The sequence below is a fragment of the Agrobacterium burrii genome (assembly GCF_017313405.1).
Classification (GTDB): Bacteria; Pseudomonadota; Alphaproteobacteria; order Rhizobiales; family Rhizobiaceae; genus Agrobacterium; species Agrobacterium burrii.
Map to the genome: position 1 here is coordinate 1 of NZ_JAFLNA010000022.1, position 81168 is coordinate 81168.

Consider the following 81168-nt stretch of genomic DNA (forward strand, 5'->3'; position numbering starts at 1 on the left):
GCCCGCCGTCAACTGACACCCCCTTAAACCGACATCTGGAGCGGTTTCGCGTTTCCGGCCAGAAAACCGCCGCTCAATCCGGCAATTTGGGAACCACCTTGCGCGAGGGAAACAGTTCTCGCGTCACCGTCATGGCAATCAGCGACAGCGGCAGCGCCAGCATGGCGCCGGCCGCCCCCCACATCCACGTCCAGAAGATGATCATCACGAAGACGAGGAACGGGTTGATCTCCATGTTGCGGCCCACGACAGCCGGAAAGGCGAGGTTTTCCATCAACAGGTGAATGGTGAAGAAGATCGCCGCCGGCATGAGTGCGAAAATCATGTTGTCATGGGTGATGATGCCGGCCACCGTCAGCGATATCGTCATGGCGGTGATGCCGAGAAACGGCACGAAGCTGGAGAGAAAGGCGAACAGCCCCCAGAGGAGCGGCATGGCCAACCCGCCCAAATAGGCGATAACCACCATCGTCACGCCAAGCCCGGCATAGATCAGCGCTGCCGTGGCGAAATAGGTGCCAAGCACTTCTTCCACTGAGCCGATGATGCGGATGGTCCTGAGCCGCTGGTGGCGGGCCGGAAAGGCCATGATGATCGCCTTGCGCAGCCGCAACCGGCTATAGAGAAACATCAGCAGCGCGGCGAGGAAGATCAGCCCCTGAATGACGGCGGGCGTGATGTTGGCGCCGAGCACGGAAATGATCTCACCGCTGCGCGAAATCAGCGATTCCATCGACATCGACCCCATGCTGAAACTCGCCGCCGAAATATTCAGCCATCTGAGACTTTGCAGATAGGGCAGGAAGCGGTCGATGCTGCGTTCCACCAGCGCCGGCCCTTCCGAAGCGAGCAGGGAAAGCGGCTCGCTCAGCGAATTGACCACCAAGAACATCACCGCCGCCACGAGCGTGGAGAGAATGAGCGCGACGCCGAAACCGGGAATGCCATAGGAGCCGAGTTTTTCGGCGGCGATGCCAAGGATCATGCCGACCACGATGGCCATCACCACGGGGATGAGGATGAGCGACAATTCGTGAATGACCGCCATCAGCATGATGAGGAAGATGCCGATCACCGACCAGGCGACAACGACATCAAGCGCTTCGCGGCCGAGCGGCTGCTGGCTACGCGCATCGTCGCGGCGTGAACCGGAGGCGGGGGTTTCCAGCGGATCAGCCCTTGCCACCGGCGCGGCTGCGGTGCTGGCCACGTGATGGCCCAAAATACCGGTTTTGTCCGGTCTGGCATTTTCATTCATCGAACGGTCCCCCAATAAGGGGACAAACGTTCGAAAAATATGGCGGTTCCGGGGCGGCGCAAATTTTTGGCCGCCCCGTTTTATGTTTATGCGGAAAGCTTTAGTCCGATGCCCCATGGGTCTTTCAAAACGATGCCATCGCTTTGCCGCTCGGTCGCGATTTCCAGTCGGTCGAGCGCGGTGACAGCCTTTTCGAGTGCTTCAGGCTCGTTGAATTTCAGCGAGTAACCGGCAAGCCCCGTCATATTGTCCTTGCGCGCCGCAGCACCCCGGCTGTTCCAGATATTGGCCGCCACATGATGATGATAGGCCCCCGACCCGAAGAAGCTGGCGCCCGGATACCGCGCCATGATCTTCAGACCCAGCACGCCCTGGTAAAATTCATCCGCCTGCGGAATATTGCCGACCTGCAGATGGATATGGCCGATCGCGGTTCCGTCCGCAGCACCCGTAAAGGCCGTCTTCGGGGCGCTGTCGTAAAGCGCCTGAAGATTGAGGCCGAGCGTCGCCATCTCCACCTTGCCGTCCTGCTGGTATGTCCATTCCTCTGGCGAGCGGTCGCGATAGACCTCGATACCGTTGCCTTCCGGGTCGGCAAGGTAGATCGCCTCGCTGACCAGATGATCGGACGCGCCCTGAAGCTGGACGTTGTTATGCGCCGCATGCGCCAGCCATTGCGCCAGATCATCGCGGCTCGGCATCAGGAAGGCGGTGTGGAACAGGCCGGCGGCATTGCGCGGCGCGCGTTCCGCCGTGTTGGAGGTGGAAAGCGTCAAGAGCGGCTGGCCATTCACGCCCAGAACCTCGCCGCTTGGGCTCTTTTCAAGCACCGAAAGACCGATGATCTTCTGGTAGAAATCCGAAACGCGCGGCAGATCGTGGACGACGAGATGAGCCTGCCCGACATAGGCCGGCCGCGTCAGGGCGAATTGTTTGATTTCACTCATCATAATCTCCATATTGAATATGACGCGCCGGAAAGCGGATCGGCGGTCACCGGCATTGGCCGACGCCGCTTTGCGGCGTTTGTCTGTGGTGAATATGGGCGGATTTTGTCGTTCAGCAAAGATCGCCTTATGGCGATTGACCGTTCACTATTTGTTGACAATGCCCTGTTGCTAGACCGGCACAGCCTTGACTTCGATCAAGGCGGATCAAGCGATGGCAGGGAAATATGAGCTTGAGCACGACACGCGAAACGGCGGAATAAGCCAAAGGAGACAGCCATGTACAAGAAGATCATCGTACCGGTAGACCTCAGCGCCACCGACAAGGGGGAAAAGATCCTCGCAAAAGCCAAGGCGCTGCTGGACCCCGATGGCGAGATCGTCCTCATCAACGTGGTTGAGGAACTGCCCGGCTACATGGCGATCGACCTGCCCGTCGATCTTATTGAAAACGCCATCAAGGATGCCAAGACGAAGCTTGCGGACCTCAAGGCGAAGAGCGGCTTCAAGGGCAGCCAGGAAATTCGCAGCGGTGCGCCTGCGCGCGAAATCATCGCCGCCGCCGAGCAACACAAGGCGGACCTCATCATCATCGCGTCGCATACGCCGGATTTCAGCAATTATTTCATCGGCGCCACCGCCGACCGCGTGGTGCGCCACGCTAAATGCTCGGTGCTGATCGACCGGTAAGAGCGGCCATAAAAAGGGTTGCGGGCGAATGGCCGCCCGCACCGGCTGGAGGAAAACACCATGAATGTCGAGAGTTACGAGAAAATCCTGCGCGACCGCCAGCGTGAGCTTTATCGCCGCCTGCACCGCATCGAGGCCGATTTCGAACAGCCGCGCAATCCCGATGACGAGGAACGCGCCACGGAGCGCAACAATGACGAGGTGCTGGATGAGATGGGGCAGGTGGGGCAGGACGAGCTGCGCGCCATCGACGCAGCGCTCGACCGCATCACCAGGGGCACCTTCGGCACCTGCGTCAAATGCGGCAAGGCGATTTCGGAGGACCGTTTGAAGGCCGTGCCCTATACGCCGTTCTGTCAGGAATGTGCTGCGGCTTTGTGATAAGGTGGAAGTGAAGGCTTGGGTGGCACGACATCACGGCAAGTTTCTTCTCCCCGCCGGGGAGAAGGTGGCCCGAAGGGTCGGATGAGGGGGCAAGCTCCCCGCATATCGCCCCCTCATCCCGCTGCCGCGGACTTCTCCCCCTCGGGGAGAAGAAACAGGCGGCAACCGCTCGCTCCACAGGCGCTTGCTGGCTCAAACAAAACGCCACCTCTCCTTTCGCAACAGCCTCGAACGCAATTTGATCGACGTTACCGGCTGCTGTCTTGTTCCTGTCTAATATTGTCTCCATGCTTTGATGGAAGCACGCAGACGGGAATGGACTATGAGTGATTTGTGGCGGTTCGGGCGCAAATATGATTTTCACGAGATTGTCGCAGATGGCATCGTCCATGGCGTCGGCATTGTTTTTGCGCTGGTCGGCGCCACGGCGCTGATTTTTTACGCCACCGTCTGGGGTACGCTGAGCGCGATTGCGGCCGCGTGGATTTATGGTTTCGGTCTGGTTGCCTGTCTTTCCGTGTCCTTCACTTACAATATCTGGCCGCATTCCCGAGTAAAATGGTTCCTGCGTCGGCTGGATCATTCGGCGATCTTCATCCTGATTGCCGCCACCTATACGCCCTTCCTGATGCGCGGCATCAACGATCCGCTGATCGCCACCATGCTGGGGTTGATCTGGCTCACCGCGCTTTGTGGTATCTTCCTCAAATGTGTCTTCCCCGGCCGATACGACCGGGTGGCCATCGGCCTTTATCTCGCCATGGGCTGGAGCGGCATCATGGTGGTAGAGCCCCTGTCGTCGCATCTCGCTCCCGTCACGCTCTGGCTGATCGTCGCCGGCGGCGTCATCTATTCGCTTGGCGTGATCTTCCATGTCTGGGAAAAACTGCGCTTCCAGAATGCCATCTGGCACGGTTTCGTCGTCACCGCCGCCGCCATTCATTATTTCGCCGTTGTCACCGCTTTCAGCCTTGTTCCGCTGGCATCCTGAACAGTCTCCCCCTATCACGCCGCAGACACTGGACAGGCCGCGGCGTCATCGCTTAAGGCTCGTGGGGATCGCGACCGCAACCATGCCGGCGCGTATTCCACAATGAGCGAGGGCGAAGGATAATGACCGTGGAACTGCGTGACGCGACCGTGGATGATCTCTCCGGCATCATGGAGATTTACAATGATGCGGTCGTCAATACGACGGCGATCTGGAACGAGGTGCTGGTCGATCTGGAAAATCGCAAGGAGTGGTTCGCTGCGCGCAAGGCGCGGGGCTTTCCGGTCATCGTCGCCATCCTTGACGGCAAGGTTGCCGGCTACGCATCCTATGGCGACTGGCGGGCCTTCGACGGTTACCGCCACACCCGCGAACATTCGGTCTATGTGCACAAGGACGCGCGCGGCCACGGCATCGGCAAGCGGCTGATGCAGGCGCTGATCGACCACGCTTCCGGCAATGACGTGCATGTGCTGATCGCCGCCATCGAAGCGGAAAACACCGCTTCCATCCGCCTGCACGAAAGCCTCGGTTTCAAGGTTGTCGGGAGGTTTTCGGAAGTCGGCACCAAGTTCGGCCGCTGGCTGGATCTGACGTGTATGGAGCTGAAGCTCTGAGCTGAAAGCTGAAGGCCACCTGTATATCGAGCGGGCGCCGCGTTGTTCTTCTCCCCGTCGGGGAGAAGTCCGCGGCAGCGGGATGAGGGGGCAAGCTCTCGGTCTATCGTCGGCGTTGCCCCCTCATCCGACCCTTCGGGCCACCTTCTCCCCGGCGGGGAGAAGAAACAAGCGGCACCGTTTTGATCCACATACGGTCGAGTGAGAGACTCTCAGCCCCTCAAACCGGCTCAAACACCATCGAATGGCCGTTGATACAGTAACGCAGGCCGGTCGGCGGCGGCCCGTCCGGAAAAACGTGGCCGAGGTGGCCGCCGCAATTGGCGCAGCGGATTTCGGTACGCACCATGCCGTGGCTGGCGTCGCGCAGTTCCGTCACCGCGTCCGGTTTGATCGGCTCGAAATAGCTCGGCCAGCCGCAGCCGGCATCGAACTTGGTGTCGGAGAGGAATAGCGGCTCGTCACAGGCGGCGCAGCGGTAGAGGCCTTTTTCGGTCGAGTTCCAATAGGGACCGGTAAAAGGGCGCTCTGTGCCGTGCTCGCGGAGAATGTGATATTGCTCCGGCGTCAGTTGTTCACGCCAGTCGGCATCGCTCTTGTTGACTTTGGGGGGCGTCAGATCGCTCATGGAATGATCCTTTCTGTTCCTGCCAGAAATAGTCATCGCCGCCACGGATTGAAAGAGGGCAGACCGTCATAACGCGTTCGTTATGAGCCGGGAGTGTCGATTTGGGTTGAGATGCCTTTAGCTATGCCTTAACTGAAAAAATCGATTTAAAGAGAACGCCAGTCATTGGCGCGCAGGGGTGGGGGACACCCCAGGCAGATGTGTGGGGGACACCCCGGGAGATGTGAATGACACCAGATGTCACGCCGCTGACATTCCTGTCGCTGTTTCTGCCGTTTATGGCAGCGCTTGCCGCACCGGTGCTGGTGAAGAGGTTCGGGCACAATGCCGCCTGGGTGCTGGCGCTTGCGCCGGGGCTGGCCTTTGTCCATTTCGCGCTGATGCTGCCTGACATTGCGGCGGGCGGTGTGGTGACGGGCGGTTATGCCTGGGTGCCGAGCTTCAATCTCAGTTTCTCCTGGTTCATCGATGGCCTGTCGCTGACATTCGCGCTGCTGATCACCGGCATCGGCCTGCTGATCGTGCTTTATGCCGGCGGCTACATGAAGGGCCATCCGCAGCAGGGCCGTTTCCTGTCGTTCCTGCTTCTGTTCATGGGGGCTATGCTGGGCGTCGTGGTCTCCGACAGCCTGCTGATGCTGTTCGTTTTCTGGGAACTGACCTCCATCACCTCGTTCCTGCTGATCGGCTTCGATCACGAGCGTGCCGCCTCGCGCCGCGCCGCCCTGCAGGCGCTGGTGGTGACGGGTGGCGGCGGTTTGCTGCTGCTTGCCGGGCTGATCTTCATCTGGGACATCAGCGGCATGACGCAGCTGTCGATGCTGGTGCGCGGCGGCGACATATTGCGCGACAGCCCGTTTTATCTCGCCGCACTGCTTCTGGTCCTCGGCGGCGCCTTCACCAAATCGGCGCAGTTTCCCTTCCATTTCTGGCTGCCGAACGCCATGGAAGCACCGACACCGGTTTCGGCCTATCTGCATTCGGCAACCATGGTGAAGGCCGGCGTCTATCTCTTGATGCGTCTCAACCCGGTTCTCGGAGACACGGCTGCCTGGCAGATCCTGCTGCCCTTCTTCGGCGGGCTGACGATGCTCACCGGGGCGCTGCTGGCCGTGCGCCAGACCGATCTGAAGCTGATGCTTGCCTATACCACCGTTTCGTCGCTCGGCCTGCTGGTCATGCTGACGGGCTTCGGTTCGGACCATGCCATTGAAGCCGCGGTGCTTTATCTGGTGGCGCATTCGCTGTTCAAGGGCGCGCTGTTCATGGTCGCCGGCATCATCGACCACGAGGCCGGTACGCGCGATGTCACGAAGCTTGGCGGCTTGCGCAAGGCCATGCCCATCACCTTTGCAGCGGCGCTGGCCGCAGCGCTTTCCATGGCCGGCCTGCCGCCGTTTTTCGGTTTCCTCGCCAAGGAAGAGATTTATTACGCGCTGGCGCATGGCAATCCGCGCGCCGTGCTGTTCACCGGCATCGCCATTCTCGGCAACGCGCTGATGTTCGCCGTCGCCTTTGCGGTGGGGCTGAAACCCTTCCTCGGCAAGCCGGTGAAAACGCCGAAACATGCGCATGAGGGGCCGCTGCTGCTCTGGCTCGGCCCGGCGCTGCTGGCGCTGAAGGGGCTCACCATCGCTCTCTTTTCCGGCATCGCGCATTTCTACATCTCCATCCCCATGGCAAGCGCCATTGCCGGTGAGCCGCGTCCGGTGGAAATCTCGCTCATTCCCCATATCGGCGTGCCGCTCGGCCTTTCGCTGCTCACGGTCGCGCTCGGTATCGTCCTTTATACGCAGCTTGTCCCGCTCCGCGGCCTGATGGACCGCACGTTCAAGGCGCTGGGAGCCGGGCCGGACAGGGGTTTCGATGTCTTCATCGACGCGCTGGTGAAAATCTCCTTCCACGTCACGCGGCTCATTCAGCCCGGCCGGCTGGAATTTTATGTCACCGCCACCTTCGCCGTCATCGCCGCCGTGCTGCTTGTGCCGCTATTTCTTTACGGCGAACTTCCGGCGATGCCCTCTTGGCCGCACGATATGCAGATCCATGAACTGACCTTCATCGCCATCGCGGTGGTGGGGCTTCTTGCGGTGCTGACGGCATCCAGCCGGCTCACCGCCATCATCGCGCTTGGCATTCAGGGCTTTGCCGTGGCGGTCATTTTCCTGCTGTTCGGCGCGCCTGATCTGTCGTTTACGCAGTTCATGGTCGAGACGCTGTCTGTGGTCATTCTGACGCTGGTCATGACGCGGCTTCGCCTGTCGCCGTCGGACCATCGCGGGCTTGGCCAGAAGCTCTTGGACAGCACCATCGCCATTGCCTGCGGAACCGGCTTTGCCCTGTTCCTGATGCGGGCGACGGAGGCGAGCTTCGACAACCGCCTGACGGACTTCTACAACACCTATTCCAAGGTCATCGCCCACGGCGCCAATGTCGTGAACGTCATCATCGTCGATTTCCGCGGCACGGATACGCTGGGCGAAATCGCGGTGGTGATGATCACCGGCCTTGCCATCCTCGCGCTCATCCGCATCCGCCCGGCCGCCGCCGTCAAGGGACCGGCGAAAACGGCGAAAAAGAAGGGAGCACGGGCATGAATACGTTGATCCTGCGCACCGTCGCCCCCGTTGTCACCAGCCTCATGGTGCTGTTTTCCATCTTCGTGCTGCTGCGAGGCCATAACGAGCCGGGCGGCGGTTTCATTGGCGGATTGGTCGCGGTCTCGGCGCTGGCAATCTATGGCATCGCTTATGGTGTGGCGGCGGTCAGACGCGCCATCGTGTTTCATCCGCTCGCCATCGCCGGAGCAGGGTTGCTGATGGCGATGTTGTCCGGTGTCGTGTCGATGGCCGCAGGCGTGCCCTTCATGACCGGGCTCTGGGTCTATCCGAGCCTGTTCGGCGTCGAGGTGCCGCTTTCCACCGTCATGTCCTTCGATATCGGCGTTTACCTCGTCGTGGTCGGCGCCATCACCTCCATTGCGCTGGCACTGGAAGAAAGGGAAAGCGACTGATGGAAGCGGTCTTCTCCATTCTCGTCGGCATCTTCTTTTCGGTGGCGATCTATCTCATGCTGTCGCGACACAGCATCCGCATGCTGCTCGGCATCGCCATTCTCGGTAATGCGGTCAATCTGTTGCTGTTCACCGCCGGCAGGCTGACGCGCGAAGTACCGGCGATCATTCCGGCCGGCATGGATACGCTGCCGGCGGGTGCTGCCAATCCGCTGCCGCAGGCGCTGATCCTCACGGCAATCGTCATTTCCTTTTCCTTCTTCTGTTTCCTTCTGGTGCTGACCTGGCGTGCGTTCCAGGAATTGCAGACCGACGACACGGACGAAATGCGCACCGCAGAACCGGCCGGCGAGCCTATGCCGCCGCTCGGTTATTGAGCGGGCAGGGCTTCAGACACATGGCTTCATCCACCCCTTCCGCAGTTACCGATCTTTCCGCAGCACTCGTCATGGCGCCCGTGCCGCTGTCCGACTGGCTGATCATCCTGCCGGTCGCGCTCTGCATCGGCGCGGGCGCGGTGCTGATGATGATGCGCCACGCCATCCGCCACCATGCCGCCGTTGCCATCGCGGCGCTCTTCCTGCTCGTGGTGCTCGATGCAGCACTTTTGTGGAAGGTCGCGACGCAAGGCCCGTTCACCATGGTCATGGGCCGCTGGCTGCCGCCTTTCGGTATCGCCTTTACCGCTGATCTCACCGGCGCGCTGCTGTCGCTTGCTGCTGCCATCGTAGCGCTTGCGGGCGCCATCCATGCCGCCAGCGATATCGACGCCAGCGGCAGGCGCTACGGTTTTTATCCGTTCCTGATGCTGCTGATGGCGGGTGTCACCGGTGCCTTTCTGACGGGCGATCTGTTCAACCTCTATGTCTGGTTCGAGGTGCTGCTGATCTCGTCCTTCGGTCTCATCGTGCTCGGCTCGACGCGCGAACAGATCGACGGGGCGTTGAAATACGCCATCTTGAACCTTATCGGCACCACGCTGTTCCTGATCACGGTCGGTTATCTCTATGCCATCTTCGGCACGCTCAACATGGCCGATATCGCGCTGAAGGCGAACGTCCTGCGCGGCACCGCGCCGCTGATGACGCTCGCCAGCCTCTTCGCGCTCGCCTTCGCCATGAAGGCGGCGGCCTTTCCGGTGAATTTCTGGTTGCCCGCCTCCTATCACACGCCACGCATCGTCGTGTCCGCCCTGTTCGGCGGCCTGCTGACCAAAGTCGGCATCTATTCGCTGCTACGCGTCATGGTCATGCTGTTTCCGGTCGAGCGTGAGGAACTGAGCATCGTCATCGCCATCTCGGCGGCCCTGACCATGGTGCTGGGGGCGATGGGCGCACTCGCCCAGAACGATATCCGCCGCATGCTCGGTTACATCGTCATTTCAGGCATCGGCTACATGATGGCCGGCATCGCCATCGGCACGCCGTCGGGCGTGTCGGGCGCGTTCTTTTACGCGCTGCATTCCATGGTGCTGATGACAGCGCTTTATCTTGCCGCCGGCCATGCCGCCCGCCTCGGCGGCGGCTTTAGTCTGACGGCGCTGAGTGGCCTTTACCGGCAGGCCCCATGGTTTTCGGCGCTGGCGCTGGCGCTGTTTTTCGCCGGTTCCGGCCTGCCGCCTTTTTCCGGCTTCTGGCCGAAGGCGGTGCTGGTCAAATCGGCGATCGATATCGGCGCATGGTGGCTCGCCGCCGCCATTCTCGTTTCAGGTTTCATCGCTACCATCGCCTTCGGACGGATTTTCCTTTTGTGTTTCTGGCGCCCGGCGACGTTGGCAGGCCAGCCGCCATCACCGGCACCGCCCTCTCAGGCGCTCCCCTCCGTCGTACCGCTGGTCGGACTGACCTTGCTGGTGGTATTTTTCGGCCTGTTTCCGGAAAGCCTGCTCAGTCTCAGCCAGCAGGCAGCAGTGGGGCTGGGTGATCCCCAGGCCTATATCCAGTCGGTCTTTCCCGAGGGAGGCAAACCATGAGCCTCTATATCGTCCTGTCGATGTTCCTCGCCATCTGGCTTGCCATAACCGGCAGCGTCACGCCGGCGAATATCGTCTTCGGCGTCATCGTCTCGGCACTGGCGCTCGGGCTTATCCGTCATCAGATGCCCAGGGGCAACAATCACTGGCTGCGGCTGACGCGGATACTGTCGCTCGGGCTGCTGTTCTTCAAGGAACTGGCGCTGTCGGCCTGGAAGGTGGCGGTGCTGGTGACGCGGCCGAAGCTCGACGTGCAGCCCGGCATCTTCGCCTATCCGTTGACGGTGACGACGGACTTCCAGATCACGCTGCTCGCCAATCTCATCACGCTCACCCCCGGCACGCTTTCGGTCGATGTATCCGAGGATAGAAAGACGCTCTACGTCCACGCCATCGATTGCAGCGATATCGAAGCCGCGAGGAACGACATCCGCAACGGCTTTGAAAAAAAGATCATGGAGGCGTTTCAGCAATGACGCCGGAACAAATAGTTTCATTTGCAACTATACTTGCCTCGGTTGTACTCTCGGCAGCCTTCCTGCTGACAGTATATCGTGTTGTCATCGGGCCGACCCTGCCGGACCGGATCGTCGCGCTGGACATGCTGGTCGGCATCGCCATCGGATTCATCGCGGTCATCGCCATCCGCACCGGCTTCACCCTTTATGTCGATATCGCGATTGCGCTCGGGCTTGTCGGTTTTCTGGCAACGGTGGCCTTTGCCCGTTTCGTGTTGGCGCGCGGCGCAGACGGCGGGCGAAAGTCGAAGGCGGTGCTGGATGGCGAAAGGGTGTCGGAAGACATTGAAAAAATGTCAAAAAATCAGAAGGTTGGCGGAAAAAGAAAGGGCGGAAAATGATCGGCTGGCTTGTTGCTATCCTCGTTGCGGCGCTGACGGTCTCGGGAGCCGCCTTTTCACTGATCGCCGCAATCGGGCTCAATCGCCTGCCTGATGTCTATACCCGCATGCATGCGGCCTCCAAGGCGGGGACGGTGGGGTCCGGGCTGCTGCTTCTGGCCGTGGGCATTCATTCCATGGATATGTCGACGCTGGCACGGGCACTCGCCGGTTTCTTCTTCTTCATTCTGACAGCACCGGTCTCGGCGCATCTTCTTGCCATGGCCGCGCATAAGGCAGGTTATCCGCTTCATGTTAAATCGGTAGTTGATGACCTCAAGAAAATTTGAAGTTGAAATCCCCCCCAATAATAGGGGGTGTTCATTTTCAATTGCTACTTGGCATAGTATTTTATTACCCGTAATTTTTTGTATTGCGATTAGACTGTTTTGAACTGAAAAATTCATAATAGGAATTTGACTTTTGCTGTTTTGCTGTTATCCAAATTAAGTGTAAAGTTGCTAATCGCGATTTGCATCTAGCCTCTTCATAGTCGGCATAGACATTTTATTAATGTCTAATCTATGGTCCATCAGACCATTGCTGCCCATGTCGCGGGCCATAAGTTGAATCTCGGATCAATACGTTTCCGGTTTTCGCTTGAAATCTAGGGGTAGATTTCACGTTGGTTTCAACAAGGCGAAGGTGGGGCACCGGGTAACTTCACATCGCTCGAAGCGGCGTTCGCCCGCTTCCGGAGATAAATAAACAGGAGATACTTAAATGACGGAAACTGCATACGGTAACGCCCAGGATCTGCTGGTCGAACTGACGGCGGATATTGTGGCTGCCTATGTTAGCAACCACGTCGTTCCGGTTACAGAGCTTCCCGGCCTTATTTCGGATGTTCACACGGCACTCAGCGGCACCTCGGCCCCGGCATCGGTGGCGGTCAATGTTGAAAAGCAGAAGCCTGCCGTCTCGGTTCGCAAGTCGGTTCAGGACGATCATATCGTCTGTTTGGAATGCGGCGGTTCGTTCAAGTCGCTCAAGCGCCACCTCACGACGCATCACAGCATGACACCGGAAGAATACCGCGAAAAATGGGACCTGCCGGTCGATTATCCGATGGTTGCGCCCGCCTATGCCGAAGCCCGCTCGCGGCTCGCCAAGGAAATGGGTCTCGGCCAGCGCCGCAAGGCCAACCGCTAATCGCAACGATGGGTCTGCGGGGGGGTGTGTTTCTTCTCCCCGCCGGGGAGAAGGTGGCCCGAAGGGCCGGTTGAGGGGGCTAGCTCTCCGCATATCTCTACCCTTACCCCCTCAACCCGCTGCCGCGACCTTCTCCCCGGCGGGGAGAAGGCGGCAAGCGGAGCCCGCCCGCTCCACACGCTCCCTTTGAAGCTGTCTTTACCGTCACATGAATACCCAGCCGGTCCATCGACCGGCTTTTTTATTGTCGCGTTGAATCTTTAGTGAGGAAAAAAATCCTTTATCGCTTGCGTCATTTCTGCAAAAATAAAGCTATATCAAGGATATATTCTTCCTCGTCAAATTCACGCTTCCCCACGGCTGTCCTCAGGTGTATGAATTAATTCCTATTCGTAGAGGAGTTGCATATGCCGTCGGATACATCGCCCCTGTCTGTCGCCGCGCGGCCATGCGCGCCGGTTACCGATCGTCATTTCCGCGGCTGGCCACCGGCTGCCGGGCGGGAGGAGATTTCCCGCATCTGCCGGCTGGTCCGGCAATTGACAGCCGAAATGGTGCAATTGACCGGTGAGCGTTTGGCCGGCCCCCGCTTGTCCGGGCACCGCGACAGGCGGCGCAGCGAATGCCATATCCGTCAGATCGCCATGTATGTGTGCCATGTGCAGCTCGGCATTGCCATGTCAGATATCGGCCCCTGTTTCGGCAGGGACAGAACCACGGTCGGCCATGCCTGCCAGGTGGTTGAGGATCGACGTGACGAGCCCGCCTTTGACGAATTCGTCGCTGCGCTGGAACGGCTGACCGGCAGCATTTTCAACGTGATGAGGGGTGTTCGCGATGAGTGAGGCGAAACAGACACCCATCGCTCGCCCCGATCCTGTTCTCTTCCGGCTGGTGCGTTTTATCGCGGCTGGCGCGGCTGAAGCGTTGGAAGAGGGTGGCGAAATGGTATTGCGGCGGGCTAGTGCAGCGAAAGAAGGGGCAGGGAAAGAGAGGGAAGGGCGTGAGAGATCGCGATTCCCGGCAGCGACGGTGAGGCTTGCCGTCGCATCGGGTCTGGTCGTCCGGCAGGGCGACACGCTTTTAGCCGCAGCGCCGCTCTCGGCCTATCTGAGGCGCGCGATCGCGAAGGATCGCGACGAGATTTTTCAGGAGCAGCACCGGGATGTGCAGACGGTGATCGTGGATGTCGGCGAGGGCAGGCAGCCCGCCCGGCACAACCTCAAAACCTCGCCTTTGACCAGCCTGTCTCGCCTGAAGGAGCGGGACGGCACGGCCTTCTTTCCGGCTGACGCCTTACAGGCGGGAGAACGTCTCGCCGCTGATTTTCACCGCGCGCATCTCAACCCCAGGGTCACCGCGACATGGGAACCGCGAATTGCGAAGCGAACAAAGGGGGAGGCGGGCGGCGCGCTCGATCTCACCGAGGCTGCGATGGCCGCACGTGTGCGGTTTTCCCGTGCGGCGGATGCGATGGGGCCGGAACTGTCGGGCGTCGCCATCGATATCTGCTGTTTCGAAAAGGGTCTGGAAACGGTGGAGCGGGAGCGGCAATGGCCGGCGCGGTCGGCAAAACTGCTGCTGCGCGCCGCACTCCTGTCGCTTGCCCGGCATTACGTGCCTCAGGCCAACCGCTCAAAAAGAGCAAGCCACCATTGGGGGGATGACGATTATCGCCCGTCCATCATCGCGGGCTGAAGATCAGGCGGCCAGCAGCCTGGCTTCTTCGCGGATGCGCTTGACCATGGAGCGCAGGCCATTGGCGCGCTGCGAAGAGAGATGTTCCACCAGCCCGATCTTGTCGAACACCTGGATGGCATCGAGACCAGCGATTTCGGAGGCCTTTTTACCGGAATAGACGGCAAGGACGATGGCAACGAGGCCGCGCACGATATGCGCATCGGAATCGCCCTCGAAGGTCATGAGAGGGTCTTCCGCACCGTCGCTATGGCTGACGAGCCAGACCTGGCTGGCGCAACCCTGCACCTTGTTTTCAGCGGTGCGCTTGTCTTCCGGCAGATCGGGCAGCGCCTTGCCCAGTTCGATGACATAACGATAGCGATCCTCCCAGTCGTCGAGGAAGGCGAAGTCATCAAGGATCGTTTCGAGAGAGGCCATTTGCGCGCCGTATCGTCCACTATTGCATATCTTGGCTACGATATAGGGCAAGTGCGGACGGTTTTGAACCATCTGGCCATGAAAAAGCCCACGGAAAACAGGTTTCCGTGGGCAAGTCTGGCAGGCAGTCAAGCAGACGGACATATCCGGCTGCGAGGAAGGGGCGGTGCGGCGAGGCGCGACCGCGAAATATCAGGGGGCAGGGCGCTTCTGCGGCAGGGGAATGACGGTGCCGGTCTTCAGCATGTCGGTATTCCCGGGAAATTCGACGCTGATGGCCGGGGCTTCGGCCAGTTTTTCGGTCTCGGCGACGATCTGCGTGGCGGGAGCGATTTTGTCTCCGGCGGCAAGCTGCGCGTCGAGCAGTTCATAGGCGACCTTGGCGCCTTCCTTTGCCCGCTCACCCAGCGCATGGAAGGTTTCCGCACCCTTGATGCAGACGTCGGGTTTTTCAATGCAGATGGCGCTGACATAACGATAGGCCTCACCGGCGGCCGAAACGGCGCTGGGAAGATCGAATGCCGAAGGTTCCTTGGTGGGGTCGTTGTAGCTACCGAAATAGGACAGCGCCACCAGCACCAGCGAAAACCAGAATGTTCCTTTGATCAGAAACCACATTGTCAGACACCCTGCCAGATGATCTTTGTTTTGAAGCCCCGCCCGGTTTCGGGTCATTGGCCTTTGTCCCGTTTTTCGGGCTTGGGGAGAAGCTACAGGCGACCGGCGAACAGCCAATTGCAAAAAGCGGCGCAATTTAATTCAAATTGTATCTATTCTCCTCGCATCGGCACGTGCGCCATCAATTCATTCGCATTTTAACAGTCCATGTTAAGCATAATTGCGACAGAGCCCGCGCGTTCCCGGGCAAAGCGGCGGCACGCTTTGCCACAAAGGTTAACACGATGGCAAAAATGAAGCGAAATCCGTCGCTTACCCGTCATTAACCATGATTGGCAAAGCTTCGAATAAATGCCCCGTATTGGGACTGCGGCGCATTTGAAGGCCGTTTGCGGCCATTCTTTTTATCCATTCCTTAAGCCGCCGCCTTCTATTGTCGGGGCCATAAGATCCGCCTCAGGGATTCGGTATTGGTATTGCGTAATATGAGAGAAAAAGCGGTCGCACTGGTCGACCATGCCGCGGGCAGATGGCTTGCGCGTATGGAAGAGGACGCCGAAAGGCGCGCCGGAACCGTTGCGCGCCTGCGCCGCCTGATTGCCTTCGGTGCCGTCGGCCTTCTGGTTGTGCCCGCCCTCTTCAGCCTCGTCTTCAGCCCCGCCATCGCGCTGCCCATTGGTGCTGCCCTGGTGCTGGCGCTGTTTCTATCCGCCGCCGCCCTGTCGATTGCTTTTTCCCGGCCGCTGCGTGGCGTAGCATCCTCGTCCGCTCCTGCGGCTGATGACGACCTTGTCGCAGCATCGCAGGTGCCGGGCCTCGTGCTCACCATCAATGAAAACGGCCTGGTCGAACGTGTCTCCGGTCGTGACCGTGAGAAATTTCCGGTCGAGCTTCAGGCCTGCAAAGACCATGTCTTTGCCGAATATGTTTATGTGTCTGATCGTATCGAACTGATGCAGGCCTTTGATCTTTTGCGGCAGGGCGAGGACAAGGCCAGCGCCGAGCTTCGGTTTGAAACCGGCGCGAAATCGCGCCCGGCGCAGTTCATGCATGCGCGCATCGAAATGACGGCGATCCGCAGCGCGTCCGGCCGGCTGCGCCGCGTCGTCGCCCAGCTTTCCGATGTCACCGAGATGGAGTTGCTGCGCCGCGATGTCGCCCGCAAGGCGGCGGAGGCGGAATCGGCCAATGACGCCAAGTCACGGTTCCTTGCCGCCGTCAGCCACGAGCTGCGCACGCCGCTCAACGCCGTCCTCGGTTTTTCCGATATTCTGGCCGGCGAATATTTCGGCCGGCTGGAAAATGATCGTCAGCGCGAATATGTCGGCTTGATCCGCCAGTCCGGCGCGCATCTCCTGTCGGTGGTCAACACCATGCTGGATATGAGCAAGCTGGAAGCGGGCCGCTACGAGCTGCTGATGGAAAGCTTCCCGATTTCCGAAACCATCGCTTCCTGCGAGGCCATGCTTGGTCTGCAGGCCAGGGAAAAAGGCCTGACTTTGACCAGCCGCATCCAGCGCAATATCGGCGAAATCTCCGCCGACCAGCGCGCCATTCGCCAGGTTCTGATCAATCTGGCCGGCAATGCCATAAAATTCACCGATGCGGGTGGTGTTGTATCGATCGATGCGGCGCGCGAAGGCAAGATGCTGAAGCTGACGGTCAGCGATACCGGTATCGGCATCGCCGCCGACAAGATTGACCTGCTGGGCCAGCCCTTCATGCAGGTTCAGAATGAATATACCCGTCGCTATGAGGGCACGGGTCTCGGACTATCCCTGGTCAAGGGGCTGGTGGCACTGCATGGCGGCACCTTCGTCATCGCCAGCCAGCCCGGCGAAGGGACGGTCGTAACAATCATGTTGCCTGCCGATGGTTCCGGCATGGCGGGTGGCGAAGACGCTGAAACTGAATGCATGGTGGAATTTCCGCCGCGCATCCGTCAACTCGGCGAAATGGCTGCGATTATGAAGAAGGATGGTGACGATGGCCCCGCGAAAGCGAAAATCGCCTAAGAAAACAACGGCCCAGATTGGCGCCGGGTTTGTTTCCTTGGTGGTTGCGGCCATCGGGCGCGAAGTCCTGCGCCATCCGAAACTGGTTGGCGGCTGCGGTGCCTTCGCGGTCGTCTTCGGTTTCGTTGCGGCCAATGCGCTCTGGTACCAGCCGGGCATTCACCCGTCTCCCTTCCTGCGCACGCGTGATGCGGAAAACCCGAACGGGATCGCCGGTTATCGCCCCGCAGAGCCGCTAGGCACCCACGGCAACGTCACCACCTTTCGCATAGAGCGGCCGGCCGAGACGGAAGCGACGCAGCCACCGGCCGCCGAGACTGCGGCGTTGCCGCCAGCCGAAAGCCAGAAACCGCAGCAGATCGTTGCCGATATTCAGGGCGAACTCAAAAAACGCGGGCTTTACGAAGGCGACGCGGATGGCCGCATGGGGCCGAAGACCGCCGCCGCCATCATGTTCTTCGAAGAAACCCTTGGCATGGAACAGACCGGCGAGCCGACGACCCGGGTGCTTGCAGCCCTCAGGATCGACGGCGCCACCGTTGCGGCAATTCCAAAGGACCGGCCGTCCGACACCAACACCGGCGGCGGAGTTGAAATCGACCCGGTCGCAGCCGCCATCCGCAAGGCGGAAGCGCCGCGCCCCAAGGCCGAGCCGGTGTCGCTCAACAGCGCGACTGCCGCTGCCAAGCCGGCAAGCAGCGCGCTGATTGCCAAGATTCAGCAGGGGTTGATCAATATCGCCTATGCCGACGTGAAGGTGGACGGCGTGGCCGGCCAGCAGACCCGCAACGCCATCCGTGCTTTTGAAAAACACTATCGCCTGCCGGAAACCGGTGAGCCGAGCGAAGTGGTGCTGAAGAAACTGAAGTCGATCGGGGCGCTTTGAGGTTTTAGCCTCAGGAGGTTCGTTGATGGCGGGCCGGAGTGGGTGTGGCTCACTCCCCTCTGCCCTGCCGGGTATCTCCCCCTCAAGGGGGGAGATCGATCTGCGGCGAGATCTCGCCCATCGCAAAGCTTGAAAATGAAGTGGCGGTAGAGCGTCTTGCCGATCTCCCCCCTTGAGGGGGAGATACCCGGCAGAGCAGAGGGGGGTAAACCCCACGCACCTCAATCCGTTGACAAATCCAACATCGAGAGCACGTCCCACTCTTTCCACCGAAAGCACCACCAATGCGCCTCAAATCCGAAATCTTCGTCTCCGCCCTCATCCGCCGCGTTTTCGCCGCCGGCGGATTTGCTGCCATCGAAAAGAAGGGTGCGGAGGAGGCGGGTGCGATCTTCATCCGCCAGCGCCTGCGCGACGGCCGTGAAAACCTCTATGGACCGGCGCCGCAAAGCTTCGCCGATGACGAGGAAATCCGCGCCGAGCGCCGTTTTGAAACGCGCCTTGCCGGTGCGGAGGCTGAGGAAAGCACCGCCCTACTGGAGAAGGAACGGCGCTTCGACAGCGATCTGTGGATCGTGGAGATCGAGACGGATGAGATCGGCACTTTGTTGACGCTGGTGGACCAGCCACCGGCTTAGACGGCCAAAGGCCGTTTACCCCTTCACGTCCCGGTTTTGCGGGGAACGACGGTAATACGGCTCGGCCGCTCGCGGCCATGCGTATAGCTATCCGCCCGTCGCCAGCTTTCCACCCGCTCTTCGGACTCCACGATGTCGAGACGGTCGAGCAGGGCCTCGGCGCGGCTCATGTCGCCCTCTGTGGCGGCCAGATGCGGATAGAAGCATTGCAAGACGAAGGCGGCTTCGGAAAACTCCATGCCAAGCCCGGTAAGCGTGGTCGCAAGCTGCGCGCCGGAAATATCGAGCATGATGCGTTCCGACAGCCAGTAGCTGGATGACAGCGAATCCGATAGCGCAATGGCAAACTGCCGTGCATTGCGTTCACGGGCGAAACGCACGAGCAGGGCTTCCTGCACGTCGCTCAGGCGGCGCAGGCCAAGCACGTCACTTTCCGGGCGGTTGAGATGATGCGCCATCTGCTTGATCCGCTGACGCATTTCCTCTTCGAGCGCGGATGCGGCGTCAATTTTCGCCGTGGTCTCAGGGATGGCCACGTCCGCCACTTCCGGTTCGGCTGCGGCTGCCACCTGCGGTTCGGCGGCAGTCGTCGGCTCATCCGGCCGCTTCAGATCTTCGGCATGCCGCAGGCCAACCAGCGCATCGATGACGGTGGGGGAGAGGTCGTCGCGACGTACGATGGCGCGGGCATGCGCGGCACCCTGCGTGCGCGCAATGGTGATCAGCGTCTCGTCAGTGAGGCACTTCGAGGAGATAAGGAAGGGGGCAGCAAGCGAAATCGGCTGGCAGGCGATGAAGAAGGCGACAGCCGAAGGCACGCTCGGATGCTGCGACAGCGCGGCGATCGCTTCGCGCTTGGCTTCCTCGGTGGAGGCATTAAAAAGCGGCATGAAAAGCTCGGCGAATTGCCGGAGGTCCGTTTTTGACGGATGGGACACAGACTCGAAATTCGTCACCGTGGCCATAAGCACCACATCTTTCTTCCTAATGGCTCTTGGCCTCTCAAGTTCTCGAAACCGGTCGGTCAACGCACTACCCAACAAACGCAAACACAATATCGGCTCAAATTAGAGCAAATCCGTTGACGTCCTGTTAACTATGGGGGGTGGCAAGAGATATTCTGCCTCTATCAACAAGGAAATTTTAAAACCTTCATGACGGAAAAAATGTCATGGAACTTTGCCGCATCGCCTTTGTTTTCAACGGGTGCGGCCCTTTCGGCGATAAATTGGCGTCCAGCGATTAGGGTTAACGGATCATTAACCTCTGTCTGTTTGTAATTTCATGGGCAGTATTAGGATTCCATGTTATTCTGACGTTCGGAATAAAAGCCAAAATGGCCGCGAAATGCCTGAATGTCCGCATAGTCCCGCGCTAAAACCTTATGCGGTTTAGGGACATGCGAAAACCAGCCTGTGGGCTGGATTATGCGCAATGTGATGGTGATGAAATTCCCGACGCAAGACGAGGCTTGCGCGGTTCCCATAGGCAACATTGACTCCCGAAGAGGAGAGAAGCATGGCAGACATTATTCCAATCGGCGACGCCCGACGAAGCCTGCGCCCCGCCGGCATCGCGGCCAAGGTGATTGGCCCCGCAAAGGTGGTGCTGTTTACCGGCGTACGTTATGAGAAGCGCGAAACCGAGCCCGCTGGCAAGGTCGTGCGCAAGGGCAAATCCGCACCGGAAACGGCTCTGAAATCCTGATTATATGTAAAAGACCGGCGTTATTTCCACGGCGTCGGCTGGCATTTCGCTTCGTTCAGGAAACGTTCGGCTTCTTCCCCGAAGCTTGGCTGCGGCACCAGGGTCCGCAACACCACATATCCTTCCGTCTGATCCGATTCCGCCAGAATGGCCTGTGAGAGCGATGGCGGCTGCGCCTTGCGAATGGCGGCTATCTGCACCGCATCGGCGACCAGAATATCCATCACCCCGCCAGCAGACGTGCGGTCGTTCATGCTGAACACCTCGTTCGAGGCCCTGTCGTAAACCGCGACCGACCAGAAAGGCACGGCGCCAAGTGCGGTGAGCCGGACGGGTTTTTCTTCGATATTAAAAGTACAGACCGCGACCCGCATGAAGGGATCACCGCTGCCAAGCGTCTTCTTCTCGGTCGTCTCTTCGAGCAGATGAAACAGATGCGGCTTTCCTTCCGCCACCGCGCGGGTATAGGCATCGCGATTGCTGAAATGCGGTATCGCCAGAAGAATGATGACGTGCAGCACGGCGGCGGCGACGAGGCCGGTGAGGATGGCGAGCAGGACCCTAAGCATTGCCACACCCCAGCTTGCGGATTTGCGGCATGGCGATATCGATCAGGCCGGAACTGCCGGCGACCGGCGTATCGAGCAGCGTCATCACCAGCTTGAATGTCTGGCCCTGCGGCACCGCCAGCCAGTTATAGGCCTGGGCGTCGGGAGCGATGGTGATGTCGATGCCGCCATCCGCACTGCGCAGAAGCGTGCGGGAATTCAGCGCAAACGGCCGCCCGGCATCTTCCGCCAGCACATTGCCCTGCTGATCGGCGGTATAAAGCGTCCAGAACCGCGAAGGTGGCACGGCGCCGGCCAGCCGGTAACGGCATTCGCCACTGAGCCGCTGGCCATCGCTGTCGACGGAGGCGGTAAAGGCCAGCCCCTCGGTCGTGCCATAAAGCAGCCTGCCGGCATCGGCGCGGTGCGATTTGGCGTAAGGGTCAGCCTCGATTGTCTGTGCTTCGGGAAACGCGTCCCAGGAACCGATGCGGATCGATCCGAAACCGGACGTCGCCTCAAGTGCTGCGAGCGTTACGGCAATACCGCCGCCAAAGGCGATCAGAAGGGCAATGCCGACAAGGAATGGAACTCGGAACACGCTGTTTTCCCGTTTTTGAACAGGTCGAGAACTATCACTGATTCCCCGTTTGGAAAATGGTGCCCTTTGTTTAGTCTTTGTGAAAATGAGGGGAATTGCGAATTCCGGTTCTCACGCACCCATGACCAGCTTGAAGGCGATGGCCCACATGGTAACCGCGATGACGCCTTCGAGAATGCGCCAGGCGGAAGGTTTTTCGAAGACCGGTCGCAGCCAGCGCGCGCCATATCCCAGCGAAAAGAAGAACAGCACCGAACCGGTGGCCGCACCCGCCGCAAAGGTCTTTTCGAAGCCGGGAAATTGCGTGGAGATGGTGCCGAGCAGCACGACGGTATCGAGATAGACATGCGGATTGAGAAAGGTGAGCGCCAGACAAATGGCCAGCGTCTGCCACAGGCTCGCCTCCTGCCGCTCAGCCACCGACAGCGCTTCGGATGAACGCAGCGCCGAATGCAGGCTTTTGGCGCCATACCAGATAAGGAAGGCAGCCCCGGCATAACGCATGATGGGATCAAGCGCCGGCATGACGGCGCTGATCCGCTGAAAACCGAAGACGCCGACGGTGATCAGCAGCGCATCGGCAATGGCGCAGGTGGCGCAGACCGCGAACACATGCGAGCGCGCCAGCCCCTGTTTCAGAACAAAAGCATTCTGCGCGCCGATGGCGACGATGAGGCTCAGACCCATCGTCAGGCCGGTGAAGAAGATTTGTATATCCATGCGCGTCGGAAGCCTCTTGTCTCTGTCCATGCGGAATGGCGCAAGCCGTCGCCTGCGGACCGAGTACTTGGATATTGAGGTGGGATGGTTTAATCCAGTTAAATAAACTCAACCTAGATAAGTGTGGCTAATGCTAGACTATCCCTCCATGCGGGCCGTGGCGCTCGTTGCCCAGACCGGCAGTTTCGAAAAGGCGGCGCAGCTGCTCTTCGTCACGCCATCAGCCGTCTCGCAGCGTATCAAACAGCTGGAGGAGCGGCTGGGCGTGGTGTTGATCGTGCGCGGCAACCCTTGCGTTGCGACGGAAAAGGGCGAGTGGCTCTGCCGGCATATGGACCATGTCGGCATGCTGGAAAGCGAATTGTTCCGCCAGCTTCCGGCGCTTGCAGAGGCGGGATCGGTACAGGAGCGTGTGACGCTCAACATCGCCACCAATGCTGATAGCCTCGGTACATGGTTTCTCGATGCGGTTTCGAAATTCACCGGCAGCAACGACTATCTCGTCAATATCGCGGTGGATGATCAGGATCACACGGTGGAATGGCTGCGCGGGGGCAGGGTGCTTGCCGCCGTCACCGCCCATGCCAAGCCCGTGCAGGGCTGCCGAGTAACGCCACTCGGCGTACTTAGATATCACGCTACCGCCAGCCCGGATTTCATGACCCGCCATTTCGCCGATGGCGTCACGCCCTCAGCCCTTGCCCGCGCACCGGGACTGACCTTCAACCAGAAGGACAGGCTGCAGGCGAGCTGGATCAGGCAGGCGCTGGGAGAAGACGTCTCCTATCCCACCCACTGGCTGCCCTCGACCGATGGTTTCGTGAAGGCAAGCCTTGCCGGCATGGGCTGGGGGCTCAATCCGGTGCAGTTGGTGGCGGAGCATTTGAGGGAAGGGCGGCTGGTGGAACTTATTCCCGGCACATCATTCGATATCCCGCTTTACTGGCAGGTCAATCGTTTGGCCGCCGACCGTCTGGCGGCGCTCACCGCCAATGTGGTGGAAACGGCACGGGCGGCGTTATTGGTGTGAAGCATCGTGGGAAAAGGGGAGCGTGGAGTGTGTGGCTCACCCCCCTCTGTCCTGCCGGACATCTCCCCCACAAAGAGGGAGATCGGCAAGACGCTCTACCGCTACTTCAATCTCAAGCGTTGAGATGGGCGAGACATAGCCTCGGTTCGATCTCCCTCCTTGTGGGGGAGATGTCCGGCAGGACAGAGGGGGGTGAGTCACACACTCCGGCAGAAATCTTCAGGCGATGCACCCCGACTTCACCTCGGTGCCCTCACGGCGTCCCCACCCGTGTCATCAAATGACGCGCCACGGCCTCATAAGCAGGCAGCGATGTCGCGTCGTTGGCGGCATTGCCGGCGACGGGATGCGAGGAAAAGCGGGCGATGACCATTTCGGCTGCGGGATCGACATAGATTGCCTGGCCGTGCACGCCACGCGCCATGAACGCGCCGTTGGCATTGTGGGTGACCCACCACATGGCACGATAGCTCCAGCCCTGCAGCGCCGGATAACCGCCCTTCGCAAAAGCCGCCTTGTCTCCGCCGTTGCGGATATTGTCGATCGCCTTCTGCGGAATGAGACGCTGGCCATCCACAACGCCCCCATCGAGCAGCAACTGGCCGATACGCGCCATGTCGCGCAATCCGGCATTCAGCCCGCCGCCGGCAAACGGCGTGCCGGTGGAATCGACGGTGTAATAGGCGTCCTGTTCGGCACCCATCCGGCTCCAGATCCGTTCCGAGAGCAGCTCTGCCACCGATTTTCCCGAGACGCGGGCGATGATCCAGCCGAGCGCATCGCTGTTGATCGTCTTGTAGCCGAAGGCGGAACCGTGTTCCCCCTGTTTCACCACCGTCTTCAGATAATCGAAATAGCTGCGCGGCCCTTCATAACCCTCGGGCTTGGGAAGAGGGTTGCCGGCCGCCGAATAGGTCCACACATCGGCATTGGGATCGGCATAGTCCTCGCTGTAACGCAGGCCCGTCGTCATATCGAGCACCTGCCGGATCGTCGCATCGCCGAAGGCGCTTTTTTCAAGTTCGGGAACGACGGTCGCGACCTTGGCATTCTCGTCCAGTGTACCTTCGGCAACCAGCATCTCGCCCAGAAGCCCGGTCAGCGACTTCGTCACTGACATGGCGCCATGTTGCCCCGCATCGTTGAGGCAACCGGAATAGCGCTCATAGACAAGCACACCCTTGTGCAGCACGACGATGCCGTCGGTATAATTGGCCGACAGCGATTGTTGCCAGCTCATGTCCCGGTCTGCGCCGGTCGGCCGGTACGTCACGGCATCGATGGCGGGATCGAGCTTGCGCTCGAGCGTTGCGGGTGCGCCGAGGCCGCGGCTCACATTGACCGTTGGCATCAACTGACGGAAATGGCAGACCGTCCAGCGCGATTTCGGAAAGTTGAAATAGTCGCTGTCCGAGAAGCGGATGATTTTCTCTTCCGGTGGCGGAAAGCCCTGCATCCAGCCGAGTTTGGTCGGGTCTGACTGCTCGGCCGAAAGCGGCGTGGCGTTCTGGCTGGACGCGGCGTAAGGGTAGGCCAGAACGGGCAGCATGGCCGCAAGAACGATCGACAGGGTTTTAGAAATTGACGATGACATTGACGAAGCCTCCAAGCCAGTTCGGCGAATTGTCCGCGGTCAGGGAATTCATGCCCTTGCCGGGAAAGGAAATGCTGACGCCCGCCGTGAGATAGGTGTTGGGATTGATAACGCGCGAATATTCCAGATAGATATCATCGGCGAGATGGTGGTCGCCCACGCCGGCAACCGGGGTGGGCGTGCCGTCTATGTTGTCGAGGCGTGTGCCCTGGCCGAACTGGATCGGGCTGTTCAGCTCATTGGCGCGGATATGCGCGTAGCGCAGCGTCCACGTGTCGGCCTGCGTCGGTTTCACCTGCAGGCTGATCTGATGTGCATTGACGTTCGAATTCAGAAACATCATGGAAGATTTCGTACCCGTCGACCATGCGCTCGGATTGCCTTCGTAATAGAGCGGGTCGAAGCGTTCCAGACGCGAGGTCGAAGGATCGTCGCCGGAGAAGGTCTGGTAGCTGTAGGCGATGGTCGGCGTCCACGAAACCTCTTCGAACGCATAACCGACCTGGGCGCGGCCGCCCCAGGCCCTGAGGTCGATATCGGGGTTCCACTGATAGGCGATATCGCCACCGATGAAAAATCCCGGCAGCGGCGCATCGAACGGATTGGTGCGGGTATAGGCGTTGATGAAACTCAATCCCTCGCGCGCACCCGGCATGATGACAGGCGCGCCGATGCCGCCAGCCGCGGTCCGGGGGTAGGGCGAGCCGGATTCCGGAACATGGCCGAATGTAACGCCGGCATATCGGCCCTCCTGCGGTTCATAACGCAGATCCGCTCCCACGATCTTCGTTCCGCTGTCCTTGTCGGATAATTCATTCGCGTCGATGAAAAAGGCCGTCGCCGTCAGGTCATCCTTGCCGAACCGGAGGATGGCGGCCTGTTCCCATGCTTTTCTCGGCCCAAGTTTCAGGGCGCCGCGCTCGAAACCGCTCGAACCGCCATTGGCGATCAGCATGCCTGTGCCGGTCTGGAACGGACGCGGTCCGAGGGAAATATCGAAGAAGGGGCCGGTTTCAGCTCTGGAGCGCAGGCCGAGATAGCCGTCTTCAAGTGTGATGGCGCCCGTGCCGCCGGCATCGAAGGCATCAGTGCCAAGCGTGCCGGAGGCAACGGCGGAAATCTTTCCATAGATCTGGAGCCGCTCGCCGGCATCGGCGGTGAAACCGAGGCCGGGCATCAGGTAGCCCTCAAGCCAGCGCGTGTCGCTATCGAAGCCGGCCGACGGAGCGAAAGTATCGGCGAAGTTCCAGAACAGGTTCTGTTCGGCCACGGCGTTCACGCCGGCCTGAAAATGCAGGCGCAATTCGAAGCCCGGCTCGTCGATCAGGAGCATGGGATCCTGCGCACGGGCCGCATGGGGTGCAAGCCCAAGGCCAGCAGCAAGAACGGCCGCCACCGCCCGCCTTGCATTTCCCGCATCGTTCATGCCGTCCTCCGGGATCGCTTTGTGACCAGACAGAAATAACCGCATTCACTTAGACATGAATTGGTCGGAATGGTCTATTCAATCTTGAAGTGTAGAAAGACGATTTCGTGTTCTTATTCTCCGGTGCGAGAATATTTTTGGTCGCGCGCAATGTAAATTAACCTGTAGGCCGTCGATTTATGCTTGAGTTATTTTTCTCAAGCAAATGCGCCGACGCCATCCTCTTGGTGCAATATACAGCCTATGATTGAAAGCGATCCAGCCAATCAGCCGGTCTGAAGGTCGCGCAGTGCATAACCCGGTATCCGGACATCCTAACGCCGCCCAGCCTCGCCCACGCCTTCCCGCAGCGACGCATCCGCCACCTTCTGCGTCGTCACGCTCAGGGCCGAAGCATCCTTCATCTTCTTGGCGATGGAGCGGATGACACGTGTCGCCTCGGCCGAGAGCGAACGCGGGCGGGTGAGCGCCGGCATGGCGGGCGTGCTGGCGGATGCGACTTGCGCCGAGGGTTGCGGGCGCGCGCCCGTCGGCAGCGGGTTCTGGATGCCGGGGATCGGGCGCAGTTCCATGCCCTGATGGGCGTAGTCCATCAGCCGCTTGTAGGTCATGGCGGGAAGCGCGCCGCCGGTCATGTTGTTCATCGGCGTGAACTCGTCATTGCCGAACCAGACAGCCGTCGTGTAGTTGCCGGTAAAACCCACATACCAGGCGTCGCGATAGGCCTGCGAGGTGCCGGTCTTGCCGCCGGAGACGATGCCGTTATCCAGCGCCCCGCGCCGGGCCGTGCCCATCACCGGGATGGTCACCAGCATCTGGTTCATCTTGGAATTGGCGTCCTCGGAGAGCACCCGCTTGGCGGGCGGCTCGTCATGGCTGAAATCGTAGAGAACGTTGCCCTCGTAATCCATCACCTGCTCGATGCCGTGACGGCGCGACTGCATGCCATCGGCCGGGAATACGGCATAGGCTGTGGCCTGATCGAGAACGGTGACTTCCGAAGTGCCGAGCGGAATGGTCTTGTCGCTGCGCAAGGGCGTAGCGACGCCCATGGCCTTGGCGGTATCGACAATCACCTGCGTGCCGAGCACGTCCTTGGCGAGCCGCACAGGCACGGTATTGTAGGATTTGGCGAGCGCCATCTGCAGCGTTACCCTGCCGGCATAAGAACGGCCATAATTTTGCGGCGACCACCCGCGCCATGTCACCGGCGCATCGGAAATCAGCGTGTCCGGCTTCATGCCCTTTTCCATCGCGGCCGAGTAAGTATAGACCTTGAAGGAAGAGCCGGGCTGGCGCAGCGCCGCCGTGGCGCGGTTGAACTGGCTTTCGCCATAGTCGCGGCCGCCGACCATGGCGCGCACGCCGCCGCCGTTTTCAATCATCACCATTGCGCCCTGCTTGACGCGGTAGCCCTCGCCATATTCACGCAGTTCCATTTCCATCGCCTGTTCCGCCGCCTGCTGCAGGCCGGTATCGATGGTGGTGCGCACAACGACGGTGTGATCCCTAAATTTGCCTTCGGCGGCCAGCCGCTGGACCTCGTCGAAGGCCCAGTCGAGGAAATAATCCGGCGCCTTCACATCGGCGCGGTCAATGACGGTGGCCGGGTTGCGCCGCGCGCCGATCACCTGGCCCTCGGTCATCAGCCCGCTCTGCACCAGGTTGGAAAGCACGGTATTGGCGCGGGCGCGGGCCGCCGGCAGGTTGACATGCGGCGCATATTTGGCCGGCGCCTTGAACAGGCCGGCCAGAATGGCGGATTCCGAAAGCGTCACGTCGGTCAGGTTCTTGCCGAAATAAAACTGCGCCGCGGCCGCAGCACCAAAGGTGCCGCCGCCCATATAGGCGCGGTCGAGATAAAGGCTGAGGATTTCCTTCTTCGACATGTTGCTCTCAAGCCAGAGCGCGAGGAAGGCTTCCTTGATCTTGCGCTCCAACGAGCGCTCATTGGTGAGAAACAGGTTCTTGGCGAGCTGCTGCGTCAGCGTCGAGCCGCCCTGCACCACACCGCCGGCGCGGGCATTTTCGCTCATGGCGCGGGCAAGGCCGATGAAGTCGATACCGAAATGGTCGAAGAAACGCCGGTCCTCGGTCGCCAGAACCGCCTTGATGAAATGATCAGGCATCTGGTCGATCGGCACGCTGTCTTCATGAATGATGCCGCGATGGCCGATGGTGTTGCCGTAACGGTCAAGGAAGGTGACGGCGAAATCGCCGCGATAACGCCAGTCCTTCTTTGTCTCTTCGAAAGCGGGCATCGCCAGCGCCAGAAGCACGACTGCACCTGCCGTTCCGAAGGTCAGCGCATCACAGGTCAGGTTGACGACAAGTTTCTTCCAGCCGCGCACATGCAGTTTGCGCGAGGCGATGGTGACGTCTTCCCAGAAATCCACTAACCGTGCCGCAGCCGTCCACAGGCCGCTATCGATGAAGCTATCGATCCGGAGCAGGATATGCCGCTTTTTGCGGCCGTTTTTATCGTCTTTTTCTTCCTGCACCTGGCGATGTTTTCCTGTTCAACGCAACGCGGCCCGTCGATATGCCTGCCTGATATTCCTCTTCCAACCCATTCCCGACGCAAAAGCGTGGCATGGTTATGTCGGAATTGCTTGACGTGGCGACTTCTTGCGGGCCAATGACCCTCAGCCGCCGCCAATATGCTAAAATATCGTACAAACCAGCCCTTGGCGATACGATATAAAGGATTAGGGACCGGTTAAACACTCCCGTCCAAGAGATCAAAATGAAACGGAAATGTTAACGATGAATGACGCGCCGTTCTGGAAAACCAAATCGCTCACCGAGATGACCGGCGAGGAATGGGAAAGCCTGTGCGACGGCTGCGGCCTGTGCTGTCTCAACAAGCTGGAAGACTGGGACACCGGCGAAGTGGTGTTCACCTCGGTCCGCTGTGTGCTGCTTGACGGTGAAAGCTGTCGATGCTCCGACTATGAAAATCGCCGCGCCACCGTGCCGGACTGTATCCAGCTTGACCTGAAGAAGGTGCATGAGATCGGCTGGCTGCCGCCCACCTGCGCCTATGCGCTGGTGCGTGACGGCAAGGATCTGTACTGGTGGCACTATCTCGTCTCCGGCGACACGGACACGGTGCATCAGGCCGGCATTTCGGCACGTGGCAGAACCGTCAGCGAGGCCGATGTGGATGTTGACGACTTCGAGGATTATGTGGTCGATTGGCCCCTGACGGTGGGTGAGAGGGCAGGCGAAAAGGAACGGACTTGACGGAAGACGTCAATTTTCGTTTTGGTCCTATTCCTGCCCCATCAGTCACCTAGACCGCTCTCACCATTCAGGCAAATGATCCGCAAAATGCGGACGAGGGACATCAAAACGCATGCGCTACCGGCTGCCCGCCATCGTTCTTTCGTGCCTTGCCCTTCCGGGCTTCCTGCCGCTTTCCGCTTCCGCCCAGCAACAGCCGCAGGCGTTTGAATGCACGCTGGTCACCTCCATCGAGACGGGGGCGGTCATCAACCAGCAGGGCGCCTGCGACCAGCGCGTGGCACCGGCCTCAACCTTCAAGGTGCCGCTGGCGCTGATCGGCTACGATGCCGGCATCCTTCAGGATGAAAAGTCGCCCGCCTGGGACTGGAAACCCGGCACGGAGGCCCGCGCTTCGGACCGCAAGACGGTTGATCCCACCATATGGGAGCAGGATTCGGTGCTATGGTACTCGCGCGAAGTCACCCGCCGTCTCGGCCCGGAAAAATTTGCCGCCTATGTAAAGCGTCTCGGTTATGGCAATGCCGATGTTTCCGGCGAACCGGGCAAGAATAACGGGCTGACCCATTCCTGGCTCGGTTCGTCGCTGACCATCTCACCGGTGGAGCAGGTCGGCTTCATCCGCCGTCTGCTGGCCGGCAACCTGCCTTTTTCCCGTGATGCGCAGGCAAAGACCCGGGCGATCGTTCCAACGTTCGATGCGCCGGAAAGCTGGGCCGTGCATGGCAAGACCGGCACCGGCTATATGCGCGATGAAAAGGGCAACCCCGACCGTAACCGTCCTTTCGGCTGGTTCGTCGGCTGGGCGGAGCGGGAAGGCCAGCACATCGTCTTCGCAAGGCTGCGCGTTTCCGACAAACCATCCAACGAACCGCTCGGCCCCGCCGTACGCGACGCCTTTTTGCGTGATATTCCGCGGCTGGCGGTGCATCGGTAGAAGGATCGTCCGGTTTGGATTACGCCTTTATCTGAAAAGCTCGGCGTGCGTTCCGGTGCGCGTAAAAACGACGAGATTCTGCTTCTCATCAAGGATGTAGATCAACAGAAAGTCGCCGCCGACATGGCATTCGCGATGATCGCGCCATTCTCCGGTCAATTCATGGTCATGAAACTGTGGCGGTAACGGCCCCTCATTGGCGACGAGGAGAAGCATGATCTTCTTCAGTTTCTCCATATCGTAGCGCCCGGAATTCTTCAGACGCTGCCAGTCTTTAAGAAATTGCCGGGTGAAATCTGAACTGCGCGGCAACGTCGTCCGCTTTGATGCGGCCGGCTTTTCACGGCCTTTTCCGTCTGTCACCGCTTGTCGCCGTCAAGGGCGGTGAGCATAGCTTCCGTTGTTTCGAAGCGGGGACGCCTCGCCGCCGCGAGAGCGCGTGCTTCCTCGATAGCGGCAAGCGTTTCGGCATTGGGTCGCGTCAGTTCGATGGGCAGGGCTTTTTCGCGGGCGATCCGCGTCAGCATCATGCGCATGACATCGGAAACGGTCAGCCCCAGACTGTCAAGCACAGCGGTCGCATCGTCCTTGATCGCCTGATCGATACGCGCTCTAACATAAGCATTTGCGGTCATGCTCGACCTCCTTTTGATAATGTCGTATGTAGCTCAAATGAGCATCATTTTCAATATTCGATGCACAGGTAACGTCAGGGGCGGAATGCCTTGAACCCGGGAAAGGACATCAGGAAATGTCGAACGCCTCCCGCGATGTCATCGGGCTCTATACCGAACACGGCGCTGATTTCGACAAGGAGCGCGGCCGGTCCCTTGCCGAAAAACCATGGCTGGACAGGTTCACCTCGCTTTTGCCTGATGGCGGTCCCATTCTCGATATCGGCTGCGGTTCCGGTGAACCGATTGCCGGCTATTTCATCGCCAATGGCTATGACGTCACGGGCATCGACGCGTCCCTGCCGCTGATCGAACTTTGTCGCAACCGGTTTCCGGAAAATCTCTGGGCGGTTGCCGATATGCGCGAGCTGGCTCTCGGTCGCCGTTTTGACGGTTTGATTGCCTGGCACAGTTTTTTCCACCTGAAGCCCGAAGATCAACGCCTGATGTTCGGCATTTTCCGCCAGCACGCCAATGACGGTGCTGCATTGATGTTCACCGCCGGGCCAGGCCATGGCGAAGCGATTGGCACGTTCCATGGCAAGCCGCTTTATCACGCCAGCCTTGCGCGCGAAGATTATGAGAGACTGCTCGCCGCAAACGGGTTCCGGCTTCTCGATCACATCGTCAATGACCCGCAATGCGGTGGGGCGACGGTTTATCTCGCCAGACGCGTGGCGGCCTGAGAGGCGACCGCGCGGTTACCCGACAGCAAAGGTAAACGGCGGAAATTCCTGCTTTTATGGCTGTTTTCTGTGCTCACGATTGTGTGTTCAACAAAAAGCTTGCCCATACCTTGACCTTCCCATCATGGGAAGCCCTACATAGGGTCTCGAAAGGGGATTTCCCATGAACGAGACAGTCAGACACGCCCATTCGAACCAACCGGTTTCCATTCCCGTGGAAGGCATGACCTGCGCGTCATGCGTGCGGCGGGTGGAAACGGCCGCGGCCAAGGTGCCGGGCGTCGCCTCAAGCTCGGTGAACTTCGCAACAAAGAAGCTCACCGTGGAGCCGGCCGAAGGATTTTCGGCCAGGACGCTTGGCGCCGCCATCAAGAAGGTGGGTTACGATATCGCGCCGGACCGGCATGAATTTGCCGTCGAGGGTCTGCGCAATGACGCGGATGCCGCGCGGTTGAAGGCCGTTCTGGACGCCGTCGCCACCACCGTCGATGTGAAGGTGGACGTTGCGGCCGGAAAGGTCGCGGTGGAAACCATCGGCGGCCGACGTGAGCGGGATGCGCTGGTGGAAACGGCAAAGCTCGCCGGCTTTGCGCTGACGACACGCAAGCCGCACGATCATTCCGCCCATCAAGACCACAGCCAGCACCATGGACATCATCAGGGCCACAACGAGATGGCGGCGGCCGGCGAAAGTGGCGGCCATGACCACATGCAACATGCCGGTGAGGAGGGCGCGCTGAAACGCGACCTGACGATTGCCGCCATCCTGACCGCGCCGCTTTTCGTGCTGGAAATGGGCGGCCATCTCTATGAGCCGATGCATCACTGGCTGATGGGGATCATCGATACGCAGAACCTTTATTACATCTATTTCGTGCTGGCGACGGCGGTGATTTTCGGGCCGGGCCTGCGCTTCCTCAAGACCGGTTTTCCAGCACTTTTGCGCGGCGCGCCGGAAATGAACTCGCTGGTGGCGCTGGGTGTCACGGCGGCCTATCTCTATTCGGTCGTGGCGACCTTCGCACCCGATCTGCTGCCGGCAGAGGCGCAGTTCGTCTACTATGAAGCGGCCACCGTTATCGTAACTCTGATCCTCACCGGGCGGCTTCTCGAAGCCCGCGCCAGCGGCCGCACGGGAGACGCCATCCGCAAACTGATGAGCCTGCAGGCGAAAACCGCCCGGGTGGAGCGCGACGGTGCGACCATCGATATTTCCCCTGACGATCTGGTGACGGGCGATATCATCGTCATCCGTCCCGGTGAAAGGCTGGCGGTGGATGGCGAAGTCGTCGAAGGCTCGTCCTATGTCGATGAATCGATGATATCCGGCGAACCCGTGCCGGTGGAAAAGACGGTCGGCGCAACGGTCGTCGGCGGCACCATCAACAAGACCGGCGCTTTCAAGTTTAGGGCGACCAAGGTCGGCGCGGATACCATGCTGTCGCAGATCATCCGCATGGTGGAGGAGGCGCAAGGTTCGAAGCTGCCGATCCAGTTGCTGGTCGACCGCGTCACCGCGCTGTTCGTGCCTGTCGTCATCGCAATCGCTGTCCTGACCTTCATCGTCTGGGCGATTTTCGGCCCTGAGCCCGCCTATACATTCGCGCTGGTCAATGCGGTGGCGGTGCTCATCATTGCCTGCCCCTGCGCCATGGGTCTTGCCACGCCGACCTCGATCATGGTCGGCACCGGCCGGGCGGCGGAGCTGGGCGTGCTGTTCCGCAAGGGACAGGCCCTGCAGGAACTGCGCTCGGCGCAGATCGTCGTGGTCGACAAGACCGGTACTGTCACCAAGGGCCGCCCGGAACTGACCGATCTGGTGGTTGCGGAAGGGTTTGCCGATAACGAGGTCTTGGCGCTGGTCGCTGCCGTCGAGGGCCGTTCGGAACACCCGATTGCCGAAGCGATCGTGCGGGCTGCGGAGGAAAAGAAGGTTGCGACCCCTGCAGGACTCGAGCCTGCGACCGTCGAGAACTTCGAAAGCGTGACGGGTTACGGCATAGCCGCCACCGTCAATGGCCGCAGGGTCGAAGTCGGCGCAGATCGTTACATGGCCAAACTCGGCCATTCCGTGGGTATCTTCGCTGAAGCCGCCGCAAGGCTGGGTGACGAGGGCAAGACGCCGCTTTATGCCGCCATCGACGGCAGGCTGGCAGCCGCAATTGCCGTCGCTGATCCGCTGAAACCGTCAAGTGTCACCGCCATCCGGGCGCTGCAGGCGATGGGTATCGAAGTGGCGATGGTGACGGGCGACAATGAACGCACGGCAAACGCAATCGCCCGACAGGTCGGCATCTCCCGCGTGGTGGCGGAAGTGCTGCCCGAAGGCAAGGTGAAGGCGATCCACGAGATGCGCGCCGGCGGCAGGGTGCTGGCCTTCGTCGGTGACGGCATCAATGATGCGCCGGCACTGGCCGAAGCCGATATCGGCATCGCTGTCGGCACCGGCACGGATGTCGCCATCGAAAGCGCCGATGTGGTGCTGGTTGGCGGCGATCTTCTCGGCGCGGTCAATGCCATCGAGATGAGCCGGGCGACCATGCGCAACATCAAGGAAAACCTGTTCTGGGCCTTTGGTTATAACGTGGCGCTGATACCGGTTGCGGCGGGTGTGCTTTATCCCGCCTTCGGCATCACGCTGTCGCCGATGATCGGCGCGGGCGCCATGGCGCTGTCCAGCGTCTTCGTTCTTGCCAATGCGCTGCGGTTGAAACGGGCGAAGGTTGCGCACAGGGAGGTGACGTCGTGAATATCGGCCAGGCATCGGAAGCATCGGGCGTTTCCGCCAAGATGATCCGTTATTACGAGCAGATCGGCCTCATCACCCCCGCCGCCCGCACCGGCAATAATTACCGGGTCTATGGCGAGCAGGACGTGCACAATCTGCGCTTCATCAAGCGAGCGCGCACGCTCGGTTTCTCTCTGGAAGAAACCGAGACGCTGCTGAAACTCTGGCAGGACAAGAGCCGCGAGAGTTCGGCGGTGAAGGAAATCGCGCTCGTCCACATCGCCGATCTGGAGCAGAAGATCGCCGAAATGAAGAGCATGGTGAAGACCCTGTCCCATCTCGCCCATTGCTGCGGCGGCGACCACCGGCCCGATTGCCCCATCCTCGATGATCTCGCCGGCTCTGAAAAGAACGCCGGGAAGCCCGCAAGAACCCACTGAACTGCAATGACAGCCGGCGCGACCACATCGCTACCGGTCAAAAGGAGAAAAAACCATGAGTGCAACCACCTTCCTCGTTTCGGACATGACCTGCGGCCATTGCGAAAAGACCCTGCGCGGCGCTCTCGCCGACGTGCTGCCCGACGCGTCTGTCAGCATCGATCTCGCCACCCACAAACTCACGGTGGCGGGCGACGCCTCAACGGCTGAAGCGGCGATCCGCGATGCCGGTTATTCGCCGGAACGGGTGAAGTGAAAGTCATTGTTGCTGGAATGAATATGGAGGGTGTGCTACTGAGTAGCATAACCCTACATGCAAAGGGAGTGCCGCAATGTCCGTCAAGGCATCAGTATCCATTTCCGATCAGCAGGATAGCTTCGCCCGCCGGCTGGTGGAGGAGGGGCGTTATGCCAGCCTCAGCGCCGTGGTCCAGCGCGGGCTGGAATTGCTTCGACAGGAATCCGAACTAAAGGACGCCGAAATCGCGGCGCTTCGCGACTTGCTGGCTGAACGCGGGCAGGGGGAGTTCATCTCCGTGGAGGATGGCAAGGACAGAACCGCGGCCATGATCGCGGCCAAAAAGGCCGGCTATGGCCTTTAGGGTTCTGCGTTCGACACAGACGGACAAGGACCTCGGCCTCATTCTCGACCATCTCGTCCAGTCCTATCTCGATCTTGGCGATGCTTTGCCGGCCGCATTCACGCGGGCTGCACGACGTGTGGGATCGATTGAGGCGGATATGGACGCTCTTCACAAAGCGCCGTTTCAGGGAACGCTAACACCAGAATTGCTACCCGGCCTTCGCCGGGTAACGAAAAATCAGGCAGTTTTTTATTTCGATGTCGATGAGGGCGAAAAGACCGTGCGTATTCTTGCCGTCTTCTTCGGCGGGCAGGACCATCAGCGCCATATGCTCAAGCGCCTTGCATAAGGCTCTGGCAGCCCCGATTAAACCTCGTCGAACGCCCCGCCTTCCCGCGAAGGATTGCGGTTGATCACCCGTTCCTCGGCATCGTCGGGAAGGGCCTCGTCGCTTTCCTGATAGGGGTCATCCTCGTTCTCGGCCTCTTCCTCCTCGAGTTCCTGCTCGATGGATTGCGGAATTTCGCCCTTGGCGGGAAGCGCATCGACGTCGAGGTCGAGCAGATCCTCGTCCATGGCGTCTTCGTTGAGCGGCATGATTTTCTTGCGGTCCATGACGACATCCTTTCTGTCGGTTCTTCAGCAAACGGTCGGGCGGGCGCAGGGTTCCTGCCGCCAGGTAATTCCTTCAAACCAGATTACGTGAAAAAGCCGTCTTGACCTCAATGGTGCTTGAGGTTTTAGTTTGTCCGCCGTATCGCAAAAACGGAAAGGATACGGCTTTGACGAGTATGGAAATGACGGAGAAAAACGGCTGGGGCGAATTACTGAGCGGGGCGAACCTCTCGCTTCTGACCGTCATTTCCTCCGGTATAGGCCTGCATGCCTTCAACCAGTTCGCGGTGGTGACGGCCTTGCCCGTTGCCGTCAACGAAATTGGCGGGGCTGCCTATTATAGCTGGGCCTATAGTCTCTATTTCGTTGGTTCCGTGGCGGGTGGCGTCACCGCCGTGCTGTTTCGCGAGCGTTTTGGCGCACGCGCCGTTTTGCTTCTGTGCTGCCTGATCTTTTCCTTCGGTTCGGTCCTCTCGGCAATCGCCGGGGATTTTTTATGGGTTGTCGTCGGCCGGGCGTTGCAGGGGCTGGCCGATGGGCTGATCGTGGCGGTGTGCTACAGCCTCATACCTGCCGGTTTCCGCTCCGGCCTGTTGCCGAAGGTCTTTGCCATCGAGGCGGCGATCTGGGCGGTCGCTTCCTTCATCGGCCCGCTGACGGGTGGTTTCGCCACCGAACACATGTCCTGGCGCGCTACCTTCCTGCTGTCTGCGCCGTTGATCGTGCTTCTGCTGGTCTACACGACCGTTGCCGTTTCGGCCGAGCGACCGGTGGCAGCGACGCGCAAACCGATGGTGCCTCTGGTTCTCTGCCTTGTCGGCGCATTGGCCTTCTCCGCGCCTTCCGCCTTTGAGGATGCGAGCCTGCGGGCGATCTCCCTGCTGGCAGGAGCTGCGCTGTTGTGGGCGTCGTTGCGAATGGGCATCCGGCCGTCCTTCGGCCTGTTCCCTAAGGATTCTTTCCAGCTGAAAACGGTGCTCGGCGCCGGTTTCTGGGTATTGTTCCTGATGTCCTATGCCCATGCGCTGGGCAGCGTTTATCTCGCTTATGTCGCCATTAATCTCTGGCACTATGAGCCAACCTTCGCCGGCTTCATTGTGGTGACGATGCCGCTTGCCTGGAGCTTCGTGGCGATGCTGATCGGCAGCTTGCGGTCGGCTCGTCTCAGGGAGTTTTGCCTGCATTACGGCCCTTACCAGATGGTGCCGGGCTGCGCGCTGCTGGGGCTGGGGCTGGCAAGCGGGAACTGGGGCGAAATGTTGCTGGGGCAAATCCTGATCGGGTCTGCCTTCGGCATGTCCTGGGCCGGCATCAGTCAGGCCGCCATGGAGGCAGCTCCGGAGGAAGAGCGCAAGATGACCGGCGCATTGCTTCCCACGGTCGCGACGCTGGGTGCGGCGGCCGGCGCGGGTGCAAGCGGCACCGTCGCTGCCGCCACCGATCTCGTTGCGCAGATCGAGCGTGCGGATGTGATGATGCCGATGGTCTATCTTTACGGGCTGGGTGCCGCCGTGTCGCTCGTTGCGCTCCTGACCGCCCGCGGGCTGCGAAGCGCACGGGGCTGAGCACCGGTTTCCGGCCAAGGCGAGGGGTTAAGACTGCGTGGCGGCGATGGTGATCGCCGCCAGATAAACGACGAAGGACATGATCGCGATTGCGCCGATAATGATGATGATGCCCTTGCCGGCGCGTTTTTTCTCGGCCTTGTTTTCATTGGCTTCGGTCGGAAACAGGATGGGATCGCGGGTATCGCGGATTTTGGTCATGCCGTTGCTCCTTTTTGCGGGTTAGGCTCGGCTTTTGCTGGTCTATCAACCGCCATGTCCGCCAAAAGGTTCCTCAGGGTTTGAGCGCCCAGCTGGTCGCGTGTACCACCGCGCCGGGGGCCGCTTTCAGCAGCGCCGAACGCACGGGTTCGAAACCCTCAATGCGTTTTGTCCCCACATAGCGGCCACGGTTGGCAAAGACTTCGATGGAGCCGTAATCCAGAAAAATACGGATACGTGAGGCCCGTGCCCCCTTGGCGATATAATGCGGCGAAGGACCATCGCGACCGTCCTCGTGGCGGATCCACAAGCCCGTTTCATCGGAAACGAGACCAAGCGTGACCGTCGGATGATCGAGCGCCAGCTCGAATGGCGCGCCGGGCGAGGCGAACTCGATTAGAATTTCCACTGCGCCGTTGATGAATGTGACACGTTCACCCGCCGCCAGCCGCGTGCGGTCGAGAATATGGCTGCGCAGGCTTTCCGCAGCGCCGATGGGCGGGGTCAGAAGCTCGCCATTGGCATAGTGAATCCGGCGCGGCAGCGTCATGGAGGTGGGGAAATCGATTTCGGGACTGGCATCCGCCCAATTGGCGAGCCAGCCGATACCGATAATGCTGTCACCATCCAGAAACGCCTGAAAGGCGTAATTATCGGTGCCGAAATCCAGTTCCTGACCGGATTCCTTGGTGAAGGCCTTGCCGTCAAACCAGCCGACATCGGCCATGGTCAGGTTCTTGCGGCCTGTCTCCGGGTCTTCCGAATGCATCAGCCCGTAGATCAGCACCCAGCGGGTGGAGCGGGCATTGGCCGGGCCGTCGAGCGGCAAAAGGCAGGGGCATTCGATCGCCGTAGTCTTGTAGCGCGTTTCCACCCACAACTTGCCGACATAGGTCCAGCCGGATGCGGCGGTGGGGTCCAGCGTCTCGTAAAGCAGAATGACGCCGCCACCATCGCTCTGGCTGCCGAGCAGCATTTTCCACAATCCATCGGGGCCGCGAAAGACGTAAGGGTCGCGGAAATCCGGCGTCAGCCCCTGTCCGTCCGGGCGTTGGGCGAGAATGACTTCGGCCTGCCCGGCCATGATGAGATCGGAAGAGGTGGCGGTGAGCTGGATCTGCTGCTCGGGAATGCGGTCCTGCACCTGCTCGGTGAAGAATACCCGGATGCCGGTGCCTTCGACCAGTGGAATGGTTGAGCCGGAATAAGCCCCGCCGCGCTTGTCCGGGCGCGTCGTCAGATCCTCGGAGGGGAACAGGAAGATCGGCAGATGCCGCCAGCGCAGATAATCCGATGAGACCGCATGGCCCCAATGCATGGTGTTCCAGCGCAGCCCGTGCGAATAATGCTGGTAGAACAGATGCGGACGGCCCTCGAAACGGCCAAACCCGTTCGGATCGTTCATCCAGCCGAAGGGCGGGCGAAAGTGATAGCTGCCCGGCAACTCGGGGGCGGCATTATCAGGTTTGCTGTGGACGACGGTGATGCCGGTTTCCAGCACATCGGAAGCAGTAAACCAGTAGATGACGGAAACGGCTGTCGTCACGGTGTCGTAGCTGAGTTCCACATGGCCGCCGCCGAACACCTGATAGATTCGAAAACCGAACTCTTCGGTGTTGACGCTTGAAACCTCAGCGAATTTTCCATTTTGGTTGGAGAAGGACACAGCACCCGGTTCGGCCGGTTTTTTCGCCTTCAGCCAGACATGGAAGGTGGCGTTGACGGGCAGATCGGTGTGAATGGTGCGGATGGCGCTTTCCGATACTTCCGTCACGGTTTCAACGACGCTCATTGCTGTTCCTTTCATTTCGGCATTCTGCGGGTCAAGCATAGGAACGATGATGGCGCTGGAAAGTTCATTGCGCAAAATACAATGAGTGGCGCTATAGGCACGGTGTGACGGCATTTATCACTCGCATCTGCGGTCTTGCCGCCCCATATAAAGGCAAAAGCAGGGAGTTTATCCGTGATCAGATTCGACAATTCCTATGCCCGCCTGCCCGAACGGTTCAGCGCCGCCGTGCTGCCGACGCCGGTGAAGGCGCCGCGTCTTATCGCCTTCAATCGCCGGCTTGCCGACGAGCTTCTTCTCGATGTCGCGAGTCTCGACGATGAAAGGCTGGCGGCGATCTTTTCCGGCAATGTCGTGCCGCAGGGGGCAGAGCCGCTGGCCATGGCCTATGCCGGCCATCAGTTCGGCGGCTTCGTGCCGCAGCTGGGTGATGGCCGCGCCATTCTTCTCGGCGAAGTGATCGACAAAAACGGCAAACGGCGGGATATCCAGTTGAAGGGTTCCGGCCCGACGCCGTTTTCGCGCAGGGGAGACGGCCGCGCCGCCCTCGGCCCGGTGCTGCGGGAATATATTGTCTCGGAAGCCATGTATGCGTTTGGCATTCCCGCCACGCGGGCCTTGGCGGCGGTCCTCAGCGGCGAAAGGGTGCAGCGCGAAGTGGGCCTGCCGGGCGGCGTTTTCACCCGCGTCGCGGCAAGCCATATCCGCGTCGGCACTTTCCAGTTCTTCGCCGCGCGCGAGGATGACGAGGCGATCAGGAACCTCGCGGATTACGTGATCGATCGCCACTATCCAGAGGCGAAAACCGCTGACAATCCTTACCTCGCTTTGTTGCGCGGCATCGCTGAAAGGCAATGCGACCTCATCGCCCGCTGGATGATGGTAGGCTTCATCCATGGCGTGATGAACACCGACAATATGGCCGTCTCTGGCGAAACCATCGATTTCGGCCCCTGCGCCTTCCTCGACGAATATCATCCCAACAAGGTGTTTTCCTCCATCGATGCGCAGGGCCGTTACGCCTACAACAACCAGCCGGGCATCGCCCAATGGAACATTGCAAGGCTGGCGGAATGCCTGTTGCCGCTTCTTGACCCTGAGGTGGAGAAGGCCGCCGAACGCGCCAACGCCATGCTGGCAGATTTCGCCGCTGCCTTTCCCAAGCGCTGGCTGGCCGGAATGCGCGAAAAACTCGGCCTGACGCTGGAGGAAGAGGGCGATATCGATCTTGTACAGGCGCTTCTTGGGCTGATGCAGGCATCGGAAGCGGATTATACTTTGACCTTCCGGCGTCTTTCCCACACCGCAAACGGCGATGCCGAGCCATTTCGCGGCATGTTCATCGATATTGCCGGGGCGGATGAATTTCTGGCCCTGTGGCGGGAACGCGCCGGTCGCGAAGATATTTCCGATGCCGACCGGTCCCGGGCAATGTTATCAGTCAATCCGGCCGTCATCCCGCGCAACCACCGCATCGAGGAATTGATCGAGGCGGCGGTTGAGGACGATGATTTCGAACCGTTCCACGCCATGCTGACGGCAATTGCGACGCCCTTCGAGGAGCGGCCGGACAATTTTGTCTATATGCAGCCGCCGATGAGCCATGAGCGGGTGTTTCGGACGTTTTGCGGGACTTAATCTTTGCGCCGCTCCGCAATGTCGGAGCGAGCGTGTGCGTCTTTCGCCTTCTCCCCGCCGGGGAGAAGGTCGCGGCAGCGGGTTGAGGGGGCTAGCTCGCCGAAACCCGGCAACCGTGCCCCCTCATCCGACCCTTCGGGCCACCTTCTCCCCGGCGGGGAGAAGAAACCAGCGGCAACGCTGCGCCCTATAAAATATTAGCTCTTCACCCCACCCGGGCGAGCGGCTCATGTGTGCCGTAATACCGCCCAAACCGGTTTTCGAGGAATTTCGGCAACGCCACTTCTTCCTGCCGCACAAAACCCTTCTGCGGCAAGGCACCTTCGGCCAGTAGGTCGAGAACGGTGCAGATGCCGGCGGCGGTGGTGATCTGGATGGCGCTCATCATCCGGCCGGAAACCGGGCCGGCATAGACCTTGTTGGCATAGGTTTCCTGCAGGAAGCGGCCATTGCGCGTGCCGCAGACGGTGACGAAGACGATGACCACATCCTGCATGGTGCCGGGCAGGGCGTTTTCGAACAGGTCCTTCAGCACATCGCGGCGGTTGCGCAGGTTGAGGTCGTTCAACAGCGCCTTCATGATCGCCACATGGCCGGGGTAACGGATGGTGCGGTAATTCATCGTCCGCACCTTGCCTTCCAGCGTGGCGCACAACGTGCCGAGACCGCCCGAGGTGTTGAAGGCTTCGTAGGTAACGCCGTCGAGCGAAAATTCCTCACGCTCTTCCAGCGCCGGAACGGCGGTCAGGCGGCCTTCGACGATCGCCTCACACGGCTCGATATATTCGTTGATCAGCCCGTCCGTGCTCCAGGTGAGGTTGTAGTTGAGCGCGTTGGAGGGATATTGCGGCAGCGCGCCGACGCGCATGCGCACGCTGTCCAGCTTGTCGAAGCGGGCGGCGAGATCGGCGGCGACGATGGAGATGAAACCGGGCGCGAGGCCGCATTGCGGAATGAGTGCGGTTTCAGCCGTTTCCGCCAAGGCCTTGACCTTGCGGGTGGATTCGACGTCTTCGGTGAGATCGAGATAATGGGTGCCGACGGCGACAGCCGCCTCTGCAATGCCCGCCGTCAGGTGGAAGGGGGCGGCGGAAAGCACGGCGAATTTGCCCTTCAGCAGTGCCTCCATGGCTGGACGGTCGGTGATGTCGACGATCTCGGTATCGACGCGCTCATGCGCCGGCACGTTGGCCAGCTGGTCGGCCGAGCGATCGGCAACCGTGATGCGATAATCGCCTGTTGCGGCCAGCATCCAGGCGATGGCTGAACCGATATTGCCCGCGCCGATGACGACAATGTTTTTCATGTTTTTGTTCCCCGCAGTAAATTCGCATGCCTTTGCGCAACGAATGCGCCTCAAAGGCAGAATGCCAGCTTTTATTGACGATTCGCAGCTTCACTATGTGCAGATAGCGGTCTATTATTGAGCAGTTATACGACAGGATTGATCACTATGACGATCGCCGACAAGGACCGGGCGCTGCTGGCCCTGCTTTCCGAAAATGCGCGCATGCCGGTGGCGGAACTGGCGCGCAAACTCGGCCTTTCCCGCACCACCGTGCAGGCGCGCATCGAGCGACTGGAGGCTGACGGCGTGATCGCCGGTTATGGCCTGCGGCTTTCGGAAAGCTATCTTTCCGGGCTGGTGCGCGCCCATGTACTGATTACCATCGCACCCAAGGCGCTGCCCGGCGTGACGGCCGCACTTGCCGCCATCAAGGAGGTGACGACGCTGCATTCGGTGAGCGGCACATTTGACCTGATTGCGATTCTGGCCGCCCCTTCGATCCTCGATCTCGACCGGCTGATCGACCGCATAGGCGCGCTTGACGGCGTGGAGCGCACGCTGTCGTCGATCATTCTTTCGACGCGGATTTCGCGGTAGGGGGTGGGAGTGCGGCAGGCGCGGAAGACGGTTATTCCGGACGCTCTCTCCTTCCTCATCCCTGTGCTTGTCACAGGGATCCAGCCGACGCGCGTCTGCGCGGCGGGAAGAGTCTTTTCAGCCCAAGGACTTGGGCTGGCTGGATTCCTGTGACGAGCACAGGAATGAGGTGAACGGCAGTTCCCTTGCCTAAGCCGCAGCCTTCTCATCATAAGCCCGCTGCGCCGCCATCACCGCATCGATATTACCCTCGGCCCAATGGGCAAGCGCCGCCACCGTGTCGGTCAGCGTCCGCCCCAGCGGCGTCAGCGAATATTCGACCGTGACCGGAACCGTTGGAAAGGCCTGCCGGGAGATCAGCCCGTCACGTTCGAGCTTCTTCAGTGTCTGCGACAGGACCTTTTGCGAAATGCCCTTGATCTCGCGCCGCAGCAGGTTGAAGCGCACGGGATCGCGCCGCAGCTTGTCGAGGATCAACAGCGCCCATTTGTCGGCGATCCTGTCCAGTACCATACGTGTCGGGCAGCGGTCCTCATAAACGTCATAGATCTTCGCCATCGATTTCACCCTGTTGTTTCAAGGCCATGCCGGTTTCCGCAAGGAAACCAGATAACCGAAAAGTGCTCTCTTTTCATGATTTCGAAAACGCAGTACCTCTATTTCCGAAACATGGTTTCCATTAGATACTAAGGATATTTGAGATGACAGGCAAGATACTCGTAATCGGTTCCACCGGCACCATCGGCACGCCGCTGGTCAAGGCACTCGTGGCAAAGGGCGAAAGCGTGAAGGCTGCCTCGCGCAGCGGCAAGGCGGCGGACGGCGCGGAAGGGGTGCGCTTCGATTATACCGATGCCTCGACCTACGCCGATGCATTCGACGGCGTGGACCGGCTGTTCCTGATCCTGGCGGGCGGGCGTCTGGACGCCATCGACGCGCTGACGCCCGTTGTCGAGGAGGCCGCTCGTCGCAAGGTGAAGATCGTCTTCCTCAGCGTCCTCGGTGTCGATGCCGACGATTCCATTCCCTATCGCCAGATCGAACTGAAGATCATTGCGTCGGGTACGCCTTACGTCATCCTGCGCCCCAACTGGTTTGCCGATAATTTTCACAGCTACTGGAAGGCCGGCATTGAACATGGCGAGATCGCCGTGCCGGCGGGCGAGGGCAAGTCGAGCTTCATCGACGTGCGCGATATCGCCGACAGTGCGGCTGCCGCGCTGACCTCTGACGCCTTTAATGGCAAGGCCTTCAACCTGACCGGGCCGAAGGCCTTCGGTTACGGCGAGGCAGCCGCGGTGATTTCACAGGCGATCGGCAAGCCGGTCTCGTATGCTGCCGTTTCGGATGAGGTCTTCATCGGCATCCTCACCGGCGCGGGTGTGCCGAAGGACTACGCCTCTTTCCTCGCCTCGATCTTTTATCCCGTGCGTGAAGGCTGGACAGCAGTAGTGACCGGCGGTGTTGAGACCCTGACCGGCCACGCGCCGCGTTCGCTGGAAACCTATGTGGCCGACCATCTGGACGCGCTGAAAGGCTGACGCCGGCAAGCGATACGCCCGCCGCGCTACGCCGGATCGGTTGAGCCGCGGCGGGCCTTGAAAAACATCTTCAGCCGCTGGATGTCCTCGGCGCTCCAGCCCTCCGGTTGGGTCACCTCCGTCCATGCATCGATATAATGTTCCGGCGCATAGACATGGCCGTAACCGATCGGCGCCGTGGTGGCGGAGGCGACATCGAGGCCGAGCTGCAGCAGCGTCACTACCGGAAACCAGCGGAAGGACGTCGAAACATCCGGCCCGTGATGTGCCATCCACTCTGGACGCCGATAGAGCGAAGCGGTTTCGAAGAAGGTGATCGGATCGCTCGCATATTGCAGATAAACGATCCGCATCGGCCCCCATTTCGCATCAGGCATATGGGCGGTGGTATATTGGTTGGCAAAACGGATGACGGAGGAATCGCGGAAACGCGGCAGCCATTCCGGCGTGCCCTCAACCCGCCCATTGGTGGCCATGCGCCACGTGGGGCTGGAGAACGGCGGGCCGCTCCACAGCGCGCCCTGGAAGGGATCGGAGAGCACATCGTAAAGATCGGAGGATTTCTGCGAATTGAGCGAACCGAGGCTCAACCCATGCAGATAAAGCTTCGGCCGGGTTTCCTTCGGCAAGGTGGTCCAATAGGCGTAGACGGCCTGAAACAGCGCCCGCGCCGTTTCCACGCCATAGTCAGGTTCGGTCAGCAGCGCGATCCAGCTGGAAAGATAGGAATATTGCACGGCGACGCTGGCGATGTCGCCATCATGCAGATATTCGACCGTATCCAGCGCTTCCGGGTCGATCCAGCCGGTGCCGGTGGGGATGACGACCAGCAGCACCTTGCGCTCGAAACCGCCGACCCGCTTCAGTTCCTCCAGCGCCAGTTTGGCTCTTGCTTCGGGTGTCGAAGCGGAATTCAGGCCGGCATAGACCCTGAGCGGTTCGCTGGCCGGACGATGGGTGAAGGCGGAAATGTCCTGAGTCTGCGGCCCGCCGGCCACGAATTCCCGTCCGCGGCGGCCGAGCGATTCCCATGTCATCAGCGACGCGCTGCTGCCGGTCTTGAGCGGATCGGACGGGCGCGGCACGTCAGGCTCGATCAGCGCATCCACCTGTTTCAGCGAGGAATCGGCAAATTTCAGGCCGATATCGAAGATCAGGCCATTGAGCAGCATCCATGACAGCACGATGGCAGCGGCAATGCCGAGAACATTGGCGAGCCGGCGCGGCAGGAAATGCCGGCTGCGCGCGGCAAAAAACCGGCGGATAAGCTGGAAAAGCCGACCGGCGCCAATGAGCACGGCGGCGACCAGCACCGCGATACCGCCGGTCTTGGTGGGATGGGCGCTGGGCAGCGGATCGAGTTCCATCAGCACGCGGATGGAATTCTGCCAGTCCTTCGCCTGCCACAAAAACGCAATGGCCGTGATGGCGGCGGCAAGCGCGATGAGAAAACGAATGCCGCGCACGTTATGTCGTGAGGGTTCAGGCAATTCCAGATAGGCCCAGACGGCGTGCAGCGCGACGCCGATCAGATAGCCGATGGCAAAGGAAAACCCGCACAGCACACCCTGCATCAGCCATGTGCGCGGCAGAAGCGAGGGTGTGAGCGAAGCGCAGAACAGGACCGTGCCAAAGACGATGCCGGTTGCCGAAAGACCCGCAAACAACCGCCCAACCCATTGTTTCACCAACTTGACTTGCCCCTTCTGCTCACTGCCTGGCGCGGAGTGTAATATGCGGCGGGCGAGGGTGCAAATTCTGTTGGCAGGATAAAAATCATTAAAATAGGAAAATAATCCTTTACAGCGTGACGGTGATTTGGTAGTGTTTGGCTACAGTCGGAGATTTGCGGCTGACGGAGGGTTTTACCCTTCACCTCATTTCTCGCAGGCCAAGCCCATGACGATGTCTCAAAATTGCGACCCGACGCTTTACGGCGTCTGGCCGGATGCGCCTGCCTACGCGGATAAGGACACGCCGGAAGCCGCACCCGAGACGAAGTCGCGGGCCGACAGGCTGGCCGCCGAAGATGCGGCGCGCAACGGCAATCTGCGGCAGCTGCTGAACGAACTCACGGTGGAGATGCGCGAGCAGTTTTGCCTGTACCGAAACCTGCGACAGGCGAGCGAAGCGGCATTTCTGTCGACGGTGGAGGATGCTTCGGGCAAGCAGGCGCGTGCGGATGTGAAGGCTGCGACGGATCAGCTTTCGCTGATCGTCCGCACGCTGGAACGGATTGACGCCCTGCAACGCGTGCTGGCGGAAGAGAGGGAAGCTCTTTCCGTTGAGGACGAAACCGGTGCCGAGGAATATGAAGCGGCAGTGGCGCATTTCCTCAAACGCATCGATGAACTGGCCGAACAGAAATGCCGTGCGAGGCTGGAGGCCGATCTGGCCGCCGGCGCATCGGCGGACGCTGATACATGACGCAGCCTTCATCCAATCCCCGCCTGCAGGAGCAGGTCTTCGCGCTTTCACGCGACTGGCGTTTTCTCGGTAACCTGCCGCAGCAACCGCCAGAGGGCGACTGGCGGACATGGCTGTTGATCGGCGGGCGCGGTTCCGGCAAGACCCGCGCCGGGGCCGAATGGGTCCACAGGATTGCTTCCGCCGGCAAACAATCGGATTTGCGCATTGCGCTGGTGGCGGAAACACTGGGTGACGCCCGCGAAGTGATGATTGACGGCATTTCCGGCATCTGCCGCATCGCCCGCCGTCGCCGCCCCGCTTTCGAAGTCACGCGTCGCAGGCTCCTCTGGCCGAATGGTGCGATGGCGCAGGTGTTTTCCTCGGAAGACCCCGAAAGCCTGCGCGGTCCGCAATTCCACATGGCCTGGGCGGATGAGTTGGGAAAATGGAAATATCCGCAGGAAACCTGGGACATGCTGCAATTCGGCCTGCGTCTGGGCGAAGCACCGCGGCAACTGGTAACCACGACGCCGCGGCCCATTCCGCTGTTGAAGGCGCTGCTGTCCGATCCTTCGACCCGGGTTGCGCGGATGCCGACCGCCATGAATGCGCAGAACCTGTCGCCCGGTTTTCTGAAAGCCATGCAGGACCGTTATGGCGGCACGCGGCTGGGGCGTCAGGAAATCGGCGGCGAGTTGATCGACGAACGCGAGGGCGCATTGTGGAAACGCGCCGATCTGGAAGCTATTGTTGAGGAGGCGCATGAGCCGCTCTCACGGATCGTGGTGGCGGTCGATCCGCCCGCCGGTGCTGGTGAAAATTCCTGCTGCGGCATCGTCGTTGCGGGGCTTGGCATATCAGGCAAACTGGTGGTGCTTGCGGATTGTTCGGTGGAAGGCGAAACGCCGGCCGGCTGGGCACGCGCCGTGGTCGCCGCCTTCCGCCGCCACGAGGCTGACCGGGTGGTGGCCGAGGTCAATCAGGGCGGGGAGATGGTTCGGGCGATGCTGCAAAGCGTGGACGCCGACCTGCCGCTCACTCTGGTGCGGGCCAGCCGAGGAAAATTCACCCGCGCCGAGCCGGTCGCCGCACTTTACGAGCAGGGCAGGGTGCGCCACGCGGCGCGGTTTGAGAAGCTCGAAGACCAGATGACGGATTTCGGGCCGGACGGCCTGTCATCCGGTCGCTCGCCCGACCGGCTGGATGCACTTGTCTGGGCGATAACGGCGCTGACCACGATGGTGGTGAATGAGCCGAGAGTGCGGGGGATGTGAGCCGGGCGATTTTCAGCCCCGCGAATGAGAGCGGGTTGGCATTCGCGCGAACTCTCACCGCTTGTTTCTTCTCCCCGAGGGGGAGAATGTCGCGGCAGCGGGATGACGGGGCTACGGTCAAGGTATTCGGAGAGGTTACCCCCTCATCTGACCCTTCGGGCCATCTTCTCCCCGGCGGGGAGAAGAAATTTTTGGCTCCGTATCCGCCCCTATTCGGGCGCCGGACAGGTCTTACTTCTTCGGAGATTGCGCCGGTTTCGGCTGGGAGCCGGTTTCGCGCATCTGGCGCCATTCGTTTTCGAGACGGTCATAAACGGTCTGGGGGATTGTCGCTGTCATGGTGGCATTCCTCCTTGAATTGTTAACGCGGCTGGATTGCGCGGTGAGTGGAGTTAGCGCGCCAAGGCTCCGGAATTCAAGGAATTTTTTACCCCAAAACCGCGGCCTGCGGATTAAAATCGATTAAGGTTTTTTCAAATCGATTTAGTCCTGACGGCCGTCATGTGGAAAAACCGGGCGTCGTATCGCCTCTCATTTTCAGGAGCCGGCTATGGCCTTTGACGAGGCGCGATTCTTCGCGTCGGTGCGCGTTTCGATCTTTGGCGGCCGCCTGCGTGCCGCGCAACTTGCGGGGACGAAGACGATACTTGACGGATGTGCAAAGGCCGTGCCGCAAAGCGATGCACGCTGGCTGGCCTATATGCTGGCGACCAGCTTTCACGAAACGGCTGCCACCATGCAGCCGGTGCGCGAGACCCTGGCGGCAAGCGATGCGGAGGCGATTGCGCGGCTGGATAGCGCCCTTGCCGCCGGCCGCCTGCCGATGGTGCGCAAACCCTACTGGCAATGTGACGCGGATGGAAAAAGCTGGCTGGGGCGAGGCTTCGTGCAGCTGACGCATCGCCGCAACTACGAGGCCATGTCGGCCCTGACGGGCATAGACCTGGTGGAACGGCCCGAAAGAGCCATGGAAACGGAGGTGGCGACAGCCATCCTGGTCCACGGCATGATCGCCGGCAGCTTCACCGGCCGCCGGCTTGCCGATTTCTTCGGCGCGCAGCGGGAGGACTGGGAGGGTGCACGCGCCATCATCAATGGCAGCGACCGGGCGCGGCTTGTGGCTGGCCACGCACGCGCATTTCATCGCGCCCTCGTCGCGGCGCGGATTGAACAGGTGCTGGCCAGATGATAACCCGTTATGCGCGGGCCGAAAGCCGCATCCTAATTTTGCATGACAGGTGACACCGTGATCCGCCATATCGTTTTTTTCACCGTTCCCGAGGAAAACCGCGACGCCGTGCGCAAGGGGCTTTCCGGCCTCACCGCGATACCGCATTCGCTGACGCTGGAAATCGGTGAGAACGTGAAGAAGGACCAATGGGGCAACTCGGTCGATTTCATCGTTTACGGCGAGTTTGAAAACGAGGCGGCGCTGGCGGCTTACAAGGCCGACCCCGCCTATGATCTTTCCACTCGCACGGTGAAGCCGCTGCGCGAGACCCGCGTCGCCGCCGATTTCAATAGCGACACGGCGGTGAAGGCACCCATCCGGTAAACATCTCATTTCGCCGAAGTCAGCGTGATGGCACTTGCTCCCTAACACACGACGTCATCCTTGGGCTTGTCCCAAGGATCCAATCACGTCTCGTAGAATCGAGACGTTGCAGATGCTCGGGACAGGCCCGAGCATGACGGAAGAGAGCCTTCAGGATTTATCAACAATCTGAGGAACGCGGAGCGCCCCTTTCCTGCAGGTGAACCTGGGACGCTCTTATCCCGGATGCGACGCCACACGGCATCAAAACAAGGACAACTCCATGCGATTTCCCTTTTCCCTGCCGTGGCTGCGCCCGGCGGATGGCAAAGCTGTGCCCGAAAGCAAAATGACGGCGGGCGGCTTCATGGCTGTGGCGACGCAGGGCGGGCAGGCTTTCTGGTCCGGCCGCTCCTATGCCGCACTTGCCCTCGAAGGCTTCATGAAGAACCCGGTTGCCCACCGCGCCGCCCGCATGGTGGCGGAAGCGGCCGCATCGGTGAACTGGCTGCTTTATGATGGCGACGAGGAAATCGGCGATCATCCGCTGCTGGCGCTCCTGACAAAGCCGGGCGCGCATATGGGCGGGCCGGATTTTTTCGAGGCGCTGTATGGTCACCTGATGCTGGCCGGAAATGCCTATGTCGAACCGCTGACAGTCGGCGGGCGGTTGCGCGAACTGCATCTGCTGCGGCCGGATCGGGTGAGCATCGTCGAAGGCGCGGATGGCTGGCCTGTGGCTTATGACTACCGCGCCGAAGGTCGCGCGTCGCGCCGCATCGCCGCCGAGCGCGACGGGCTGGGGCTGCTGCATCTGAAACTTTTCCATCCGCTGGATGACCGGGCGGGTTTTGCGCCGCTGGCTTCTGCCGGTGCCGCGCTTGATCTGCACAATGCCGCAAGCCACTGGAACAAGCGCCTGCTCGACAATTCCGCCCGGCCTTCGGGTGCGCTGGTCTACCAGCCGAAGGAGGGTGGTAATCTTTCCACCGAGCAATATGAACGGCTTAAGCGCGAGCTGGAGGAGGGGTATCAGGGCGCGATGAATGCCGGCCGCCCGCTGCTTCTGGAAGGCGGGCTGGACTGGAAGGCCATGGGCCTTTCGCCGCGCGACATGGATTTTCTGGAAGCCCGCAACGGCGCGGCGCGCGATATCGCGCTGGCGCTCGGCGTGCCGCCGATGCTGATCGGCATTCCCGGCGACAATACCTATGCCAATTACCAGGAGGCGAACCGCGCCTTTTATCGCCTCACCGTGCTGCCGCTCCTCAACCGCACGGCGGCAAGGTTGTGCGGCTGGCTCGCGCCGGTCTTCGGTTCCGGTCTGCGTCTGGAGCCGGATCTCGACAAGATCGCCGGGCTTGCCGGTGAGCGGGATGCGCTTTGGAGCCGCATCGGTGCGGCCTCGTTTCTGAGCGACGAGGAAAAACGCGAAGCCGTCGGTTACTGATCGCGCCGAAGGGTGGATCGGCGCTGAACCTCGCCTGCTGAACCATTTTCTGAAGTGGCGGATTCTCTTTGTGAGGCTTTCCGCCGAAGCTTCTCCGAAGACTCGAGAAATCACCCATCGCAGGCGCGCAAACAGCGCCTGCGGGCGGCGCGGTGCGTTCGCCCGATTGCAACATCCTAAACCGGAATGATTACCCATGTCTGAATTCGCCAATGAGGCCGGTATCTGGGCCGCCCGCATCACCGGCGCCGTTGCGGGTGCCGGCGTGTCGCTTGTCTATCTGCTGCCGAAAAGCAAACGTGAAGCCGCGAGCCGTTTCATCACCGGGGTGTCCTGCGGCATGATCTTCGGCGGGCCGATCGGCCTGTGGATCGTGCAGCAGCTCGATATTGCCGGCGCGCTTTCCGGCCGGGAAATCATGGTGGCGGGCTCCGCCGCAGCCAGCATGATGGCCTGGTGGGGGCTGGGCGTGATGGTGCGCGTGGCCAGCCACTACGGCACACGCCCGCGCCGCTGAGCCCGCGCCGCAAGGCGGCTTCATTTCCACATCGCAGGAGTTCCCCATGCACGCCTATCGCGGGCCGCGTCCCGCCACGCGCAAATTCGCCAGTCTGGAACTGCGCGGCATCGCCGGTGACGGCACGTTTTCGGGTTATGCCAGCGTCTTCGGCGAGGTCGATCTCGGCCACGACGTGATCGAGCGCGGCGCTTTCCGCCGCTCCATCGAGGAACGGGGAGCGGCCGGCATCCGTATGCTCTACCAGCACGATCCGGCTGAACCCATCGGCGCCTGGCGCACCATCCGTGAGGACGAGCGCGGGCTTTATGTCGAGGGCGTTCTGGCCCCCGGCGTCGCGCGCTCCCGCGAGGTGCATTCGCTGATGAAGACCGGCGCGCTGGACGGGCTGTCGATCGGTTTTCGAACCGTTCGCTCGGGCAAGGAAGCGCGTTCCGGCAAGGCGGGGCGTTCCGGCGTGCGGCGCATTCTCGAGGCTGATCTCTGGGAAATCTCGGTCGTGACCTTTCCGATGCTGCCGTCCGCGCGCGTCTCGGATGTCAAACACGCCCGCTTCTTCCGCGACCGCGAAACCGAACTGGTGCGCACCATGCGCCGCGCGGCGCGCTCGCTGTTCGGCACCGCCTTCAAACGCTGACTTTCCGACAAACACTTCCGACAACAAGGATGGCGACATGACAGACCAGATGACCAAACCGGCCGCAATGACGGTTGCGCCGCAGGTAAAAGCCGTACCCGATACGATGACCGCGGCCTTCGACGACTTCATGGAGGCTTTCGAGGCTTTTCGCGACACCAACGATCAACGGCTCAATGACATCGAACGCAAGATGGGCGCTGATGTCGTGACCCGCGACAAGCTGGACCGTATCGACAGGGCGCTCGACGATAACAGGAGGATCATGGACGATCTGGCGCTCAAAAAGGCGCGGCCTGCGCTTGGCCGCAAGGATGCGCTCTCGCATGATGCCGAAGAACATAAGGCTGCCTTCGAGGCCTATATTCGCCGGGGTGAGGACGGCGCGCTGCGCGATCTGGAGGCCAAGGCCTTTGCGGGATCGAGCGGCACGGATGGCGGCTTTCTCCTGCCGACCGAGACGGATGGCGAGATTGGCCGGCGCATGACGGCGATTTCGCCGATCCGGGCGCTCGCCACCGTGCGGCAGGTGTCCACAGCCGTGCTGAAGAAACCCTTCTCTGCGGGCGGTCTTGCCACCGGCTGGGTCGCCGAAACCGCGGCCCGCCCCGAAACGGCGACGCCGAAGCTGTCTGAGCTTTCTTTCCCGACCATGGAACTCTATGCCATGCCGGCCGCCACCCAGGGCCTGCTGGATGATGCGGCGGTTGATGTCGAGGCATGGATCGCGTCAGAGGTGGATATCGCCTTTGCCGAACAGGAGGCTGCCGCTTTCATCGTCGGTGACGGCGTCAACAAACCGAAGGGTTTCCTCTCCTATACGGCCATTGCCAATGACAGCTGGAGCTGGGGCAATATCGGTTATGTCGCAACCGGGGTTTCGGCGGGCTTCGCCTCCGCCGGGCCGATGGATGTGCTTCTGGATGCCGTTTATGGCCTGAAGGCCGGCCACCGCCAGAACGGTACTTTCCTTCTGAACCGCAAGACGCAAGCGGCGCTACGCCGTTTCAAGGATACGACCGGCGCCTATCTCTGGCATCCGCCCGCCGCCGCCGGCCAGCCCGCCTCGCTGATGGGCTTTCCGGTGACGGAGGCGGAAGACATGCCGAATGTCGCGGCGAACAGCTTCGCCATCGCATTCGGAGATTTCCGCTCCGGTTATCTCGTCGTCGACCGCACCGGCGTGCGCATCCTGCGCGATCCCTATTCGGCCAAACCCTATGTGCTGTTCTACACCACCAAACGTGTGGGCGGCGGCGTACAGAATTTCGAGGCGATCAAGCTGGTGAAATTCGGGGTGAATTGAACCTCGAGTTTGCCGCTCGTTTCTTCTCCCCGGACGGGGAGAAGGTGGCCCGAAGGGTCGGATGAGGGGGCAACGCCAGCGATTGACCGCACCCTCGCCCCCTCATCCCGCTGCCGCGGACTTCTCCCCCACGGGGAGAAGAATTCGTTGCACCCGCTCGCTCATCCAGCCTGCAATTGCCGTCATCCCGGAGACCCCATGACCTACGCCCTCATAAATCCACCGCAGACGGAGCCGCTGACGCTTGCCGAGGTCAAGGCGCATTTGCGTCTCGACAGCGGTGATGAAGATGCGCTTCTGACCACGCTGATCCGCACCGCCCGCGAGCATCTGGAGCGCACCACCGGCCTTTGCCTGCTGCGTCAGACCTGGCGGCTTTATCTCGACCGATGGCCGCAAACGGGCGTGATTCTGATTGGCAAGGGACCGGTGCAAACCATCGAAACGATTCTGGTTTTCGGCAGTGACGGGCGCGAGACCAATATCACCGCCGCCGATAAATTACTCGACGGCACAGCGCGTCCGGCGCGCCTGTGGCTGCGCGATCCGCTAACCCCCGGACGGGCGATGAACGGTATCGAAATTGACTTCATCGCCGGTTACGGCGAGGCCGGAACCGATGTGCCCGACGCGCTGAAGCGCGCCATGCTGATGCATGTGGCTCAGATGTTCGCCTTTCGCGGCGCGGTTGCTCCTGAAAACCAGCCGGCGGCGGTTCCGGCCGGTTATGAGCGGCTGGTGTCGCCCTTCTGCCGTGTGGGTCTTTGAGCCATGAACCTGGTTTTTCTCGATCCCGGCAAGCTGACGGCGCGGCTGGAGCTGGAAGGGCGCATCGAGACGCCGGACGGGCAGGGCGGTGCGGCCGAAAGCTGGAGTGTCCTGCGCTCGCTTTGGGCGGCGATCGAGTCCGTTTCGGACACGTCCCACGAACGGGCCTCGGCCGAGGGTGTGACGATCACCCACCGCGTCTGGCTGATGTGGCGCAGCGACATCGCCGCCGGCATGCGCTTCCGCAAAGGCCGACGCATTCTGGCGATCCGCACCGTGATGGACCCGGACGAGACCCGCCGCTTCATCGTCTGCCGTTGTGAGGAGGAGCTCCCATGAGCGCCGCGAACGCCCTTTTGAAAGCGATTTTCGCCAGGTTGACCGGCGATGCGGTCCTGACAGCACTGACATCAGGCGGCATCGTCGACCGGCTTTTGCCGCGTGCGCTTCTGCCCGCAATCGTCATCGGCGAACTTGAAAGCCGCGACTATTCGACGGCGACGGAAAAGGCCGAGGAGCATTTCCTGTCGCTGGAAATCTGGAGTGACGCCGGCGGCCGCAAACGGGCGAGTGAAATCGTGGAAAGGGTGAAAACCCTGCTCGACGATGCCCCGCTTCCCCTTGCTGGTGTCACGCTGGTCAATCTGCAACTCCGTTCCTGCCGCTCGCGGCGTGAACCGAAGTCGCGGAATTTCATCGCGGATATGCGCTTCAGGGCGGTGACGGAATAGTTTTTTCAGGAAGCCTGCCTGCGCACGGTCTTCCACAGGACGATCAATAGCAGAAACGAAATGCCGATCAGCGCAGCTGCGATGGTCAACATGGCCGCGACCCCGCCACGATCCAGCGCCAGCGTGAAGATAACGGGCGCAAAGGCAATCGCAAGGTTCTGCGGCAGCGAGATACGTGCGGCCTGCAGGCCATATTGCTCCGGGGAAAACACCGCCAGCGGCAACACGGCGCGGCTGACGGTGAGCACGCCCGCGCCGAAGCCGAAAAAAACGATGAAGCTGATGAAGGCGGGCATGGCTGGAGCAAAGGCGAGCAACAGCAGCAGGGACAGGAACAGCAGACAGAGGCCGATCATGGCTGTGACGAAGGGGTTGCCGTGTTTCCCAAGCAGGAAATCCAGCCCGCGCGCCGTAATCGCAAGAACGCTGCGCACGGATGCCAGCTGCACGGCCAGCGATTGTGACGCGCCGGCGTTGACCAGGAGCAGGGGCAGCAGCGGAGACAGGCCGAACGTCGTAAACGCGCTGATCGTCGTCATTGCCGCCAGCAGCAGAAAGGCGCGTCGCGTATCGACCGGTGAGGGTGCAATCGCCGCGGCTTCCTGAGACGTCACGGCTTTGCGGACCGGCCGACCGGGAAGAACGAAGACGTAGAGAGGCAGAAGCAGGAAGAGCTGCAGACAGGCATAACCGATGAGCGTGCCGCGCCAGCCGAAATGTTCGGCGGCAAGCGTCGTGAGGGGCAGGAAAAACGCTGCCGAAAGCCCGGTAAACAGCATCAGCAGCGTCAGCAACCGGCCGCTTTCCGCGCCGACGCGCTCCACCACCGCCGCATGGGCCGCCGTCGTCAGGCCGCAGGTGGCGGCAAATCCGATGACGGCCCAGCCGAGCAAATAACTTATCACGCCGCCCGCAAAGGCGAGCACGACAAAACCCGCCGTGAAAAGCAATGAACCCGCCACGAGTACGGGCGCTGCACCGTGGCGCACGAGCGTTCTTCCCAGAAGCGGGCCGCAGAGCGCGCTGATCGTCATCATGACGGTGAGGCCGGCAAAAACGACCTCGTTGGCGATGGCCAGCTCCTGCCCGATCCGTGGGCCGAGCACGGCCAGCATGTCGAAACCGCTGCCCCAGCTGATGATCTGCCCAACCGCAAGCACACCGATGAGGCGCGCGCGGGACGGGAAGGGGGCTGCGTCGGACATGATGGAAATCAGGGGTGCGAGATGCGGAGGAATTATTTGGTAGCAGGCCAATTGCGGCCCGGCAACATCAATCGAGGCCAAAGGAGAACACCATGGTGGCGCAGAAGGGCAAGGACCTGCTGCTGAAGATCAATAATGCCGGTGCCTACGTGACCGTGGCGGGGCTGAGAACCAAGCGGCTGGCCTTCAATGCGCAGGCCGTCGATATAACCGACGGCGAAAGCGCCGGGCGCTGGCGCGAGCTTCTGGCCGGCGCGGGCGTGCAGCGGGCATCGCTGACAGCATCCGGCATCTTCAAGGATTTAGCGAGCGATGCGCTGGTGCGCGGCGCATTTTTTGCCGGCGCCATTCCGGGCTGGCAGATCGTCATTCCGGATTTCGGCACCATCACCGGGCCGTTCCAGATCGTCGCGCTCGAATATTCCGGCCGCCACGATGGCGAGGTGCAATTCGAGACCGCGCTGGAATCAGCAGGTCTCCTTAATTTCGGAGCGCTGTGATGCCGCAAGGGTTACGCTACGGGCGGGCGAACCGCCATCGCGGTGAGATCGAGGCGCTGATCGACGGCGAAAGGCGCATTCTGTGCCTGACGCTGGGCGCGCTGGCCGAACTCGAAACCGCCTTTCAGGCCGACGACCTGACGGCGCTCGCCGAACGTTTCGCCAGCGGCCGCATGAAGGCCGCCGATATGATCCGGGTGATCGGTGCGGGCCTGCGCGGCGCGGGCAATGTGTTTTCCGATGAGGATGTGGCCGCCGCAACCGTGGAAGGCGGCATCGCCGGCCACGCCGCCATCATCGCCGACCTTCTGACCGCCACCTTTGGCGGCCCGAAAGGAGAAACACAGCCGGACCCTTAAGCGCCGCAGCAGGCGAGGCGACGCCGCGCCCTTTCCCCTGGGAGACGGTGATCCACGCCGGCTTCTGCCTGCTGCGGCTTTCTTCCGAAACCTTCTGGCGGCTGACGCCAAGAGAGTTCTTTGCGATGACCGGGGGCGTGCGCGCTGGTTCCGGCAGCCCCGATCGTCGGGCGATAGAGGCGATGATGCGGCGGTTTCCGGATGGGTGACGGTGTCAGGGCATTTTTCGCGGACGGCCACCCTTCGCACCGTTGGCGCGGCTGGCGGCGGCCTTGGCCGGGGAGCGGGATTGCCCGCCCTTGCGCTGGGCTTCCATGAAAGCGCGGCTGCCGAAAATGCCGTTCATAAGCCCGCTGATCGTATAATCCGCATCGAGGCTTTCCCAATGCAGGCCGGTCTCGCCGAGAAGCTCGACCTCGGCCAGCTGTTCCGGCGTGGCGTTCTCCAAGCCCTCCAGCGCGTGGGCTGGAAACATGAAACAGGCGCCATTGGTGAAATCGACAATGACCCGGGCCGATGCCGCATCGAAACGCACGGCAACCGGAACAGGACGTTCCGCGTGTTCCTGCCGCCAGCGCTCCTTGGCGGCGGCAAGTTCGGCATCGCTGACCTCAACCATGATATTTTCTCCACGTTTCAAGAAAAAGCGTCCGGTTTTCTTCGATCACTGCAACCGCGCGCCGTACATCCCTGTCCGACATGCCGCCCTGCGTCATGACGGTAAGGGTTACGAGATCGATACGGGCTTCACCCTCTCCGTAGACATGGGCGTGCGGCGGCTCATGATCGGCCGTGTAGATGACGAAGCGCATGCCATGCTGTCGCAGAACCGTGACCATGAAGACTATAACCCAAGAAGCTAGGTTTTAAAAGGCTTTGGCTGAAGCAGCAGATTTTTTTGAAGCTGTTTCAGCAGCATGCATTCCCCAGTTGAATCAGAAAGGCAAGCGCGATGGCAGGTGATGCATCGATGGCGGAGAACCGCGAGGAGGCGGAAGCGCTGGTGAACGTGATGGGCGATCTCGAGCGGCGGTCCGAGCGGTTCGGGACGGCGCTGACGTCGGCCCTGCAGGCGGCGACGACAGGCGGCAAGGGGCTGGACGAGGTGCTGCGCGGGCTTGGAGAACGTCTGTCGGGCATGGCGCTTTCCGCCGGGTTGAAGCCGCTGGAGAACATGATCGGCAACGCCGTTGGCGGGCTTTTGAACGGTGGCGGTTCGTTGTTTGCCTTTGCCGATGGCGGGGTGCCGGGGCGCAGCATCACGCCTTTTGCCGATGGTGGCGTGGTTTCCAGCCCCGCCTTTTTTCCGATGGGCGGCGGGCTGGGCCTCATGGGCGAGGCGGGGGCGGAGGCGATCCTGCCGCTGAAACGTGGCTCGGATGGCGCTTTGGGTGTGGCAGCACCGGCGGGCGGGGGCGGTGCACAGATCGTCTTCAACGTGACGGCCACCGATGCGGCGAGTTTTAGAAAAAGCGAAGGCCAGATCGCCGCCATGCTGGCCCGCAGCGTCGGGCGCGGCCAGCGCGGTTTGTGACGCAACGACCCTTTCAACACAGCAAAAAGATTCGTGGAACAACGACATGGCGGCATTTCATGAAGTGCGGTTTCCGCTGCGATTGGCGCTTGGCGTCAGCGGCGGGCCGGTGCGGCGAACCGATATCGTCAATCTCTCCAATGGCCGCGAGAACCGCAACCAGCGCTGGAAGAACGCCAGACGCGCCTATGACGCCGGATCCGGCATCCGCTCCGTCGCCGATCTTTACGAGGTGCTTGCCTTTTTCGAGGCGCGACGCGGTGAGCTTTACGGCTTCCGGTTTCGCGATCCGGTGGATTTCAAATCTTGCCCGCCGGGCGAAGCGCCGGCCGCGACCGATCAGAGGATCGGCACCGGCGATGGCGCAACAGCTCAGTTTCCGCTGGTGAAAACCTATGCGGATGCGGGTGGCTCCTTCACGCGGCGGGTGGAAAAGCCGGTCGAAGGTTCGGTTGTCGTGTCAGTCGAGGGCGTGCGTGTCCCGCCTGCGGATATGTCGGTCGACTCTGTGACCGGCATGGTGACGTTTCGCGCCGGCAAGGTGCCGCCGGCCGGCGCGGTGATCCGGGCGGGTTTTGAATTCGACGTGCCGGTGCGCTTCGCGATCGATCGCATCGACGTCAACCTCACCGCTTTCGAGGCGGGCCGCATTCCCTCCATTCCACTGATGGAAATCCTGCCATGAAGACCATTCCCGTAGCCCTTGCCACGCATCTGAAGGGCGATGCGACGACCACCTGCCATTGCTGGAAAGTGACGCTGAAGGACGGCGCGGTGATCGGTTTTACCGACCACGACGAGACGCTCTCTTTCGCCGGCACGGACTACCTCGCCGCCAGCGGTTTCGGGGCGAGCGATAGCGACAGCGAAACCGGGCTGGGTGCCAGTGCCGGCGAGGTGGCGGGCGGTTTTTCCAGCGAGGCGATTTCGGAAAGCGATCTGGCCGCCGGGCGTTTTGATGGCGCACGGGTGGCGCTTTACCTCGTCAACTGGCAGGCGCCGGATGAGTATGTGCTGCTTTCCATGCGCGAGATCGGCGAGGTGACGCGGGCGGGCGGGGCGTTTCGCGCTGAGTTGCGCAGCCTTGCCCATCGCCTCGGTCAGGCGCAGGGCAGAATCTATGGGCGGCGCTGCGATGCTGGACTTGGCGACCGGCGCTGCGGCGTCGATCTTTCGCGGTTCACCGGCAATGGCCGCGTGGTGGCGGTGGATGCGGCTGGCAACCTGCTGGTCTCGGGGCTTGACGCTTTCACCGACGGTTTCTTCAGCCGGGGAAAGTTGAGGTTTCTCAGCGGTGCACTCGCCGGCAAGAGTTTTGACCTCGATGGCCATGCGCGCCGCGACGGCGGCACGATTCTGTCCTTCTGGCTGGCGCCGGAACACATGCCATCGCCCGGAGACGGATTTTCCGTCACCGCCGGCTGCGACAAGAGTTTTGCGAGCTGCAAGGCGAAATTCACCAATCATCTGAATTTCAGGGGCTTTCCGCATCTGCCGGGGGCGGATTTCGCCTATTCCTACGCCAGCGGCGGGCAGACCCATGACGGCAAGGCACTGTTTCCATGAGCGATCCCGGAGAAAAAGTGCTGGTGCTGGCGCAGGGCTGGATCGGCACGCCTTACCGGCATCAGGCCTCGTTAAAGGGCGTCGGCTGCGATTGCCTCGGCCTCGTCAGGGGCATCTGGCGTGAACTCTACGGCGGGGAGCCGGAGTTGCTGCCGCCCTATGCGCCTGATTGGGCCGAACGCGGCGGTGAAGACCGGCTGATGGCGGCGGCGAAGCGCCACTTTCTGGCGGTGCCTGACATGGAAGGGATAAGGCCGGGAGACCTCTTGCTGTTTCGCTGGCGGGCCGATGCGGCGGCCAAACATCTCGGCATCGTCGCCGGGCCTCAGCATTTCATCCACGCCTATGAGCAGGCGGCGGTGGTGCGTTCCGCGCTGGTGCCGGGCTGGAAACGGCGCATTGCCGGCACCTTCCGTTTTCCCGATCCCTGAAATTTTTCGAGGCAAACATGGCGACCATAGTTTTTCAGGCGGCGGGTGCGGCCCTAGGCAGCTTTTTTGGCCCCATAGGTGCCATCATTGGCCAGGCGGCCGGTGCGCTGGCGGGCAATGCCATCGACCGCGCTCTGCTGTCGAACGGGCGCACCGTATCCGGCACGCGGCTTTCGACGGCGCGCATTCCGGGGGCGGATGAGGGGGCGGCCATCAACCGGCTTTACGGCACGGCGAGGATCGGCGGCACGCTGATCTGGGCGACGCGCTTCGAGGAAAGCGTTGAGGTGGAGCGGCGCGGCGGCAAGGGCAATCGCGGTCCGAAGGTGGAGACCTATCGTTATTTCGCCAATCTCGCCATCGGCCTCTGCGAAGGCGAAGCGGCCATGGTGCGGCGTGTCTGGGCCGATGGGCGGGAAGTCGATCTGACGGGCATCGAGATGCGCTTTTACCCCGGCAGCGAGACGCAATTGCCTGATCCGCTGATCGAAGCAAAGCAGGGAAGCGGCAATGCGCCGGCCTTTCGCGGGCTGGCCTATGTGGTTTTCGAGCGACTGCCGCTCGATGTTTATGGCAATCGTATTCCACTGATGCAGTTCGAAGTCGTGCGCCCGGTCGGCCGGCTGGAAAAATCCATCCGCGCCATCACCGTCGTTCCGGGCGCGACGGAGCATGGTTATGCAACAGTGCAGGTGTCGGAAACGACCGGCATGGGGCAAAGCCGTATCATGAACCGCAACGGCCTGACGGCCGCGACCGACTGGCAGGCGGCCATCGACGAGTTACAGGCGCTTTGCCCCAATCTGCAAAGCGTCGCACTGGTGGTCAGCTGGTTCGGCACGGATATGCGGGCGGGCGAATGCCGCATTCTGCCCGGCGTGGAAGTGGCGGGCCGCGATGGGGAAACCGCGCCATGGTCCGTCGCCGGGCTTTCGCACGGGGAAGCGCATCTGGTCAGCCATCACGGCGGCGGCCCGGCCTATGGCGGCACGCCGGACGATCAAAGCGTGCTGCAGGCGATAGCGGATCTCAGGGCGCGGGGGCTGAAGGTCTGCCTTTATCCCTTCGTGATGATGGATGTGCCCGCCGGTAACAGCTTGGCCGACCCCTATGGCAAAGGCGAACAGGACGCCTATGGCTGGCGCGGGCGCATCACCTGTTTTCCCGCACCCGGCAGAGCCGGTTCGCCGGACCGCAGCGCCGGCGCGCGGGGGGATGTTGCGGCCTTCTGCCACCGCACCGAGGGTTATCGTCGCATGGTGCTGCATTATGCGGCGCTTGTGGCGCAGGCGGGCGGGGTGGATGCTTTCCTGATCGGCTCGGAGCTGCGTGGTCTGACGAGCCTGCGCGATGAGAATGATGCCTTCCCCTTCGTGGAGGAACTGGTGCGGCTGGCGGGGGATGTGCGCGCCGTTGTCGGACCGGCGGTGAAACTGACCTATGCGGCGGACTGGAGCGAATATTTCGGTTACCAGCCGGCAGATGGTTCGGGCGATGTGTTCTTCCATCTCGATCCGCTCTGGGCGAGCCGCGATATCGACGCCATCGGCATCGACAATTACATGCCGCTGTCCGACTGGCGCGACGAGGATGCCGCAAACGGCAATCCTGATGGCATGAGCGGCCCGGATGATGCTTCCGCCTTCCGTCGCGCCATCACGGCAGGTGAGGGCTTCGACTGGTATTATGCCAGCGACGCGGACCGTGCGGCGCGGCGGCGCACGACCATCACTGATGGACTAAAGGGCAAGCCATGGGTGTTCCGCTACAAGGACATCGGCAACTGGTGGGGAAATCGCCACTACGACCGGGTGCGGGGCGTGGAAAAATCGACACCCACCGCATGGGTGCCTGGCTCGAAACCGATCTGGATCACCGAACTCGGTTGCCCGGCGGTGGACAAGAGTGCGACCCGCCCGAATGTCTTTCCCGATCCGAAATCAACGGAAAACGCCTTTCCGTATTTCTCCCGCCGCAGCCGGGCCGACAGCCAGCAGCGGCGGTTTCTGGAAGCGCATCTTGACCATTGGGGTCAAGGCGATGCGGCGATGGTGGATGCAAACCGCGTCTATCTCTGGACCTGGGATGCGCGGCCCTTTCCCGCCTTTCCGCAGAATGGCGCGGTGTGGAGCGATGGCGGCAACTGGCGCACCGGCCATTGGCTGAACGGCCGGTTGGGGACAGTGACGCTTGCCGATACCATTACCGCAATCCTGACCGACCACGGCTTTGACGCTTTCGATGTCTCCGCCGTCAGCGGCGACATGACCGGTTATGTACAGGGCGATGTGACCTCGGCCCGCGCCCTGCTGGAGCCGCTGATGGCGGCGTTTCAGGTGGATGTGACGGAGGATGGCGGCACCCTGCGCTTCCGTTCCCGCAACACGGCGGTTTTGCCCGTCCGCGAGATTTCGGTGCTTGCCGATCTCGATGATGAGCCGCTCTGGTCGGAAAATCGCGGCCATGACAGCGATTTCGCCGCGGAAGCCGTGTTGACCTCGTTCAATCCTGCACTCGACTATGAACAGGCCAGCCTGCGCTCGCGCCGCATCGACAATGCCGGCAGCCGGGTGATGCGGCTCGACCTCAACGCCGCTTTGCCGGCGGAGACGGCTGAGGCCGCCGTCGAGGCAGCGTTGCGCGACAATCGCCAGGCGCGGCGCACAGTGCGTTTTGCCCTGTCGCCCGCCGATATCGCCATTGAGTCCGGCGACTGTATCCGCCTGCCGGACGGCGTTTTTCCACAGGCGTCGACAGGGCGGTTTCTGGTCAGCCGGATCGAGGATGGCGCGGTGCGACAGGTGGAGGCGCGCGCCTTCTCCGCCACCTTTTCGGCTTTTGTGGGCGTGGCGGAGGAGCGGCGTGCCGGCGGCATAAGCGGTGCCGAGGGCTTTGCCCCGGAAGTGTTGTTTCTCGACCTGCCGCACCATGATGGTGTCGCTGCGGAGCATTCGGCGCGGATTGCCGTTTTCGCAAGGCCATGGCGGCCGATCCTCGTTTCCGCATCCTCGGGCACGGAAGGTTACCGGCAGCGCGCCGTGCTCGATCAGCCGGCGATGATCGGCACGCTGGCAATGCCGCTTAAGCCCGGCCCCTCCGGCCGCTTCGATCGGGGGAATGCCATCCTGATCGATCTGCCCTTTGGCGGGCTCGCCTCGGCTCTGGAGTTTGCAGTGCTGGAAGGTGAAAACCGCCTCGCCATCAAGGCCGCCAACGGCGTCTGGGAAATCGTCGCCTTCGCGAAGGCCGAGGAAATCGCGCCCTCGCGCTGGCGGCTCTCGGTCCTCCTGCGCGGACTGGCGGGCACGGAAGATGCACTGGCGGTGGGCGCGCCCGCAGGTGCACCGGCGGTGATGCTGGACGCCGCGGTGCAGCCGCTCGGCCTTGCTCTCGGTGAGCGCGGACGCCGCCTGAACTGGATGGTCGAGGCAGCGGGAAAGGTGGGCGCTTCGGCTGGGCCTTTCGCATTCGAGGGTGGATTGCGGGCGCAGACGCCGCTTGCGCCGGTGCATCTTTCCGGCGAGCGGAAAAGCGATGGCGTTCTGATCAAATGGAAACGGCGTGGCCGGATGGAGGCCGATGGCTGGGATGCAAGCGACATCCCGCTGGACGAGCCTTTCGAGCGCTACCGCGTCGAGGTGCTGGAGGGAGAGGCCGTCAAACGAATGGCGGAGGTCTCCGAACCCTTGTGGTTTTACCCTGCCGCCGCCGAACTCACAGATTTCCCGATCTTGCGGGATCACATTTCCGTGCGTGTCCGCCAGCTCGGCCGCGCGGTGCCTCTGGGAGTGGCGGCGCAGGCCCTTCTCCCGCTCTGATAACTGCCTGAAAAACAACGCAAAGGAAGAGAGAATGGATAGCACCAAGGCATGGTATCAATCGCGTACCATCTGGGGCGCGTTGATTGCGGTTTTTGCACCGCTTTTCGCCGTCGCAGGCTTCGACTTGCCGGCCGGTCTGCACGGCGAGCTGGCGGAAGGGCTGGTAACGGTTGCAGGCGGAATTGGCGGCCTGATTGCACTTTATGGCCGCCTTTCGGCAACCCGCGCCATCCGCTGACGATAACAGCAGCAGCAAAGCCCCCGCCGCGGCTCATGGCGGCGGGGGTAGCATTCATTTGCCATTCAGACGCTTTGCGCTACATATTCGGTCACAATAAGGTTCGAGACGCACCCGGTTTTTGGAAGTTTGTAGAATGGCATCACCTCTCATCATCGCGACGCTTGCAGCCGGGCTTTCCGGTTTCACGGCGCCCGAGGCTGATCTGCAGGGCCATTACATTCTGGCTGCCAGCGATTGCGGCGCAGCCGTCTCCCGCGTCGTGCGCGAAACCGGCGGCCAGCTGCTTTCGGTCTATCCTTCCGGTGACGGTCAGTCCTGTGTCGTCACCGTTCTCGTCCAGGGCAATGGCGAGCGCCCGCGCAAGGTAACGATGCGCGTGCCGATGTAGCTTGCCCGCATCGCCGAAATATCGGAAAACGATCCGAGACACTTAGCATGACCGGAACGCAGGCGGGCCGGGACACAGGAAAGGGCTGATAATGCGTATTCTCGTTGTTGAGGATGATGCCAATCTCAATCGTCAGTTGACCGATGCGCTGAAAGAGGCCGGTTATGTTGTCGATCAGGCATTTGACGGCGAGGAAGGGCATTATCTCGGCGATACCGAACCCTATGACGCCATCGTTCTCGATATCGGCCTGCCGCAGCTGGATGGCATCACCGTCGTTGAAAAATGGCGCGCCGCCGGCAAGGCCATGCCCGTCCTGATCCTCACCGCCCGCGACCGCTGGAGCGACAAGGTGGCGGGCATCGATGCCGGTGCCGACGATTACGTCACCAAGCCTTTCCATGTGGAAGAAGTGCTTGCCCGCGTGCGTGCGCTCATCCGCCGCGCCGCCGGCCACGCGTCCTCGGAACTCACCTGCGGTCCGGTCAAGCTCGATACCAAATCCTCCAAGGCGACCGTCAACGGGGTGACGCTGAAGCTCACCTCACACGAGTTCCGTCTCTTATCCTATCTCATGCATCACATGGGCGAGGTCGTCTCGCGCACGGAGCTGGTCGAACATATGTACGATCAGGATTTCGACCGGGATTCCAACACGATCGAGGTGTTTGTCGGGCGTTTGCGCAAAAAGCTCGGGGTCGATCTGATCGAGACGATCCGTGGTCTCGGTTACCGGATGCAAGCCCCGGCCGATGCGAAATAGCTCTCTCACGGCCCGCGTTCTGCTGCTTGCCTCCGCCTGGTCGGCGCTGGCGCTGGTGGTGATCGCCGTCGTCATTTCGACGCTTTACCGGCAGGGCGTGGAGCGCAGCTTCACCGACCTTCTGCGGGCGCAGCTTTATAACGTCATCAATTCCGTGACGATTTCCAACGAAAATACGCTGGCCGGCAGCCCGCAGCTCGGCGATCTCCGGTTTTCGCAGCCCGATACCGGCTGGTACTGGGTGGTGGAGCCACTTGGCAATTTCCAGACCGCGCCGCTGGTTTCTTCCTCGCTCGGCGTGTCGACGCTGCCGGTGCCGAGCATTATCGACGCACCCTTCGACAACAGATACGAGCGCTTTTATGCCGTCACCGATGAGGCGGGTAACAAGGTACGCGTGGCGGAAACGGAAGTGGTGCTTGACGGTGAGGGCCGTGCGGCGCGGTTTCGCGTCTCCGGCAATCTGAATGTCGTGGAAGACGATGTTCGTGATTTCTCCAACAGTCTTTATCTGGCGCTGGCCGTTTTCGGCGTCGGCAGTCTCGTCGTCAACGGCCTTGCCATTCTCTACAGTCTGCGGCCGCTCGATCAGGCCCGTGTCGCGCTCGGCAAGATCCGGGGCGGGGAGGCGGAGAGCCTCGAGGGCGAATTCCCGCGTGAAATCCAGCCGCTGGCGAATGAAGTCAATGCGCTGATCGACAGCAACCGGCGGCTGGTGGAGCGCGCCCGCATGCAGGTCGGCAATCTCGCGCATTCATTGAAAACGCCGATCGCCGTGCTTCTGAACGAGGCCCGCACGCTGGAGCCGCAACATGGCGATCTGGTGCGCGCGCAGGCCGACGCCATGCAGGCGCAGGTGCAGTCCTATCTTTCCCGCGCCCGCATCGCCGCCCAGCGCGGCTCCATCCTTGCCCGCGTGGAGGCCGAACCGGCGCTGGAACGGCTGGTGCGTGTGATGCGCCGCCTGAACCCCGAAAAGCAGTTCGTGCTGAATTTCGAGCAACCCGGCGCGGTGCTGGGCATGGAGCAGCAGGATCTGGAGGAGGTTGTCGGCAACCTTCTGGAAAATGCCGCGCGTTTTGCCGAGACCCGTGTGGTCGTCACGCTTGCCACCGGCACACACCCTTCCTCCGACGCCGAAATTGGCCGCCGTTCGTGGGTGGAACTGACGGTGGAAGATGATGGGCCGGGGCTGGAGCCGGGACAGATCAGCGAGGCGATGAAGCGCGGCAGGCGGCTGGACGAGAGCCGTCCGGGAACGGGACTGGGACTTTCCATCGTTTCCGAAGTGGTGTCTGAGTACCATGGCCGCTTTTCGCTGTCGCGCAGCGCGATCGGCGGGCTGAAAGCCGATCTGATTTTGCCGGGCCTTTCGAAAGAGCTTGCGTGAGGCAAGAAAAAAGGCAAGAAATTCAATGGCACCATATTAGGTGCAATGCGGCAGGAAAGAGGACAGGGTTTGGTTGACGTGTATGATGGCTGTCGCTCCGTGACGATGCGTTCGCTGGTGTCACGCCCGGTATTTCTCTCGATCCTGTGCGTATCGATGCTGAGCGCCTGCACCACCACGGGCACCCGCTCGGCGGGCGGTGGCCTGTTTGGCGGCTCCGTACGGCCCGCAACACCGTTCCTCGCCAATCTTGAAGGCGGCATCGTCGGGCGAAGCGGCGTGCAGCTCGACAGGGGCGACCAGACCAAGGCGCTTGAGGCGGAATACAAGGCGCTGGAAACGGCGCCTGTCGGAACCCCAGTCGTGTGGAACGGCGATGACGCCAAGGGGCAGGTGGTTGCCAATGCGCCCTATCAGGTCGGCAATCAGAACTGCCGGCAATATTCGCATAGCCTCACCGTGGATGGACGCGAAATCAAGGTGCGCGGCGCGGCCTGCCGCAATGGCGATGGCAGCTGGTCGCCTTTGACCTGACGAGTTTGACGTAAATCAAGGTCACCGACCTCTGGCGATGACAAGAAGAGGCACGGCGGAACAGCCGAAACAGGGCTTTTGGTGCGGCGTGATGTCTCAAATTCACGTCATCCCCACGCTTCATGTTTCCATGTGCCGCGCATTCGAGTAATTGAGCCTTATGTTCTGGATTGTCGTTGCGATATTGACGGCGGCTGTCGCCATCGTCCTGATGTACCCGCTGATGCGGAAGACCGAGGTGCCTGAGACGCGCCGCGACGGTGAGGTTGCCGTTTACCGCGACCAGCTTGCCGAGTTGGACCGTGAGCGCGCTGCGGGCCTGATCGGTGAAACCGAAGCGGATTATGCGCGCGCTGAAATCGGTCGCCGCCTGCTTGCCGCCGCCGATTCGGAACAGGAAGTGGTAAAAGAAACCCGGCCGCTGCGGCACAATCTTGCCGCCAGCCTGATTACCGTTCTTCTGCCCGCCCTCGGTCTCTGTCTTTACATCTGGAACGGCAGTCCGGAAGTGCCGGACATGCCGCTAGAGGCACGTCTTGAAAAACCCGGCAATGACATGAACCTGCTGGTCGCCCGGGCGGAACGGCATCTGGCGCAGAACCCGGATGACGGCGCCGGCTGGGATATTCTGGCCCCGATCTATTTCAAGACCCTGCGGCTTGGCGATGCAGAGCTTGCCTATCGCAATGCGCTGCGTCTTCTGGGACCAAGCGCCGAACGGCTGACGGGACTTGGCGAAACGCTGGTGGCCGGCAATGACGGCATCGTCATCGAAGCGGCGCGCGATGCGTTTGCCGAGGCCGAGCAGTTGAGCCCCGGTAATCCGCGCGCGCGCTTCTATCTGGCGCTGTCGCTGGAACAGGCGGGCAAGGCCGACGAGGCACGTGCGGCTTTTGCGGCGCTGGAGGCCGATGCGCCGGCCGGCGCGCCCTGGCTGTCGCTGGTTCGCGAACATATTACCCGCACCGGCGGCGAGGCGGCCCCAGCCGCGCCTGGCCCGACCGCGCAGGATATGGCGGCTGCCAATGACATGACGGCCACCGACCGGCAGGCGATGATCGAGGGTATGGTGGCGAGCCTCGATTCCAAGCTGAAGGAAAACCCGGCCGATTTCGAAGGCTGGATGCGGCTCGTGCGCGCTTATTCGGTGCTGAAGAATGAGGCCAAGGCCGGTGAAGCCTTGAGGGCCGGCCTGCAGGCCTTCCCGCCGGAGGGTGAGCAGGGCAGGCAGCTCCTTGCACTGGCGAAGGAACTGGGCGTTTCAGCCGGGCCGATCCGCACCAACGGGCAACAGGATGCCGCGCCGCAGGGAGTGACGCAATGACCCGCAAACAGAAACGTCTGGCGATCATCAGCGGCGGCACGAGCTTCATTGTCGCGGCGGTGTTGCTCGTCATGTTCGCCTTCGGCCAGTCCATCGCCTATTTTTACATGCCGGCCGATCTGGAAAAGACGCCGGTTAATCCCGGTACCCGCATCCGCCTCGGCGGTCTGGTGGCGGAAGGTTCGGTCAAGCGCGGCGAGGGCCGCACGGTGAGCTTCACTGTTACGGATGGCGAGGCCAATGTGCCTGTCAGCTACACCGGCATTCTTCCAGATCTTTTCCGTGAAGGACAGGGCGTGGTGACCGAAGGCGTATTTGATGTCGCCACCCATGGCTTCGTGGCCGACAGCGTGCTGGCCAAGCACGACGAGAATTACATGCCGAAGGAAGTGGCCGACCGGCTGAAGGACAAGGGCCTGTGGCAACACGGTGGAGAGGGCGACGAGCCCTCCGCCGCAACGCCATCAGCCGGTGCCGTCTCCACTGACAAAACCGGAGCAACGAAATGATCAACGAGATCGGCCACTATGTTCTGGTTCTGGCGCTTGGTGTGGGGCTCATCGTCTCAACGTTGCCGGTGATAGGCGCGCGCCGCAACGACCGGGCACTGATGGATGTCGCCTCGCTCGGCTCCGTCATGATGTTCCTGCTGGTGGGTCTTTCCTTCGCGGCACTGACACGGGCTTACGCCGTCTCGGATTTCTCCGTGCGCAACGTCTGGGAAAACTCCCATTCGCTGATGCCCATGCTCTATAAGCTGACCGGCGTCTGGGGCAACCACGAAGGCTCCATGCTGCTGTGGCTGCTCATTCTGGTGTTTTTCAGTGCGCTTGTCGCTGCCTTCGGCCGCAACCTGCCGGAAACGCTCAAAGCCAATGTTCTCGCCGTACAGGCCTGGATTTCCGTCGCTTTCCTGTTGTTCATCCTGCTCACCTCCAATCCGTTCCTGCGTCTGTCACCGGTGCCGGCCGAGGGGCAGGACCTGAACCCGATCCTTCAGGATTTTGGCCTCGCCATCCATCCGCCGCTGCTCTATCTCGGTTATGTCGGCTTTTCCGTCTGCTTTTCCTTCGCGGTCGCCGCCTTGCTGGAAGGCCGCATCGACGCCGCCTGGGCGCGCTGGGTAAGGCCGTGGACGCTCGCCGCCTGGACTTTCCTGACCGCCGGCATCTCCATGGGTTCCTACTGGGCCTATTATGAACTCGGCTGGGGCGGCTGGTGGTTCTGGGATCCGGTGGAAAACGCCTCCTTCATGCCGTGGCTGGCCGGAACAGCACTTCTCCATTCGGCGCTCGTCATGGAAAAGCGCGAGGCGCTGAAGATATGGACCGTGCTTCTGGCGATCATGACGTTTTCACTGTCGCTGCTCGGCACCTTCCTCGTTCGCTCCGGCGTCTTGACCTCAGTGCATGCCTTCGCCACCGATCCGAGCCGCGGCATCTTCATCCTCGGCATTCTGACCATCTTCATCGGTGGGGCTTTCGCGCTCTTTGCCTGGCGCGCGCCGTCGCTGAAGGTGGGCGGACTGTTTGCGCCGATCTCGCGCGAAGGGGCACTCGTCCTCAACAATCTCATTCTCACGGTCTCGACCGCCACGGTGCTGATCGGCACGCTTTATCCGCTCATCCTGGAAACGCTGACGGGCGAAAAAATCTCGGTCGGTGCACCCTTCTTCAACCTCACCTTCGGCCTGCTGATGATCCCGATCCTGATCGTCACGCCCTTCGGGCCGATGCTGGCGTGGAAGCGCGGCGATCTTCTTGGCGCATTCCAGCGGCTTTATGTGGTCGCCGCCATTGCAGCCCTTGCCGGGCTGGCGCTCTGGTACGTGGAAAATGGCGGTCCGGTGCTGGCGGCGCTCGGCATCGCCGCCGGTTTCTGGCTGATTTTCGGTGCGTTTGCCGATCTCTGGTATCGCGCCAATTTCGGCAAGCTGGCCTTCGGCATTGCATTCCGCCGTCTGAAGGGCCTGCCGCGCTCTGCCTTCGGCACCGCGCTGGCGCATATGGGCGTCGGCATCACCGTGCTCGGCATTGTCATCGTCACCACCTATGAGACCGAAACCGTGCTGGAAATGAAACAGGGCATGGTGGCGGAAGCGGGCGGCTACAGCCTCACCTTTGATGGTATCCGCCACGCCGTTGGCCCCAACTTCACCGAGGATCGCGGCCATTTCACCGTGCGCAAGGCGGGGGTCGAGGTGGGCGACGTCTGGTCATCCAAGCGGCTCTATACCGCGCGGCGCATGCCGACGACGGAAGCCGGTATTCTGACTTTCGGCCTCAGCCAGCTCTATGTCTCGCTGGGCGACCCGATGGCCGATGGCGGCATGGTGGTGCGCATCTGGTGGAAACCCTTCATCCTGTGCATCTGGGGCGGCACCCTGTTCATGATGGTGGGTGGTTTCATCTCGCTCTCCGACAGACGCTTGAGGGTGGGGGCACCAAATCGCAAGGCGAAGCCAGTACGGGCTGCGATGCCGGAGGCGGCGGAATGAGTGTGGCCTTGCTACCCTCATTCCTGTGCTTGTCACAGGAATCCAGCCGACGCGCGTCTGCGCGGCGGGAGAGCCTTTTCAGCCCAAGGACTTGGGCTGGCTGGATTCCTGTGACGGGCACAGGAATGAGGGAGTGTTTGGTGGCGCTCGGGCTGCTTCTAACCCTCATCTTCGCTACAGCCTCGCCGGCCTTCGCCTTCAACCCCGACGAGGTGCTGAAAGACCCCGCGCTGGAACAGCGCGCCCGGAACCTGACCTCGCAGCTGCGTTGCATGGTCTGCCAGAACCAGTCGATTGATGACAGCAACGCCGAACTGGCGCGCGATTTGCGCGTTCTGGTGCGCGAGCGCCTGGTTCAGGGCGATAGCGACAATGCCGTGATCGATTATGTCGTGTCGCGTTATGGCGAGTTCGTGTTGCTGAAGCCTCGCCTCAGCCTGCGCACCGTGCTTTTGTGGGGGGCACCCATCGGTCTTACCCTTGTCGGCATTTTCGCTGTCTTCGTCTTCTCCCGCCGCCGGGCAACGCAGGAGCGGCCGCAAAAACTGAGCGCGGACGAAGAAGAGAGAATCCGTAATCTCATTGAAAAATAACCGGTTTCCATATCGGTCCCCGGTTCTTTTTCAACATTACGGATTTTTCATTCGTCAGACACTTCGCCGTAAGGTGTTGCCTCCTATATCTTCATCATCCACCGCTTCTCCCCCGGTCAAACGGGCTCCAGTCTGAATGAAGAAAGAAGGTACCAATGTCTCACTCTCAAAACGGACGTTTCTCGCTGAAAACGGCCCTGAAGGCCACGACCGTCGGCGGTCTTGCCGCGCTGATGCTGTCCACCGGCATCGCCGCACCGATCGCCCATTCGTTTGCAGCACCCGTCGAAGTGACTGCGCCGCAGGTTCCGAGCTTTGCCAATGTTGTTGATGCGGTTTCGCCCGCCGTCGTCTCCGTTCGCGTCCAGTCGAACGTGCAGCCCGCTTCTGATGATTCCAGCAATTTCTCCTTCAATTTCGGCGGCCGTGGTCTCGACCAGCTGCCGGACGACCATCCGCTGAAGCGCTTCTTCAAAGAATTCGGCGGCCCTAACCAGGATCGTTCCGACCGTGGTCCGAATCGCCACCGTGACGGCAAGGGCCCGCTGCGTCCGGTCGCGCAAGGCTCCGGCTTCTTCATCTCCGAAGACGGTTATGTCGTCACCAACAACCACGTTGTCGATGACGGCTCCGCCTATACGATCGTGATGAATGACGGCACCGAACTCGATGCCAAGCTCGTCGGCCGTGATCCGCGCACCGATCTGGCGCTGCTGAAGGTCGATGTGAACCGCAAGTTCACCTATGTGAAATTTGCCGATGACACCAAGATCCGAGTCGGTGACTGGGTCGTCGCCGTCGGTAACCCCTTCGGTCTCGGCGGCACGGTGACGTCGGGCATCATTTCCGCCCGCGGCCGCGATATCGGCTCCGGCCCCTATGATGACTACTTGCAGATCGACGCTGCTGTGAACCGTGGTAACTCGGGTGGCCCCGCCTTCAACCTCAACGGTGAAGTGGTCGGCATCAACACCGCCATCTTCTCGCCCTCCGGCGGCAATGTCGGCATCGCCTTCGCCATCCCCGCATCGGTGGCCAAGGACGTGATCGCCGACCTGCAGAAGGACGGCAAGGTTGAACGCGGCTGGCTCGGCGTGCAGATCCAGCCCGTCAGCAAGGATATCGCTGAATCGCTCGGTCTTTCCGAAGCAAGCGGTGCGCTCGTTGTCTCGCCGCAGTCCGGTTCGCCGGGCGACAAGGCCGGCATCAAGCAGGGCGACATCATCACCGCCGTTAATGGCGAGCCGGTCAAGGATGCCCGCGACCTGTCGCGCCGCATCGGTGGCATGGCCCCCAATGCCAAGGTTGAAATCTCGCTCTGGCGCGGTGGCAAATCGCAGTCGGTAACCGTGACGCTCGGCGATCTCGCCAGCGACGACGCTTCCAAGGCGACGCCTGCCCAGAACGACGACAAGGGCAGCCAGTCCTCCAGCGAGAAGGTGCTCTCCAGCCTCGGTCTCACGGTTTCGCCCGCCGATGACGGCAACGGCCTTGCCATCACCGATGTCGATCCCGACAGCGACGCCGCTGCCCGCGGCCTGAAGACGGGTGAGAAGATCACCTCCGTCAACAACCAGCAGGTCGCTTCCGCCGCCGATATCGAGAAGATCCTCGAACAGGCCAAGAAGGACGGACGCTCCAAAGCGCTGTTCCAGATCCAGACGGACGACGGCAGCCGCTTCATCGCTCTGGATATCGACCAGGGTTGATAAATAGAAAGGCGATGTCGGTTCCTCAGGGAGCCGGCATGGCCACTGATTATGTTTCGTCTCAAGGACGAGACAAAGCATATGGAGTGAGCGAGTGCCGCTTGTTTCTTCTCCCCGAGGGGGAGAAGGTCGCGGCAGCGGGATGAGGGGGGCAAGGGCAGCGATAGACTGCACGCTTGCCCCCCTCATCCGACCCTTCGGGCCACCTTCTCCCCGACGGGGAGAAGAAAGGACCCGCAACGCCGGTCCAAGCAGCATCGCGGAGGAAACCTCATGGAAAACAAGGCCCAGGAAATGTCTGTCGCATCTCTTTCCGGTTGTGCGGAAAAGGGCGAGGGCGCTATTGTCCCGCACATGAAGATTCTTGTCATTGAAGACGACCTCGAGGCTGCGGCTTATATGACCAAGGCGTTCCGCGAAGCCGGGATCGTCGCCGATCACGCGAGCGACGGTGAGAGCGGCCTGTTCATGGGCTGCGAAAATTCTTACGACGTGATGGTGATCGACCGCATGTTGCCGCGCCGTGATGGGCTTTCCGTCATCAGCGAGCTGCGCCGCCGCGGCATCGAGACGCCGGTTCTTATCCTTTCCGCGCTGGGACAGGTGGATGACCGCGTGACGGGCCTGCGCGCCGGCGGCGATGACTATCTGCCGAAGCCCTATGCCTTTTCCGAATTGCTCGCCCGCATCGAGGTGCTTGGCCGCCGCAAGGGCAAGCCCGAGCAGGATATGGTCTACCGGGTCGGTGATCTCGAACTCGACCGCCTGTCGCATGATGTGCGTCGCGGAGGTAAGGAAATCCTGCTGCAGCCGCGCGAATTCCGCTTGCTGGAATATCTGATGAAAAATGCCGGTCAGGTGGTGACCCGCACCATGCTTCTGGAAAATGTCTGGGACTATCATTTCGACCCGCAGACCAATGTGATCGACGTACATGTCTCGCGCCTGCGCTCAAAGATTGAGAAGGACTTCGAAAAGCCGCTGCTGAAGACCATTCGCGGTGCCGGTTACATGATGAAGGACGAGGGCTGATTGCCGAAAATGGCCCGCCTCAGAATATTGTTCCGGTCGACCGCGGTGCGCCTCTCGGCGCTCTATATCCTTTTATTCGCGCTCTGCGCCGCCTTTCTCGTGTTTTACGTCACCGCCCTTTCCGAAAAGCTGCTGAACCAGCAGACGCGTGATGCCGTTTTGCAGGAAGTCTCGGATGTGCAGCGTATCTATAATCGTGGCGGCATCAATCCGCTGCTGCGGATGATGGAGCGCCGCGCCCGCCAGCCGGGCGCGAGCCTTTACGTCATTGCCGGGCCGAACGGCGAAATCCTCGCCGGCAACGTTGCCTCCGTGCAGCCCGGCATCTTCGACAAGGAAGGCTGGACTGGCTTCCCCTTCCGTTACGAGCGTTATTCCGAAAGCGGCGACAGCGTGCAGCATCTCGCCACCGCCAATATATTCCTGCTGGACAATGGTCTGCGCATCCTGATCGGCCGCGATCTTGGCGAGCCGACCAAGTTCCGGGCGCTGGTGCGCAATGCGCTGATGGTGGCGCTTGCGATCATGAGCGGCGGCGCGCTGCTCATCTGGTTCGGCATCGGCCGCAATGCGCTGAAACGCATCGACCGCATGTCGGCGGCGACCAAGAAGATCATGGCCGGCGATCTTTCCCAGCGCCTGCCGCAGGGCCGCTCGGGAGATGAGTTCGACCGGCTGTCCGGCTCGCTCAATGCCATGCTCGGCCGCATCGAAAAACTGAACGAAGGCTTGCGGCAGGTCTCCGACAATATCGCCCACGACCTGAAGACACCGCTGACCCGGCTGCGCAACAAGGCTGCCGCAGCATTGGACGACGATGATGAAACCAAACGGCGCTCAGCACTCGAGGGCATTATCGCCGAATCGGACCAGCTCATCCGCACCTTCAACGCGCTGTTGATGATCTCCCGCGTCGAGGCTGGTTCGATCGCCGCCGAAATGACCGATGTGGACGTCTCGGCAATCGCCGCAGACAGCGCCGAGCTTTACGAGCCGGTGGCCGAAGATGCCGGCCTTGTGCTGGAAACCCAGATAGCGCCCGGACTTTCGGTGCAGGGCAACCGCGAACTGATCGGCCAGGCCCTATCGAACCTCATCGACAACGCCATGAAATATGCCTGCGAAGGCGAAGGCGACAAAAAGCTCGTCGTCCGTCTGGCGAGAGAAGAAGACGCAATCGTGCTGTCCGTGGCCGATAGCGGCCCCGGCATTCCCGCCGACAAGCGCGGTGAGGTGCTGAAACGTTTCGTGCGGCTGGATGAAAGCCGCTCCAAACCCGGCACCGGCCTTGGTCTCTCTCTGGTAGAGGCGGTGATGGAACTGCATGGCGGTTCGCTGCTGCTGTCGGACACCGATGCGTCGAATGCGGCCTGCCCGGGACTGACGGTTTCGATGGTGTTTCCCGGCAATAGCCGCTGAGGATCGTCAACAAGCGTATCTGGCGGGGAAGGGTATCCCCGCCGAACGGTTCAGATAAGCCTTAAAACGTATAGGCCACGCCCACCATCGCAAATGGCTGTATGTCCTTCTTCACCACCGGGCTGTCCTTGGCGTCGCCCAGGAGGAAACCGACGCCGCCGGTGCCGGAGATCGTCCAGTTTTCCGTCATCATGTAAGAGACCGAGGCGCTGGCGTCGATGCGCTTGAAGCCGGCTTTGGCGTCATAACGGCGCAGGCCGGAGCGGGCGGATTGGGCCGAGGTGACGCCGAAATAGGATTTCATGTGGTTGTCATCCGCCCAGGTGGCGGAGAGGTCTGCGCCGAGGATGAACTGGTCGACCTTGTGCGAGACGCTGGCGCCGACCGTGGCCGTCAGGCCTTCGCTGCCGCCAATGGTCTTGTCGACCTTCGCGTAGATTTCGAAGGGGTCGATGCCATAAGCGATGACGCCGCCGACCACGCCGCCCGCCTTGATGTCGCCCATCCCACGCAGGTTCTTCTTGTCGTCTTTCTCCTTGCGTCCGGCTTCCCAGCCGCCCTTGATACCCAGTCGGAAACCGTTCTGGTTCAGGACATTGACGGTGGCGCCGCTGAAATCGATGCTCAGCGTATCGCCATATTGCACGGAGACCAACGGAACGGCACCGGCTTCCAGCTTGTCGGAGCCTTCATATTTGGGGGCATAGGCCGCGCCCACGCCGAGTGTGATCTTCCAGTCGCTGGAGTTGCTGTAGCGGGCATTGTCGAAATTGCCCTGCGGATCGGCGAGCCTGTCCGATTTGCCGATATCGGCGGCAAAAGCGGGCGTAGAGATGATCTGCGCCATGGGCAGCGCTGTCAGGCACAATGCCATCGCACGCAGGTTCTTTTGCCATTTCACCGTAAAAAATTGTTTCATGATCATATCCGTTGCAGCATCGAGCGTTGGAAAACCGGGGAGTCGGGTTTCGTTGAGGAGGACGCTACGTGGGCACAATTGCGGAGACATTACGTGGTGCCGGGACTTGCACTTGCGAGTGAAAAACCGGGGCGCGGCCTTGGAAAACATCGCCAAAAACGGTTTTCCTCATCGCAAAGCGCCTCGCATTTGTTACAACGCCAAGTCTATGCGTCCAAACGCTTCGGCAGAGGACGGCGGCGGGACGGTTTGCGGGGAGCGGCCCGTCCCTGAAAAAGCTGCAGGCAGAAGAGTGCGGATGCGAAAGCGGCAAGAGGGAGAGAGACGGTGACGAAACCCCAAAACGCCGAAAGGCGGCTGAGCGAGGTTCTGCCGGGCGTGATCCGCCCCTATACGCAGACGGAACTGAAATCCGTTCTTTCCACGCTGAAGGACATCGGCAAGGTTGAGCCGGCGGTGGCCGCGTTGCTGGCGGAGGAAAGCCCGCTGAAAGATTTCATTGCTGCGGCTTTCACCCTGTCGCCCTATCTGCGCGACATGGCCTCGGCGGATGAGGGGCTGCTGACGCTGGCGATTTCGAAGCCGCTCACACCGTTGCTGACCGATCTCGTCCGTGACGCGCGCGATTGCTGGAAGCCTGGACAAGAGGGCGGCGTCCCCGTCGAAAACGAGGTGATGTCGCGGTTGAGAGTAGCCAAGCGGCGGCTCTCCTTCGTGTCAGCCCTTGCCGATCTGGCACGCATCTTCACCGCCCGCGATACGACGCGCTGGCTGAGCGAGATGGCGGATGCATCGCTTTCCGCCGCCATTGATCACCTGCTGCTTTCCGCCCATGAGAGCGGCAAGCTGAAACTGAAGAATATCGCTGCGCCGAGCGAGGGTTCCGGCCTGATCGTTCTCGGCATGGGCAAGCTCGGCGCGCGCGAACTCAACTATTCTTCCGATATCGATGCGGTCGTCTTCTTCGAACCAACGGCTGGCATTATCGACGACCCCTATGATGCAACAGAGAATTTCGGACGCATGATGCGCCGTCTTGTGCGTATCATGCAGGAGCGCACGGCGGATGGTTATGTCTTCCGCACCGATCTCAGGCTGCGGCCCGACCCCGGCTCGACGCCGCTCGCCATTCCCGTGGAAGCGGCGCTGCTTTATTACGAGGGCAGGGGCCAGAACTGGGAACGCGCCGCCTATATCAAGGCGCGGCCGGTGGCGGGCGACATCAAGGCGGGTGAAAACTTCCTGCGTGAGCTGACGCCCTTCATCTTCCGCAAATATCTCGATTACGCGGCGATTGCCGATATCCACTCCATCAAGCGGCAAATCCATGCGCATAAGGGCCACGGCGCCATCGCGGTGAAGGGCCATAATGTCAAGCTCGGGCGCGGCGGTATCCGCGAAATCGAGTTCTTCGCCCAGACGCAGCAGCTCATAGCAGGCGGCCGCATGCCGCCGCTCAGGGTCCGCGCGACGGAGGAGGCGCTGGCGGCGCTGACGGAAGCGAAATGGATCGATGCCGAAACGCGTGACAGCCTGACGGAAGCCTATTGGTTCCTGCGTGAGGTGGAGCATCGCATCCAGATGGTGCGCGACGAGCAGACCCATGTGCTGCCGGACACTGAAACGGAATTGAAGCGCATCGCCTTCATGCTCGGTTTTGCCGATACCAAGGCCTTTTCCGAGAAGCTGGAAGAGGTGCTGCGGTTGGTGGAGCGGCGTTATTCGGCGCTGTTCGAGCAGGAGACGAAGTTGTCGGGCGAGGCCGGCAATCTGGTCTTCACCGGCCAGAAGGACGATCCCGATACGTTAAAGACGCTCTCCACGCTGGGCTTCGAGCGGCCGGAGGATATTTCCCGCGTCATCCGCACCTGGCACAATGGCCGCTACCGGGCAACGCAATCGGTAGAGGCGCGTGAGCGGCTGACGGAGTTGACGCCGGATTTGCTACGGGCCTTCGGCGAGAGCAAGCGGGCGGATGAGGCGCTGCTGCGCTTCGACAATTTCCTTTCCGGCCTGCCGGCGGGCATCCAGCTGTTTTCACTGCTCGGCAACAATCCGGCGCTTCTGTCGCTCTTGGTAACGATCATGTCTTCGGCCCCGCGTCTTGCCGAAATCATCGCCGCCCGCCCGCATGTCTTCGACGGTATGCTGGACCCGGCGCTGATGAGCGACGTGCCGACGCGCGAATATCTCGCCCATCGTATGGGCAATTTCCTCTCCAATGCCCGCCATTACGAGGATATTCTCGACCGGCTGCGCATTTTCGCCGCCGAACAGCGGTTCCTGATCGGCGTGCGGCTTTTGACCGGTGCGATCCGCGGCGAGGTCGCCGCCCGCGCTTTCACCCATCTTGCCGATCTGGTGATAGAGGCAGCGCTGAATGCTGTGCTGGCGGAGATGGAAGCGGCGCATGGATCTTATCCCGGCGGGCGTGTCGCCGTTATGGGCATGGGCAAACTCGGTTCCTTCGAACTCACCGCCGGTTCGGATGTCGATCTCATCCTGCTTTACGATTATGACGATGCCGCCCATGAATCCACCGGCGCAAAGCCGCTCGATGTGGTGCGGTATTTCACCCGCGTCACGCAAAGGCTGATCGCGGCACTGTCTGCGCCAACGGCGGAAGGCGTGCTTTACGAGGTGGACATGCGACTGCGCCCCTCCGGCAACAAGGGGCCGGTGGCGACGCGTATTTCCGCCTTCGAGAAATACCAGCGCGAGGAAGCCTGGACCTGGGAGCACATGGCGCTTTCCCGCGCCCGGCTGATCTGCGGCGAAGCCTCGCTGATGGAAGATGCAAGCGGCATCATCGCTTCGGTGCTGTCAAAGAAACGCGATGTGGCCAAGGTTTCGGCCGATGTGCTGGAGATGCGAAACCTCATCCAGCAGGAGAAGCCACCGGAGAACATCTGGGACTTCAAGCTTATCAATGGCGGTTTGGTTGATCTGGAATTCATCACCCAATACCTGGCGCTGGTCAGCCCCGTAAAAGGCCTTGGCCCCCATGAACCGGGCCGCAACACGGCTGAGGCGCTGCAGGTGCTGGCCGCGCCCGTGATGGAGCCGCAGGCGTTCGACGACTGCATGGCGGCGATGGGGCTTTATACCGAGATATCGCAGATCGTGCGACTGTGTATCGACGGCGCGTTTAATCCGAAGGAAGCGCCGGCCGGATTGATCGACCTCGTCTGCCGGGCGGGGGATTGCCCTGACATTGCGACGCTGGAGGGGGAGGTGAAGCGGCTGTCGAAGGTGGTGCGGAAGGTCTTTGTGGGGACGGTGAAGAATGGTGGTTAGGGTTGGTGGGTGTGGCTTACCCCCCTCTGCCCTGCCG

Annotated in this window: 87 protein-coding genes and 1 pseudogene; 64 read left to right on the top strand and 24 right to left on the bottom strand. The window is 61.3% G+C overall.

Translation table 11 applies throughout. From position 1 onward, the window contains the following. Positions 1 to 73: 73 nt before the first annotated feature. Complete coding sequence (locus JZX89_RS27490; RefSeq protein ID WP_207136020.1) at positions 74 to 1258, bottom strand: AI-2E family transporter; 1185 nt, start codon at positions 1256 to 1258, stop codon at positions 74 to 76. A gap of 86 nt (positions 1259 to 1344) precedes the next feature. Further along, positions 1345 to 2205: a VOC family protein gene (locus JZX89_RS27495; protein WP_207136021.1), complete on the bottom strand. Its 861-nt coding sequence runs from the start codon at positions 2203 to 2205 to the stop codon at positions 1345 to 1347. Here JZX89_RS27495 and JZX89_RS27500 point away from each other — a divergent pair. The 5 genes from JZX89_RS27500 (at position 2188) to JZX89_RS27520 (ending at position 4887) form a co-directional block, all read left to right on the top strand. Next, positions 2188 to 2436, top strand: coding sequence for a hypothetical protein (locus tag JZX89_RS27500; protein ID WP_149898840.1), 249 nt, complete (start codon positions 2188 to 2190; stop codon positions 2434 to 2436). The genes JZX89_RS27495 and JZX89_RS27500 overlap by 18 nt on opposite strands. 48 nt (positions 2437 to 2484) lie before the next feature. Next, a complete protein-coding gene (locus JZX89_RS27505; RefSeq protein WP_207136022.1) occupies positions 2485 to 2895 on the top strand; it encodes a universal stress protein in 411 nt (136 codons plus the stop codon). A 60-nt stretch (positions 2896 to 2955) separates the two neighbouring features. Further along, entirely contained in the window at positions 2956 to 3276 is a 321-nt protein-coding gene (locus tag JZX89_RS27510; protein ID WP_174372890.1) for a TraR/DksA family transcriptional regulator, read from the top strand. 325 nt (positions 3277 to 3601) lie between these two features. Continuing rightward, positions 3602 to 4270: a PAQR family membrane homeostasis protein TrhA gene (gene trhA / locus JZX89_RS27515; protein ID WP_149898843.1), complete on the top strand. Its 669-nt coding sequence runs from the start codon at positions 3602 to 3604 to the stop codon at positions 4268 to 4270. 122 nt (positions 4271 to 4392) lie between these two features. Further along, entirely contained in the window at positions 4393 to 4887 is a 495-nt protein-coding gene (locus JZX89_RS27520) for a GNAT family N-acetyltransferase (protein ID WP_207136023.1), read from the top strand. 220 nt (positions 4888 to 5107) lie between these two features. Here JZX89_RS27520 and msrB read toward each other — a convergent pair whose 3' ends face one another. Further along, complete coding sequence (msrB, locus tag JZX89_RS27525; RefSeq protein WP_149898845.1) at positions 5108 to 5515, bottom strand: peptide-methionine (R)-S-oxide reductase MsrB; 408 nt, start codon at positions 5513 to 5515, stop codon at positions 5108 to 5110. 227 nt (positions 5516 to 5742) lie between these two features. On the opposite strand from msrB, the gene JZX89_RS27530 reads away from it, so the two are divergent. The 10 genes from JZX89_RS27530 (at position 5743) to JZX89_RS27575 (ending at position 14248) form a co-directional block, all read left to right on the top strand. Next, entirely contained in the window at positions 5743 to 8112 is a 2370-nt protein-coding gene (locus tag JZX89_RS27530; RefSeq protein WP_207136024.1) for a putative monovalent cation/H+ antiporter subunit A, read from the top strand. Beyond that, a complete protein-coding gene (locus tag JZX89_RS27535; RefSeq protein ID WP_149898847.1) occupies positions 8109 to 8528 on the top strand; it encodes a Na+/H+ antiporter subunit B in 420 nt (139 codons plus the stop codon). Before JZX89_RS27530 ends, JZX89_RS27535 begins: the two co-directional genes overlap by 4 nt. Next, a complete protein-coding gene (locus JZX89_RS27540) occupies positions 8528 to 8905 on the top strand; it encodes a Na+/H+ antiporter subunit C (protein WP_142839358.1) in 378 nt (125 codons plus the stop codon). The genes JZX89_RS27535 and JZX89_RS27540 overlap by 1 nt, the downstream gene beginning before the upstream one ends. A gap of 20 nt (positions 8906 to 8925) precedes the next feature. Then, positions 8926 to 10500 (top strand): Na+/H+ antiporter subunit D, encoded by a 1575-nt coding sequence (locus tag JZX89_RS27545; protein WP_207136025.1) that lies wholly within the window; start codon positions 8926 to 8928, stop codon positions 10498 to 10500. Continuing rightward, entirely contained in the window at positions 10497 to 10976 is a 480-nt protein-coding gene (locus JZX89_RS27550; RefSeq protein ID WP_207136026.1) for a Na+/H+ antiporter subunit E, read from the top strand. Before JZX89_RS27545 ends, JZX89_RS27550 begins: the two co-directional genes overlap by 4 nt. After that, positions 10973 to 11359: a cation:proton antiporter gene (locus JZX89_RS27555; protein WP_207136027.1), complete on the top strand. Its 387-nt coding sequence runs from the start codon at positions 10973 to 10975 to the stop codon at positions 11357 to 11359. The genes JZX89_RS27550 and JZX89_RS27555 overlap by 4 nt, the downstream gene beginning before the upstream one ends. Continuing rightward, the gene (mnhG, locus tag JZX89_RS27560; protein WP_149898851.1) at positions 11356 to 11688 is read left to right on the top strand and encodes a monovalent cation/H(+) antiporter subunit G; all 333 of its coding nucleotides are present in this window, start codon (positions 11356 to 11358) and stop codon (positions 11686 to 11688) included. The genes JZX89_RS27555 and mnhG overlap by 4 nt, the downstream gene beginning before the upstream one ends. Before the next feature lie 433 nt (positions 11689 to 12121). Next, positions 12122 to 12550, top strand: a complete 429-nt coding sequence (gene ros / locus JZX89_RS27565) for a MucR family transcriptional regulator Ros (protein ID WP_003512037.1) — start codon at positions 12122 to 12124, stop codon at positions 12548 to 12550. A gap of 407 nt (positions 12551 to 12957) precedes the next feature. Continuing rightward, positions 12958 to 13395, top strand: coding sequence for a helix-turn-helix domain-containing protein (locus JZX89_RS27570; protein WP_207136028.1), 438 nt, complete (start codon positions 12958 to 12960; stop codon positions 13393 to 13395). After that, positions 13388 to 14248, top strand: coding sequence for a DUF6456 domain-containing protein (locus JZX89_RS27575; protein ID WP_207136029.1), 861 nt, complete (start codon positions 13388 to 13390; stop codon positions 14246 to 14248). Before JZX89_RS27570 ends, JZX89_RS27575 begins: the two co-directional genes overlap by 8 nt. Before the next feature lie 3 nt (positions 14249 to 14251). On the opposite strand, the gene JZX89_RS27580 is transcribed toward JZX89_RS27575, so the two are convergent. Together JZX89_RS27580 and JZX89_RS27585 are read right to left on the bottom strand one after the other, a co-directional pair. Next, positions 14252 to 14668 (bottom strand): SufE family protein, encoded by a 417-nt coding sequence (locus JZX89_RS27580; RefSeq protein ID WP_149898854.1) that lies wholly within the window; start codon positions 14666 to 14668, stop codon positions 14252 to 14254. A 192-nt stretch (positions 14669 to 14860) separates the two neighbouring features. Continuing rightward, on the bottom strand, positions 14861 to 15286 hold the full coding sequence (locus JZX89_RS27585; RefSeq protein WP_207136030.1) for a DUF5330 domain-containing protein: 426 nt from the start codon (positions 15284 to 15286) through the stop codon (positions 14861 to 14863). Positions 15287 to 15771: 485 nt separating this feature from the next. On the opposite strand from JZX89_RS27585, the gene JZX89_RS27590 reads away from it, so the two are divergent. From JZX89_RS27590 to JZX89_RS27600, 3 genes are all read left to right on the top strand, one after another. Then, on the top strand, positions 15772 to 17301 hold the full coding sequence (locus tag JZX89_RS27590) for a sensor histidine kinase (RefSeq protein ID WP_174372881.1): 1530 nt from the start codon (positions 15772 to 15774) through the stop codon (positions 17299 to 17301). Then, positions 17273 to 18187 (top strand): peptidoglycan-binding domain-containing protein, encoded by a 915-nt coding sequence (locus tag JZX89_RS27595; protein ID WP_207136031.1) that lies wholly within the window; start codon positions 17273 to 17275, stop codon positions 18185 to 18187. The genes JZX89_RS27590 and JZX89_RS27595 overlap by 29 nt, the downstream gene beginning before the upstream one ends. Before the next feature lie 284 nt (positions 18188 to 18471). After that, positions 18472 to 18825: a DUF1491 family protein gene (locus JZX89_RS27600; protein ID WP_207136032.1), complete on the top strand. Its 354-nt coding sequence runs from the start codon at positions 18472 to 18474 to the stop codon at positions 18823 to 18825. A gap of 23 nt (positions 18826 to 18848) precedes the next feature. Here JZX89_RS27600 and JZX89_RS27605 read toward each other — a convergent pair whose 3' ends face one another. Further along, positions 18849 to 19790, bottom strand: coding sequence for a DUF2336 domain-containing protein (locus tag JZX89_RS27605; protein WP_210348674.1), 942 nt, complete (start codon positions 19788 to 19790; stop codon positions 18849 to 18851). Positions 19791 to 20343: 553 nt separating this feature from the next. On the opposite strand from JZX89_RS27605, the gene JZX89_RS27610 reads away from it, so the two are divergent. Further along, a complete protein-coding gene (locus JZX89_RS27610; RefSeq protein WP_174372878.1) occupies positions 20344 to 20532 on the top strand; it encodes a hypothetical protein in 189 nt (62 codons plus the stop codon). 20 nt (positions 20533 to 20552) lie between these two features. Here the strand turns inward: JZX89_RS27610 and JZX89_RS27615 are convergent, their stop codons facing one another. The 3 genes from JZX89_RS27615 to JZX89_RS27625 form a co-directional block, all read right to left on the bottom strand. Further along, positions 20553 to 21101 (bottom strand): DUF1254 domain-containing protein, encoded by a 549-nt coding sequence (locus tag JZX89_RS27615; RefSeq protein WP_149898861.1) that lies wholly within the window; start codon positions 21099 to 21101, stop codon positions 20553 to 20555. After that, positions 21094 to 21681: a DUF1214 domain-containing protein gene (locus JZX89_RS27620; RefSeq protein WP_149898862.1), complete on the bottom strand. Its 588-nt coding sequence runs from the start codon at positions 21679 to 21681 to the stop codon at positions 21094 to 21096. The genes JZX89_RS27615 and JZX89_RS27620 overlap by 8 nt, the downstream gene beginning before the upstream one ends. Positions 21682 to 21792: 111 nt before the next feature. Continuing rightward, complete coding sequence (locus JZX89_RS27625; protein WP_149898863.1) at positions 21793 to 22401, bottom strand: LysE/ArgO family amino acid transporter; 609 nt, start codon at positions 22399 to 22401, stop codon at positions 21793 to 21795. A gap of 130 nt (positions 22402 to 22531) precedes the next feature. On the opposite strand from JZX89_RS27625, the gene JZX89_RS27630 reads away from it, so the two are divergent. Further along, on the top strand, positions 22532 to 23431 hold the full coding sequence (locus JZX89_RS27630; protein ID WP_207136034.1) for a LysR family transcriptional regulator ArgP: 900 nt from the start codon (positions 22532 to 22534) through the stop codon (positions 23429 to 23431). Between the two features lie 253 nt (positions 23432 to 23684). Here the strand turns inward: JZX89_RS27630 and JZX89_RS27635 are convergent, their stop codons facing one another. From JZX89_RS27635 to JZX89_RS27645, 3 genes are all read right to left on the bottom strand, one after another. Then, on the bottom strand, positions 23685 to 25025 hold the full coding sequence (locus JZX89_RS27635) for a serine hydrolase domain-containing protein (RefSeq protein ID WP_440131606.1): 1341 nt from the start codon (positions 25023 to 25025) through the stop codon (positions 23685 to 23687). Beyond that, positions 25006 to 26451, bottom strand: coding sequence for an alginate export family protein (locus JZX89_RS27640; protein WP_207136035.1), 1446 nt, complete (start codon positions 26449 to 26451; stop codon positions 25006 to 25008). The genes JZX89_RS27635 and JZX89_RS27640 overlap by 20 nt, the downstream gene beginning before the upstream one ends. A gap of 314 nt (positions 26452 to 26765) precedes the next feature. Beyond that, positions 26766 to 28952 (bottom strand): transglycosylase domain-containing protein, encoded by a 2187-nt coding sequence (locus JZX89_RS27645; RefSeq protein ID WP_149898867.1) that lies wholly within the window; start codon positions 28950 to 28952, stop codon positions 26766 to 26768. Positions 28953 to 29217: 265 nt separating this feature from the next. Here JZX89_RS27645 and JZX89_RS27650 point away from each other — a divergent pair, with 265 nt between their 5' ends. Together JZX89_RS27650 and blaOXA are read left to right on the top strand one after the other, a co-directional pair. Next, positions 29218 to 29697: a YcgN family cysteine cluster protein gene (locus JZX89_RS27650; protein WP_142839375.1), complete on the top strand. Its 480-nt coding sequence runs from the start codon at positions 29218 to 29220 to the stop codon at positions 29695 to 29697. A 112-nt stretch (positions 29698 to 29809) separates the two neighbouring features. Further along, positions 29810 to 30634, top strand: a complete 825-nt coding sequence (gene blaOXA / locus JZX89_RS27655) for a class D beta-lactamase (RefSeq protein ID WP_142839376.1) — start codon at positions 29810 to 29812, stop codon at positions 30632 to 30634. A 27-nt stretch (positions 30635 to 30661) separates the two neighbouring features. Here the strand turns inward: blaOXA and JZX89_RS27660 are convergent, their stop codons facing one another. Beyond that, a complete protein-coding gene (locus JZX89_RS27660) occupies positions 30662 to 30997 on the bottom strand; it encodes a type II toxin-antitoxin system YafQ family toxin (protein ID WP_207136036.1) in 336 nt (111 codons plus the stop codon). Next, positions 30994 to 31269 (bottom strand): type II toxin-antitoxin system RelB/DinJ family antitoxin, encoded by a 276-nt coding sequence (locus tag JZX89_RS27665; protein WP_153513398.1) that lies wholly within the window; start codon positions 31267 to 31269, stop codon positions 30994 to 30996. The genes JZX89_RS27660 and JZX89_RS27665 overlap by 4 nt, the downstream gene beginning before the upstream one ends. Before the next feature lie 116 nt (positions 31270 to 31385). Here JZX89_RS27665 and JZX89_RS27670 point away from each other — a divergent pair, with 116 nt between their 5' ends. From JZX89_RS27670 to JZX89_RS27695, 6 genes are all read left to right on the top strand, one after another. After that, positions 31386 to 31994, top strand: coding sequence for a class I SAM-dependent DNA methyltransferase (locus JZX89_RS27670; RefSeq protein WP_207136037.1), 609 nt, complete (start codon positions 31386 to 31388; stop codon positions 31992 to 31994). A 163-nt stretch (positions 31995 to 32157) separates the two neighbouring features. Continuing rightward, positions 32158 to 34743, top strand: a complete 2586-nt coding sequence (locus JZX89_RS27675; RefSeq protein ID WP_207136038.1) for a heavy metal translocating P-type ATPase — start codon at positions 32158 to 32160, stop codon at positions 34741 to 34743. Continuing rightward, entirely contained in the window at positions 34740 to 35162 is a 423-nt protein-coding gene (gene cueR, locus JZX89_RS27680) for a Cu(I)-responsive transcriptional regulator (RefSeq protein WP_174372871.1), read from the top strand. The genes JZX89_RS27675 and cueR overlap by 4 nt, the downstream gene beginning before the upstream one ends. A 55-nt stretch (positions 35163 to 35217) precedes the next feature. Continuing rightward, complete coding sequence (locus JZX89_RS27685; protein ID WP_207136039.1) at positions 35218 to 35418, top strand: heavy-metal-associated domain-containing protein; 201 nt, start codon at positions 35218 to 35220, stop codon at positions 35416 to 35418. 76 nt (positions 35419 to 35494) lie between these two features. Continuing rightward, on the top strand, positions 35495 to 35764 hold the full coding sequence (locus JZX89_RS27690; protein ID WP_207136040.1) for a ribbon-helix-helix domain-containing protein: 270 nt from the start codon (positions 35495 to 35497) through the stop codon (positions 35762 to 35764). After that, complete coding sequence (locus JZX89_RS27695; RefSeq protein WP_207136041.1) at positions 35754 to 36095, top strand: type II toxin-antitoxin system RelE/ParE family toxin; 342 nt, start codon at positions 35754 to 35756, stop codon at positions 36093 to 36095. Before JZX89_RS27690 ends, JZX89_RS27695 begins: the two co-directional genes overlap by 11 nt. 17 nt (positions 36096 to 36112) lie before the next feature. Here the strand turns inward: JZX89_RS27695 and JZX89_RS27700 are convergent, their stop codons facing one another. Next, positions 36113 to 36361 (bottom strand): hypothetical protein, encoded by a 249-nt coding sequence (locus JZX89_RS27700; protein ID WP_207136042.1) that lies wholly within the window; start codon positions 36359 to 36361, stop codon positions 36113 to 36115. A gap of 176 nt (positions 36362 to 36537) precedes the next feature. On the opposite strand from JZX89_RS27700, the gene JZX89_RS27705 reads away from it, so the two are divergent. After that, positions 36538 to 37926 carry an MFS transporter gene (locus JZX89_RS27705; protein ID WP_207136067.1) on the top strand — a complete coding sequence of 463 codons (1389 nt, stop codon included), beginning with the start codon at positions 36538 to 36540 and terminating at the stop codon, positions 37924 to 37926. A gap of 27 nt (positions 37927 to 37953) precedes the next feature. On the opposite strand, the gene JZX89_RS27710 is transcribed toward JZX89_RS27705, so the two are convergent. Beyond that, positions 37954 to 38127 (bottom strand): hypothetical protein, encoded by a 174-nt coding sequence (locus tag JZX89_RS27710; protein WP_149898881.1) that lies wholly within the window; start codon positions 38125 to 38127, stop codon positions 37954 to 37956. 73 nt (positions 38128 to 38200) lie between these two features. Continuing rightward, positions 38201 to 39919, bottom strand: a complete 1719-nt coding sequence (locus JZX89_RS27715; RefSeq protein ID WP_207136043.1) for a glycoside hydrolase family 32 protein — start codon at positions 39917 to 39919, stop codon at positions 38201 to 38203. Positions 39920 to 40096: 177 nt separating this feature from the next. Between JZX89_RS27715 and JZX89_RS27720 the strand changes: the two genes are divergently transcribed. Further along, on the top strand, positions 40097 to 41557 hold the full coding sequence (locus tag JZX89_RS27720; protein ID WP_207136068.1) for a protein adenylyltransferase SelO: 1461 nt from the start codon (positions 40097 to 40099) through the stop codon (positions 41555 to 41557). Positions 41558 to 41762: 205 nt separating this feature from the next. On the opposite strand, the gene JZX89_RS27725 is transcribed toward JZX89_RS27720, so the two are convergent. Next, positions 41763 to 42863: a saccharopine dehydrogenase family protein gene (locus tag JZX89_RS27725; RefSeq protein ID WP_174372865.1), complete on the bottom strand. Its 1101-nt coding sequence runs from the start codon at positions 42861 to 42863 to the stop codon at positions 41763 to 41765. Between the two features lie 147 nt (positions 42864 to 43010). Between JZX89_RS27725 and JZX89_RS27730 the strand changes: the two genes are divergently transcribed. Continuing rightward, positions 43011 to 43442 (top strand): Lrp/AsnC family transcriptional regulator, encoded by a 432-nt coding sequence (locus tag JZX89_RS27730; protein ID WP_052817598.1) that lies wholly within the window; start codon positions 43011 to 43013, stop codon positions 43440 to 43442. 189 nt (positions 43443 to 43631) lie between these two features. Here the strand turns inward: JZX89_RS27730 and JZX89_RS27735 are convergent, their stop codons facing one another. Then, positions 43632 to 44000, bottom strand: a complete 369-nt coding sequence (locus JZX89_RS27735; protein ID WP_153513408.1) for a winged helix-turn-helix transcriptional regulator — start codon at positions 43998 to 44000, stop codon at positions 43632 to 43634. Positions 44001 to 44143: 143 nt separating this feature from the next. On the opposite strand from JZX89_RS27735, the gene JZX89_RS27740 reads away from it, so the two are divergent. Further along, positions 44144 to 44983 carry an SDR family oxidoreductase gene (locus JZX89_RS27740; RefSeq protein WP_207136044.1) on the top strand — a complete coding sequence of 280 codons (840 nt, stop codon included), beginning with the start codon at positions 44144 to 44146 and terminating at the stop codon, positions 44981 to 44983. A gap of 26 nt (positions 44984 to 45009) precedes the next feature. Here the strand turns inward: JZX89_RS27740 and JZX89_RS27745 are convergent, their stop codons facing one another. Then, complete coding sequence (locus JZX89_RS27745; protein WP_207136069.1) at positions 45010 to 46650, bottom strand: alpha/beta hydrolase; 1641 nt, start codon at positions 46648 to 46650, stop codon at positions 45010 to 45012. Between the two features lie 232 nt (positions 46651 to 46882). Between JZX89_RS27745 and JZX89_RS27750 the strand changes: the two genes are divergently transcribed. The 11 genes from JZX89_RS27750 (at position 46883) to JZX89_RS27800 (ending at position 55609) form a co-directional block, all read left to right on the top strand. Continuing rightward, positions 46883 to 47410 (top strand): hypothetical protein, encoded by a 528-nt coding sequence (locus JZX89_RS27750; RefSeq protein WP_207136045.1) that lies wholly within the window; start codon positions 46883 to 46885, stop codon positions 47408 to 47410. Then, on the top strand, positions 47407 to 48666 hold the full coding sequence (locus JZX89_RS27755; RefSeq protein WP_207136046.1) for a DNA-packaging protein: 1260 nt from the start codon (positions 47407 to 47409) through the stop codon (positions 48664 to 48666). Before JZX89_RS27750 ends, JZX89_RS27755 begins: the two co-directional genes overlap by 4 nt. Positions 48667 to 49216: 550 nt before the next feature. Then, on the top strand, positions 49217 to 49855 hold the full coding sequence (locus JZX89_RS27760; RefSeq protein WP_207136047.1) for a lysozyme family protein: 639 nt from the start codon (positions 49217 to 49219) through the stop codon (positions 49853 to 49855). A gap of 57 nt (positions 49856 to 49912) precedes the next feature. Next, complete coding sequence (locus tag JZX89_RS27765; RefSeq protein ID WP_174372859.1) at positions 49913 to 50221, top strand: Dabb family protein; 309 nt, start codon at positions 49913 to 49915, stop codon at positions 50219 to 50221. A gap of 262 nt (positions 50222 to 50483) precedes the next feature. Next, positions 50484 to 51650, top strand: a complete 1167-nt coding sequence (locus JZX89_RS27770; protein ID WP_207136048.1) for a phage portal protein — start codon at positions 50484 to 50486, stop codon at positions 51648 to 51650. A gap of 196 nt (positions 51651 to 51846) precedes the next feature. Beyond that, entirely contained in the window at positions 51847 to 52167 is a 321-nt protein-coding gene (locus tag JZX89_RS27775; protein ID WP_149898890.1) for a DUF6107 family protein, read from the top strand. 46 nt (positions 52168 to 52213) lie between these two features. Further along, entirely contained in the window at positions 52214 to 52804 is a 591-nt protein-coding gene (locus tag JZX89_RS27780; RefSeq protein WP_153513416.1) for an HK97 family phage prohead protease, read from the top strand. Positions 52805 to 52841: 37 nt separating this feature from the next. After that, complete coding sequence (locus JZX89_RS27785) at positions 52842 to 54110, top strand: phage major capsid protein (protein WP_207136049.1); 1269 nt, start codon at positions 52842 to 52844, stop codon at positions 54108 to 54110. Positions 54111 to 54308: 198 nt separating this feature from the next. Next, positions 54309 to 54878, top strand: coding sequence for a head-tail connector protein (locus tag JZX89_RS27790; RefSeq protein WP_207136050.1), 570 nt, complete (start codon positions 54309 to 54311; stop codon positions 54876 to 54878). A gap of 3 nt (positions 54879 to 54881) precedes the next feature. Beyond that, positions 54882 to 55217, top strand: coding sequence for a phage head closure protein (locus tag JZX89_RS27795; RefSeq protein WP_207136051.1), 336 nt, complete (start codon positions 54882 to 54884; stop codon positions 55215 to 55217). Then, positions 55214 to 55609: a DUF3168 domain-containing protein gene (locus JZX89_RS27800; protein WP_207136052.1), complete on the top strand. Its 396-nt coding sequence runs from the start codon at positions 55214 to 55216 to the stop codon at positions 55607 to 55609. The genes JZX89_RS27795 and JZX89_RS27800 overlap by 4 nt, the downstream gene beginning before the upstream one ends. Positions 55610 to 55614: 5 nt before the next feature. On the opposite strand, the gene JZX89_RS27805 is transcribed toward JZX89_RS27800, so the two are convergent. Beyond that, the gene (locus JZX89_RS27805) at positions 55615 to 56814 is read right to left on the bottom strand and encodes an MFS transporter (protein ID WP_207136053.1); all 1200 of its coding nucleotides are present in this window, start codon (positions 56812 to 56814) and stop codon (positions 55615 to 55617) included. Between the two features lie 92 nt (positions 56815 to 56906). Between JZX89_RS27805 and JZX89_RS27810 the strand changes: the two genes are divergently transcribed. The 3 genes and pseudogenes from JZX89_RS27810 to JZX89_RS27820 form a co-directional block, all read left to right on the top strand. After that, positions 56907 to 57314, top strand: a complete 408-nt coding sequence (locus JZX89_RS27810; protein ID WP_207136054.1) for a phage major tail protein, TP901-1 family — start codon at positions 56907 to 56909, stop codon at positions 57312 to 57314. Continuing rightward, positions 57314 to 57673: a gene transfer agent family protein gene (locus tag JZX89_RS27815; RefSeq protein WP_110757524.1), complete on the top strand. Its 360-nt coding sequence runs from the start codon at positions 57314 to 57316 to the stop codon at positions 57671 to 57673. The genes JZX89_RS27810 and JZX89_RS27815 overlap by 1 nt, the downstream gene beginning before the upstream one ends. Continuing rightward, positions 57670 to 57882 (top strand): annotated as a pseudogene (locus JZX89_RS27820) (rcc01693 family protein); the annotation flags it as partial. The gene JZX89_RS27815 and the pseudogene JZX89_RS27820, both read left to right, overlap by 4 nt. A gap of 5 nt (positions 57883 to 57887) precedes the next feature. Here the strand turns inward: JZX89_RS27820 and JZX89_RS27825 are convergent. After that, complete coding sequence (locus tag JZX89_RS27825) at positions 57888 to 58292, bottom strand: DUF2442 domain-containing protein (RefSeq protein ID WP_153513423.1); 405 nt, start codon at positions 58290 to 58292, stop codon at positions 57888 to 57890. Further along, the gene (locus JZX89_RS27830; protein ID WP_149898900.1) at positions 58285 to 58512 is read right to left on the bottom strand and encodes a DUF4160 domain-containing protein; all 228 of its coding nucleotides are present in this window, start codon (positions 58510 to 58512) and stop codon (positions 58285 to 58287) included. Before JZX89_RS27830 ends, JZX89_RS27825 begins: the two co-directional genes overlap by 8 nt. A 113-nt stretch (positions 58513 to 58625) precedes the next feature. On the opposite strand from JZX89_RS27830, the gene JZX89_RS27835 reads away from it, so the two are divergent. The 17 genes from JZX89_RS27835 (at position 58626) to JZX89_RS27915 (ending at position 76915) form a co-directional block, all read left to right on the top strand. Further along, complete coding sequence (locus JZX89_RS27835) at positions 58626 to 59207, top strand: phage tail tape measure protein (RefSeq protein WP_207136055.1); 582 nt, start codon at positions 58626 to 58628, stop codon at positions 59205 to 59207. Between the two features lie 46 nt (positions 59208 to 59253). Further along, positions 59254 to 59892 (top strand): TIGR02217 family protein, encoded by a 639-nt coding sequence (locus JZX89_RS27840; RefSeq protein WP_207136056.1) that lies wholly within the window; start codon positions 59254 to 59256, stop codon positions 59890 to 59892. Further along, positions 59889 to 60773: a phage/gene transfer agent baseplate hub protein gene (locus tag JZX89_RS27845; RefSeq protein WP_207136057.1), complete on the top strand. Its 885-nt coding sequence runs from the start codon at positions 59889 to 59891 to the stop codon at positions 60771 to 60773. The genes JZX89_RS27840 and JZX89_RS27845 overlap by 4 nt, the downstream gene beginning before the upstream one ends. Beyond that, the gene (locus JZX89_RS27850; protein ID WP_207136058.1) at positions 60770 to 61204 is read left to right on the top strand and encodes a C40 family peptidase; all 435 of its coding nucleotides are present in this window, start codon (positions 60770 to 60772) and stop codon (positions 61202 to 61204) included. The genes JZX89_RS27845 and JZX89_RS27850 overlap by 4 nt, the downstream gene beginning before the upstream one ends. A 17-nt stretch (positions 61205 to 61221) precedes the next feature. After that, the gene (locus JZX89_RS27855) at positions 61222 to 65022 is read left to right on the top strand and encodes a baseplate multidomain protein megatron (protein WP_207136059.1); all 3801 of its coding nucleotides are present in this window, start codon (positions 61222 to 61224) and stop codon (positions 65020 to 65022) included. A gap of 34 nt (positions 65023 to 65056) precedes the next feature. Further along, complete coding sequence (locus tag JZX89_RS27860; protein ID WP_149898906.1) at positions 65057 to 65263, top strand: hypothetical protein; 207 nt, start codon at positions 65057 to 65059, stop codon at positions 65261 to 65263. Positions 65264 to 65399: 136 nt separating this feature from the next. Then, positions 65400 to 65654, top strand: coding sequence for a hypothetical protein (locus JZX89_RS27865; RefSeq protein ID WP_045017107.1), 255 nt, complete (start codon positions 65400 to 65402; stop codon positions 65652 to 65654). A 91-nt stretch (positions 65655 to 65745) separates the two neighbouring features. Further along, positions 65746 to 66417, top strand: coding sequence for a response regulator transcription factor (locus JZX89_RS27870; protein ID WP_149898907.1), 672 nt, complete (start codon positions 65746 to 65748; stop codon positions 66415 to 66417). Continuing rightward, positions 66407 to 67807 carry an ATP-binding protein gene (locus JZX89_RS27875; RefSeq protein ID WP_149898908.1) on the top strand — a complete coding sequence of 467 codons (1401 nt, stop codon included), beginning with the start codon at positions 66407 to 66409 and terminating at the stop codon, positions 67805 to 67807. The genes JZX89_RS27870 and JZX89_RS27875 overlap by 11 nt, the downstream gene beginning before the upstream one ends. 105 nt (positions 67808 to 67912) lie before the next feature. After that, entirely contained in the window at positions 67913 to 68341 is a 429-nt protein-coding gene (locus tag JZX89_RS27880) for an RT0821/Lpp0805 family surface protein (RefSeq protein WP_207136070.1), read from the top strand. Between the two features lie 160 nt (positions 68342 to 68501). Continuing rightward, positions 68502 to 69665, top strand: coding sequence for a c-type cytochrome biogenesis protein CcmI (gene ccmI, locus JZX89_RS27885; protein WP_207136071.1), 1164 nt, complete (start codon positions 68502 to 68504; stop codon positions 69663 to 69665). Further along, complete coding sequence (ccmE, locus tag JZX89_RS27890) at positions 69662 to 70174, top strand: cytochrome c maturation protein CcmE (protein WP_207136060.1); 513 nt, start codon at positions 69662 to 69664, stop codon at positions 70172 to 70174. The genes ccmI and ccmE overlap by 4 nt, the downstream gene beginning before the upstream one ends. After that, on the top strand, positions 70171 to 72162 hold the full coding sequence (locus tag JZX89_RS27895) for a heme lyase CcmF/NrfE family subunit (protein WP_207136061.1): 1992 nt from the start codon (positions 70171 to 70173) through the stop codon (positions 72160 to 72162). The genes ccmE and JZX89_RS27895 overlap by 4 nt, the downstream gene beginning before the upstream one ends. Positions 72163 to 72287: 125 nt before the next feature. Further along, on the top strand, positions 72288 to 72755 hold the full coding sequence (locus JZX89_RS27900) for a cytochrome c-type biogenesis protein (protein ID WP_207136062.1): 468 nt from the start codon (positions 72288 to 72290) through the stop codon (positions 72753 to 72755). Between the two features lie 155 nt (positions 72756 to 72910). Beyond that, complete coding sequence (locus JZX89_RS27905; RefSeq protein WP_149898913.1) at positions 72911 to 74464, top strand: Do family serine endopeptidase; 1554 nt, start codon at positions 72911 to 72913, stop codon at positions 74462 to 74464. A gap of 273 nt (positions 74465 to 74737) precedes the next feature. Next, positions 74738 to 75496, top strand: coding sequence for a response regulator transcription factor (locus JZX89_RS27910; protein ID WP_149898914.1), 759 nt, complete (start codon positions 74738 to 74740; stop codon positions 75494 to 75496). A 9-nt stretch (positions 75497 to 75505) separates the two neighbouring features. Then, positions 75506 to 76915, top strand: coding sequence for a sensor histidine kinase (locus tag JZX89_RS27915; RefSeq protein ID WP_207136063.1), 1410 nt, complete (start codon positions 75506 to 75508; stop codon positions 76913 to 76915). A gap of 61 nt (positions 76916 to 76976) precedes the next feature. Here JZX89_RS27915 and JZX89_RS27920 read toward each other — a convergent pair whose 3' ends face one another. Further along, positions 76977 to 77840 carry a MipA/OmpV family protein gene (locus JZX89_RS27920; protein WP_207136064.1) on the bottom strand — a complete coding sequence of 288 codons (864 nt, stop codon included), beginning with the start codon at positions 77838 to 77840 and terminating at the stop codon, positions 76977 to 76979. Positions 77841 to 78161: 321 nt separating this feature from the next. On the opposite strand from JZX89_RS27920, the gene JZX89_RS27925 reads away from it, so the two are divergent. Further along, a complete protein-coding gene (locus JZX89_RS27925; RefSeq protein ID WP_207136065.1) occupies positions 78162 to 81131 on the top strand; it encodes a bifunctional [glutamine synthetase] adenylyltransferase/[glutamine synthetase]-adenylyl-L-tyrosine phosphorylase in 2970 nt (989 codons plus the stop codon). The last annotated feature ends 37 nt before the right edge of the window (positions 81132 to 81168 follow it).

Coding starts and splice junctions, on each gene's coding strand:
- JZX89_RS27490 (WP_207136020.1), bottom strand. CDS start 1,258: ATGAATGAAAATGCCAGACCGGACAAAACCGGTATTTTGGGCCATCAC.
- JZX89_RS27495 (WP_207136021.1), bottom strand. CDS start 2,205: ATGAGTGAAATCAAACAATTCGCCCTGACGCGGCCGGCCTATGTCGGG.
- JZX89_RS27505 (WP_207136022.1), top strand. CDS start 2,485: ATGTACAAGAAGATCATCGTACCGGTAGACCTCAGCGCCACCGACAAG.
- JZX89_RS27510 (WP_174372890.1), top strand. CDS start 2,956: ATGAATGTCGAGAGTTACGAGAAAATCCTGCGCGACCGCCAGCGTGAG.
- trhA (WP_149898843.1), top strand. CDS start 3,602: ATGAGTGATTTGTGGCGGTTCGGGCGCAAATATGATTTTCACGAGATT.
- JZX89_RS27520 (WP_207136023.1), top strand. CDS start 4,393: ATGACCGTGGAACTGCGTGACGCGACCGTGGATGATCTCTCCGGCATC.
- msrB (WP_149898845.1), bottom strand. CDS start 5,515: ATGAGCGATCTGACGCCCCCCAAAGTCAACAAGAGCGATGCCGACTGG.
- JZX89_RS27530 (WP_207136024.1), top strand. CDS start 5,743: ATGACACCAGATGTCACGCCGCTGACATTCCTGTCGCTGTTTCTGCCG.
- JZX89_RS27535 (WP_149898847.1), top strand. CDS start 8,109: ATGAATACGTTGATCCTGCGCACCGTCGCCCCCGTTGTCACCAGCCTC.
- JZX89_RS27540 (WP_142839358.1), top strand. CDS start 8,528: ATGGAAGCGGTCTTCTCCATTCTCGTCGGCATCTTCTTTTCGGTGGCG.
- JZX89_RS27545 (WP_207136025.1), top strand. CDS start 8,926: ATGGCTTCATCCACCCCTTCCGCAGTTACCGATCTTTCCGCAGCACTC.
- JZX89_RS27550 (WP_207136026.1), top strand. CDS start 10,497: ATGAGCCTCTATATCGTCCTGTCGATGTTCCTCGCCATCTGGCTTGCC.
- JZX89_RS27555 (WP_207136027.1), top strand. CDS start 10,973: ATGACGCCGGAACAAATAGTTTCATTTGCAACTATACTTGCCTCGGTT.
- mnhG (WP_149898851.1), top strand. CDS start 11,356: ATGATCGGCTGGCTTGTTGCTATCCTCGTTGCGGCGCTGACGGTCTCG.
- ros (WP_003512037.1), top strand. CDS start 12,122: ATGACGGAAACTGCATACGGTAACGCCCAGGATCTGCTGGTCGAACTG.
- JZX89_RS27570 (WP_207136028.1), top strand. CDS start 12,958: ATGCCGTCGGATACATCGCCCCTGTCTGTCGCCGCGCGGCCATGCGCG.
- JZX89_RS27575 (WP_207136029.1), top strand. CDS start 13,388: ATGAGTGAGGCGAAACAGACACCCATCGCTCGCCCCGATCCTGTTCTC.
- JZX89_RS27580 (WP_149898854.1), bottom strand. CDS start 14,668: ATGGCCTCTCTCGAAACGATCCTTGATGACTTCGCCTTCCTCGACGAC.
- JZX89_RS27585 (WP_207136030.1), bottom strand. CDS start 15,286: ATGTGGTTTCTGATCAAAGGAACATTCTGGTTTTCGCTGGTGCTGGTG.
- JZX89_RS27590 (WP_174372881.1), top strand. CDS start 15,772: ATGAGAGAAAAAGCGGTCGCACTGGTCGACCATGCCGCGGGCAGATGG.
- JZX89_RS27595 (WP_207136031.1), top strand. CDS start 17,273: ATGGCCCCGCGAAAGCGAAAATCGCCTAAGAAAACAACGGCCCAGATT.
- JZX89_RS27600 (WP_207136032.1), top strand. CDS start 18,472: ATGCGCCTCAAATCCGAAATCTTCGTCTCCGCCCTCATCCGCCGCGTT.
- JZX89_RS27605 (WP_210348674.1), bottom strand. CDS start 19,790: ATGGCCACGGTGACGAATTTCGAGTCTGTGTCCCATCCGTCAAAAACG.
- JZX89_RS27610 (WP_174372878.1), top strand. CDS start 20,344: ATGGCAGACATTATTCCAATCGGCGACGCCCGACGAAGCCTGCGCCCC.
- JZX89_RS27615 (WP_149898861.1), bottom strand. CDS start 21,101: ATGCTTAGGGTCCTGCTCGCCATCCTCACCGGCCTCGTCGCCGCCGCC.
- JZX89_RS27625 (WP_149898863.1), bottom strand. CDS start 22,401: ATGGATATACAAATCTTCTTCACCGGCCTGACGATGGGTCTGAGCCTC.
- JZX89_RS27630 (WP_207136034.1), top strand. CDS start 22,532: ATGCTAGACTATCCCTCCATGCGGGCCGTGGCGCTCGTTGCCCAGACC.
- JZX89_RS27635 (WP_440131606.1), bottom strand. CDS start 25,025: ATGTCATCGTCAATTTCTAAAACCCTGTCGATCGTTCTTGCGGCCATG.
- JZX89_RS27640 (WP_207136035.1), bottom strand. CDS start 26,451: ATGAACGATGCGGGAAATGCAAGGCGGGCGGTGGCGGCCGTTCTTGCT.
- JZX89_RS27650 (WP_142839375.1), top strand. CDS start 29,218: ATGAATGACGCGCCGTTCTGGAAAACCAAATCGCTCACCGAGATGACC.
- blaOXA (WP_142839376.1), top strand. CDS start 29,810: ATGCGCTACCGGCTGCCCGCCATCGTTCTTTCGTGCCTTGCCCTTCCG.
- JZX89_RS27665 (WP_153513398.1), bottom strand. CDS start 31,269: ATGACCGCAAATGCTTATGTTAGAGCGCGTATCGATCAGGCGATCAAG.
- JZX89_RS27670 (WP_207136037.1), top strand. CDS start 31,386: ATGTCGAACGCCTCCCGCGATGTCATCGGGCTCTATACCGAACACGGC.
- JZX89_RS27675 (WP_207136038.1), top strand. CDS start 32,158: ATGAACGAGACAGTCAGACACGCCCATTCGAACCAACCGGTTTCCATT.
- JZX89_RS27685 (WP_207136039.1), top strand. CDS start 35,218: ATGAGTGCAACCACCTTCCTCGTTTCGGACATGACCTGCGGCCATTGC.
- JZX89_RS27690 (WP_207136040.1), top strand. CDS start 35,495: ATGTCCGTCAAGGCATCAGTATCCATTTCCGATCAGCAGGATAGCTTC.
- JZX89_RS27695 (WP_207136041.1), top strand. CDS start 35,754: ATGGCCTTTAGGGTTCTGCGTTCGACACAGACGGACAAGGACCTCGGC.
- JZX89_RS27700 (WP_207136042.1), bottom strand. CDS start 36,361: ATGGACCGCAAGAAAATCATGCCGCTCAACGAAGACGCCATGGACGAG.
- JZX89_RS27705 (WP_207136067.1), top strand. CDS start 36,538: ATGGAAATGACGGAGAAAAACGGCTGGGGCGAATTACTGAGCGGGGCG.
- JZX89_RS27710 (WP_149898881.1), bottom strand. CDS start 38,127: ATGACCAAAATCCGCGATACCCGCGATCCCATCCTGTTTCCGACCGAA.
- JZX89_RS27715 (WP_207136043.1), bottom strand. CDS start 39,919: ATGAGCGTCGTTGAAACCGTGACGGAAGTATCGGAAAGCGCCATCCGC.
- JZX89_RS27725 (WP_174372865.1), bottom strand. CDS start 42,863: ATGAAAAACATTGTCGTCATCGGCGCGGGCAATATCGGTTCAGCCATC.
- JZX89_RS27730 (WP_052817598.1), top strand. CDS start 43,011: ATGACGATCGCCGACAAGGACCGGGCGCTGCTGGCCCTGCTTTCCGAA.
- JZX89_RS27735 (WP_153513408.1), bottom strand. CDS start 44,000: ATGGCGAAGATCTATGACGTTTATGAGGACCGCTGCCCGACACGTATG.
- JZX89_RS27740 (WP_207136044.1), top strand. CDS start 44,144: ATGACAGGCAAGATACTCGTAATCGGTTCCACCGGCACCATCGGCACG.
- JZX89_RS27750 (WP_207136045.1), top strand. CDS start 46,883: ATGACGATGTCTCAAAATTGCGACCCGACGCTTTACGGCGTCTGGCCG.
- JZX89_RS27755 (WP_207136046.1), top strand. CDS start 47,407: ATGACGCAGCCTTCATCCAATCCCCGCCTGCAGGAGCAGGTCTTCGCG.
- JZX89_RS27760 (WP_207136047.1), top strand. CDS start 49,217: ATGGCCTTTGACGAGGCGCGATTCTTCGCGTCGGTGCGCGTTTCGATC.
- JZX89_RS27770 (WP_207136048.1), top strand. CDS start 50,484: ATGCGATTTCCCTTTTCCCTGCCGTGGCTGCGCCCGGCGGATGGCAAA.
- JZX89_RS27775 (WP_149898890.1), top strand. CDS start 51,847: ATGTCTGAATTCGCCAATGAGGCCGGTATCTGGGCCGCCCGCATCACC.
- JZX89_RS27780 (WP_153513416.1), top strand. CDS start 52,214: ATGCACGCCTATCGCGGGCCGCGTCCCGCCACGCGCAAATTCGCCAGT.
- JZX89_RS27785 (WP_207136049.1), top strand. CDS start 52,842: ATGACAGACCAGATGACCAAACCGGCCGCAATGACGGTTGCGCCGCAG.
- JZX89_RS27790 (WP_207136050.1), top strand. CDS start 54,309: ATGACCTACGCCCTCATAAATCCACCGCAGACGGAGCCGCTGACGCTT.
- JZX89_RS27795 (WP_207136051.1), top strand. CDS start 54,882: ATGAACCTGGTTTTTCTCGATCCCGGCAAGCTGACGGCGCGGCTGGAG.
- JZX89_RS27800 (WP_207136052.1), top strand. CDS start 55,214: ATGAGCGCCGCGAACGCCCTTTTGAAAGCGATTTTCGCCAGGTTGACC.
- JZX89_RS27805 (WP_207136053.1), bottom strand. CDS start 56,814: ATGTCCGACGCAGCCCCCTTCCCGTCCCGCGCGCGCCTCATCGGTGTG.
- JZX89_RS27810 (WP_207136054.1), top strand. CDS start 56,907: ATGGTGGCGCAGAAGGGCAAGGACCTGCTGCTGAAGATCAATAATGCC.
- JZX89_RS27815 (WP_110757524.1), top strand. CDS start 57,314: ATGCCGCAAGGGTTACGCTACGGGCGGGCGAACCGCCATCGCGGTGAG.
- JZX89_RS27825 (WP_153513423.1), bottom strand. CDS start 58,292: ATGGTTGAGGTCAGCGATGCCGAACTTGCCGCCGCCAAGGAGCGCTGG.
- JZX89_RS27830 (WP_149898900.1), bottom strand. CDS start 58,512: ATGGTCACGGTTCTGCGACAGCATGGCATGCGCTTCGTCATCTACACG.
- JZX89_RS27835 (WP_207136055.1), top strand. CDS start 58,626: ATGGCAGGTGATGCATCGATGGCGGAGAACCGCGAGGAGGCGGAAGCG.
- JZX89_RS27840 (WP_207136056.1), top strand. CDS start 59,254: ATGGCGGCATTTCATGAAGTGCGGTTTCCGCTGCGATTGGCGCTTGGC.
- JZX89_RS27845 (WP_207136057.1), top strand. CDS start 59,889: ATGAAGACCATTCCCGTAGCCCTTGCCACGCATCTGAAGGGCGATGCG.
- JZX89_RS27850 (WP_207136058.1), top strand. CDS start 60,770: ATGAGCGATCCCGGAGAAAAAGTGCTGGTGCTGGCGCAGGGCTGGATC.
- JZX89_RS27855 (WP_207136059.1), top strand. CDS start 61,222: ATGGCGACCATAGTTTTTCAGGCGGCGGGTGCGGCCCTAGGCAGCTTT.
- JZX89_RS27860 (WP_149898906.1), top strand. CDS start 65,057: ATGGATAGCACCAAGGCATGGTATCAATCGCGTACCATCTGGGGCGCG.
- JZX89_RS27865 (WP_045017107.1), top strand. CDS start 65,400: ATGGCATCACCTCTCATCATCGCGACGCTTGCAGCCGGGCTTTCCGGT.
- JZX89_RS27870 (WP_149898907.1), top strand. CDS start 65,746: ATGCGTATTCTCGTTGTTGAGGATGATGCCAATCTCAATCGTCAGTTG.
- JZX89_RS27875 (WP_149898908.1), top strand. CDS start 66,407: ATGCGAAATAGCTCTCTCACGGCCCGCGTTCTGCTGCTTGCCTCCGCC.
- JZX89_RS27880 (WP_207136070.1), top strand. CDS start 67,913: ATGCGTTCGCTGGTGTCACGCCCGGTATTTCTCTCGATCCTGTGCGTA.
- ccmI (WP_207136071.1), top strand. CDS start 68,502: ATGTTCTGGATTGTCGTTGCGATATTGACGGCGGCTGTCGCCATCGTC.
- ccmE (WP_207136060.1), top strand. CDS start 69,662: ATGACCCGCAAACAGAAACGTCTGGCGATCATCAGCGGCGGCACGAGC.
- JZX89_RS27895 (WP_207136061.1), top strand. CDS start 70,171: ATGATCAACGAGATCGGCCACTATGTTCTGGTTCTGGCGCTTGGTGTG.
- JZX89_RS27900 (WP_207136062.1), top strand. CDS start 72,288: ATGAGGGAGTGTTTGGTGGCGCTCGGGCTGCTTCTAACCCTCATCTTC.
- JZX89_RS27905 (WP_149898913.1), top strand. CDS start 72,911: ATGTCTCACTCTCAAAACGGACGTTTCTCGCTGAAAACGGCCCTGAAG.
- JZX89_RS27910 (WP_149898914.1), top strand. CDS start 74,738: ATGGAAAACAAGGCCCAGGAAATGTCTGTCGCATCTCTTTCCGGTTGT.
- JZX89_RS27915 (WP_207136063.1), top strand. CDS start 75,506: ATGGCCCGCCTCAGAATATTGTTCCGGTCGACCGCGGTGCGCCTCTCG.
- JZX89_RS27920 (WP_207136064.1), bottom strand. CDS start 77,840: ATGATCATGAAACAATTTTTTACGGTGAAATGGCAAAAGAACCTGCGT.